This window comes from Streptomyces sp. NPDC012510 (genome assembly GCF_042955065.1).
Taxonomy (GTDB): Bacteria; Actinomycetota; Actinomycetes; order Streptomycetales; family Streptomycetaceae; genus Streptomyces.
The window spans coordinates 1-114352 of the sequence record NZ_JBIBEN010000028.1 but is presented as its reverse complement, the minus strand read 5'-3'; the positions used below and the strand labels follow the sequence as shown (position 1 = coordinate 114352).

At 71.7% G+C, this 114352-nt stretch carries 102 protein-coding genes (1 of these 102 cut by a window edge); 49 read left to right on the top strand and 53 right to left on the bottom strand.

The genetic code is table 11. The annotated features are described in order from the left end of the window. Positions 1–386, top strand: the end of a protein-coding gene (gene disA / locus ACFY9I_RS36800; protein ID WP_391010110.1) for a DNA integrity scanning diadenylate cyclase DisA. The gene continues 739 nt to the left of window position 1, outside the view; 386 of the gene's 1125 nt are visible here — the last part of the coding sequence; the start codon falls outside the window, past its left edge; the stop codon is at positions 384–386. A 575-nt stretch (positions 387–961) separates the two neighbouring features. On the opposite strand, the gene ACFY9I_RS36795 is transcribed toward disA, so the two are convergent. Next, the gene (locus tag ACFY9I_RS36795; protein ID WP_391010107.1) at positions 962–1789 is read right to left on the bottom strand and encodes a hypothetical protein; all 828 of its coding nucleotides are present in this window, start codon (positions 1787–1789) and stop codon (positions 962–964) included. 281 nt (positions 1790–2070) lie between these two features. Between ACFY9I_RS36795 and ACFY9I_RS36790 the strand changes: the two genes are divergently transcribed. From ACFY9I_RS36790 to cseC, 6 genes are all read left to right on the top strand, one after another. Then, on the top strand, positions 2071–3123 hold the full coding sequence (locus ACFY9I_RS36790; protein WP_391010105.1) for an LLM class flavin-dependent oxidoreductase: 1053 nt from the start codon (positions 2071–2073) through the stop codon (positions 3121–3123). 121 nt (positions 3124–3244) lie between these two features. Beyond that, on the top strand, positions 3245–4171 hold the full coding sequence (locus ACFY9I_RS36785; protein WP_391010102.1) for an A/G-specific adenine glycosylase: 927 nt from the start codon (positions 3245–3247) through the stop codon (positions 4169–4171). Between the two features lie 372 nt (positions 4172–4543). Beyond that, positions 4544–5095, top strand: a complete 552-nt coding sequence (locus ACFY9I_RS36780) for a SigE family RNA polymerase sigma factor (protein WP_391010099.1) — start codon at positions 4544–4546, stop codon at positions 5093–5095. Continuing rightward, positions 5083–5757, top strand: coding sequence for a hypothetical protein (locus tag ACFY9I_RS36775; RefSeq protein WP_391010097.1), 675 nt, complete (start codon positions 5083–5085; stop codon positions 5755–5757). The genes ACFY9I_RS36780 and ACFY9I_RS36775 overlap by 13 nt, the downstream gene beginning before the upstream one ends. Positions 5758–5829: 72 nt before the next feature. After that, positions 5830–6537, top strand: a complete 708-nt coding sequence (cseB, locus tag ACFY9I_RS36770) for a two-component system response regulator CseB (RefSeq protein ID WP_391010095.1) — start codon at positions 5830–5832, stop codon at positions 6535–6537. Positions 6538–6568: 31 nt separating this feature from the next. Next, complete coding sequence (gene cseC, locus ACFY9I_RS36765) at positions 6569–8065, top strand: two-component system sensor histidine kinase CseC (RefSeq protein ID WP_391010137.1); 1497 nt, start codon at positions 6569–6571, stop codon at positions 8063–8065. Between the two features lie 349 nt (positions 8066–8414). Here the strand turns inward: cseC and ACFY9I_RS36760 are convergent, their stop codons facing one another. Next, positions 8415–10055 carry a DHA2 family efflux MFS transporter permease subunit gene (locus ACFY9I_RS36760; RefSeq protein ID WP_391010092.1) on the bottom strand — a complete coding sequence of 547 codons (1641 nt, stop codon included), beginning with the start codon at positions 10053–10055 and terminating at the stop codon, positions 8415–8417. A 170-nt stretch (positions 10056–10225) separates the two neighbouring features. Here ACFY9I_RS36760 and ACFY9I_RS36755 point away from each other — a divergent pair, with 170 nt between their 5' ends. Together ACFY9I_RS36755 and ACFY9I_RS36750 are read left to right on the top strand one after the other, a co-directional pair. Then, positions 10226–10858, top strand: coding sequence for a TetR family transcriptional regulator (locus tag ACFY9I_RS36755; protein ID WP_391010089.1), 633 nt, complete (start codon positions 10226–10228; stop codon positions 10856–10858). A gap of 75 nt (positions 10859–10933) precedes the next feature. Then, complete coding sequence (locus ACFY9I_RS36750) at positions 10934–11122, top strand: hypothetical protein (RefSeq protein WP_391010086.1); 189 nt, start codon at positions 10934–10936, stop codon at positions 11120–11122. Between the two features lie 25 nt (positions 11123–11147). On the opposite strand, the gene ACFY9I_RS36745 is transcribed toward ACFY9I_RS36750, so the two are convergent. Next, positions 11148–11762 (bottom strand): peptidoglycan DD-metalloendopeptidase family protein, encoded by a 615-nt coding sequence (locus ACFY9I_RS36745; RefSeq protein ID WP_391010083.1) that lies wholly within the window; start codon positions 11760–11762, stop codon positions 11148–11150. Between the two features lie 538 nt (positions 11763–12300). After that, positions 12301–14826: an AAA family ATPase gene (locus tag ACFY9I_RS36740; RefSeq protein ID WP_391010080.1), complete on the bottom strand. Its 2526-nt coding sequence runs from the start codon at positions 14824–14826 to the stop codon at positions 12301–12303. 430 nt (positions 14827–15256) lie between these two features. On the opposite strand from ACFY9I_RS36740, the gene ACFY9I_RS36735 reads away from it, so the two are divergent. After that, on the top strand, positions 15257–15898 hold the full coding sequence (locus ACFY9I_RS36735; RefSeq protein ID WP_391010077.1) for an SCO3374 family protein: 642 nt from the start codon (positions 15257–15259) through the stop codon (positions 15896–15898). Between the two features lie 37 nt (positions 15899–15935). On the opposite strand, the gene ACFY9I_RS36730 is transcribed toward ACFY9I_RS36735, so the two are convergent. The 10 genes from ACFY9I_RS36730 to ACFY9I_RS36685 form a co-directional block, all read right to left on the bottom strand. After that, a complete protein-coding gene (locus ACFY9I_RS36730) occupies positions 15936–16271 on the bottom strand; it encodes an Lsr2 family protein (RefSeq protein WP_033524724.1) in 336 nt (111 codons plus the stop codon). Between the two features lie 299 nt (positions 16272–16570). After that, positions 16571–17104 (bottom strand): amino-acid N-acetyltransferase, encoded by a 534-nt coding sequence (locus tag ACFY9I_RS36725; RefSeq protein WP_391010073.1) that lies wholly within the window; start codon positions 17102–17104, stop codon positions 16571–16573. A gap of 9 nt (positions 17105–17113) precedes the next feature. Continuing rightward, the gene (locus ACFY9I_RS36720) at positions 17114–17575 is read right to left on the bottom strand and encodes a BlaI/MecI/CopY family transcriptional regulator (protein WP_391010070.1); all 462 of its coding nucleotides are present in this window, start codon (positions 17573–17575) and stop codon (positions 17114–17116) included. Between the two features lie 123 nt (positions 17576–17698). Further along, positions 17699–17890, bottom strand: a complete 192-nt coding sequence (locus ACFY9I_RS36715; protein WP_391010067.1) for a hypothetical protein — start codon at positions 17888–17890, stop codon at positions 17699–17701. Between the two features lie 19 nt (positions 17891–17909). After that, positions 17910–18620, bottom strand: a complete 711-nt coding sequence (locus tag ACFY9I_RS36710) for a hypothetical protein (protein ID WP_391010134.1) — start codon at positions 18618–18620, stop codon at positions 17910–17912. A 293-nt stretch (positions 18621–18913) separates the two neighbouring features. Then, positions 18914–19711, bottom strand: coding sequence for a type III pantothenate kinase (locus ACFY9I_RS36705; RefSeq protein WP_045562636.1), 798 nt, complete (start codon positions 19709–19711; stop codon positions 18914–18916). 15 nt (positions 19712–19726) lie between these two features. Further along, complete coding sequence (gene nadC / locus ACFY9I_RS36700) at positions 19727–20719, bottom strand: carboxylating nicotinate-nucleotide diphosphorylase (protein WP_391010064.1); 993 nt, start codon at positions 20717–20719, stop codon at positions 19727–19729. 5 nt (positions 20720–20724) lie between these two features. Further along, on the bottom strand, positions 20725–22494 hold the full coding sequence (locus ACFY9I_RS36695; RefSeq protein ID WP_391010061.1) for an L-aspartate oxidase: 1770 nt from the start codon (positions 22492–22494) through the stop codon (positions 20725–20727). After that, positions 22491–23483, bottom strand: coding sequence for a pantoate--beta-alanine ligase (panC, locus tag ACFY9I_RS36690; RefSeq protein WP_391010058.1), 993 nt, complete (start codon positions 23481–23483; stop codon positions 22491–22493). Before panC ends, ACFY9I_RS36695 begins: the two co-directional genes overlap by 4 nt. Further along, positions 23480–24427, bottom strand: a complete 948-nt coding sequence (locus tag ACFY9I_RS36685; protein WP_391010055.1) for a DUF2520 domain-containing protein — start codon at positions 24425–24427, stop codon at positions 23480–23482. Before ACFY9I_RS36685 ends, panC begins: the two co-directional genes overlap by 4 nt. Before the next feature lie 232 nt (positions 24428–24659). On the opposite strand from ACFY9I_RS36685, the gene ACFY9I_RS36680 reads away from it, so the two are divergent. Continuing rightward, on the top strand, positions 24660–25883 hold the full coding sequence (locus ACFY9I_RS36680) for a beta-eliminating lyase-related protein (protein ID WP_391010052.1): 1224 nt from the start codon (positions 24660–24662) through the stop codon (positions 25881–25883). A gap of 102 nt (positions 25884–25985) precedes the next feature. Next, positions 25986–27098, top strand: coding sequence for a DUF5937 family protein (locus tag ACFY9I_RS36675; protein ID WP_391010049.1), 1113 nt, complete (start codon positions 25986–25988; stop codon positions 27096–27098). Between the two features lie 113 nt (positions 27099–27211). On the opposite strand, the gene ACFY9I_RS36670 is transcribed toward ACFY9I_RS36675, so the two are convergent. The 3 genes from ACFY9I_RS36670 to ACFY9I_RS36660 form a co-directional block, all read right to left on the bottom strand. Continuing rightward, the gene (locus ACFY9I_RS36670) at positions 27212–27844 is read right to left on the bottom strand and encodes an AAA family ATPase (protein ID WP_391010046.1); all 633 of its coding nucleotides are present in this window, start codon (positions 27842–27844) and stop codon (positions 27212–27214) included. A 32-nt stretch (positions 27845–27876) separates the two neighbouring features. Then, on the bottom strand, positions 27877–28548 hold the full coding sequence (locus ACFY9I_RS36665) for a response regulator (RefSeq protein ID WP_391010043.1): 672 nt from the start codon (positions 28546–28548) through the stop codon (positions 27877–27879). A 72-nt stretch (positions 28549–28620) separates the two neighbouring features. After that, the gene (locus tag ACFY9I_RS36660; RefSeq protein WP_391010040.1) at positions 28621–29823 is read right to left on the bottom strand and encodes a histidine kinase; all 1203 of its coding nucleotides are present in this window, start codon (positions 29821–29823) and stop codon (positions 28621–28623) included. A gap of 212 nt (positions 29824–30035) precedes the next feature. Between ACFY9I_RS36660 and ACFY9I_RS36655 the strand changes: the two genes are divergently transcribed. Further along, positions 30036–31043 (top strand): SAM-dependent methyltransferase, encoded by a 1008-nt coding sequence (locus ACFY9I_RS36655; protein ID WP_391010037.1) that lies wholly within the window; start codon positions 30036–30038, stop codon positions 31041–31043. Between the two features lie 123 nt (positions 31044–31166). On the opposite strand, the gene ACFY9I_RS36650 is transcribed toward ACFY9I_RS36655, so the two are convergent. Further along, positions 31167–32336, bottom strand: a complete 1170-nt coding sequence (locus ACFY9I_RS36650; RefSeq protein ID WP_391010034.1) for an NADH-quinone oxidoreductase subunit D — start codon at positions 32334–32336, stop codon at positions 31167–31169. 31 nt (positions 32337–32367) lie between these two features. Here ACFY9I_RS36650 and ACFY9I_RS36645 point away from each other — a divergent pair, with 31 nt between their 5' ends. Next, positions 32368–32898 (top strand): PH domain-containing protein, encoded by a 531-nt coding sequence (locus tag ACFY9I_RS36645; RefSeq protein ID WP_391010031.1) that lies wholly within the window; start codon positions 32368–32370, stop codon positions 32896–32898. 161 nt (positions 32899–33059) lie between these two features. Further along, positions 33060–34346, top strand: coding sequence for a PH domain-containing protein (locus ACFY9I_RS36640; protein WP_391010131.1), 1287 nt, complete (start codon positions 33060–33062; stop codon positions 34344–34346). A gap of 322 nt (positions 34347–34668) precedes the next feature. Here the strand turns inward: ACFY9I_RS36640 and ACFY9I_RS36635 are convergent, their stop codons facing one another. Both ACFY9I_RS36635 and ACFY9I_RS36630 read right to left on the bottom strand, forming a co-directional pair. Beyond that, positions 34669–36741: a hypothetical protein gene (locus ACFY9I_RS36635; protein WP_391010029.1), complete on the bottom strand. Its 2073-nt coding sequence runs from the start codon at positions 36739–36741 to the stop codon at positions 34669–34671. 316 nt (positions 36742–37057) lie between these two features. Next, complete coding sequence (locus ACFY9I_RS36630) at positions 37058–38182, bottom strand: alpha/beta hydrolase-fold protein (RefSeq protein WP_391010026.1); 1125 nt, start codon at positions 38180–38182, stop codon at positions 37058–37060. Positions 38183–38374: 192 nt separating this feature from the next. Between ACFY9I_RS36630 and ACFY9I_RS36625 the strand changes: the two genes are divergently transcribed. From ACFY9I_RS36625 to ACFY9I_RS36600, 6 genes are all read left to right on the top strand, one after another. Continuing rightward, positions 38375–40258 carry a phosphatidylglycerol lysyltransferase domain-containing protein gene (locus ACFY9I_RS36625; protein ID WP_391010024.1) on the top strand — a complete coding sequence of 628 codons (1884 nt, stop codon included), beginning with the start codon at positions 38375–38377 and terminating at the stop codon, positions 40256–40258. Positions 40259–40523: 265 nt separating this feature from the next. Beyond that, on the top strand, positions 40524–41390 hold the full coding sequence (folP, locus tag ACFY9I_RS36620) for a dihydropteroate synthase (protein WP_391010021.1): 867 nt from the start codon (positions 40524–40526) through the stop codon (positions 41388–41390). Further along, positions 41387–41890 (top strand): nuclear transport factor 2 family protein, encoded by a 504-nt coding sequence (locus tag ACFY9I_RS36615; protein WP_391010018.1) that lies wholly within the window; start codon positions 41387–41389, stop codon positions 41888–41890. Before folP ends, ACFY9I_RS36615 begins: the two co-directional genes overlap by 4 nt. A gap of 247 nt (positions 41891–42137) precedes the next feature. Further along, complete coding sequence (gene folB, locus ACFY9I_RS36610; RefSeq protein ID WP_391010015.1) at positions 42138–42497, top strand: dihydroneopterin aldolase; 360 nt, start codon at positions 42138–42140, stop codon at positions 42495–42497. Then, complete coding sequence (gene folK / locus ACFY9I_RS36605; RefSeq protein WP_391010012.1) at positions 42494–43105, top strand: 2-amino-4-hydroxy-6-hydroxymethyldihydropteridine diphosphokinase; 612 nt, start codon at positions 42494–42496, stop codon at positions 43103–43105. The genes folB and folK overlap by 4 nt, the downstream gene beginning before the upstream one ends. A 118-nt stretch (positions 43106–43223) precedes the next feature. Further along, entirely contained in the window at positions 43224–43709 is a 486-nt protein-coding gene (locus ACFY9I_RS36600; RefSeq protein ID WP_391010009.1) for a DUF3180 family protein, read from the top strand. Positions 43710–43718: 9 nt separating this feature from the next. Here ACFY9I_RS36600 and folE read toward each other — a convergent pair whose 3' ends face one another. The 6 genes from folE to dacB form a co-directional block, all read right to left on the bottom strand. Beyond that, positions 43719–44324: a GTP cyclohydrolase I FolE gene (gene folE, locus ACFY9I_RS36595; RefSeq protein ID WP_391010007.1), complete on the bottom strand. Its 606-nt coding sequence runs from the start codon at positions 44322–44324 to the stop codon at positions 43719–43721. A gap of 181 nt (positions 44325–44505) precedes the next feature. Then, entirely contained in the window at positions 44506–46521 is a 2016-nt protein-coding gene (gene ftsH, locus ACFY9I_RS36590; protein ID WP_391010004.1) for an ATP-dependent zinc metalloprotease FtsH, read from the bottom strand. 178 nt (positions 46522–46699) lie between these two features. Then, a complete protein-coding gene (gene hpt, locus ACFY9I_RS36585; RefSeq protein WP_391010129.1) occupies positions 46700–47260 on the bottom strand; it encodes a hypoxanthine phosphoribosyltransferase in 561 nt (186 codons plus the stop codon). 96 nt (positions 47261–47356) lie between these two features. Continuing rightward, positions 47357–48508, bottom strand: coding sequence for a tRNA lysidine(34) synthetase TilS (gene tilS / locus ACFY9I_RS36580; protein WP_391010001.1), 1152 nt, complete (start codon positions 48506–48508; stop codon positions 47357–47359). Positions 48509–48697: 189 nt separating this feature from the next. After that, on the bottom strand, positions 48698–49822 hold the full coding sequence (locus tag ACFY9I_RS36575) for a zinc-dependent metalloprotease (protein WP_391009998.1): 1125 nt from the start codon (positions 49820–49822) through the stop codon (positions 48698–48700). 180 nt (positions 49823–50002) lie between these two features. Beyond that, positions 50003–51622, bottom strand: a complete 1620-nt coding sequence (dacB, locus tag ACFY9I_RS36570; protein WP_391009995.1) for a D-alanyl-D-alanine carboxypeptidase/D-alanyl-D-alanine-endopeptidase — start codon at positions 51620–51622, stop codon at positions 50003–50005. 79 nt (positions 51623–51701) lie between these two features. Between dacB and ACFY9I_RS36565 the strand changes: the two genes are divergently transcribed. Together ACFY9I_RS36565 and ACFY9I_RS36560 are read left to right on the top strand one after the other, a co-directional pair. Continuing rightward, entirely contained in the window at positions 51702–52193 is a 492-nt protein-coding gene (locus tag ACFY9I_RS36565) for an inorganic diphosphatase (RefSeq protein ID WP_048819635.1), read from the top strand. A 138-nt stretch (positions 52194–52331) separates the two neighbouring features. Then, positions 52332–54062 carry a threonine/serine exporter family protein gene (locus ACFY9I_RS36560; protein WP_391009992.1) on the top strand — a complete coding sequence of 577 codons (1731 nt, stop codon included), beginning with the start codon at positions 52332–52334 and terminating at the stop codon, positions 54060–54062. Between the two features lie 131 nt (positions 54063–54193). On the opposite strand, the gene ACFY9I_RS36555 is transcribed toward ACFY9I_RS36560, so the two are convergent. Together ACFY9I_RS36555 and ACFY9I_RS36550 are read right to left on the bottom strand one after the other, a co-directional pair. Further along, positions 54194–55159, bottom strand: coding sequence for a VTT domain-containing protein (locus tag ACFY9I_RS36555; RefSeq protein ID WP_391009989.1), 966 nt, complete (start codon positions 55157–55159; stop codon positions 54194–54196). Between the two features lie 204 nt (positions 55160–55363). Beyond that, a complete protein-coding gene (locus ACFY9I_RS36550; RefSeq protein WP_391009986.1) occupies positions 55364–56125 on the bottom strand; it encodes a TipAS antibiotic-recognition domain-containing protein in 762 nt (253 codons plus the stop codon). 436 nt (positions 56126–56561) lie between these two features. On the opposite strand from ACFY9I_RS36550, the gene ACFY9I_RS36545 reads away from it, so the two are divergent. Further along, a complete protein-coding gene (locus ACFY9I_RS36545) occupies positions 56562–56906 on the top strand; it encodes a hypothetical protein (RefSeq protein ID WP_391009983.1) in 345 nt (114 codons plus the stop codon). A gap of 195 nt (positions 56907–57101) precedes the next feature. Then, positions 57102–57533, top strand: coding sequence for a roadblock/LC7 domain-containing protein (locus ACFY9I_RS36540; protein ID WP_391009980.1), 432 nt, complete (start codon positions 57102–57104; stop codon positions 57531–57533). A gap of 33 nt (positions 57534–57566) precedes the next feature. On the opposite strand, the gene ACFY9I_RS36535 is transcribed toward ACFY9I_RS36540, so the two are convergent. From ACFY9I_RS36535 to ACFY9I_RS36515, 5 genes are all read right to left on the bottom strand, one after another. After that, on the bottom strand, positions 57567–59507 hold the full coding sequence (locus ACFY9I_RS36535; protein WP_391009972.1) for a helix-turn-helix domain-containing protein: 1941 nt from the start codon (positions 59505–59507) through the stop codon (positions 57567–57569). A gap of 192 nt (positions 59508–59699) precedes the next feature. Further along, on the bottom strand, positions 59700–60341 hold the full coding sequence (locus ACFY9I_RS36530) for a helix-turn-helix transcriptional regulator (protein ID WP_391009970.1): 642 nt from the start codon (positions 60339–60341) through the stop codon (positions 59700–59702). A 25-nt stretch (positions 60342–60366) separates the two neighbouring features. Then, complete coding sequence (locus tag ACFY9I_RS36525) at positions 60367–60915, bottom strand: DUF664 domain-containing protein (protein WP_391009968.1); 549 nt, start codon at positions 60913–60915, stop codon at positions 60367–60369. A gap of 180 nt (positions 60916–61095) precedes the next feature. Beyond that, entirely contained in the window at positions 61096–62556 is a 1461-nt protein-coding gene (locus ACFY9I_RS36520) for an aldehyde dehydrogenase family protein (RefSeq protein ID WP_391009966.1), read from the bottom strand. A gap of 230 nt (positions 62557–62786) precedes the next feature. Further along, on the bottom strand, positions 62787–63611 hold the full coding sequence (locus ACFY9I_RS36515) for a Scr1 family TA system antitoxin-like transcriptional regulator (protein ID WP_391009964.1): 825 nt from the start codon (positions 63609–63611) through the stop codon (positions 62787–62789). A gap of 436 nt (positions 63612–64047) precedes the next feature. On the opposite strand from ACFY9I_RS36515, the gene ACFY9I_RS36510 reads away from it, so the two are divergent. Further along, positions 64048–64548: an ATP-binding protein gene (locus tag ACFY9I_RS36510; RefSeq protein ID WP_391009961.1), complete on the top strand. Its 501-nt coding sequence runs from the start codon at positions 64048–64050 to the stop codon at positions 64546–64548. A gap of 79 nt (positions 64549–64627) precedes the next feature. Here ACFY9I_RS36510 and ACFY9I_RS36505 read toward each other — a convergent pair whose 3' ends face one another. The 5 genes from ACFY9I_RS36505 to rpmG form a co-directional block, all read right to left on the bottom strand. Continuing rightward, positions 64628–64894, bottom strand: coding sequence for a DUF397 domain-containing protein (locus ACFY9I_RS36505; protein WP_391010126.1), 267 nt, complete (start codon positions 64892–64894; stop codon positions 64628–64630). Positions 64895–65439: 545 nt separating this feature from the next. Next, entirely contained in the window at positions 65440–65673 is a 234-nt protein-coding gene (gene rpsR, locus ACFY9I_RS36500; protein ID WP_391009958.1) for a 30S ribosomal protein S18, read from the bottom strand. 6 nt (positions 65674–65679) lie between these two features. Next, positions 65680–66942, bottom strand: a complete 1263-nt coding sequence (locus tag ACFY9I_RS36495) for a GTP-binding protein (RefSeq protein WP_391009955.1) — start codon at positions 66940–66942, stop codon at positions 65680–65682. 5 nt (positions 66943–66947) lie between these two features. Further along, complete coding sequence (locus tag ACFY9I_RS36490) at positions 66948–67205, bottom strand: type B 50S ribosomal protein L31 (RefSeq protein WP_391009952.1); 258 nt, start codon at positions 67203–67205, stop codon at positions 66948–66950. A gap of 6 nt (positions 67206–67211) precedes the next feature. Beyond that, positions 67212–67376, bottom strand: coding sequence for a 50S ribosomal protein L33 (gene rpmG, locus ACFY9I_RS36485; RefSeq protein ID WP_037702495.1), 165 nt, complete (start codon positions 67374–67376; stop codon positions 67212–67214). Between the two features lie 62 nt (positions 67377–67438). On the opposite strand from rpmG, the gene rpmB reads away from it, so the two are divergent. The 4 genes from rpmB (at position 67439) to ACFY9I_RS36465 (ending at position 69923) form a co-directional block, all read left to right on the top strand. Next, a complete protein-coding gene (gene rpmB, locus ACFY9I_RS36480; RefSeq protein WP_189785547.1) occupies positions 67439–67675 on the top strand; it encodes a 50S ribosomal protein L28 in 237 nt (78 codons plus the stop codon). 15 nt (positions 67676–67690) lie between these two features. Continuing rightward, positions 67691–67996: a 30S ribosomal protein S14 gene (rpsN, locus tag ACFY9I_RS36475; RefSeq protein WP_391009949.1), complete on the top strand. Its 306-nt coding sequence runs from the start codon at positions 67691–67693 to the stop codon at positions 67994–67996. A gap of 349 nt (positions 67997–68345) precedes the next feature. Continuing rightward, a complete protein-coding gene (locus tag ACFY9I_RS36470; protein WP_391009947.1) occupies positions 68346–68882 on the top strand; it encodes a hypothetical protein in 537 nt (178 codons plus the stop codon). 477 nt (positions 68883–69359) lie between these two features. Further along, positions 69360–69923 (top strand): DUF4232 domain-containing protein, encoded by a 564-nt coding sequence (locus tag ACFY9I_RS36465; RefSeq protein WP_391009945.1) that lies wholly within the window; start codon positions 69360–69362, stop codon positions 69921–69923. 1 nt (position 69924) lies between these two features. Here the strand turns inward: ACFY9I_RS36465 and ACFY9I_RS36460 are convergent, their stop codons facing one another. Next, on the bottom strand, positions 69925–71106 hold the full coding sequence (locus tag ACFY9I_RS36460) for a DUF2786 domain-containing protein (protein WP_391009942.1): 1182 nt from the start codon (positions 71104–71106) through the stop codon (positions 69925–69927). A 133-nt stretch (positions 71107–71239) separates the two neighbouring features. On the opposite strand from ACFY9I_RS36460, the gene ACFY9I_RS36455 reads away from it, so the two are divergent. From ACFY9I_RS36455 to ACFY9I_RS36435, 5 genes are all read left to right on the top strand, one after another. Beyond that, a complete protein-coding gene (locus ACFY9I_RS36455; RefSeq protein WP_391009939.1) occupies positions 71240–72082 on the top strand; it encodes an ATP-binding cassette domain-containing protein in 843 nt (280 codons plus the stop codon). Then, positions 72076–74250, top strand: coding sequence for an FtsX-like permease family protein (locus ACFY9I_RS36450; RefSeq protein WP_391009936.1), 2175 nt, complete (start codon positions 72076–72078; stop codon positions 74248–74250). Before ACFY9I_RS36455 ends, ACFY9I_RS36450 begins: the two co-directional genes overlap by 7 nt. A gap of 80 nt (positions 74251–74330) precedes the next feature. Continuing rightward, entirely contained in the window at positions 74331–75074 is a 744-nt protein-coding gene (locus tag ACFY9I_RS36445; RefSeq protein WP_391009934.1) for a Clp protease N-terminal domain-containing protein, read from the top strand. Further along, positions 75071–75217, top strand: coding sequence for a hypothetical protein (locus tag ACFY9I_RS36440; protein WP_391009932.1), 147 nt, complete (start codon positions 75071–75073; stop codon positions 75215–75217). Before ACFY9I_RS36445 ends, ACFY9I_RS36440 begins: the two co-directional genes overlap by 4 nt. A 65-nt stretch (positions 75218–75282) precedes the next feature. After that, positions 75283–76995, top strand: a complete 1713-nt coding sequence (locus ACFY9I_RS36435; protein WP_391009929.1) for a bifunctional 3'-5' exonuclease/DNA polymerase — start codon at positions 75283–75285, stop codon at positions 76993–76995. A gap of 122 nt (positions 76996–77117) precedes the next feature. Here ACFY9I_RS36435 and ACFY9I_RS36430 read toward each other — a convergent pair whose 3' ends face one another. Together ACFY9I_RS36430 and ACFY9I_RS36425 are read right to left on the bottom strand one after the other, a co-directional pair. Further along, positions 77118–80489 (bottom strand): BTAD domain-containing putative transcriptional regulator, encoded by a 3372-nt coding sequence (locus ACFY9I_RS36430; protein WP_391009927.1) that lies wholly within the window; start codon positions 80487–80489, stop codon positions 77118–77120. Positions 80490–80811: 322 nt separating this feature from the next. Next, entirely contained in the window at positions 80812–81720 is a 909-nt protein-coding gene (locus ACFY9I_RS36425) for a glycosyltransferase (protein WP_391009925.1), read from the bottom strand. Positions 81721–81937: 217 nt separating this feature from the next. Between ACFY9I_RS36425 and ACFY9I_RS36420 the strand changes: the two genes are divergently transcribed. Beyond that, complete coding sequence (locus ACFY9I_RS36420) at positions 81938–82612, top strand: DUF6000 family protein (protein ID WP_391009922.1); 675 nt, start codon at positions 81938–81940, stop codon at positions 82610–82612. Positions 82613–82757: 145 nt separating this feature from the next. Here ACFY9I_RS36420 and ACFY9I_RS36415 read toward each other — a convergent pair whose 3' ends face one another. Continuing rightward, positions 82758–84233 (bottom strand): Tat pathway signal sequence domain protein, encoded by a 1476-nt coding sequence (locus ACFY9I_RS36415; protein WP_391009920.1) that lies wholly within the window; start codon positions 84231–84233, stop codon positions 82758–82760. Between the two features lie 705 nt (positions 84234–84938). Between ACFY9I_RS36415 and ACFY9I_RS36410 the strand changes: the two genes are divergently transcribed. From ACFY9I_RS36410 to ACFY9I_RS36390, 5 genes are all read left to right on the top strand, one after another. Next, positions 84939–87392: a SpoIIE family protein phosphatase gene (locus tag ACFY9I_RS36410; protein WP_391009917.1), complete on the top strand. Its 2454-nt coding sequence runs from the start codon at positions 84939–84941 to the stop codon at positions 87390–87392. Between the two features lie 104 nt (positions 87393–87496). Further along, complete coding sequence (locus ACFY9I_RS36405) at positions 87497–88774, top strand: substrate-binding domain-containing protein (RefSeq protein ID WP_391009914.1); 1278 nt, start codon at positions 87497–87499, stop codon at positions 88772–88774. Positions 88775–88835: 61 nt separating this feature from the next. Continuing rightward, complete coding sequence (locus tag ACFY9I_RS36400) at positions 88836–90080, top strand: extracellular solute-binding protein (RefSeq protein WP_391009911.1); 1245 nt, start codon at positions 88836–88838, stop codon at positions 90078–90080. After that, the gene (locus ACFY9I_RS36395) at positions 90077–91012 is read left to right on the top strand and encodes an ABC transporter permease subunit (RefSeq protein WP_391009908.1); all 936 of its coding nucleotides are present in this window, start codon (positions 90077–90079) and stop codon (positions 91010–91012) included. Before ACFY9I_RS36400 ends, ACFY9I_RS36395 begins: the two co-directional genes overlap by 4 nt. Then, positions 91009–91848, top strand: a complete 840-nt coding sequence (locus ACFY9I_RS36390) for an ABC transporter permease subunit (protein ID WP_391009905.1) — start codon at positions 91009–91011, stop codon at positions 91846–91848. Before ACFY9I_RS36395 ends, ACFY9I_RS36390 begins: the two co-directional genes overlap by 4 nt. A 15-nt stretch (positions 91849–91863) precedes the next feature. Here the strand turns inward: ACFY9I_RS36390 and ACFY9I_RS36385 are convergent, their stop codons facing one another. Next, the gene (locus tag ACFY9I_RS36385) at positions 91864–94428 is read right to left on the bottom strand and encodes an FtsX-like permease family protein (RefSeq protein ID WP_391009902.1); all 2565 of its coding nucleotides are present in this window, start codon (positions 94426–94428) and stop codon (positions 91864–91866) included. Beyond that, the gene (locus ACFY9I_RS36380) at positions 94425–95216 is read right to left on the bottom strand and encodes an ATP-binding cassette domain-containing protein (protein ID WP_391009899.1); all 792 of its coding nucleotides are present in this window, start codon (positions 95214–95216) and stop codon (positions 94425–94427) included. The genes ACFY9I_RS36385 and ACFY9I_RS36380 overlap by 4 nt, the downstream gene beginning before the upstream one ends. 254 nt (positions 95217–95470) lie before the next feature. Here ACFY9I_RS36380 and ACFY9I_RS36375 point away from each other — a divergent pair, with 254 nt between their 5' ends. Next, positions 95471–97225, top strand: a complete 1755-nt coding sequence (locus tag ACFY9I_RS36375) for a histidine kinase (RefSeq protein WP_391009896.1) — start codon at positions 95471–95473, stop codon at positions 97223–97225. Continuing rightward, positions 97222–97962, top strand: a complete 741-nt coding sequence (locus ACFY9I_RS36370) for a response regulator (RefSeq protein WP_391009893.1) — start codon at positions 97222–97224, stop codon at positions 97960–97962. The genes ACFY9I_RS36375 and ACFY9I_RS36370 overlap by 4 nt, the downstream gene beginning before the upstream one ends. Before the next feature lie 55 nt (positions 97963–98017). On the opposite strand, the gene ACFY9I_RS36365 is transcribed toward ACFY9I_RS36370, so the two are convergent. The 5 genes from ACFY9I_RS36365 to ACFY9I_RS36345 all read right to left on the bottom strand — a co-directional run bounded on the left by ACFY9I_RS36365 (position 98018) and on the right by ACFY9I_RS36345 (position 105902). Then, positions 98018–99277 (bottom strand): carbohydrate ABC transporter substrate-binding protein, encoded by a 1260-nt coding sequence (locus ACFY9I_RS36365; RefSeq protein WP_391009891.1) that lies wholly within the window; start codon positions 99275–99277, stop codon positions 98018–98020. Next, entirely contained in the window at positions 99274–100296 is a 1023-nt protein-coding gene (locus ACFY9I_RS36360; RefSeq protein ID WP_391009888.1) for a hypothetical protein, read from the bottom strand. The genes ACFY9I_RS36365 and ACFY9I_RS36360 overlap by 4 nt, the downstream gene beginning before the upstream one ends. Further along, positions 100293–101696: a vWA domain-containing protein gene (locus ACFY9I_RS36355; RefSeq protein ID WP_391009885.1), complete on the bottom strand. Its 1404-nt coding sequence runs from the start codon at positions 101694–101696 to the stop codon at positions 100293–100295. The genes ACFY9I_RS36360 and ACFY9I_RS36355 overlap by 4 nt, the downstream gene beginning before the upstream one ends. Before the next feature lie 472 nt (positions 101697–102168). Continuing rightward, positions 102169–104523 (bottom strand): tetratricopeptide repeat protein, encoded by a 2355-nt coding sequence (locus tag ACFY9I_RS36350; RefSeq protein ID WP_391009882.1) that lies wholly within the window; start codon positions 104521–104523, stop codon positions 102169–102171. Next, positions 104520–105902 (bottom strand): trypsin-like peptidase domain-containing protein, encoded by a 1383-nt coding sequence (locus tag ACFY9I_RS36345; protein WP_391009879.1) that lies wholly within the window; start codon positions 105900–105902, stop codon positions 104520–104522. The genes ACFY9I_RS36350 and ACFY9I_RS36345 overlap by 4 nt, the downstream gene beginning before the upstream one ends. Positions 105903–105993: 91 nt before the next feature. On the opposite strand from ACFY9I_RS36345, the gene ACFY9I_RS36340 reads away from it, so the two are divergent. Both ACFY9I_RS36340 and ACFY9I_RS36335 read left to right on the top strand, forming a co-directional pair. After that, the gene (locus ACFY9I_RS36340) at positions 105994–106389 is read left to right on the top strand and encodes a trypco2 family protein (protein WP_391009876.1); all 396 of its coding nucleotides are present in this window, start codon (positions 105994–105996) and stop codon (positions 106387–106389) included. A 961-nt stretch (positions 106390–107350) separates the two neighbouring features. Then, positions 107351–107704 carry a cupin domain-containing protein gene (locus ACFY9I_RS36335; RefSeq protein WP_391009873.1) on the top strand — a complete coding sequence of 118 codons (354 nt, stop codon included), beginning with the start codon at positions 107351–107353 and terminating at the stop codon, positions 107702–107704. A 590-nt stretch (positions 107705–108294) separates the two neighbouring features. Here the strand turns inward: ACFY9I_RS36335 and ACFY9I_RS36330 are convergent. Genes ACFY9I_RS36330 through ACFY9I_RS36320 form a run of 3 tightly spaced genes read right to left on the bottom strand, consistent with a single transcriptional unit; the run spans position 108295 to position 109559 of the window. Then, positions 108295–108723 (bottom strand): ATP-binding cassette domain-containing protein, encoded by a 429-nt coding sequence (locus ACFY9I_RS36330; RefSeq protein ID WP_391009870.1) that lies wholly within the window; start codon positions 108721–108723, stop codon positions 108295–108297. 42 nt (positions 108724–108765) lie between these two features. Then, positions 108766–109086: a hypothetical protein gene (locus tag ACFY9I_RS36325; RefSeq protein ID WP_391009867.1), complete on the bottom strand. Its 321-nt coding sequence runs from the start codon at positions 109084–109086 to the stop codon at positions 108766–108768. Between the two features lie 5 nt (positions 109087–109091). Beyond that, positions 109092–109559, bottom strand: coding sequence for a hypothetical protein (locus ACFY9I_RS36320; protein ID WP_391009865.1), 468 nt, complete (start codon positions 109557–109559; stop codon positions 109092–109094). 83 nt (positions 109560–109642) lie between these two features. Between ACFY9I_RS36320 and ACFY9I_RS36315 the strand changes: the two genes are divergently transcribed. The 3 genes from ACFY9I_RS36315 to ACFY9I_RS36305 all read left to right on the top strand — a co-directional run bounded on the left by ACFY9I_RS36315 (position 109643) and on the right by ACFY9I_RS36305 (position 111280). Beyond that, positions 109643–109984 carry a helix-turn-helix transcriptional regulator gene (locus ACFY9I_RS36315; RefSeq protein ID WP_391009862.1) on the top strand — a complete coding sequence of 114 codons (342 nt, stop codon included), beginning with the start codon at positions 109643–109645 and terminating at the stop codon, positions 109982–109984. Beyond that, complete coding sequence (locus ACFY9I_RS36310) at positions 109981–110679, top strand: permease prefix domain 1-containing protein (RefSeq protein ID WP_391009860.1); 699 nt, start codon at positions 109981–109983, stop codon at positions 110677–110679. The genes ACFY9I_RS36315 and ACFY9I_RS36310 overlap by 4 nt, the downstream gene beginning before the upstream one ends. A 253-nt stretch (positions 110680–110932) precedes the next feature. Further along, the gene (locus ACFY9I_RS36305; RefSeq protein ID WP_391009857.1) at positions 110933–111280 is read left to right on the top strand and encodes a hypothetical protein; all 348 of its coding nucleotides are present in this window, start codon (positions 110933–110935) and stop codon (positions 111278–111280) included. A 118-nt stretch (positions 111281–111398) separates the two neighbouring features. On the opposite strand, the gene ACFY9I_RS36300 is transcribed toward ACFY9I_RS36305, so the two are convergent. After that, the gene (locus tag ACFY9I_RS36300) at positions 111399–112427 is read right to left on the bottom strand and encodes a substrate-binding domain-containing protein (protein ID WP_391009854.1); all 1029 of its coding nucleotides are present in this window, start codon (positions 112425–112427) and stop codon (positions 111399–111401) included. Positions 112428–113262: 835 nt separating this feature from the next. Here ACFY9I_RS36300 and ACFY9I_RS36295 point away from each other — a divergent pair. After that, the coding region (locus ACFY9I_RS36295) for an IS1380 family transposase (protein WP_391009851.1) at positions 113263–114352 on the top strand (1090 nt) is incomplete at its 3' end.

Sequence of the window (114352 nt, the reverse complement as noted above, 5' to 3'; positions counted from 1 at the left end):
AACTGGTCGTCCGTGACTACGTCCCCGAGCCCACGGCCAAACGCTCCCGCACGGTCGACGAGGCCCTGCACGAACTCGACGCCCTCAGCCACGCCGAGCTCCTGGAACTCCCCACCGTCGCCCGCGCCCTCGGCTACACCGGCTCCCCCGAGGGCATGGACTCCGCCGTCTCCCCGCGCGGCTTCCGCCTCCTGGCCAAGGTCCCCCGCCTCCCCGGCGCCATCATCGACCGCCTCGTGGAACACTTCGGTGGCCTCCAGAAGCTCCTCGCCGCCAGCGTCGACGACCTCCAGACGGTCGACGGCGTGGGCGAGGCCCGAGCCCGCAGCGTCCGCGAGGGCCTCTCCCGCCTGGCGGAGTCGTCGATCCTGGAGCGGTACGTCTAGCCTCCGGCCCGAACCGACACCGGGCACCCCCAGCGCCACCGACCACGGAGGCCGAGGTGCCCCTGCCCAGCGCCACCCGACCACCGGGGCCGGGGCGCCCCTGCCCAGCCCACCCGACCTCCGAGGCCGAGGCGCCCCCGCCCAGCCCACTGACCGCTGAGGCAGATCCCAGCGACCCTCAGCCCGCAGCCCCCAGCGCTTGGCCCGCAGCCCGCAGTAGGAGCTGAACAAGCCGCGCCCGCACCGGCACGGGTGCCACGGCCCGCCGGGGGCCGTCCTCCTCGCCCTGCCTCTCCAGATGCTCGTCCCGCTGTTCACACCGCTCGGACTCCACATCCGAGGCCGAGCCCAGCAGCACTCAGCCCGCCCGGCGTTGAGGACGAGGCCGAGGCCGACGCGGGTGGTCCGGGGGCGGAACCCCAGGGTGGGCCCGGGGTCGAAGGGGCAGCGCAGCGCCCCTCGTTGGGGGCACCTCCCGCTCAAGCGAAGCCGAGAGCGGGTGAGGGAGGGAGGGGTAGGGGCGGCGGGGCGAGAATCCCGGGCAGGACCCTCCGGCCGCCACCGAACCCCACCCGTCAGTCCTTCTCCAACACGAACGACGTCCGAGCCGTCGCCAGCCCCGGCGCCTTCGCCTCCACCAGATACGTACCGGCGGCAGCCGAACCCGGGCTCGGCGTCGCACAGTTGGGCGCACTCGGATCCCGGTTCCACTCCACGGTGTACGTGACCCGATCCCCGGCCGGCACCCTGAACAGCAGGCTTCCCGCGGTCTCATGACAGTCGTCGGACGCCCAGAACGCCTCGTCCGCGTCAGCCGCCGTGATCGTCACCACCGTGTTGTCCGGCCCGAGATCGAGCTTGCAGTCCCCACCGGAGGAGTTACGAGCGATGAGCTCGAACGTGGGGTTCACTCCGGGCGCATAGGCGTTACGCACACTGCGCACGGTCAACTTCACCGCTCCGGCGGTGCAGTTGGGCAGACTGGACCCCGCCGGCACCTGCTCACCGGAGCTGCTCCCGTTCTTGCCGCCGTCGTCCGACGTACCACCCCCGGCGGCACCGGCCCCACCATCCGCACCCCCGGCCCCGGAGCCCGCATCGGCCCCGGAACCAGAACCCGATCCCGAACTGCCGCCCCCCGAAGTCGACTCGTCGCCCGACTCCTCACGCCCTCCCGGCGCCTCACTGATCGCGGGCCCGGAACCGGACGGCCCAGGAGTGATGGAGGTCGCGGGATTCTTGCCGTCGGGCTCACCCGCGTTGTCGTCCCCGCCTCCGCCACCACTGGTGACGACCCATACGACCAACAGCGCGAGCAGACCGACGACGGTCAGCAGAATGGCCCTCCGACGCCAGTAGATGGAGGAGGGAAGCGGCCCGATCGGATTGCGCAGAGATCCCACGGCGCAAACTGTACGAGAGATCCGGCCCGTCCCCCGCCCCACCCGCCGCCCGAAACCTCAACTTTTTGGGATCATCATCCCGGCCGCCCCCGCCGCCGACCTGGGCGGGCGCCCGACGATCGCGGTACGTGAGCGTAGCTCCCGCTCGCGCACCCTCCGTGACCGGGACGGCGCCGCGCGAGCGGCATGAACTCGCGGGCCGCCCACATGTGTTCACGAAATCCGCGCCTGCCACAATCGTCCCCACCACCGGAGCGTGTCGGGGGACCTGGAGGACGACGATGGGCGGACCCGAGGAACCGACGTCGAGACCCTTGCGGAAGCTGGGGTTCCTGACCATCGGCCTGTTCGACGAAACCGACCCCCGTCGAGGCCATGAGTCGACGCTGGAGATCATCCAACTCGGGGAGCGGCTCGGCTTCGACAGCGCGTGGCTGCGCCACCGTCATCTGCAGTACGGCATCTCCTCCCCCGTCGCGGTCCTCGCGGCGGCCTCGCAGCGCACGAGCCGTATCGAACTGGGCACCGCCGTCATCCCGCTCGGCTGGGAGAACCCGCTCCGGCTCGCCGAGGACTTGGCCACGGTCGACATCCTCTCCGGCGGCCGGCTCAACCCGGGTGTCAGTGTCGGACCGCCGATGCACTACGACACCGTCAAGTCGGCGCTGTACCCGGACACCGCCGACGCCGAGGACTTCAGCTTCGAACGGGTCCGGCGTCTCCTCGGCTTCGTACGGGGTGAGAAGGCGTCCGACTTCAGCGGCAGCGAGGGGTTCGAAACCTTCTCGGACCGGGTGCAGCCGACGTCCCCGGGACTGGGCGGCCGTATGTGGTACGGCGGCGCCGGCCTCCGGTCGGCCCGCTGGGCCGGGGAGAACGGGATGAACTTCCTGACGAGCAGCGTCGTGAAGGCGGAGGAACCACAGCCGGGCGGCACGCACGTCCCGGATTTCGCCAGCATCCAGCTCTCGCACATCCGGGAGTTCCGGGCGCACCACCCCGACGGTGCGCGGGCCCGGGTGTCGCAGGGGCTCGTGGTCATCCCCACCGACTCGGCGAACGCGCGGCAGCGCGCCAAGTACGAGGCGTACGCGGCGGCGCGGTTGCCCAGGACCACCGCGCCGCAGGGACCGGGGAGGCTCCTCTTCGCGCCCGACCTGGTGGGCACGTCCGCCGAGATCGCCGCGCGGCTGCACGCGCACGCCGCTTTCCGCGAGATCGACGAGGTCGCCTTCGCCCTGCCCTTCACCTTCGACCACGAGGACTACGTCCAGATCCTCACGGACATCGCGACGAAGCTGGGCCCTGAACTGGGTCGGCGTCCGACGGCCTGAGCCGGGCACGCGGATTTCGGTCCCCGTCCCCCGGGCCACCCACATTCTCAGCTTTCACTCCCCGACCCGCCCCCGCCAGAACCCGGCTGCGGCCGTCCCCGCATGGCAGGATCGGTGTGCCATGACTGCACCCACGAAGCCTCAGAGCAGCCCTGCCACCGAAGCCACCGAAGCCCCCACCTCCCTGCACACCCCGGTGATCGCCTGGTTCGAGACGCACGCCCGTGATCTGCCCTGGCGGCGCGCGGAGGCCGGACCGTGGGGGGTGATGGTCAGCGAGTTCATGCTGCAGCAGACCCCGGTCAATCGTGTACTGCCCGTCTACCAGCAGTGGTTGGCGCGCTGGCCCCGTCCGGCGGACCTCGCGAAGGAACCGCCGGGTGAGGCGGTGCGGGCCTGGGGCCGGCTCGGGTACCCACGTCGCGCACTGCGACTGCACGGTGCGGCGGCGGCCATAACGGAACGGCACGGCGGGGACGTACCGAGGGATCACGCGCAACTGCTGGCGTTGCCGGGGATCGGCGAGTACACGGCCGCGGCGGTGGCGTCGTTCGCGTACGGACAGCGGCACGCGGTGCTCGACACCAACGTCCGGCGCGTCCTGGCCCGTGCGGTCAGCGGCACCCAGTACCCGCCGAACGCCACCACGGCCGCCGAGCGGAAACTGGCGCGGGCCCTGCTGCCGGAGGACGACGGCACGGCGTCGCGCTGGGCCGCCGCGTCGATGGAGCTGGGCGCGCTGGTGTGCACGGCGAAGAACGAGACGTGCCACCGCTGTCCGATCGCCGGGCAGTGCGCCTGGCGGCTGGCCGGGAAACCCGCGCACGACGGTCCCGCCCGGCGCGGTCAGACGTACGCCGGGACCGACCGTCAGGTCCGGGGCAAGCTCCTCGCCGTACTGCGGGAGGCGATCGCGCCCGTGCCGCAGGCGGTTCTCGACCGGGTGTGGGACGAGCCGGTGCAGCGCGCCCGTGCCCTCGACGGCCTCGTCGCCGACGGACTGGTGGAACCCCTCCCGGGCGGCCTCTACCGGCTCCCCCTGACCTGACGGTCGCAGCGGCCCCGCCGCTCAGGGCGCATACGGCCGAGGCATCACCGCAACAAGGGAACACTGTCCCGACCCACGCCCGACGGGGTGAATCGGCGCATCCCCGCCCGAAAGACCAGTCCGCTTTACCCCGTTCCTACTTTCGTTACACAACCGACGGACAGCCGAGCGTTCTCCGCAGGCTGGCTCGGACGTCACCGTGACAACCCCTCCGTAGCTTCATTGGCGTACCGCAGGAACCCGCGAGACCGAGCAGCGGATCCGGCGGAGCGAGCGGCACGCACCAGCGGTCGCACCAGCGACACGAAGCGGCGGACAACCGGCGGCGCGCGACAGCGCGCCCGCCGGAACGGGGAGCGGAGGCGGTTGATCATGGCGCACGGCGAGGTGCTCGAATTCGAGGAGTACGTCCGTACCCGGCAGGACGCGCTGCTGCGCAGCGCCCGTCGGCTGGTTCCGGACCCGGTCGACGCCCAGGATCTGCTGCAGACGGCGCTGGCGCGGACGTACGGCCGCTGGGACGGCATCGCGGACAAGCGGCTGGCGGACGCGTATCTGCGCCGGGTCATGATCAACACGCGGACGGAGTGGTGGCGGGCCCGGAAGCTGGAGGAGGTCCCGACCGAGCAGCTCCCGGACGCCTGCATCGACGACTCCACCGAACAGCACGCCGACCGCGCCCTCCTCATGGACATCATGAAGGTGCTGGCTCCCAAGCAGCGCAGTGTCGTGGTGCTGCGACACTGGGAGCAGATGTCCACGGAGGAGACGGCCGCCGCCCTCGGCATGTCGGCCGGCACGGTCAAGAGCACGCTCCACCGTGCGCTGGCGCGGCTCCGCGAGGAGTTGGAGTCGCGGGACCTCGAAGAGCGCGCCGCCCGCGCGCTCGAACTGAGCAAGGAGCAGGAGCGTTGCGCGGCCTGAGCACAGCGGCCGGCCCCGATCCAGGGGCCAGGCGGGCCACGAAGGCGGTGATCACGGCGGTGGCCGTGCTCGCCGCCCTCGGCCTTTCCGTCTCCGCCTGCGGTACGGGCGGGACCGGCGCACGCGACGAGGGACCGGCCGACAACGACTCCCTCGCAGCGGGCGCTTCGCCGTCCGTCTCCGGTTCGGCCCCCGCCGACGGCGATCACCCGAGCATCGACGAGGTCGTGCGCATGGTGCGGGCGGACCCGGAGGTCGACAAGGCGGTGAAGAGCGACCTGCGGCCGTGCGTGGCCGACGAGTACCCGGTCGACGTGACCTACGGGGATCTCACCGGGGGTTCGGCCGAAGACCTCGTGGTCAATGTCATGACCTGCGCGGACGCCGTCGGTGTGGCGTCGTACGTGTACCGCGCGGACAAGGGGCGGTACCGGAGCGTCTTCCTCTCCGAACAGCCGCCCGTCTACGCGGAGATCGACCGGGGCGACCTGCTGGTCACCCGACAGTTGTACGAGAACGGCGACCGGTCGTCGTACCCGTCCAGCGAGGAAGTGACGACCTACCGCTGGATGAAGGACGGTTTCGTCCAGCGGTCCAGTTCGCGTACCGAGTACAGCACCGCCGTGGGCGGCGCGGAGTCCGCCACCCCGGAACCGAGCTGAGGCCGGTACCGACACCGGTCCACACACGACTGATACTGATCAACTTCGACCGAGAGTGAACGAGATCACCGGATGGCAGAGCAGACCCATGTCCTGTTCGTCGAGGACGACGACGTCATCCGCGAGGCCACCCAGCTCGCGCTGGAGCGGGACGGCTTCGCGGTCACGGCCATGCCCGACGGGCTGTCGGGGCTGGAGGCGTTCCGCGCGGACCGGCCCGACATCGCCCTCCTCGACGTCATGGTCCCGGGCCTGGACGGGGTCTCCCTGTGCCGCCGTATCCGTGACGAGTCGACGGTCCCCGTGATCATGCTCTCCGCGCGCGCCGACTCCATCGACGTCGTGCTCGGCCTGGAGGCGGGCGCCGACGACTACGTGACCAAGCCGTTCGACGGTGCCGTCCTGGTCGCCCGGATCCGCGCGGTGCTGCGCCGCTTCGGTCATGCGAGCGGCGGTGACGCCAAGGCCGACGAGGCCGAGGGCGCCGCCACCGGCGGGGTGCTCACCTTCGGTGAACTGGTGGTGGACACCGAGGGCATGGAGGTACGGAGGTCCGGGGTCCCGGTGGCGCTGACGCCGACGGAGATGCGGCTGCTCCTGGAGTTCTCGTCCGCCCCCGGCACGGTCCTCTCCCGCGACAAGCTGCTCGAACGCGTGTGGGACTACGGCTGGGGTGGCGACACCCGGGTGGTGGACGTCCATGTCCAGCGGCTTCGCGCCAAGATCGGCCAGGACCGGATCGAGACGGTCCGCGGCTTCGGCTACAAGCTCAAGGCCTGAGCGGGACGGGATCGACATGAAGCCCAGGGGGATACGAGGAGGCGGGCGGGGCGCCGCGGCGCCGGTCGCCACGGGTCTCGCGAGCGGGTCGGGCGCCGCCGCCGTGGGCGGTTCCGCCCACGGGGTCGGCGGGACCACCGTGGGGACGGTGACCGGGACCGCCGCCGACGGCCGCGCCGGACATGCGGGCTCGGGGTTCGTCCCGGGCCTCCGCACCGGCCTGCGATGGCAACTGAGCGCGGCGATCGCTCTCGTCGGGGCACTGGTGGCGATCGCGCTGAGCCTGGTCGTGCACAACGCCGCGCGGGTGTCGATGCTCGACAACTCGCGTGACCTGGCCAACGAGCGCATCCAGGTCGCCCAGCGGATGTACGAGTCGGGCCGCCCGCTGAAGTCCGGCGCCTTCGGGGTGCGGATCGACGACCCCGACATCCCGAGGGACCTGCTGGCCAAGGTGGCGGAGGGCCGCCGGGCCACCTATGTCTCCGAGGGTGAGAACGGCGTGCCCGACATCTGGGCGGCGGTCCCACTGAAGGACAAGCGGGTCCTCTCCCTGCACACCGACTTCACCGATCACAGCTCCGCCGTGATGCGGGACCTGGACCAGGCGCTGCTCATCGGCTCGATCGCGGTCGTCTTCGGCGGCTCGGCCCTCGGTGTGCTCATCGGCGGCCAGATGTCCCGCCGGCTGCGCAAGGCCGCGGCGGCCGCCCATCAGGTGGCCAAGGGCGAGACCGACGTGCGGGTGCAGGACGCGATCGGCGGTGCCGTACGGGACGAGACCGCGGAGCTGGCGCGTGCCGTGGACGCCATGGCCGACACGCTGCGGCAGCGCATCGAGGCGGAGCGCCGGGTGACCGCGGACATCGCCCACGAGCTGCGCACCCCGGTGACCGGCCTGCTGACGGCGGCGGAACTGCTGCCTCCGGGCCGTCCCTCCGAACTAGTCCGCGACCGCGCCCAGGCGATGCGCACGCTCGTCGAGGACGTCCTGGAGGTGGCCCGGCTGGACGGGGCCTCCGAGCGGGCGGAGCTGCAGGACATCATGCTGGGCGACTTCGTGGCCCGGCGGGTGGCGGCGAAGGACGCGGGAGCGCGGGTACAGATCGTGCACGAGTCGGCGGTGACGACGGACCCGCGCCGCCTGGAACGCGTCCTGCTGAACCTCCTGGCCAACGCGGCGAAGCACGGCAGACCACCGATCGAAGTCTCGGTCGAGGGGCGCGTGATCCGGGTCCGCGACCACGGGCCCGGTTTCCCGGAGGACCTCCTCGCCGACGGCCCCCGCCGCTTCCGCACGGGCGCCTCGGACCGCGCGGGCCAGGGCCACGGCCTCGGCCTCACCATCGCCGCAGGCCAGGCCCGTGTCCTCGGCGCCCGCCTCACCTTCCGCAACATCCGCCCACCCGGGTCCCCGGACGGCGTGCCGTCCGAGGGTGCCGTCGCCGTGCTCTGGCTCCCGGAACACGCCCCGACGAACACGGGCAGCTACCCGATGCTGCCGCTGCCCGGGGACACGGGCGTCTGATCACTCGGGGCCGGCCGGGTACCCCATGGGCGACTGCGGCCGAGTGGGGGTGCGGGGTCATGCTTGCGCAGTTCCCCGCGCCCCTGAAAAGCCTGAAAAGCAGGGCCTGCGCCCCGTGCTTTCCAGCCCGCAGAGCCTGGCCTTCAGGCGATCGGGCCTGGTCTGCCAGGCCCGAGGGCCTGGTCCTTGAGGGGCGCGGGGAACTGCGCGACAAGCCCCCACGAACCCGCACCCGCCACAAACCCGACCCCCCGAGCCATAAGGCGCTCAGGGGGTCGAAGGGGCACAGCCCCTCGGGATGGGAAGGGTAGGGGCGGCGGGGGCGAAGACCCCCGGCGCCCCCAGCCCCTCAGACAGCCATCGTCTCCTTCGCCCCATCCCCACGCCGCTCCGCCGCCTCATCCACCTGATCCGCCGCGTCCACCTCATCCGCCCCGGCAGGCGAACCCCCCGCCCCCCGCAACGGCACCTCCTTCACGAACACCGCGGCCACCAGCGCCACCACAGCCACGACCGCCCCCAGCAAGAACGCCGCATGCGTCCCCGAAGCCACCGCGTACTGGTAAGCCTCCCGCGCGGCCACCGGCAACTTCGCCAGACTCGCCGCGTCCAGCTGCGCCGACTGCTCCGTGACCTTGGACCCCAACGCCCCGGCCCGCTCGGCCATCACGTCCTGCACCCGGCTGTTGAACAGCGCCCCCATGATCGCGACCCCGAAGGACGACCCGAGCGTCCGCGACAGCGTGCTCGTCGACGACGCGACCCCCATGTCCTTCATCTCGACACTGTTCTGCGCGACCAGCATGGTGATCTGCATCAGACACCCCATACCGGCCCCCAGCACGGCCATGAAGACCCCGGACGTCACCCGGCTCGTACCGGTGTCCATCTGTGCCAGCAGGAACAGCCCCACGATCATCAGTCCGCTGCCGACGACGGGGAAGACCTTGTACCGGCCGCTCCCCGTGGTCACCCGCCCGGCCACCATGGAGACCGCGAGCATCGCCCCCAGCATCGGCAGCAGCAACAGCCCGGAGTTGGTCGCGGACGCACCCTGCACGGACTGCTGGTACAGCGGCAGGAAGAGCACCGCCCCGAACATCACGAACCCGGTGACGAACCCGATCACGGCCATCAGCGTGAAGTTCCGGCTCCGGAAGATGTGCAGCGGTATCACCGGCTCCGCCGCCCGCTTCTCCACGATCAGGAACCCGGTCAGCGACACCACGCCGATCGCGGTCAGCTCCATGATGACGGCCGACCCCCAGGCGTACTCGGTCCCGCCCCACGTCGTGACCAGCACGATCGCCGTGATGCCTACGGTCAGCAGCGCCGCGCCCAGGTAGTCGATGGTGCGCGCGGACCGCCCCTCGCGCGACGGCTTCGGCAGATGCAGTACGGCACTGATGGCGATCAGCGCGACGATCCCGAGCGGCAGGTTGATGTAGAAGGACCAGCGCCATCCCCAGTGGTCGGTGATGGAACCGCCGACCAGCGGCCCGGCGATCATGGCGAGGGCCATCACGCCGGCCATCATCCCCTGGTACTTGCCCCGCTCACGCGGCGGTATCAGGTCCCCGATGATCGCCATGACGCCGACCATCAGACCGCCGGCCCCGAGCCCCTGCACCGCCCGGAACCCGATGAGCTGGCTCATGTCCTGGGCCATCCCGCTCAGCGCCGACCCGATCAGGAAGATCACGATCGAGGTCATGAAGATCCTCTTGCGGCCGTACAGGTCGCCGAGCTTGCCCCAGATGGGCGTGGAGGCGGCGGTGGCGAGCGTGTACGCGGTCACAACCCACGACAGATGTTCGAGCCCGCCCAACTCGCCCACGATCGTCGGCATCGCGGTGCCGATGATCATGTTGTCGAGCATCGCGAGCAGCATGGCGATCATGAGCGCCAGCAGCACCACCCGCACACTGCGCGGCTGCGGCCCGTCCGCCTCGGCCCCACCGCTCACTTCCGTCTTCTTCTCCGCTTTCATCGCGGTCCTCCACTCCCCCCGGAGCTCCAAGCCACTTACTTGCCGCCCGGCTAGTTGACTACACTTGAGGAAGCTAGGTCCCTAACTAGCCGGGCGTCAAGTAAGTTCCGTGGGCTTGGTCGAGACTTGACCGACCGACCAGCCCTTCCGTGACGGCGAGGAGTACGAGGATGAGCGGCACGACAGACGAGGGCGCGACGGTCGGCGGCGGGGCGACCGGTCCGATGCCGAAGCGGCAGCGCCGAGGCGATACTCGTCAGCGCATCCAGGAGGTCGCCCTCGAACTCTTCGCGGAACAGGGGTACGAGAAGACCTCGCTACGGGAGATCGCCGAGCGCCTCGATGTGACGAAGGCGGCGCTCTACTACCACTTCAAGACCAAGGAAGACATCCTCATCGGCCTCTTCCAGGATCTGCAGCGCCCGATCGACGAACTGATCGAGTGGGCCGGCACCCAGCCGCGCACCCTCGACACCAAGCGGGAGATCCTCCGCCGCTACAGCGTGGCCCTGGCCGACGTGGCCCCCCTCTTCCGCTTCATGCAGGAGAACCAGGCGACGGTACGCGAACTGAGCGTCGGGGAGACGTTCAAGGACCGCATGATCCGTATGGTCGACGCGATCAAGGAACCGGACGCGGCCCTGACCGACCAGGTCCGCTGCATCAGCGCGCTGTTCAGCATGCACGCCGGGATGCTCTTCCTCCGGGACGTCGAAGGCGACCCCGAGGACAAGCGCGCGGCGGTCCTGGAGGTCGCGATCGATCTGGTGACGCAGGCGCACGGCGGCACCCCGAGTTCTTGAGGCCCACCCGACTGGGATAGACCTTCATAGGCTTTCGGGGACCTCCCGGGCGATCACACACACCGAGGAGACACCGTGGACGCCGAGGAACACACCCGCCCGACCGACGAGGAACGGGCCGAGGCCGATCGCCGACGCCACAGGTTCGCCCTCGTCGTCACGGCGGCGGCGACAGTGGTGATGTTCCTGGTTCTGCTGGTCCTGATCGGCCACTACGAGGACACCCCGATGTGTGGCACCGGCCAGGACTACGGCCCGTGCTGACACGGCACGGGCCCGCAGGGGCACCTCAGACGGTGACGCCCTTGGTCCGCAGGAAGGCGACCGGGTCGACGGCGGAGCCGTAGTTCGCGGTGGTCCGGATCTCGAAGTGCAGATGCGGCCCGCTGGAGTTCCCGGTGTTGCCGGAGAACGCTATACGCTGCCCGGTCTTGACGATCTGCCCGGCCTTCACGTTGACCTTCGAGAGGTGGGCGTACTGCGAGAAGGTGCCGTTGCCGTGCTTGACGACGACGGCGTTGCCGTACGCCGGGCCGTCACCGGCGCCGTTGCCGCCGGCCTTCACGACGGTTCCGCCGTGCGCGGCGACGACGGCCGTGCCGCTCTTCACGGCGAAGTCCTGCCCGCTGTGCTTGGCGGACCACATGTTCCCGGCCTGCGCGAAGCGGGCGCTCAGCTTGTAGCCCTTGACCGGGCTGACCCAGGAGGCCGCCTTCTTGGCGGCGGCGGCCTGGACGGTGCCGGCGCTCACGGCCTGAGCGGCACCCGAGGCCTGGGCACTGTTGGCGGCGGCCGCGACCCCGACCCCCAGCACACCCGAGACCCCCATTCCCGCGGCCACCACGGCGGCCCGGACACGGAGCTGGGACATACGGGGACGGGGAGTGCGAACACGCTGCGACATGGAAATACCTCACGGGGGACGGAGACAAGGACAGTGCCTCGATGGACACCGATTCCACCCGGGGCACATCTGCGACCGCCGGACGGGACAACCTTGGTACCCCGATCCCCCCAAACCGCTCAAACGTGTGACCTACGAAGGAAACTCGTACTCCATATGAAACAACCCTCTTCCGGACACCCACCCCCAAACGGACCCCCACTCGCACCACCCGAACCCTCCCACTATTCCGCGTAGTACGTGACGCAGATCCTGTGCGCCAAGTCACCGGCCAACCGGTTTCGCGAACCCCGTTCTGTGACGCGGACTACGCCCCGCCGGGACGCCTGACGGTGGCGCTGGAGCATCAGCGATTCACCAGGGAGGAATTGCCGGTTCCCGGCTCAAGGACTCGCCGGCCCGAGGAGAACTCTCCCGATGACCCCACCGACGGCCGGAAGACGACACCGTCCTTGGAACCCGGACCGGAAAAGCAAAAGGGGCTGCCCCGGGACCGAAGTCCCGGGGCAGCCCCTTCCGCTCAGGCCGAGCGCAGCGGTTACGCGTCCTTGCTCAGGTTCGGCCCGGCGCCGCCCGCCGCCTGCTCGATCGGCGGGACGTCGGGCAGTGCCGCCTTCTCCTCACCCCGGAAGGTGAAGGTCTGGGACTCGCCCTCGCCCTCGGTGTCCACAACCACGATGTGGCCGGGGCGCAGCTCGCCGAAGAGGATCTTCTCGGAGAGGGTGTCCTCGATCTCGCGCTGGATGGTCCGGCGCAGCGGCCGGGCACCCAGCACGGGGTCGTAACCCTTCCTGGACAGCAGCTCCTTGGCGGACTGGGAGAGCTCGATGCCCATGTCCCGGTCCTTGAGGCGCTCGTCCACCTTGCCGATCATCAGGTCGACGATCGCGAGGATGTCCTCCTGCGTGAGCTGCGGGAAGACGACCACGTCGTCGACACGGTTGAGGAACTCGGGCCGGAAGTGCTGCTTGAGCTCGTCCGAGACCTTGTTCTTCATGCGCTCGTAGTTGGTCTTCTTGTCGCCCGAGGCCGCGAAGCCCAGGTTGAAGCCCTTGGAGATGTCCCGGGTGCCGAGGTTGGTCGTCATGATGATGACCGTGTTCTTGAAGTCCACGACCCGGCCCTGGGAGTCGGTCAGACGACCGTCCTCCAGGATCTGCAGCAGCGAGTTGAAGATGTCCGGGTGGGCCTTCTCCACCTCGTCGAAGAGGACGACGGAGAACGGCTTGCGGCGGACCTTCTCGGTGAGCTGGCCGCCCTCTTCGTAGCCCACGTACCCGGGGGGCGAACCGAAGAGGCGCGAGACAGTGTGCTTCTCGCTGAACTCGGACATGTCGAGGGAGATCAGCGCGTCCTCGTCGCCGAAGAGGAACTCGGCGAGCGCCTTGGACAGCTCGGTCTTACCGACACCGGACGGGCCGGCGAAGATGAACGAACCACCGGGACGCTTGGGGTCCTTCAGACCGGCACGCGTACGGCGGATCGCCTTCGACAGCGCCTTGACGGCGTCGACCTGGCCGATGACCCGCTTGTGGAGCTCGTCCTCCATGCGCAGCAGACGCGAGGACTCCTCCTCGGTCAGCTTGAAGACCGGGATGCCGGTGGCGGTCGCGAGGACCTCGGCGATCAGCTCGCCGTCGACCTCGGCGACGACGTCCATGTCGCCGGCCTTCCACTCCTTCTCCCGCTTGGCCTTGGCGGCCAGGAGCTGCTTCTCCTTGTCGCGCAGGGAGGCGGCCTTCTCGAAGTCCTGCGAGTCGATCGCGGACTCCTTGTCCCGGCGGACACCGGCGATCTTCTCGTCGAACTCGCGGAGGTCCGGCGGCGCGGTCATCCGGCGGATGCGCATCCGGGACCCGGCCTCGTCGATCAGGTCGATCGCCTTGTCCGGCAGGAAGCGGTCCGAGATGTACCGGTCGGCCAGCGTGGCCGCCTGGACCAGGGCCTCGTCCGTGATGGAGACGCGGTGGTGCGCCTCGTACCGGTCACGGAGGCCCTTGAGGATCTCGATGGTGTGCGGGAGCGAGGGCTCGGCGACCTGGATGGGCTGGAAGCGGCGCTCCAGGGCCGCGTCCTTCTCCAGGTGCTTGCGGTACTCGTCCAGCGTGGTGGCGCCGATGGTCTGCAGCTCACCGCGGGCCAGCATCGGCTTCAGGATCGAAGCTGCGTCGATGGCGCCCTCGGCGGCACCCGCACCGACCAGCGTGTGGAGCTCGTCGATGAACAGGATGATGTCGCCGCGGGTGCGGATCTCCTTGAGCACCTTCTTCAGGCGCTCCTCGAAGTCACCGCGGTAGCGGGAGCCGGCGACCAGCGCGCCGAGGTCGAGGGTGTAGAGGTGCTTGTCCTTGAGGGTCTCGGGCACCTCGCCCTTGACGATGGCCTGAGCGAGGCCCTCGACGACGGCGGTCTTGCCGACGCCGGGCTCACCGATCAGGACCGGGTTGTTCTTGGTACGGCGGGACAGCACCTGCATGACCCGCTCGATCTCCTTCTCGCGCCCGATGACCGGGTCGAGCTTGGACTCACGAGCGGCCTGGGTGAGGTTCCGGCCGAACTGGTCGAGGACCAGGGACGTGGAGGGGGTGCCCTCGGCGGGGCCGCCGGCGGTGGCGGTCTCCTTGCCCTGGTAACCGGAGAGCAGCTGGATGACCTGCTGCCGCACCCGGTTGAGATCTGCGCCCAGCTTGACCAGGACCTGGGCGGCGACGCCCTCGCCCTCGCGGATCAGGCCGAGCAGGATGTGTTCCGTGCCGATGTAGTTGTGGCCCAGTTGAAGGGCCTCGCGGAGCGACAGCTCCAGGACCTTCTTGGCACGGGGGGTGAAGGGGATGTGCCCGGACGGGGCCTGCTGCCCCTGCCCGATGATCTCCTCCACCTGCTGGCGGACCGCCTCGAGCGAAATCCCGAGGCTCTCCAGGGCCTTAGCGGCGACACCCTCACCCTCGTGGATCAGGCCCAGGAGGATGTGCTCGGTGCCGATGTAGTTGTGGTTGAGCATCCGGGCTTCTTCCTGAGCCAGGACGACAACCCGCCGCGCGCGGTCGGTGAACCTCTCGAACATCGTTAATCGCTCCTCAGAGCGGTCAGGCAGTAAGGGGACGCTCCCCTCCCTGTCCTTCCGCAGCTTAGTCCCGCAAGCGGGGACCGCTCATTCCAACTGCCGACACCGTCCTTGGCCTCCTGACCCCGAACGCCGACATCTGCTCCAACCCGATGGTGCGAGACGATGTTCCCGCAGGCCAGGCAGTTACCCCCACCATCAGTACGCCGATGGCGAACGCGAGACGGCCTTTCCTGCGTGTCGCCCCCTCCCACTAGGGATGTCTTACCCGTAGGGACTGACACTCCATGCCGGATGCACCGGTTCCCTCCGCTAAGGGCGAACATCCTTGCGTCGCTGCCCACCGTGGAACGCCCCCTTTCCCGGCACTCTTCGCATTCACACCCGTACTCAGCGTAACTCCGGGGTCCTTCATGCGGTTGCTCCTGACATGGCCATCGTCCCCCTTCCCCGCCGACCGCTCGACCCGAGCGACGGATCGGGCGGCATCACCCGCGGTGTTCCGGGTGACATCGCGTGCGACGCGGTGCGGCAGTGGTACGAGAACGATCTCGACTGGGCGACGGTGCCCGGGACGCCCGTACATCTCCTTACGGGGCTGCGCTTCGATGTGCTCGACGTGCCGGCGGAGGCGGGCGTCGCGGCGCTCAGGCATCTGGGCCCCCTCCCGGGGGCGGGATCCCCGGTGGCGGTGCACGGCGGGCGGGCGCTGCTGCTGGTCGCGGCCGGCAGCGCGGAGGAGTTGCCGGGGCTGCTGGAGTGGCTGGACTGGGGCGGCCTGGACCTGGACCTCACAGCCGTCGGAACGGGCGGTCACATGGTGGCGCCGACGCCTCCGGGCGGGGCCGGAAGACTCGGGGGCGTACTGCGGGAGGCCGGATCACAGGGGGCCGCCGAGTGGTTGCGGCCCCCCGAGCCGGGGCGCGAGGTGGAACCCTCGCTGCCGACCATGTCGGCGTTGGGGGGCGGCGGGGGCGCCCCCGACCTCGTGCGTGTGGTGGACACGGTGGCCACACACTGCCACCGCGTCCGGCTGCGGCGCGCGGGCACCCGACCTGCCGCCTTCTCATAGGCCGCTGACCGGCCGTCGGCCGCCCGCCCGTCGGGTCTCAGCCGTTGGCCTTCTCGTAGGCCTCGCGGATGGAGGCGGGGACGCGGCCGCGGTCGTTGACCTCGTAGCCGTTCTCCTTCGCCCAGGCGCGGATGGCCGCGGTGTCCTGGCTGCCGCCGGAAGCGGCACGGGCCTTGCCACGCCCGCCCGCGGCACGACCTCCGGTACGCCGACCACCCTTGACGTAGGGGTCGAGAAGGCCGCGAAGCTTGTCCGCGTTGGCGGTCGTGAGGTCGATCTCGTACGTCTTGCCGTCCAACGCGAACGTCACGGTCTCGTCCGCCTCGCCGCCGTCGAGGTCGTCGACAAGAAGGACCTGAACCTTCTGTGCCACCGGATTTCCTTTCATCGATAACTTCAGGGCCGAGGGCCGGCGGCGTGTGCCGCTGTTTCGCGTCCCCTGTTATATGCAGTACTGCAGTACGTCGGAAAGCAAACCGCTTTTCCAAGAAAAACACAAACCCCTGGGAGAGACCGAGGAGAGGGCGGGGAGCCCGGAGAAGACCGGAAACATGCGCGTTTCGGACATAGGGCACCCGGGCAAGGCCACCCTCACCGGAATATGGCTTGAGGTTCCCGAGGTTCCTTGACGATGCTTGCGGAACCCCGGCTTGCTTGCCGATCCGCGGACGATCACAGATGCAGAAGCATCCGGCTGTTGCCCAAGGTGTTCGGTTTCACTCGTTCGAGACCGAGGAACTCCGCGACGCCCTCGTCATAGGAACGCAGCAGCTCCGCGTAGACATCGGTGTCGACCGGAGTCTCACCGATCTCCACGAAGCCGTGCTTCGCGAAGAACTCCACTTCGAAGGTCAGACAGAAAACCCGGCGAACACCGAGCCAGCGAGCGGTGTGCAGCAACTTCTCCAGCAACTGGTGTCCGACGCCGAGCCCCTTGGCGGCCGGGTCCACCGCGAGAGTGCGGACTTCGGCGAGGTCCTCCCACATCACGTGCAGCGCCCCGCAGCCGACGACCTCGGCGCTGTCGTCCCGCTCCGCGACCCAGAACTCCTGGATGTCCTCGTAAAGCGTGACCGTCGCTTTGTCGAGCAGGATGCGGCGCTGGACGTACGAGTCGAGGAGGCGGCGCACGTGCGGGACATCGCCGGTCCGAGCCCGCCTGACGGTGATGGCTTTTGCGGTGACTTCAGGACTCGTTGCTGGCATGAGTGGACGCTATCGCCCGGGGAGATCAGGGGATTCGCCGGGGGGCCCCTGCGTTTCGCCGGACGATTCGACAGATTCATCGAGGGTTTCGGCAGGGGTTTCGCCGGCGAGGACGGCGGGCGCGGCCGGTTCGGGTTTGGCGGCGGCGGGGCCTTCCACGATGCGTACGGCGTCGGTGAGCGCCTGACGCTGTTCCTCGCTCATCATCCCGAAGAAGGCGACGAGTGCGGCGGCGGGGTTGTCGCTCTGCGACCAGGCCTCGTTCATGAGTGCGGCCGCGTAGGCGGCGCGAGTGGAGACCGCCTCATATCGATAGGCCCGGCCTTCGGCCTCGCGGCGCACCCAGCCCTTCTGATGGAGATTGTCCAGCACGGTCATCACCGTGGTGTACGCGATCGACCGTTCCCGCTGAAGGTCTTCCAGGACTTCTCGAACGGTCACCGGGCGGTTCCACTTCCACACCCGCGTCATGACCGCGTCTTCGAGTTCTCCCAATGGGCGAGGCACAGTTCCGCACACTATCCGGAGAAAGTGAACAAAAAGGGCGTACGACTCGAAAAGTCCACGAGCCGTACGCCGATGAGGCGGGTCGCGTCAGACGCCGGTGCCCTTGGAGGCGGTGTCCGTGGCCTGGCGGGCGCTCTCCACGCGGGCGAGTGCCGCGTCGACGACCGCGTCCTCCTTGGCCTTGTTGGGGCCGCCCTGGGTCTTGACGATCACCCTGATGACGCTGATGAACAGCACGGCCATCACGAAGGGGGGCAGCAGCGCGGAGACGTAGTCCATGGGTCCAGGGTAGCCAGGGCTAGACGGCGGCCAGCTGCTGGGGCGGCCCAGCGGGCGGGGCGGACGGTTTCCGCTTGGGCGGGAAGACCTCGCCGGGGGTGGGGATCGGGCGGCGGGCCGGGCGCGGGGCGTCGGGGCGGGGGACGGGGCCCGGCTTGTCGGCGGGCTCGGCGGGCCGGGACGGCCGGGCGGGCTTCGGCTTGGCCGGCTCGCCTGCGGCGCGCGCGGGGGTGTCCCGCTCCGACAGGCCGCCGGGGAGGGCGGTGAGGCGGAGCCGGGAGCGGGCGGCGGAGCCGGGGCCGGAACCGGAGCTGCCGTAGCGGGAGGCGGGGACGACCACGACGGGGGTGGCCGCGTGCCCCTCCGCGAAACGGACGCGCACGTCCTGCTCGACGAGGGGGCGGCAGCGCTCCAGGAGGGCCGCGGCGGCCGGGTTGCCGCGCAGGGCGCGCAGCGCGGCGAGGTCGTCCGGGTGGAGGCGGTACCCGGAGTCCAGGGCCTGTGTCAGCAGTGCCGCGTAGCCCGTGACCGTGCCGGGGAGCGCGGCGCGGTAGCGGGCGAGGTCGGCCAGCAGGAAGGCCCTCAGACGGGCGGCCTCGCGGGTCGTCTCATCGACGGACTCGGCGAGCCGGAGGCAGTCCTGCACGTCCTTCGCCGAGGCGGGACTGGGGTTGAGGGCGAGGGCGAGGGCACGACGGAGCACACACAGCTCGTCAGCGCCGAACGCCATGCCGCCGCGGGTTCCGTGGGGCGTGGGCATGCGGCGACGATACGCGCTAATCAGACAAAAGGGCGCTGCCGGGCGGGGTGTGGCGTGGGGGACCACCCGGCTGGGGGGATCGGGCGCCGCCCGGCCCTGGGGGGCCGATGAAAAGGCACGGGCGCGGCCCCTGCCTTTCCATGCCTTTTCAGGGGCGCGGGAACTGCGCGAGCAACCACACACCACCCGCATTCGCCGACGCACCCGCACCCGCACCCGCCGCACTCGCACCCGCACTCGCACGCCCGAGCGGTGCGGCGCTGTCAAAGACGCGACACGTTCCGTTCGTACACCAGCCGCAGCCCGATCAGCGTCAGCCACGGCTCGTGCTCGTCGATGACCGAGGACTCGCCCAGCACCATCGGCGCCAGTCCACCGGTCGCTATCACGGTCACGTCCTCGGGGTCATCGGCCAGCTCACGGACCATCCGGCTCACGACGCCGTCGACCTGCCCCGCGAACCCGTAGACGATGCCGGACTGCATCGCCTCGACCGTGTTCTTGCCGATCACGCTGCGCGGTCGGGCGACCTCGATCTTGCGGAGCTGGGCGCCCTTGACGCCGAGGGCGTCGACGGAGATCTCGATACCGGGGGCGATGACGCCGCCGACGTACTCGCCGCGCGCGCTGACCGCGTCGAACGTCGTCGCCGTACCGAAGTCGACGACGACGGCCGGCCCGCCGTACAGCTCGACGGCGGCGACCGCGTTGATGATGCGGTCGGCGCCGACCTCCTTGGGGTTGTCGGTGAGGATCGGCACGCCCGTCTTCACCCCCGGCTCTACGAGGACGGCCGGGACGTCGCCGTAGTAGCGGCGGGTCACCTCGCGCAGTTCGTGCAGCACGGACGGGACGGTGGCGCAGATCGCGATGCCGTCGATGCCGTCGCCCAGCTCCTCGCCGAGCAGCGGATGCATGCCCATGAGGCCCTGGAGCAGGACCGCCAGTTCGTCGGCGGTGCGGCGCGCGTCCGTGGAGATGCGCCAGTGTTCGACGATGTCCTCGCCGTCGAACAGACCGAGGACGGTGTGGGTGTTGCCCACGTCGATGGTCAGCAGCATGGCCCCGTCCCCGCTCTACTCGGCCGCGCGCAGGTCGAGGCCGATGTCCAGGATGGGCGACGAGTGGGTCAGAGCTCCCACCGCGAGGTAGTCGACGCCCGTGTCCGCGTACGCCTTGGCGTTCGTGAGCGTGAGGCGGCCCGAGGCCTCCAGGAGGGCGCGGCCGTCGACGATCGCGACGGCCTCCTCGCACTCGACCGGCGAGAAGTTGTCCAGCAGGATCAGGTCGGCGCCCGCGTCGACGACCTCGCGGAGCTGGTGGAGGGTGTCGACCTCGACCTCGACCGGCACCTCGGGGAACATCGCGCGCACGGCCTCGAAGGCTTGGGCGACACCACCGGCGGCGACCACGTGGTTGTCCTTGACGAGAGCCGCGTCGGACAGCGACATGCGGTGGTTGACGCCGCCGCCGCAGCGGACGGCGAACTTCTCAAGGGACCTGAGGCCCGGCGTCGTCTTCCTCGTGTCGCGCACCTTCGCCTTCGTGCCCTCCAGTGTGTCCGCCCACGCGCGCGTGGCGGTCGCGATGCCGGAGAGGCGGCACAGCAGGTTCAGGGCGCTGCGCTCGGCGGTGAGGAGGTCGCGAGTGGCGCCGGTGACGCTGAGGAGCTTCTGCCCGGCCTCGACGCGGTCGCCGTCGTCGACGTGGCGCTCGACCTCGAACTCGTCGGTGCAGGCCACCGAGAGGACCGCCTCGGCGATTCTCAGGCCCGCCACGACGCCGCCCTCGCGGGCGGTGAAGTCGGCGGTGGCGCGGGCGTCCTCGGGGATGGTGGCGACGGTGGTCACGTCCACGCCGTGGTCGAGGTCCTCCTGGATGGCGACGTTCGCGATGTCCTCGATTTCCACGGGGTCGAGTCCGGCGTCGGCCAGGAGTTGGGCGAGCGCGGGGTCGAGCCCGCACTCGGCGTATGCGTCGTAGCCCTCGCTGCGGCCGTCGTCGGCGCCGCAGGCGCAGCCGTCGCCGCAGCCGCCGCTCTGGGCGAGGGGAAGGTCGGGGGTGCTCACGTCTGTCACTGCTCCTGCTGGTGCTGCCGGGTAGGGGGGAAGTCTGCGGTATCGGTGGTGTGTACGGCGAGCGTCCGGTCCGGATTCAGCCGTACGACGATATGGCGGCGCCAGGCGGCGTCGTCGCGTTCGGCGCGGTCCTCGCGCCAGTGGCAGCCGCGGGTCTCCTCGCGCAGCCGGGCGGCGGCGACCAGGACACGGGCGACGCACAGGAGGTTGGTGGTCTCCCAGGTGTCGGTGCCGGGCTCGGCCGTCTTGCCGTTCTCGGCGAGGGCGTCGCAGGCCTCGTCGTGCAGCCGGTCCAGGGCGGCGGCGGCGGTCGCCAGGGAGGCCTCGGAGCGCAGGACGCCGGCGCCCTCGGTCATGGTCCGCTGGATGGCGAACCGGATCTCGGGCGCGAGCAGCGGGTGCGCGGGCTGCTCGGCGTGCGAGACGGGTTGGGGCACACGCGCGGGGAGGCCGTCCCCGCCGTGGGAGGCGGCGATGTCGGCGGCGATGCGCTCGGCGTAGACCAGGCCCTCCAGGAGGGAGTTCGAGGCGAGCCGGTTGGCGCCGTGGACCCCGGTGCAGGCGACCTCGCCGCAGGCGTAGAGGCCGGGGACGGTCGTACGGCCGTGGGAGTCGGTGCGGACTCCGCCGGAGGCGTAGTGGGCGGCCGGGGCGACCGGGATGGGCTCGGTGACCGGGTCGAGGCCGTTGGCGCGGCAGGCGGCGAGGATGGTCGGGAAGCGGTGCTGCCACATGTGGGCGCCGAAGTGCCGGGCGTCCAGGTACATGTGTTCGGTGCCGCGCTCCTGCATGCGGCGCATGATGCCCTTGGCGACGATGTCGCGGGGCGCCAGCTCCGCCAGTTCGTGCTGGCCGACCATGAACCGGGTGCCGTCGGCGTCGACGAGGTGGGCGCCCTCGCCGCGTACCGCCTCGGAGACCAGGGGCTGCTGGCCCTCCGCGTCCGCGCCGAGGAACAGCACGGTCGGGTGGAACTGGACGAACTCGAGGTCGGAGACCTCCGCGCCCGCGCGCAGGGCGAGGGCCACGCCGTCGCCGGTGGACACGGACGGGTTGGTGGTGGCGGAGAAGACCTGGCCCATGCCGCCGGTGGCGAGGACCACGGCGGGGGCGTGGACGGCTCCCACGCCGTCGTGCTGGCCCTCGCCCATGACGTGCAGGGTGACACCGGCGGTGCGGCCGTAGGCGTCGGTCAGGAGGTCCAGGACGAGCGCGTTCTCGATCGTGCGCAGTCCACGCGCGCGTACCGCCTCGACGAGGGCCCGGGAGATCTCGGCGCCGGTCGCGTCGCCGCCCGCGTGTGCGATGCGGCGGCGGTGGTGGCCTCCTTCGCGGGTGAGCTCCAGGCCGCCCCCCTCCGACTCGTCGAAGTGGGCGCCCGTCTCGATGAGCCGCCGTACGGCGTCGGGGCCCTCGGTGACGAGGAGTCGTACGGCCTCCTCGTCGCACAGGCCCGCGCCGGCCACCAGGGTGTCGTCCTGGTGTTGTTCGGGGGTGTCGCCCTCGCCGAGGGCGGCGGCGATGCCGCCCTGGGCCCAGCGGGTGGAGCCGTCGTCGAGGCGGGCCTTGGTGACGACGACCGTGCGCAGGCCTGCGGCCTCGCAGCGCAGCGCGGCGGTGAGGCCGGCGACGCCCGAACCGACGACGACCACGTCGGCTGCGATGGACCAGCCCGGTGCGGGCGCGGGCAAGCAGGGGCGGGCGCCGAGCGCTCCCGTTCGAGGGTGGTCGTGGGCGACGGGCGGGCGTATGCCTGTGCTGGTCACGAGGCGGCTCCGAAGGTCAGGGGGATGTTGTCGATCAGCCGGGTCGTCCCCACCCGGGCCGCGACGGCGAGGACGGCTTCGCCGGTGAAGTCGTCGGGGATGTCGGTGAAGTCGGAGGGGTCCACCAGGGCCAGGTAGTCGAGCTCCAGCGGCGGCTTCATGCGCAGGGCCTCGTCGAGGACCAGACGGGCGGCGGCACGCACGGCGGCCGGGCCGCCGGGCGCGGACTTGGCCATGGCGTGCGCGTCGGCGGCCGCGCGGGACTCGCCGATCGCGCTGAGGGCCTCGGCACGCGCGCGCGTGGCGGGCACTTCCCGGGCGCGCGCCCGCAGGGCCTCCTGGGCGGCGTGCCGGTCGCGGCCCGCGAACAGGGCCTGGGAGAGCGCGAGGGCCGTACGGCGTTCCTGGGCCGACAGGTAGCGGTTGCGGCTGGACAGGGCCAGGCCGTCGGCCTCGCGCACGGTCGGCACGCCCACGATCTCCACGCCGAAGTTCAGATCACGGACCATGCGGCGGATCAGGGCGAGCTGCTGGACGTCCTTCTGGCCGTAGAGCGCCACGTCGGGGCGGGTGAGGTGGAGGAGTTTGGCGACGACGGTGAGCATGCCGTCGAAGTGGCCGGGGCGGGAGGCGCCCTCCAGGCGTTCGCCCATGGGGCCGGCGGTGACGCGGACCTGGGGCTCGCCGCCCGGGTAGACCTCGTCCGAGGACGGGGCGAACACCGCGTCGGCGCCGGACTGTTCGGCGAGTTTGACGTCGGCGTCCAGGGTGCGCGGGTAGCGGTCGAGGTCCTCGCCCGCGCCGAACTGCAGGGGGTTCACGAAGACCGTGACGACGACCTCGCCGGTGTCGCCGGCGATCTCGCGCGCGGCGCGGATCAGCGTGGCGTGGCCCTCGTGCAGGGCACCCATGGTCATCACGACGGCCCGGCGTCCCGCACGCGCGCGTGCGTGCAGGTCGTCGGCGGTACGCAGCACGGTGGTGGTCATCGGGCGTTCCCTTCGGTCCCGTCGCTCCCGTTGGCTCCGGTCGTGCCGCCCGCGAGTACCCCGAGGAGGTCCTCGGCGAGCTCCGGCTTCAGCAGACCGTGGGCGAGGGCCCGGTCGGCGGTCGCGCGGGCCATCGCCAGGTACCCGGCGACGGTCGCCGGGGCGTGCGCGCGCAGTTCGGCGACATGGGCCGCGACCGTCCCGGCGTCACCGCGCGCGACGGGGCCGGTGAGGGCCGCGTCCCCGGAGCGCAAGGCGTTGTCCAGGGCGGCGCCCAGGAGCGGGCCGAGCATACGGTCGGGCGCCTCGACGCCGGCCGTGCGCAGCAGCTCCATGGACTGGGCGACCAGGGTCACCAGGTGGTTGGCGCCCAGGGCGAGGGCCGCGTGGTAGAGCGGCCGGTTCGCCTCGGCGATCCACTCCGGCTCGCCGCCCATCTCGATCACCAGCGCCTCGGCGGCCAGCCGCAGCTCCTCCGGCGCCGTGACCCCGAAGGAGCACCCGGCGAGCCGCTGCACGTCCACCGGGGTGCCCGTGAACGTCATCGCGGGGTGCAGCGCCAGTGGCAGCGCCCCGGCCCGCAGCGCGGGATCCAGCACCTTCGTGCCGTACCGGCCGGAGGTGTGCACGAGCAGTTGCCCCGGCCGCACGGAACCGGTCTCGGCGAGGCCCTCGACGAGGTCCGGGAGGGCGTCGTCCGGGACGGTCAGCAGGACCAGGTCGGCGCGTCGCAGCACGTCGGCCGGGGGCACCAGCGGCACCTCGGGCAGCAGCGCGGCGGCCCGTCGCCGGGAGGCCTCGGAGACGCCGGACACGGCCACCGGCCGGTGCCCCGCCATCTGTAGCGACGCCGCCAGGGCGGGACCCACACGGCCGGCGCCGACGACACCGACGGTGAGCCGCGCGGGGCGGTCCTTCGGCTCTGGTTGCTGGAATGTACTCAATCGCTGGTGGCCTTCCCGTTCCAGTCCGCTCCGGGTACCGGACGATTTCTCGTCATGTTAACGCGATTGGTTCGAGGGGCGTTCGGTTGTCCACAGGCTGTGGGTGGCCGGTGGACGTTTGCGCAGGTCGTGTCCGGAGGCAATTCCGCACTTCGCGTACGTGGCCGGTACGCCCGGGCGGCCGGGATGAAAACCGGGTGCCACGCGGGACGGGCCGGGGGAGGATCCCGGGATGAGCGATACGGCGGGGCGGGCGGCGGAAGAGCCACACGGGCGGGCGGCTTCCCAGGCGGAGGGGCAGGAGACCGGGGAGTCCCCCGCGACGCTGCGGTACAAGCGGCGGCGGGCCGTCCATCGGACGGCCGAGCGGGTGCTGTCACGGTCGAGTGCGCTGGCGACGATCCGCGAGCGGCTGGCACTGCTGGACGCGGCCGGGGATGTGTACGACCTGGACGAGTCGGCCGACATCTACGGCAACGGGGTCGTCGAGACCCTGGAGGAGCGGACCGCCGCGCTGCTCGGCATGGAGGCCGCCGCGTTCTTCCCGACCGGCACGATGGCCCAGCAGGTGGCCCTGCGGTGCTGGGCGGGCCGCACCGGAGACCCGACCGTGGCCCTGCACGGGCTCGCCCACCCCGAGACGTACGAACGGCAGGCGTTCAGCCGCCTCAGCGGGTTGCGGCCGGTCCGGCTGACGAGCGAGCCCCGGCTGCCGACCGCCGACGAGGTCCGCGCCTTCGACGAGCCCTTCGGGGCGCTGATGCTCGAACTGCCCCTGCGCGAGGCAGGATTCCTGCTGCCCTCCTGGGAGGAGCTGACCGAGGTCGTCGAAGCGGCACACGAGCGCGACGCGGTCGTCCACTTCGACGGGGCCCGGCTGTGGGAGTCCACGACCCACTTCGGCCGCCCCCTCGACGAGATCGCGGGCCTCGCCGACAGCGTCTACGTGTCGTACTACAAGTCCCTCGACGCCTACGGCGGTGCCGCGATCGCCGGCCCCAGGACCCTGGTCGACGAGGCGAAGGCCTGGCGGCACCGGTACGGAGGCCAGATCTTCCACCAGTTCCCCACCGTCCTCACGGCCCTGGTCGGCCTGGAGCGCGAGCTGCCCCGGCTGCCGGAGTACGTGCGCCACGCGCGCGTGGTCGCCGCCGCGCTGCGGGAGGGGTTCGCGGAGGCCGCGGTGCCGTGGTCCCGTGTGCACCCCGAGGAGCCCCACACCCACGAGTTCCAGGTCTGGCTGCCGTACGAGGCCGACGTCGTCGCTGAGGCCTCGGTCCGGCAGGGCGAGCGGACCGACGCGCTGCTCTTCGCGCGCCCTTGGGACCGGGGCGGACCGGGACTGGCCGTCACGGAGGTCGAGGTACGGGCCTCGGCGCTGGAGTGGACGGCGGACGACGTCCGGCGGGCGGTCGGGGACTTCGTGGCACTGGTCGAGAAGGTCGCGGGCGAATAGCCGCCGGGGGCGTGCCCCGGGCGGGCGGCTGGGCCGCGCTTCCGGGGGCCGGCCCGTGCTCGCCGCGGCCGCGTTGTCGGTGGGCGGGTGCACCATGTGGTCATGAGTGTGCGCATCGACATCACCGGACTGCGGCCGGAGAGGGTGGCCGTCGTGCCCTCGCCGCTGGCCGAGCTCGGCATGGCGCTGCACGTGCTGGCCGAGCCCGGGCACCATCCGGGGCGCCAGGGCTGGGTGACCGGGGTGACCGCCCGGCTCGACGCGCATCTCGCCGACCGGATGTCCGAGGCGGACTTCCTGTGGCGTACGACGTTCTCGGACCTGTTCATGCCGTTCGCCGGTATCCCGGGCCGCGACACGCTCCCGGGCGCGACACTCGCCGACGACCTGGATCTGCTCGACAAGCTGACGGACGACCAGTTCGTGGACGCCGGACTGGAGATCGTCTGCTCTCCCGCGTACGCGTACGACTCCCGGCGTCCCGGCCCCCTGTCCGACGCGGAGATGGGGCGGCGCGCCCTGGACCTGGCCACCGCGCGCGGACCGGGGCAACTGCGGTTCGCCGCACGGCTGCTGGCGGACCCGCCCGGTGTGCGGGCCTGGCTGCGGCAGTTCCTGGAGGACTGCGACGAGGCCTTCTTCTCCGAGATCTGGTCCCGGCTGGCCCACCCGCTCGCGGCGGACGCCCGCCACAAGACCGAGGTGCTGCGCCACAGGGGCCTGACCGAGGCGCTGGCCGCCGCGTCCCCCTCGATGACCTTCGACGAGGGCGCGGCCCTGATCACCGTGGACAAGCTGGTCGAGAGCCGTACGAACACCGGCGACGGCGGGCTGCTGCTCGTGCCGACCAGCCTCGGCCGGCCCCACCTCACCGTCCTGCACCGGTTCGGCTGGCAGCCCGTCATCCAGTACCCGGTGAGCGCCACGGAGCCTTCCGCCCCGCCCTCCGTCGAGCAGATCACCCTGCGCATGACCGCCCTGTCCCACCCGGTCCGCATGCGCATGTGCCGCAGCCTCGCGCGCAGCGCGTACACCACGGGCGAGCTGGCCCAGATGCTCGGTATGACACCACCGGAGATATCCCGGCACCTGGCCGTCCTGAAGAAGGCGGACCTTCTGACGACGCGCCGCCGGGGCCGGTACGTGCTGCACGAGCTGGACGCGGCGGCGGTGGCGCGGCTGGGGAGCGACTTCCTGGAAGGGGTGCTCAGATAGCGCCCCGGGGACGGCACAGCGCCCAGGGACGGCACAGCGCTCAGGGACCGCACAGCGCCCAGGGACCGCACAGCGTTCTGGACGGCACAGTGCTCAGGAAGGCAGGTGCGCCCTCAGTCGAACCGGATGTGCCGTGCGCCCACCACCGCCTGGCGCAGGCGTGTCCGCAGCGCGCCCTCGTCGTTCGGCGCGAGCCGGAGGCCGGCCAGGGCGGCGACACGGTCCGCGGTCTCCGGGACGGTCGTGCGGTCGGTCCACAGGTGCTCGGCGAACTCCTCTTCCCGGAGCCGTTCCAGGCAGTGGTCGAGCTGGGAGAGTGCCCAGCTCTCCCGGCGGAGCGGGGCGTCCTTCCCGGCGACGTACCGCAGGAGCTGCCCGAAGCCCCGTTCGCGCAGCCGCCTCACCACGGTCCCCCGCTCGGCGAGGAGCGTGAAGTGCCGTACGTCGTGGCCGAGTTCCCGCAGACGGCCGACGGTGTCAGCGAAGTGGCCGGGATCGGTGACCGTCATGGGGACGATCACCACGCCCTCCCGCTCGCTCAGCGCGCGGTCCAGAACCTCGACGACACCCTGCCGCCAGGCGGCCAGGTCCCGGAAGTCGCCGCGCAGTTCGGGCGGGAGCATGCGGTGCAGACCGAAACCGGGGTGCTCGGGGTCGCAGATGACGCTGCCCGGGAGGCGGCGCCGGATCTCGTGCGCCGTCTGGGTCTTGCCGCCCCCGAAGGGCCCGTTGATCCACAGGAGCATGACGCCTCAGCCCCCGCCTCCCCGTTCCGGCCTCACCCCTGTCCTCCCGCCCGTACCAGCCCCGTCTCGTACGCCAGGACGACCACCTGGACACGGTCACGCAGACCCAGCTTGGTGAGGATGCGGCCGACGTGGGTCTTGACCGTGGCCTCCGAGAGGACGAGGCGGGCGGCGATCTCGCCGTTGGACAGGCCCTGGGCGACGAGGAGCATGACCTCGCGCTCCCGCTCGGTGAGGCGTTCCAGCTCCTTGTGCCGGGGTTCCGAGCCGGTGCTCGGGAGCATCGGGGCGAACCGGTCGAGGAGGCGCCGGGTGGTGGAGGGCGCGACGACGGCGTCGCCGCTGTGCACGGAACGGATCGCGGCCAGCAGCTCGCCGGGCGGCACATCCTTGAGCATGAAGCCGGAGGCGCCCGCCTTCAGCCCGGAGAAGGCGTATTCGTCGAGGTCGAAGGTGGTCAGGATGAGCACCTTGGGCGGGTTCGGTTCCGCACAGATGCGGCGGGTGGCCTCGACACCGTCCAGCTTGGGCATCCGGACGTCCATGAGGACCACGTCGACCTCCGTGGAACGCACCACCTGGAGGGCCTCCACGCCGTCGCCCGCCTCGGCCACGACCTCCATGTCCGGCTGGGCCGCCAGCACCATCCGGAACCCGGTGCGCAGCAGCACCTGGTCGTCGACGAGCATCACGCGGATCGCCATCGGGGTCCTCTTCTTCCGTGTCCGTGACCGTGCCTGTGTCCGTGACTGGTGTCAGTGTGCGGCATGGTCGTGTCAGTGCGCGGGCTTCAGGGGCAGCAGGGCGCTGACACGGAAGCCGCCGCCGGGGCGAGGGCCCGCGTCCAGCGTGCCGCCGACCATACCGACGCGCTCCCGCATACCGATGAGGCCGTGCCCCTGGCCGTCGGCGCCGCCCTCCTCGTACAGCTCGTGGGGCGCGCCCTTGCCGTCGTCCTCGACGAGCAGACCGAGGCCGTCGTCGAAGTAGACCAGCCGGACGCTCGCCCCGGCGTTCGGGCCGCCGTGCTTGCGGGTGTTGGTGAGGGCCTCCTGGACGATGCGGTACGCCGTCAGCTCCACCCCGCTGGGCAGCTGGCGCGGAGTGCCCTCGATCTTGAAGTCGACGGGCAGGCCCGCCACCCGGCACTGCTCGACGAGGTCGTCGATCTGCTCGACGTCGGGCTGCGGGACGTACTCGCCGACCTCCTGGTGCTCACCGGTGCGCAGCACGCCGAGCAGCCGCCGCATCTCGGCGAGGGCCTGGCGGCCGGTGGAGGAGATGGTCTCCAGGGCCTTCTTCGCCTGGTCGGGAGCGGCGTCGAGGACGTACGCGGCGCCGTCGGCCTGGACGACCATCACGGAGACGTTGTGCGCGACGACGTCGTGCAGTTCCCGGGCGATCCGGGCGCGCTCGGCGGCGACCGCGACCTTGGCCTGCGCCTCGCGCTCCTTCTCCAGCCGGGCGGCGCGCTCCTCGAGCTGGGCGAAGTACGCGCGGCGGGTGCGCAGGGAGTCGCCGAGCACCCAGGCCAGGGCGAACGGCACGGTCAGGACCACGGCGAGCACCGCGTTCCCCAGCGTGCTCGTCTGGTCCTCGGTCCAGCGCAGTTGCCCCAGCGACGCCGCGCAGAGGCCGCCGCCCAGGGCGAACCACGAGGCCCAGCGGGCGCCGTTCGCCGCGACCGTGAAGATGACCACGAGCATCGCGAAGTCGGCGGGGATCCTCGGCACGTTCAGGATGAGCTGGGCGATGCCCGCCGCGGCGGCCAGCACCAGCATCTTCTCGGGCATGCGGCGCCGCAGGGCGATCGACAGGCACAGCGCGAGCGAGATCGCCACGAACGCGGTCTCGTTCATGTCTCTCGCGTAGTCGGTGTCGATCGCTCCGCCGACCAGGGTGATCCCGAGCAGGACGACGGCCCAGAAGCTGTCGACCCATGTCGGGTGACGGCGGAGGAAGTCATAGAGGCGTTGCACGTGACCCAGCGTAGGGAAGGGCGCGGTGTGCCGGGGTCAACCGGAGGGTCGATCCGTGACCGGGACATGTACTCCCCAAGGTGGAGGGCCGGTTACCCGTTGCGCTTAGCGTGGGGGCAGGCGGACGGGACACCCTGGGAGCTCGGGAGGATGGGTTGGCTTGCGAGTGCGGGTCGTGTGGGGCTTCTCGCGCCCACGCGGCGGAGCCACATGTGTCACAGCCCCGCGTCCCCGAGGAGGCGCGGCCCTGGCGGGCGGCGGTGGAGGAGGCCCTGTACGGGCCTGAGGGGTTCTACCGGCGGCCGGAAGGGCCCGCCGGGCATTTCCGGACCTCCGTGCACGCGTCCCCGCTCTTCGCCTCGGCCGTGGCGCGGCTGCTGTGCCGGGTCGACGAGGCGTTGGGGCACCCCGAGGAGCTGGGGTTCGTGGACATGGGGGCCGGGCGGGGGGAACTGGTGAGCGGGGTGCTGGGCGCGCTCCCCTCCGCTGTCGCCGCCCGCACGCGCGCGTACGCCGTCGAGCTGGCCGAGCCACCGTCGGGCCTCGATCACCGCGTCGAGTGGCTCGCCGAGCCGCCCGAGGGCGTGGTCGGGCTGCTCTTCGCCAACGAGTGGCTCGACAACGTGCCCGTGGATGTCGTCGAGGTGGACACGGAGGGCGTGGCCCGGCTGGTGCTCGTACGGGAGGACGGGACCGAGTCGCTCGGGGAGCCCGTCGGCGGTGAGGACGCGCGGTGGCTGGGCCGGTGGTGGCCGCTGGGCCCGGAGGAGGGACTGCGGGCCGAGGTCGGGCTGCCCCGGGACCGGGCGTGGGCCGCCGCCGTGGCGGGCGTCGTGCGGGGCCTCGCCGTGGCCGTCGACTACACGCACCTCGCCGGCGCCCGGCCACCCTTCGGGACGCTCACGGGGTTCCGCGAGGGGCGGGAGACCGCGCCGGTGCCGGACGGATCGTGCGACATCACGGCGCACGTGGCGCTGGACGCGTGCCTGTCGGCGGGTGCGGTGCCGGGGGCCCGGCTGCTGAGCCAGCGGGAGGCGCTGCACGCCCTGGGGGTGGCCGGTGGCCGGCCCCCGCTGTCGCTGGCGTCCACCGACCCCACGGCGTACGTACGGGCCCTCGCCCACGCGGGCGAGGCCGCCGAGCTGACCGCGCCGGGCGGACTGGGCGACTTCGGATGGCTGACGCAGCCGGTGGGTATCACCAACCCGCTGGGCGACTGAGCCGGCGGGCGAGCGAGTTCTCTGGCGTGGGAGTTCTCCGGACGTGCGAGTTCTCCGGACGTGTGAGTTCTCCGGACGGGTGAGTTCTCCGGGCGGGTCAGCCCGTCGCGTCGTCCTGCGGACCTACTTGTCGATGTCGCCCACCACGAAGAACAGCGAACCCAGGATCGCCACCATGTCGGCCACCAGGGTTCCCGGCAGCAGTTCGGTGAGGGCCTGGATGTTGTTGTACGAGGCGGAGCGGAGCTTGAGGCGGTAGGGAGTCTTCTCGCCCTTGCTGACCAGGTAGTAGCCGTTGATGCCGAGGGGGTTCTCGGTCCAGGCGTAGGTGTGGCCCTCGGGGGCCTTGAGGACCTTGGGAAGGCGCTGGTTGACGGGGCCCGGGGGCAGGTCGGCGAGACGGTCGAGGCAGGCGTCGGCAAGGGCGAGGGAGTTGTGGGTCTGCGCCAGGAGGCACTCGAAGCGGGCGAGGCAGTCGCCCTCGTCACGGGTGACGACCTCGAGCACGTCCTGGAGCTCCCCGTACGCCAGGTAGGGCTCGTCGCGGCGCAGGTCGAAGTCGACGCCGGAGGCGCGGGCGATGGGGCCGCTGACGCCGTACGCGTGCACGGTCTGCGGGGAGAGGACGCCCACGTCCCTCGTACGGCCCCGGAAGATCTCGTTGCCGAGGACCAGGTCGTCGAAGACGTCCATGCGGGAGCGGACGTCCGCGACGGCGGCACGCGCCCGTGCGGTCCAGCCCGCCGGGAGGTCCTCCTTGAGACCCCCCACCCGGTTGAACATGTAGTGCATCCGTCCGCCGGAGATCTCCTCCATGACGTTCTGGAGCTCCTCGCGCTCCCGGAAGGCATAGAAGACCGGGGTGATGCCACCGAGCTCCAGCGGATACGAGCCGAGGAACATCAGGTGGTTCAGAACGCGGTTCAGCTCGGCCAGGAGCGTGCGCATCCAGACCGCGCGCTCGGGCACCTCCATGCCGAGCATGCGTTCGACGCCGAGGACGACGCCGAGTTCGTTGGAGAAGGCGGAGAGCCAGTCGTGCCGGTTGGCGAGCATGATGATCTGGCGGTAGTCGCGCGCCTCGAAGAGCTTCTCCGCGCCCCGGTGCATATAGCCGATGACCGGTTCGGCGTGCCGGATCCGCTCGCCGTCGAGCACGAGCCGCAGGCGCAGCACACCGTGCGTGGACGGATGCTGCGGACCGATGTTGAGCACCATGTCCGTGCTCTCGGCGGCACCGCCGATACCGACCGTCGTCTCTCGGGTCTCCGTGGTCTCCGTCGGGGGAGTCATGAACACAGTCTGTCGTACGTACGCTGGCGGAATGGAAACGGGGACCTTGGACGACGGGGCGGGGCGCGTGGACGACGGCGGCGACAGGGGCGCGGACGACGAGCCGGTCTGGATCGGGCTGCCGCCCGGCCTGTTGCGGATGAGGCGGCTGTTGCTGGTGGTGTGGCTGGGGCCGATCACCGTCGGTACGGCGATGCTGCCGGGCTGGCTGGCGGGTCCGCCCTGGGCGGCCTTCGCGCTGCTTCCACTGGGTCTGCTGCTGTGGGGCTGGCCGATGCTGGGCCGCAACTGGCGGTCGTGGCGGTACGCCGAACGGGCGGACGACCTGCTGATCAGCCGGGGTGTGCTCTGGCGGGAGGAGACCGTCGTGCCGTACGGGCGCATGCAACTGGTCGAGGTGACCTCCGGGCCCGTGGAGCGGTACTTCGGTCTGGCGAGCGTCCAGCTCCACACGGCCGCGGCCGCCACGGACGCCTGCATCCCGGGCCTCGATCCCGCCGAGGCCGAACGCCTCCGCGACCACCTGACCCAACTGGGCGAGGCCCGATCGGCAGGGCTGTGACCGTGCCGACACAGGACGCGGACGACGCGGTGCGCGAGGCCGCCGAGGGTAACGGATCGGGGCCCCGGGCCGCCGACGGTGACGGATCGACGCCCCAGGCACCCCAGGGCGACCGGTCCGAGCCCCAGGCACCCGAGGGTGGGGCGGCCGGGAAGCCGGTCGTGGAGCATCGGCTGCACCCCGTGACACCGTTGCGGCGGGCCTGGGCGCCCGTGGCGGTGCTGATCGGGTGGGCCGTGCACGACCCGGACGGGGCACAGCGCCAGCTCATGCGGCTCGACACCACGACCCTGCTGATCGGGCTCGCGGTGCTCGTCCCGGCCGCCGGGCTGTACGGCTTCCTGACCTGGTGGTTCACCCACTTCGCGGTGACCGACACCGAACTGCGCATCCGCACCGGCCTGCTGTTCCGCCGCACCGCCCACATCCGACTCGAACGCATTCAGGCCGTCGACATCACCCGGCCGCTGCTGGCCCGGATCGCGGGCGTCGCCAAGCTCAAGCTCGACGTCGTCGGGACGGACAAGAAGGACGAGCTGGCCTACCTCGGTGAGGCCCACGCCCGCGCCCTGCGGGCCGAACTCCTCGCCCGCGCCGCCGGTTTCGCGCCCGAGACGGCGCACGAGGTCGGCGAGGCGCCCGTACGGGAGCTGCTGAAGGTCCCGCCGGGCGTGCTCGCCGTGTCGCTGGTGCTGACGGGCGCCACGTGGGGGACGTTGGTGGCGGCGGTCGTGGTGCCGTCCGTGCTGTGGTTCGCCACGGAGAGCGTGTGGACCGTCCTCGCCACCGGGCTGCCGCTGCTCGGCGCGGCCGGGGCGAGCAGTGTGGGGCGGTTCGTCGCGGAGTACGACTGGACGGTGGGCGAGTCCCCCGACGGGCTCCGCATCGACCACGGACTCCTCGACCGGGCGCACGAGACCGTCCCGCCGGGCCGTGTGCAGACCGTACGCGTCGTCGAGCCGCTGCTGTGGCGGCGGCGCGGGTGGGTGCGGGTCGAACTGGACGTGGCCGGGTCCTCGAACTCCCTCCTCATACCGGTCGCGCCCCGTGAGGTGGCCGAGTCGGTGATCGCGCGGGTGCTGCCGGGGGTGACCGTGCCGGGCCCGACGGATCTCGTACGGCCGCCGGGTCGGGCGCGGTGGTGCGTGCCGGTGTGGTGGCGGGGGTACGGGCTCGCCGTCAGCGATGCCGTGTTCGTCGCCCGGCACGGGCTGCTGCGGCGGCGCGTCGATCTCGTGCCGCACGCGAAGGTGCAGAGTGTGCGGCTGTCGCAGGGGCCGTGGGAGCGGTACAAGGGGGTGGCGGACGTCCGTGTCGACACCGGGGCCAACAAGACCGTGACCGCGCGGCTGCGTGACGCGGGGGAGGCGGCGGAGCTGTTGCGGGCACAGGCGGAGCGGTCGCGGACGGGGCGGCGGGAAGCGCGGCCGGATCGGTGGATGGCGTAGCCGTCCGGCGGGGTCGGGTGGGGTGGGGGGCCGCCGCATCGCGGTTGCACGTCGACGGGGGCCGCGGGCCCCGGGGACGGCCGGGGGTGCCCCGTGCCCGCGGTGCCCCGTGCCGCCGGGCGTGACCGGCGGTGCCCCGGCTCTCGGTGGCTCCGGCTGAGCGGGGGTGGGTTTCGCTCACCGGCGCTTGCCGGGTGCCGCCGCGCCCACCCGTGCCGCCCCAGCGGCACGACTGCGCGCAGCGAAGCGGGCTGGGGCGAACCGTGCGAAACCCGGCGGCACGACGGCCCGCGGCTTGGTGCGCCGCGGGCCGTCGTGGTGGCTAGGAAGCAGCCGTGCGCAAGCTCTGTACGTCGATCTGTTCTGTCTCGTCGTGGGCGGTGAGGTCGATGACCTGGCCGATCGCGCGGGACGCCTCGTCGGCACGCTTGAACCGGGCCTCGGACTCCGCCTTGTGCAGTGCGAGGGCCTCCTGGCCGACCACGTCGGCCAGGTCCTCGTTCTGCACGGCCTCCAACGCGTCCGCACCCTTCTGGGTACCGAAGAAGTCGAACCTTCCCTCGACGGCCGCCCGCCGCTGCGGCACGGCCGGCACGACGGCCACGGCGGTGGGCACCGCGAAGTGACCGGTCGGCGGAACGGCGGGCGGCGCCGCCGGCTCCACCCGTGTCAGCTCGCCGGCCCCCGTGTGTCCCTCCGTCCGGGCCGACCGTGTCGGCGCGGGGACCGGCCGTACCGGCTGGGCGGCCGCGTGCTCGTGCCCGCCGGCCGCCACGGACTTCCCCGTCGGGTCGTCCTCCTCGGCGGTGAGCACCGGAACCGGCTCCTGCGCCGCCTCGGCGGAACGTCCCTGCCGCGTACCACCACCGCCCGGCCCATCCGGGTCACCCCTGGGAGAAGGGTTCTTCGGGGAACCCCCCTTCCGCGCCCGGTCCTCGGCGGCCTCGTCGGTGGAACGGCCGCCGGGCTCGTCGGTGGCGGCGGCGTCGGGCTCCTCGACTGTGGAGTCCACGGAGGCCGGTACGTCAGCGGTGCCGGGCTGAACTCCGGCCTCGGCCTCGGGCGCCCCCGCCTCGGGCGTCTCGGCCTCGGGCGTCTCGGCCTCGGGCGTCTCGGCCTCGGGCGTCTCGGCCCCGGCTACTTCCGCCTCGGCCCCGACCTCGCCATCGGCCCCAGCACCGGCGTCCGGTTCGACACGGCCCTCACCCTCATGCACTGGCCGGGCCTCCGACTCGGCCGCACTCTCCACCCCGGGCTCGCCCTCGGCCGTCGCGCCGGACCCGGCCGTCGCCCCGGACCCGGCCTGAACCTCCACCACGGTCTCGGCCGATGCATCGGCAACTGCATCGGACACCGCAGCGGCATCGGACACCGCAGCGGCTCCATCGGCCCCAGTCGCGGTCTCAGCCACTCCGTCGGTCACGACCTCGGCCTCGTCCGCACCCTCAGCCACAACATCCCGCCCGGCCTCGATCTCGCCCTCAGCCGCGGGCTCAGCCGCCCCCTCGACCCCGGCGTCAGCCCCGGCCCGGGCCGCACCCTCGGCCACGACCTCAGCCGAGCCCCGCTGCGTGATGATCCGGTCCAATGCCGAGTTCGCGCGCAGGAAGAGTGAGGAACCGGACGGCGAGAACAGTGGGGGAACGTCCTTCTTCGCCCCGGCTGCCTCCTCCTCGACCCCAGCCCCGGAACCCTGGGCGCCACCGTCATCCCCGGCGTCCGGCTCGGCGGCACCGCCACCCTCGACATCGTCCCCGCCCCCGGCGGAGGTGGCCGCAGCCCGTTCCTTCGCGGCCTTGGACGCGGCCTCCCACGAGGCCCAGGGCGCCCCCTGCACGGGAACCCCCTGCGGCGGCACCGGCGAAGTCCGCGTGGCCGCCGAGGAGTCGGCACCGTCGCGCGCCCCGGCCGCCGGCAACGCGCGCGTCTCCTCGGGAGCGATCGCCTCGATCTCCAGCAGGCGGCGGCCCTCCAGGGCGCTGGCCCGCTCGGTCTCGGCGGTGGCGTACCGGCGCAGCAGCGCCGCGTGCTCGTTGCGGAGGTTCGCGAGTTCGGTGCGCTTGGCGCGAAGCTTGCGCTCCAGTTTGGTGCGCAGTTCACGCGACTCGTCGAGGTCGGTCTCCAGTTCCGCGACCTTCTCCTCGTGACGCCATTCGTCGCTCGCACGCGCGCGCGTGAGGTCGGCGACACGTTTGCCCGCCTCGACGTCCCAGCGGCGCATGACCGCCGCGCCCACGGCCGCGGTCGCCGCGGCGACGGCGGCGGAGACCCGGAGCACCGCCGGCTCGGAGAAGATCCAGGGCCCGAGGGCGCAGACGAGCGAGACGCCTGCGATCGCCGTGGGGGGCAGCAGCCTGTGCAGAGGCGGTGAATGGCGGTGACGTCCACGTGGCATGGCCAGAAACTTACCGCGCGTAGGCGAATGATGGTGCCCCGGGCCGTAAAAACTCAGCCGCCCCTCTCACCTCTCACAAGCCCTCACAAGCTCCCCCACCACCGGTGCGCCTATGCGCCCACCGGCGGCTCCTCTACTCGATCAACGCCGTTGATTCCAGATACGCCTTGGCCACTTCTGCCTCTTCGCCGCCGCCGGGGAATTCCACGAATTGCCGACCTTCGGCGAACCGGCCGACCCACAAGCCTCCTGAGAGGCGACCTGACAGACGTCCTGACAGGCGTTGACAGGCCCCGCACCAGTCCTCGGGCCGCCCTCACCGGTCGCTCAACCGCCCGCTGATCCACTGCAGCGTCGCCGGGATCTCCCGACGCCACGTGTTGAAGTTGTGCCCACCGCTGTCGAGGATGATCGACGAGATCCGCGTCGGCTGCTTCGCCTTCACCAACTCGATGAACCTGAGTGTGGCCTTGTAGTTGCTCTCCCCTTGTTTGCTGCTGGTGACCAGCAGAGAGGTGTCGGGTGCCGGACGGTGTTTCAGATACCAGAAGAGGTCGGCCTCGTTCCGCAGCGTCTTGTTCCCCTGGAAGAGATCACCGGTCGTCGGATCGATCGGCGCCTTGTAGTACGGCGAGAGGCCCGCGCCGGCGGCGTACGACTTCGGATGGTGGACGGCGAGTTTCAGCGCGCAGTAGCCACCGGTGGAGTCGCCGATGATGCCCCAACTCCCGGGTTCCTTCCCCACCCTGTAGTGACGGCCGACGGCGTCCGGCAGATCCTTGGCGAAGAACGTCTCGGTCTGCGGCCCGCCCGGGACGTCCACGCACTCGGTGTCACGCGGCGGCGCGACGGTCGGCCTCAGCATCACGAGAATCATCGGCCGCGCCTTGCCCTCCCGGGCCAACTTGTGGGCCGTCTGCGGAAAGTGGAGGCCCTTGATGAGCGCCTCGGCGGTGCCCGGGTAGCCGGTGAGGACCACGGCGGCGGGGAAGGCGCGGGTGCGGTACTGCGGCTTGAAGTACTCCGGCGGCAGGTACACGTACGCCGGGCTGGCGATCCGGCTGGTACGGCCGACGATCTCGACCTTCTGGATCTGGCCGCCGACCGCGGGCCGGGCACCGCCGGTGACGTTCACCTGCTGGGTGTCGACGACCCGCAACGGCCCGCTCGTGTCGGCGCCGTCGTGGTCGACCACCACACCCTGCCCCGTCTCCTGGCCGAGGAGGTCGGCCCAGCTGGCGTAGAAGCCGAAAGCCTGGTTCGCGGCGAGGCCGACCGACGCGAAGAGCGCGATCTGTGTGGCCAGCAGCACCCCGATCCGCCCTCCGACCGCCCGCCAGCCACGGCCTGCCAGCCTCGGCCACAGCCACACCGTACCGATGAACAGCAGCACCGCGGACAGGACCGCCAACGCCAGCACCTTGTTGCTCGTAAGACCCATCGGGTTGTCTCTCGCCGACCTTTCTTTCCTTGTCTTTCCCTGCCCTTTGGCTCAGCTTTCCGGTGGAGAGTGAACCTCTTGCGCCAAGGCACCGTCCTAGAGGGCGCAATGTCGCCGGATGCCGGGAAGGCACCGGATCCAAGCTCTCTCGCGGAACTACGGGATGCGATGTCTCTCAGGACAGATGGGGAAATGTCGGGTGGGGTTCCGGTCCAGTCGGACCGGAACCCGCCGGGCGCGGACCGGCGCGTGAACGGCGGTGGGGGCGGCGCGCTGCACAACGTCGTGCGCCGCGTGCTGCGCGGGCCGAGCCCCGAGGCCGTGCCCGCCCTGATGGCCAGGGCCTGCACGCTCGTCGGGCTCGTGGACATCGCCGCAGGTGTGTTCCCCCGCTTCCGGAACAGCCGTATGCACGCGCTGGCCGAGGTGCTGCCCGGCGCGCTCGGCCCGTTCGCCGCGGCACTGTCGCTGAGCGCCGGCGTGCTGCTGCTACTCCTCGCCCACGGGCTGCGCCGACGCAAGCGCCGGGCCTGGCGCGCGGCCGCGCTCCTGCTGCCGGCCGGGGCCGTGGCCCAGTTCACGTACCGGCACTCGCTCGTCGGCGCCCTCGTCTCCCTCGCGCTGCTGATCCCGCTGCTGCGCCACCGCGACGAGTTCCGTGCGCTGCCCGACCCGACCAGCCGCTGGCGGGCGCTGGCCAACTTCGTACTGATGGGCGCCGGTTCGATCGTCCTCGGTCTGGTCATCGTCAGCGCCCACCCGGGGCGCATGGTCGGCGACCCGAGCCTCGCCGACCGACTCGAACACGTCATCTACGGCCTGTTCGGCTTCGAGGGGCCCGTCGACTACGCGGGCAACACCTCCTGGACGGTGGCCTTCTCCCTCGGCGCCCTCGGTCTGCTCACCGCCATCACCACCATCTATCTGGCCTTCCGCCCCGAACACCCGGCGGCCCGTCTCACCGATGACGACGAGGTACGGCTGCGCGCCCTGCTGGACAAGCACGGCGGCCGGGACTCCCTCGGCCACTTCGCGCTCCGCCGCGACAAGGCGGTCGTCTTCTCTCCGAGCGGCAAGGCGGCCGTGACGTACCGCGTCGTCTCGGGGGTGATGCTGGCCAGCGGCGACCCGATCGGCGACGTCGAGGCCTGGCCCGGCGCCATCGAGCGCTTCATGGACGAGGCGAAGGCCCACTCCTGGACCCCGGCCGTCATGGGCTGCTCGGAAACGGGCGCCGAGGTCTGGACCCGCGAGACCGGCCTCGACGCCCTCGAACTGGGCGACGAGGCGGTGGTGGACGTCGCGGATTTCTCCCTCGCCGGACGCGCGATGCGCAACGTGCGTCAGATGGTGAAGCGCATCGAGCGGCTCGGTTACGAGACCCGGGTACGGCGCGTCCGTGACCTCGGCGAGGGCGAGCTGGACCGGATCCGCCGCGCCGCCGAGGACTGGCGCGGCACCGACACCGAACGCGGGTTCTCCATGGCGCTCGGCCGCATCGGCGACCCGGCCGACGGGGACTGCCTGATCGCCACCGCCCACAAGGCCGACGAGGTCCCGGGCCCCTACGGCGACCTCAAGGCCGTCCTGCACTTCGTGCCCTGGGGCCCGGACGGCGCTTCCCTGGACCTGATGCGCCGCGACCGCTCCGCCGACCCCGGTATGAACGAACTCCTCATCGTCGCCGCCCTCCAGGCGGCCCCCCGGCTGGGCGTGAAGCAGGTCTCCCTGAACTTCGCGATGTTCCGCTCGGCCCTGGCCCGGGGCGAGAAGATCGGCGCCGGTCCGGTGCTGCGTGCCTGGCGCGGCCTGCTGGTCTTCCTCTCGCGCTGGTTCCAGATCGAGTCGCTGTACAAGTTCAACGCCAAGTTCCGCCCCCGCTGGGAGCCCCGCTTCGTCGTCTACGCCGCATCCCGCGACCTGCCGCGGATCGGCTTCGCCGCGATGCAGGCCGAGGGCTTCGTGAACCTGGCCCTCCCCCGCCTGCTGCGCCGACGCGCGAAGGCCCCGGCGCCCTGCGCGCACGCGACGGTGGAGCGAGGCATCGGCGAACAGCAGGAAGTACGCGCGGCCTGAACACTCCGGCGGAGCGCTCCGCCGGAGGTGCCGCGGTGTGCCGTCGGTTGCCGTGGGTTGCCCGCTGCACCGTCGTGGCACCTTCGTAGCTGGTTGCGCGGTTCGGCGGCGGCCCTGAGGGGCGCCGCCGGCCCGCAGCGGACCCCGCCGGGACCGGCTGAGCCGGGTGCGCTCCGGGAACCGACCTGAGCGAGGGCCGACCACTCCCGCGCCAAGGGCCCCGCTCAGGTCACGGCCCGAGCGCCGTGGGGCCTAGGCTTGACGCATGAGCAAGCAGAGCCGGCGCGGTCGTGTGGCCGGAATGCCCCTGTGGGACCGGTGCGCGGTCATGGGTGTCGTCAATGTCACCCCGGACTCGTTCTCCGACGGTGGACGCTGGTTCGACACCACGGCGGCGGTCAAGCACGGCCTGGACATGGTGGGGGAAGGCGCGGACCTGGTGGACGTGGGCGGTGAGTCGACCCGCCCCGGCGCCGTCCGGGTCGACGAGGCCGAGGAACTGCGGCGGGTCGTCCCCGTGGTGCGGGGGCTGGCCTCCGAGGGGGTGACCGTCTCCGTGGACACCGTGCGCGCCTCCGTCGCCGAGCAGGCCCTCGCGGCGGGCGCCGCGCTCGTCAACGATGTCAGCGGCGGCCTTGCCGACCCCGCGATGATCCCGGCGGTCGCCGACGCGGGCGCCCCCTTCGTGGTGATGCACTGGCGCGGCTTCCTGCAGGGCGGCAACGTCAAGGGCGTCTACGAGGACGTCGTCACCGAGGTGGTGGACGAGTTGCACGCGCGCGTGGAGGCCGTTCTGGAGGGCGGTGTCGCGGCGGACCGCGTCATCGTCGACCCGGGCCTCGGCTTCTCCAAGGACGCCGAGCACGACCTCGCCCTCCTCGCCCACCTCGACCGGCTGCACGAGCTCGGCCACCCCCTGCTGGTCGCCGCCTCCCGCAAACGGTTCCTCGGCAGGGTCCTGGCGGGCCCGGAGGGCTCCCCACCACCCGCACGCGAACGGGACGCGGCCACGGCCGCCGTGTCGGCCCTGGCCGCCCAGCAGGGCGCCTGGGCGGTCCGGGTGCACGAGGTCCGCGCCACCGCCGACGCGGTCCGGGTGACCCGCGCCATCGAAGGGGCCCGCGAGCGGTGAGCGCTCCCCACACCGACGTGGAACAGGTCGAACTCGCCAACCGGACCTTCTACGAGGCGTTGGAACAGGGCGACTTCGAGACGCTCTCCTCGCTCTGGCTGGTCCCCGCCGACCTGGGCGTGGACGAGGAGTACCACGACCCCGCCGAGACCGGCGTGATCTCCTGTGTGCACCCCGGCTGGCCGGTCCTCACCGGGCGCGGCGAGGTGCTGCGGTCGTACGCGCTGATCATGGCCAACACGGAGTACATCCAGTTCTTCCTCACCGATGTGCATGTGTCGGTCACCGGTGACACGGCGCTCGTCACCTGCACCGAGAACATCCTCAGCGGAGCTCCGGCACCGGACGGCAGTGACGAGCTCGGGCCGCTCGTGGGGCAACTGGTGGTCGCCACGAACGTGTTCCGCCGCACACCCGACGGCTGGAAGCTGTGGGCGCACCACGGCTCTCCCGTGCTGACCGAATCCGATGACGACGAGGGCGACGACTCACCTGCGTGAGTGGGTAGGCGGTTTTCCAGGACCAGGGAGTGATTGGGAACACGGGAGGGCGGGTATGGGCGGCTACCGACCCGTGAGCCGCCGTGTTCCCCGCGGGAAACGCTCGACGAACCTGTCCGTACAGGGGTGGGACAGAGCTTCCGCGGGTGAGCACTGTCGGCGCCCGCAGGTAGATTCGGGTGTGGCCGGTGCTCCGACCGCACACGGACGACATCGGCCGTCACCGACGATTGCAGGAGTGATTCGCGTGGATCGTGTCGCGCTGCGCGGCCTCAGGGCCCGTGGGTACCACGGGGTGTTCCAGCACGAGCGCGAGGAGGGTCAGACCTTCGTCGTGGACCTCACGCTGGGTCTGGACACCCGACCGGCCGCTGCCGACGACGACCTGGCGAAGACCGTGCACTACGGGATCGTGGCGGAGGAGGTCGTCGGCATCGTCGAGGGCGACCCGGTGAACCTCATCGAGACGCTCGCGGAGCGCATCGCCCAGGCGTGTCTGAAGCACGACGGGGTCCAGGAGGTCGAGGTCAGCGTGCACAAGCCGAACGCGCCGATCACCGTCCCCTTCGACGACGTGACCGTCACCATCACCCGGAGCCGAGTATGACCGCGTTCTTCACCGAGGGTCACAGCGACCCGACCGTACAGCCGGTACCCGCCTCCGTCATGGCGAAGGTGGACGAGGCCGACACGACCCTGCACAACCCCCGCCGTGCCGTGATCTCCCTCGGCTCGAACCTGGGCAACCGCCTGGAGAACCTCCAGGGCGCCATCGACGCGCTGGAGGACACCCCGGGCGTCCGTATCAAGGCCGTCTCCCCCGTGTACGAGACCGAGCCGTGGGGCGTGACCCCGGGCAGCCAGCCCTCGTACTTCAACGCGGTCGTCGTCCTGAAGACCACCCTGCCGCCCTCCTCGTTGCTGGAGCGGGCGCAGGCGGTCGAGGAGGCTTTCCACCGGGTCCGGGACGAGCGCTGGGGCCCGCGCACGCTCGACGTCGACATCGTGGCCTACGCCGACGTGGTGTGCGACGACCCGCTGCTGACCCTGCCGCACCCCCGCGCACACGAACGGGCCTTCGTCCTCGCCCCCTGGCACGACGTCGAGCCGGAGGCCCGGCTCGCCGGGCGCGGTCCGGTCGCCCTGCTGCTCGACGGCATCACCCGGGACGGCGTGGCGCCCCGCGCCGACCTGGAACTCCGGCTGCCCGAGTAGTCGTTAGGGTCTACCGGGTCGGGATCTTCCCGACACCGTCGGGATCACGGCCGGGCCGACCACCCGGTGTCCGTGGATCCCGGCGTCCGTGAACCATCGGGCTCGTCGAAGGGGCATCGTGAAAGAGCTGCGCATCAGGACGCTGGCCGCGGTGTTCGTCGTGGCGGGGGTGCTGTCCTGGGCCGGGGCCCGGCTGTGGAACTCGGTGGACACCCTGCCGAGCGTCCCGCTGGCCGCCCCCATCGTGCTCGCCCTGATCGCCGCCGTCCTGACGGCCACCGCGCTGTCCATCCGGGCCCGCCTCAAGGCCCAGCGGGAGCGCCGTCCCGACGCCAAGGGCGTCGACCCCCTGATGGCCGCCCGCGCGGTCGTCTTCGGCCACGCCAGCGCCCTCGTGGCCGCCCTCGTGGCCGGGATGTACGGCGGCGTCGGCGTCTTCCTCCTGGAGTACCTGGAGGTTCCGGCCCGCCGCGACCAGGCCATCTACGCCGGCTTCTCCGTCCTCGCGGGAATCGGCGTCATGGCGGCCGCCTTCTTCCTGGAGCACGTCTGCAAACTCCCGGAGGACGACGACACCAACGGCGGAGCGGCGCGGGCGGCGTGAGACCCCGGATCACCGCGCCAGTATCAGGCTCATCGCCTCGGATCGGGTCGTGGCGTCCCGAAGCTGGCCTCGCACCGCCGAGGTCGTGGTCTTCGCGCCGGGCTTGCGGATGCCGCGCACCGACATGCACATGTGCTCGGCCTCGATGACGACGATGGCCCCCCGCGCCTCCAGGATCCGCATGAGCGAGTCGGCGACCTGCGTGGTGAGGCGTTCCTGCACCTGCGGCCGGCGGGCGAACACCTCGACGAGCCGTGCCAGCTTCGACAGGCCGGTGATCTTCCCGCTCAGGGCCGGTATGTAGCCGACGTGCGCGACGCCGTGGAACGGCAGCAGATGGTGCTCGCACAGGGACACGATCTCGATGTCCTTCACCAGGATCATCTCGTCGTGCCCCAGGTCGAACGTCGTCGTCAGAACGTCCTCGGGTTCCTGCCTCAGCCCGGCCAGCAACTCACGGTACGCCCGTGCCACCCGCGCAGGTGTCTCCCTGAGCCCTTCGCGCTCCGGGTCCTCTCCGACCGCGATCAACAGTTCGCGCACGGCGTTCTCGGCGCGCTTCTCGTCGAACTCGCCGATGGTGCCCTCGCCGTCCAGCGTCACGGGGTCGGTCATGTGGTGCCTCGCTCCTGAGCCTGCGACGCGTACGGGTTACGCGTCTCATGTTTCGGCCATACGAAATGCCGCGCCCCCCAGGCTAGAACCCGGGGGGCGCGGCATTCATTCCGGGCCTGGTGAGGAGGGCGTGAGCCGGAAACCGTGGCTGGGACGGTGGCCGGTTCTCACCAGGCGGGCGTCAGCTCTCCGGGCTCTCCTCCGGTGTCGCCTCCACCGGCGCCTTGGTGGTGATCGCCGGCGTCGCGCCGTTGGCGCCGTTCGTCAGTGCGAGCTCCTTGGGGGAGAGCACCGGCGGACGGGTGGAGGGGGTGCGGCGGGAGGAGCCGGTCCAGGCGGGCCGAGGCGGACGCTTGACGATGGGGGCGAAGATCTCGGCGATCTCCTCCTTGCCCAGCGTCTCCTTCTCCAGCAGCTGAAGCACCAGGTTGTCGAGGACGTCGCGGTTCTCGACCAGGATCTCCCAGGCCTCGTTGTGCGCGTTCTCGATGAGCTTCTTGACCTCTTCGTCGACCAGCGCGGCGACCTCTTCCGAGTAGTCGCGCTGGTGAGCCATCTCACGTCCGAGGAACGGCTCGCTGTTGTCGCCGCCGAACTTGATGGCGCCGAGACGCTCGGTCATGCCGTACTGCGTGACCATCGCGCGGGCCAGGTTGGTGGCCTTCTCGATGTCGTTCGACGCGCCGGTGGTCGGGTCGTGGAAGACCAGCTCCTCCGCCGCACGGCCACCCATCATGTAGCCGAGCTGGTCGAGCATCTCGTTACGGGTGGTCGAGTACTTGTCCTCGTCCGGCAGGACCATCGTGTACCCGAGGGCACGGCCTCTCGACAGAATGGTGATCTTGTGGACCGGGTCGGAGTTCGGGGAGGCCGCCGCGACCAGGGCGTGTCCGCCCTCGTGGTACGCGGTGATCTTCTTCTCCTTGTCCGACATGATCCGGGTCCGCTTCTGCGGGCCCGCGACCACACGGTCGATCGCCTCGTCCAGCATGTGGTTGTCGATCAGCTTCCGGTCGCTGCGGGCCGTCAGGAGCGCGGCCTCGTTCAGGACGTTGGACAGATCGGCACCCGTCATACCGGGGGTGCGGCGGGCGACCGCTGACAGGTCGACGTCGGGCGCGACCGGCTTGCCCTTCTGGTGGACCTTCAGGATCTCCAGACGGCCCTGCATGTCCGGGCGGTCCACGGCGATCTGGCGGTCGAAGCGGCCCGGGCGCAGCAGCGCCGGGTCGAGGATGTCGGGGCGGTTCGTCGCGGCGATGAGGATCACACCGCCCTTGACGTCGAAGCCGTCCATCTCGACGAGCAGCTGGTTCAGCGTCTGCTCGCGCTCGTCGTGACCACCGCCGAGGCCGGCGCCGCGGTGGCGGCCGACCGCGTCGATCTCGTCGACGAAGACGATCGCCGGGGCGTTCGCCTTGGCCTGCTCGAAGAGGTCACGGACCCGGGAGGCACCGACACCGACGAACATCTCGACGAAGTCGGAACCGGAGATCGAGTAGAAGGGGACGCCCGCCTCGCCGGCGACGGCGCGCGCGAGCAGCGTCTTGCCCGTACCGGGCGGGCCGTAGAGCAGCACACCCTTGGGGATCTTGGCACCGACGGCCTGGAACTTGGCCGGCTCCTGGAGGAACTCCTTGATCTCGTGGAGCTCCTCGACGGCCTCGTCCGCGCCCGCGACGTCCGCGAAGGTCGTCTTCGGGGTGTCCTTGGTGATGAGCTTGGCCTTGGACTTCCCGAAGTTCATGACCCGGGAGCCGCCGCCCTGCATCTGGTTCATCAGGAACAGGAAAACGACCACGATGAGGACGAAGGGGAGCAGAGACAGCAGGATGCCGACGAAAGCGTTCTGCTTGGTCGGGGAGACCGTGTAGCCGTCGGGGATCTGCTTGTTCTGGAACTTGTCCTGCAGGGTGTTGGCGAGGGTGTAGCCCTGGTCGCCGATGTAGCTCGCCTGGATCTTCGAGCTGTCCTCGATCTTCTGCCCGTCCTTGAGCTGAACCTTGATGGTCGACTCTTCGCCGGTGGTCAGCTTGGCTTCTTTGACCTTGTTGTCATTGATCGCCTGGACGACCTGGCCCGTGTCCACCGTCTTGTAGCCGCCGGACGAGCCGACGACCTGCATCAACACGACCACGGCAAGGACGGCCAGCACGATCCACATGACTGGCCCACGGAAGTATCGCTTCACGTCCATCCATACGGAGCGGTGCCGCCCCGTCCCTCCTGCCATAGTGAGTTTGATAAAAGACTGTTCTTCGGACGGTACCCCAGCTTTGTCACCCGAAGCCGCAGGGGACCGATGTCAATACCGTCCTCGCATGCTCCAACGGCGCGAAACCCGCTGGGGTTCCCGAGCGTCTTACGGGGATGGTTCAGCCGCCGTAGACGTGGGGCGCGAGCGTACCGACGAACGGGAGGTTGCGGTACTTCTCGGTGTAGTCGAGGCCGTAGCCCACGACGAACTCGTTGGGGATGTCGAAGCCGACCCACTCCACGTCGATGGCGACCTTGGCGGCGTCGGGCTTGCGCAGCAGGGTGCAGATCTTCAGGGACTCGGGCTCGCGGGAGCCGAGGTTGGAGATCAGCCAGGACAGGGTCAGGCCCGAGTCGATGATGTCCTCGACGATCAGGACGTGCTTGCCCTTGATGTCGGTGTCGAGGTCCTTGAGGATCCGCACCACACCGGAGGACTGGGTGCCCGCGCCGTAGGAGGACACGGCCATCCAGTCCATGGTGACCGGGGTGGACAGCGCCCGGGCGAGGTCCGCCATGACCATCACCGCGCCCTTGAGGACTCCGACGATGAGCAGGTCCTTGCCCGCGTACTCCGTGTCGATCTTCGCGGCCAGCTCGGCCAGCTTCGCGTCGATCTCTTCCTTGGTGATGAGTACCTCTTTGAGGTCGGCACCCATGTCTTTCGCGTCCACCCGCATCACTTTCGGTCGGTCGTCCCAGGGCCGCTCCCGGACGCCCCGTCCCGCACGAGGAGGGCCGGGGGCCCGTGTGAGGGGCCCCTTCGGCGTCCGGTTTCAGCCTTGCCGAATCACCAGTCTGCCACCCTGCCGCCGGGCGACGACCCGGCCGGGGAGATTGATGGCCCCCTGACCGCGCCAGCCGGTGATGAGACGGTCCATCTCCTCGATGTGCCGGGCGAAGAGGGAACCTGCCGGGGCACCGGCCTCGATGGCGGCACGGCGCAGGATGCGGCGGCGTACGGCGGGCGGCAGTGCGTAGAGCTTCGCGCACTCCAGCAGACCTGCGGCGTCGCGGACGGCGGGCTCGGCCTGGCGGGCCCAGGTGTCGAGGGCGTCGGCGTCGTCACGGGAGAGCCGGGCCGTACGGGCGAGGGCCTCGACGACGCCCTTGCCGAGCGCCTTCTCCAGGGCGGGCAGGCCCTCGTGGCGCAGCCGCGACCGGGTGTAGGCCGGGTCGGCGTTGTGAGGATCGTCCCAGACCGGCAGCGATTGGACCATGCAGGCCTTGCGGGCGGTCTGCCGGTCGAGTTGGAGGAAGGGGCGGCGGTAGCGGCCGTCGGCCCCCGAGACCGCGGCCATACCCGACAGGGAGCGGATGCCGGAGCCGCGGGCAAGACCGAGGAGGACGGTTTCGGCTTGGTCGTCGCGGGTGTGGCCCAGCAGGACGGCGGTGGCACCGTGGCGCTGCAGGGCGGCGTCCAGGGCGGCGTAGCGGGCGTCACGGGCGGCGGCCTCGGGGCCGCCGTCGCGGCCGACGGTCACGGCGACGGACTCGACCGGGTCGAGGCCGAGTTCCCGCAGGCGCAGCGCGACTTCCTCGGCGCGGAGGTCGGAGCCGGGCTGCAGACCGTGGTCGACGGTGATGCCGCCGGCGCGGACGCCGAGTTTGGGCGCCTCGAAGGCGAGGGCGGAGGCGAGCGCCATGGAGTCGGCGCCGCCGGAGCACGCCACGAGCACGAGCGGCTGCCCGGGTGCGGCGCCCCCCGCGCGCTGGGGGCGGCTGAGCGTGGTCCCGGCGGGCACGACCGCGGGTGGTGCTGCCGTGGGGGGCGCGGGCACCGGTGGTGCGCCCGTGCCGGAGCGCGCGCCCGGGGTGGCGTGGGCGGGCGCGTGCAGGGTGGTGTTCGTGTGGTGTTCGGTGAGGAGGTCGTGGAGTACGCGGCGGACCGCCAGGCGTATCGCCGCGACCGCGGGGTGGGGACCCATGTCCGGTTCCCTTCATGAATTCCGGGGGGTGAGCCCGAGCTCGGTCACTCAGAGTGTGTAGATGGTGACAGAACCGGGCCGTTCCCCGAGCATTGCACGCCTACCCATGGCTCACGGTCCCTCGGACGGGTGATTGAAGAGGCGTTCGCCTGCCGTCGGCCGGAGCCGTTCACCACGCTCGCGCGCGGCTCACGACTCCGCCTTGCGATGCACCCGCGCGACCCAGTCCGCCGGTTTGGCGATCTCCGCCTTGGTCGGCAGGGTGTTCGGGGAGGTCCACACACGGTTGAAACCGTCCATGCCGACCTGTTCGACGACCGCCCGTACGAACCGTTCGCCGTCCCGGTACTGCCTGAGTTTGGCGTCCAGACCCAGCAGCCTGCGCAGGGCCTGGTCCAGGCGCGAGGCGCCCTTCGCCCGGCGTTGCTGGAACTTCTCGCGGATCTCGGCGACCGAGGGCACGACGGCAGGGCCGACGCCGTCCATCACATAGTCGGCGTGGCCCTCCAGGAGGGACATGACGGCGGTCAGCCGGGCGAGGATCTCGCGCTGGGCGGGGGTCTGCACCAACTCGACGATCGAGTGACCGTCGTCGCCGACCTCGCCCTCGGGCCGGCCACCCGCGAGGGACTGGGCGGCCTCCCGGATGCGCTCCAGGAAGGTCGTGGGGTCGACCTCGGTCTCCGCCAGGAACGACTGGATCTCACCCTCCAGGTGGTCCCGCAGCCAGGGGACGGCCGTGAACTGCGTCCGGTGCGTCTCCTCGTGGAGACAGACCCAGAGTCGGAAGTCGTGCGGCTGTACGTCGAGTTCGCGCTCCACGTGCACGATGTTCGGCGCGACGAGGAGCAGTCGGCCGCCGCCGTTCTCCCCGGCCGGGAGCTCGCGGGTCGCCGGGGCGAACGTCTCGTACTGGCCGAGCACGCGGGAGGCGAGGAACGACAGGAGCATCCCCAGCTCCACGCCGGTGACCTTGCCGCCGACCGCGCCCAGTACGGCCCCGCCCGGCGTGTTGCCGCGACGTTCCTGCATCTTGTCCAGCAGCGGCTTCAGCAGTTCTCGGAAGCCGGCGACGTTGGCCCGGACCCAGCCGGGGCGGTCGACGACGAGCACCGGGGTGTCGTCGGCCGTGTCGGGGAGCATCCGTGTGAACGCGCGTACGTGCTCCTCGGACGCCTTCGCATGTCGGCGGAGCTCGGCGACGATGGCCCGGGCCTCGTCGCGGCTCACCTCGGGGCCCGGCCGTACGAGCCGGGTCGCGGTCGCCACCGCGAGATTCCAGTCGACCATCTCGGCACCACCGATACGAGTCATGTTGTCAACCGTACGTGAGCGCTGCCGCTGGGGGCAGGCCGTGACGGGTGGGGGGGTGCCTGGGGCGGTGGGTACGTGCGGGTGAGTCGTGGTTGCTCGCGCAGTTCCCCGCGCCCCTTGTCGGGTCTCCGGCCCTCTCGAGCGGGGCTCCGGCCCTCTTGAGCGCCGCGTCCCCGTTCCTCAGCGGCAACCGCACATGGCCAGGGCCGAGGTCGCGTCGGCCAGGGCCTTCTTGGCCGGGTCGGTGTTCTCCAGGGGGGTGTCCGTGGCGAGGAAGGCGAACGCCAGGAGGCGGCCGTCGGCGTCCACGACCGTGCCGGCGAGGGTGTTCACGTTGCTCAGGGTGCCGGTCTTGGCACGGACGACGCCGCTGCCGGTGGCGTCACCGGGGTAGCGGGAGCGGAGGGTGCCGGTGAACCCGGCCACCGGGAGGCCGGTGAGGACGGAGCGGAGCTCGGGGTGGGACGGCGAGGCGGACTTGGCGAGGAGGGCGGCGAGGAGGGCAGGGGTGAGCCGGTTGCCCCGGCTCAGGCCGCTGCCGTCCGCGAACTCGACACCCTTCAGGGGCACTTCGAGCTTCTTCAGTTCCTTCTCGATGGCCGCCGCGCCGCCTTCGAAGCTCGGCTGCTCCCCCGTCGCGAGCGCGACCTGGCGGGCGAGGGCCTCGGCGATGTCGTTGTCGCTGTGGGTGAGCATGCGCTCGACGAGGGTCGTCAGGGGCGGGGAGGAGACCTCGGCGAGTTCCTGGGCCTTCTTGGTGGCCTCGGCGGAGCCTTCGGTCTTCACCTTGATGCCCCGCCCCTCCAGGAGGTCGGCGAACTTCACGGTCGCGTCGGCCGCCGGGTCGGGGCTGCGGGACGCCGTACCGCTGGACGAGTCGTCGAGGCGGGCCTCGTCGACCATGAGGGGGACGACGAGGGCAAGGTTGGGGTTCTCCCCGATGGTGTGCTGCTCGGGGCCCTCGTAGAGGGAGGCGTCGTAGGTGAGGGTGATCTCGTTCAGGTGACGCTTGTCGAGGGCGGCGGCCGTCTCGTCGGCGAGGGCGCGCAGGCTCGCGTACCCGTCCGTGTCCTCGTGGGCGCTGATGGTCGGGTCGCCGCCCCCGACGAGGACGACCTCGGCGGAGTCGGGCTCGAGGACCGTACGGGTCTCGATGCGGTGGTCGGGGCCGGATGCCGAGAGGGCCGCGGCGGCCGTGGCGATCTTGGTGGTGGAGGCTGGGGTCAGGGCCTCGTCCGCGTTCCGGGAGTACAGCCGCTCGCCGGTCGCGACGTCGACGACGGCGGCGGCGCGGCGGGGGCCCAGGACGGCGGAGTCCAGGAGCGGGTCGAGGACGGCGGCCAGGGCGGCGGACTCGGGTGCCGAGACCGCGCCGGTGACGCCGCCGAGGTCGGCGAGGACGGACGGGGCGCTCGGCGCGGGTTCGGGCGCCCCCGCTGATGCGCCGGAGCCCCGTCCGTGATCTGCGCCACCCTCGTCACCCCGCGATGCCGCCCAGTCGCGCTCGGCCGTACGCTGACCGGTGGAGTCCCACGGTCCGGCGGCGGTCACCGCCCCGGCCGAGAGCACCAGCCCCAGGGTGGCCGCGCCGGCGGTGAGCTGGAGGGTCGTGAGCTGCGAAGAGCGGGCCGTGACGGCGGTCGTGACGCGTACGGCACCGGGTTTCACCGCCTGGGCGACGCGCGCGGCACCGGGTTTCACGGCGCGCGCGAGGCGCACGGCGCCCGGTTTCACGGCGCGCGCGACCCGCACCACATGCGGTCTCGCCACCCGCCAGACCTTCGGCTCAGGCACGACCACCAGCCCCTTTCGCGATCACACACCTGCGTGAGGGACACTTAACCACCAGAACTATGTGTTGATCATGGAGGAGTCACCGGTGGAGTTCGACGTCACGATCGAGATTCCGAAGGGTTCGCGGAACAAGTACGAGGTGGACCACGAGACCGGTCGGATCCGCCTGGACCGTCGACTCTTCACCTCGACCGCCTACCCGACCGACTACGGCTTCGTCGAGAACACCCTCGGCGAGGACGGCGACCCGCTGGACGCGCTGGTCATCCTGGACGAGCCGACCTTCCCGGGCTGCCTCATCAAGTGCCGCGCGATCGGCATGTTCCGGATGACGGACGAGGCCGGCGGCGACGACAAGCTGCTGTGCGTCCCGGCGACCGACCCGCGTGTGGAGCACCTGCGTGACATCCACCACGTCTCGGAGTTCGACCGCCTGGAGATCCAGCACTTCTTCGAGGTCTACAAGGACCTGGAGCCCGGCAAGTCCGTCGAGGGCGCCGACTGGGTCGGCCGCGCGGAGGCCGAGGCCGAGGTCGAGAAGTCGTACAAGCGCTTCAAGGAGCAGGGCGGCCACTGAGCCCCCGGTTGTCTTGCCTGCCGTTGTCGCGAACGGGCCGCGTGTCCCCTTGGGGGGTGCGCGGCCCGTTCGCGTACCGGTGTGTGCCGGTGCGCATACTGAGGCGTACCGGTGGTGTCGTACAGGGAGCGCGGCGGAGTGGGAGTGACGGAATCCGAGGACCGTGGTCCGGCGGAGGACCGTAAGCCGGTGTCGGACGAGGCGAGCGGCGCCTTCGTTCCGGTGGGGATCACCCTGGGGATCGACGGCGACGCGTCGGTGACCTCGGAGTTCGCCGTGCCGGCCGGGCTGGACGTGCCGACCGTCGGGGTGGAGTCCGAGGCGCAGACGACGTCCGAGTTCGCCCTGCCGGAGGGGCTCGCGCCGCCGGAGCCGGTCGCCGTCGAGCAGGAGGGGTCCGCGTTCAGCGTGCCCCGGACCTACAGCGCGCGGCACGCTCCGCCCGCGTTCACGCCGCCCAGCGGGATCCCGGCTGTCAGCCTGACCAAGGACGTGCCCTGGCAGGACCGGATGCGCACGATGCTGCGGATGCCGGTGGCGGAGCGGCCCGCGCCGGAGTCGACGGTGGCGCGTGTCGAGGGCGACTCCGGGCCCGCGGTGCCGCGTGTGCTCGACCTCACCCTGCGTATCGGTGAACTGCTGCTCGCGGGCGGTGAGGGCGCGGAGGACGTGGAGGCGGCGATGTTCGCGGTCTGCCGGTCCTACGGCCTCGACCGCTGCGAGCCGACCGTGACCTTCACCCAGTTGTCGGTGACGTACCAGCCGTCGCTCGTGGACGACCCGGTCACGGCGTCCCGGATCGTCCGGCGCCGGGCCACCGACTACAACCGGCTCGCGGCCGTCTTCCGGCTGGTGGACGACCTCAGCGAACCGGAGAGCGCGATCTCGCTGGAGGAGGCGTACCGGCGGCTGGCGGAGATACGGCGCAACCGGCACCCGTATCCCGGCTGGGCGCTGACCGTGGCCAGCGGACTGCTCGCGGGGGCCGCGTCCCTGCTGGTCGGCGGCGGGCTCGTCGTGTTCGTCGCCGCGGCGGTGGGCGCGATGCTCGGCGACCGGCTGGCGTGGCTGTGTTCGGGTCGGGGGCTGCCGGAGTTCTACCAGTTCCTGGTGGCGGCGATGCCGCCGGCGGCGATCGGGGTGACGCTGACGGTCGCCCATGTGGACGTGGCGGCGTCCGCCGTCATCACCGGTGGGCTCTTCGCGCTGCTGCCCGGACGGGCGCTGGTGGCGGGGGTGCAGGACGGGCTGACCGGCTTCTACATCACGGCGTCGGCGCGGCTGCTGGAGGTCATGTACCTCTTCGTGGGCATCGTGGTGGGGGTTCTGCTCGTCCTGTACTTCGGCGTGAAGCTGGGGGCGGAGCTGAACCCGGACGCGGCGCTGGGCAGCGCCGACCGGCCGCTGTGGCAGCTCGGGGCGTCGATGCTGTTGTCGTTGACCTTCGCGGTACTGCTTCAGCAGGAACGATCCACCGTGCTGGCGGTGACCCTCAACGGGGGTGTGGCGTGGGCCGTGTACGGTGCCATGCACTCCGCCGGGGGGATCTCGCCGGTGGCCTCCACGGCCGTCGCGGCGGGAGTGGTGGGGCTGTTCGGGCAGTTGCTGTCGCGGTACCGGTTCGCTTCCGCGCTGCCCTACACGACGGCGGCGATCGGGCCCCTGCTGCCCGGATCGGCCACGTATTTCGGGTTGTTGGGGTTCGCGCAGAACGATGTGGACGCGGGGTTGGTGTCCTTGACGAAGGCGGCGGCGTTGGCCATGGCCATCGCCATCGGGGTGAACCTGGGGTCCGAGCTGTTCCGTCTGTTCCTGCCGGGGGCGGCTCGGGCCGGGCGGAAGTCCGCGAAGAGGACGCGGGGGTTCTGAGCGCCTGATGGCTCGGGGGCCACCGGTGTGTCGGCGGGCGGGTTCGTTGGAGCTGATCGCGCACTTCCCCGCGCCCCTGAAAAACCCCGCCCGCCTGGGTCACCAGACGGGCGGGGGCGCGTGAACGTCTTTCAGTACCTCGGGTGGTCCTGGTTCTGGTTCTGGGGGTACTGCTGCTGTTGGGGGTGCTGGGGGGCGTACGGCTGCTGCTGGTAGGCGTCGTGGCCCTGGTGGCCCTGGTGGCCCTGGTGGCCGTAGCCCTGATCGCCGTAACCCTGGTTGCCGTAGCCCTCGTTGTTGTAGCCCTGGTTGTTGTAGCCCTCGTTGTTGTAGCCCTGGTTGTTGTAGGGCTGGTTCTGGTGGTGCGGCTGCTGCTGGGGCTGGTCGGTGGACGGGACGCGGCGGAGTTGGGTCGTCGCGTCGTCCATGACCGGGGCGGCGGAGGACTGCGGCTGCTGGGGTTGCTGGGGCTGGTTCTTCTTCGCCTTCCTCGCCTTGAGGAGCTCGAAGATGATCGGGAGCACCGAGATGAGGACGATGAGGATGAGCATCGCCTCGATGTTCTTGTGCACGAACTCGATCTGACCGAGCCAGGAGCCGAGGAGGGTGACGCCCGCGCCCCAGAGGATGGCGCCGACGATGTTGAAGGTCAGGAACGTGCGGTACCGCATGCCGCTGACGCCCGCGATGATCGGCGTGAACGTCCGCACGATGGGCACGAAGCGGGCCAGGATCAGGGACTTCGGGCCGTGCTTCTCGAAGAACTCGTGGGCCTTGGTGACGTTCTCCTGCTTGAAGAAGCGGGAGTCGGGGCGGCTGAAGAGCGCGGGGCCGACCTTCTTTCCGAACATGTACCCCACCTGGTCGCCCAGGATTGCCGAGACGCAGATCAGCACGATCGCCAGCCACAGCGGGAAGTCCAACTGGTCGGTGGTGATCAGCAGGCCGGCCGTGAACAACAGCGAGTCGCCGGGCAGGAAGAACCCGAAGAACAGGCCGGACTCGGCGAACACGATCAGGAGCAGGCCCCAGATGCCGAACGAGTTCAGCAGGTAGTCCGGATCCAGCCAGCTCGGTCCGAGGGCGATCGTCTGCACGGTTCCGGGCTCCTGGGGGGTGAGGAAGAGTGAACGCCTGTGGATGAGGACCCACGACGGCGGGTCGCACAGGAGGTGGGACCCATAGGGGTGACCAAAGCTATCAACGCACGGTCACCCCACTAGGTTCCACCGGTTCCTCCAGAGTGCCCTGTGGCCGCACTGAGACCAAGCCATGTGGTCAGCGGTGCGGTCAGAGTGTGATCAGGGACGCCTCCGGGCGGCGTTCGCGTCGATCGCGGCCCGGAGGTGTTCGGCGAGTCCGGGGCGCATGGCGTCGTAGAACGCCTTGAAGCGCTCGTCGGCGACGTACATCTCACCGAGACACTGGTGCATCTCGTAGGGGCAGTCGTAGAACCAGGCGCCGATGTGCTGCCGGTGCTCCTCGGCCATGTCCATGGCCGCGACGCCGGTCGGCTCCTCGCCGGCGGCCATCAGGGCGTCGTAGCGCGCGCCCCAGTCGGCCACCTCGTCCTGCATGCGCTTCCAGTCCTCCTTGGTGTACGTGGCGGCGCGGCGCTGCGACTCCGCGTACGCCTCCGTGCCGCCCCAGCGCTGTTCCGCCTCCTCGGCGTACTGCTCGGGGTCCTTGTCGCCGAAGACCTCGAACCGTTCCTCGGGGGTGAGATTGATGCCCATCTTGCTTGCCTCCATGGCGTGCTCCACGGCCGCGGCCATCTTCTGGAGTCTCTCGATCCGGGCGGTCAGCAGGTCGTGCTGGCGGCGCAGATGGACCCGTGGGTCCGCCTGCGGATCGTCGAGCAGGGTCGCGACCTCGTCGAGGGGGAAGCCGAGTTCCCGGTAGAACAGGATCTGCTGGAGCCGGTCGAGGTCGGCGTCGCCGTAGCGGCGGTGGCCCGCGTGGGTGCGCTCGCTCGGTACGAGCAGGCCGATCTCGTCGTAGTGGTGCAGCGTGCGCACGGTGACTCCGGCGAAGCCCGCGACCTGCCCCACGGTGTGGCTCATGCTTCCGCTCCCTTTCTCGGTACGGGTTCCAGGCTGGGCCCTCACGTGACGTGAGGTGCAAGTCCTTGCGTCCAGTACACCGGGCCGGGGGTGGGGAGGGGCGGCGGCGCCCGTAGCGGACTGTGCACTTCCGCAGGGCGGGTCCTTTGCGAAACGCACTGCTCACGGGTCACAGGCGTCTCGCTGTGCACAACGCAAAGCCGGGGCGCCCAGACCGTGCACTTGTGCCATGGCCGACTCCCCGGCGGTCTTCCTACGCTGGGCGCACTTCGTCCGGGACCTTCCCCTGAGTCGTCCGGGACGAGGTCGGCCACTGCTCGGTTCGGTGTCCGTGGGCGAAACGCGTGGCCCGTCACGGGGGTGCGGGCCACTCGTTCCGTCGACGGACGGGACGGTGGCGCTCCCCTGACTGCCCACCCCCAGCAGAGGAACTTCCTTGAGCCGGACGAACGTCGAGGGCGTCTCTTTCGCCAGCATCAGCAGCGCGCTGGAGGGGGTGGACCGCTCGCGGCTGACGATCGTGCCCCTCTTCGCGGGGGAAGGCGGCGGCTTCACCGCCCACCTCGTGGTGTGGCCGCCGAACTCGGAGAGCCAGGAGTGCCTGCACGACGGCTTCGCCGAGGCCGCCCACATCGTCGCGGGCAGCATCCTCGACGAGGACGGCAGGGAGCACCGGGCGGGCGAGCTGTGGATGCGCCCGGCGCACCATGTGCACCACCCGCGCGCCGGCGCCGAGGGCGCGCAACTCGTCCTGTGGCGGGTGAACGCACCGGCCCTGTGAACGCACCGGCCCTGTGAGGGCCGCGGCCCCATGGGGCCGGGCCGCGGGTCCCCGAGTCGTGGTGCGACCCGAGGGTCACAGGACCACCGAACGGTCCGCGCACATGTTGGGGCATGTGCGCGGGCTCAGCCCCGATGGCCGTGCGGGCGCCAGGGGGCAAGCCGGCCGTCGAGCCCGCGAAGGAGTGCTGCCGCAATGGTGCGACCCGGTCATCCGACGGAGCAGCGGCTCGGTCGGCTCCTGGAGGACCTCAAGAAGAGCGTGCCGGGCGCACGACAGGTACTGCTCCTCTCGCCCGACGGACTGCGCAGGGTCCGGGTCGACCTCAGTCCCGGCAACGCCGACCGGCTGGCCGCGATCGCGGCCGCGCTCAACTCGCTGGGCCACTGCTACTGCCACGAGAGGGTGTTGGGCAACGGCGGTGACGTCCGTCAGGTCACCGTGGAGCTGACCAACGGCCTGCTCGTCGTGGTCTCGGCCGGTCACGACACCGTGCTCGCGGTCACGACGAACGCGCGGACGCCCGCCGCGAAGCTCACCCGGGAGCTGGGACGGCTGGTCCGGGCCGTGCAGGAGGTCCTCGGCGCCTCCGGCCGGCGGAACTCGTCGTTGTGCCCGGGAAGGTGAACTCGTCGTCCCGGGAGGGTGGGCCGGAGTCGGTCAGGGGCGGGCCGGCTGGCGCAGTGCCGGGCGGCCGAGCAGGACGTGCAGGGCGAGGGCGATGTCGGCCACGGTCACCACGTCGGTGTCGGTGATGCCGACCATCCTCGTGGAGAAGTCCATGCCGAGGAGCGTGGCCGCGTCCCGGGTGTGGTTGCGGACGGTGGCCTCGGACAGCCCCAGGGCGCGGGCCGTCTCCTTGGTGCTGAGGTCGTTCTCCAACCAGACGCAGAGGGTCTCGACGAGATCGCGCTGATCGGCGCGGACGGGGCGCAACCGTTCCTCCGCCCAGGCCCGGGGGCCGCCGTCCTCGGCACCGGCAGCCATCAGCCCGGCGAAGTCCGGCGCCTCGGCGGGGAGGGGCTGCGTGCAGGCATCCGCGGCCGGGGCCGGGGCCGGGAGGGCGAGGATGTCGAGGGCGAGCAGGACGAGGATGCGGTCGTTGGCCGAGCCCCGGAGGTCCAGGGAGAGGATCTTGCCCGCTCGGTTGAGGCGCTGGGTGACCGTGTTCCGGTGGACGCCGAGGCCGCCGGCCGCCTCGGTGTGCTTGAAGCTGAGGGCGGTCGGGAGGGTTTCCAGCAGCAGCTTCTGCTCGTCGCCCCGGCCGGGGAACGCGTCGAGCAGCGGGGCCATGAGGTCGGCGGCCCAGGCCCTGGCCTGTCGCCTGGGGAGCAGGGGGGCGAACTTGGCCTTGGCGCCACCCAGCTTGATGCGGTGCGGGGTACCGGCCGCGTCACCCACCGCCGTCAGCGCCTCCAGATAGCCGACCGCCGTCTCGGCGAGCGGGTGCAGGCGGCTCTGGCCCAGCAGGTGGCCCTGGCGGGTGGCGATCATGTCCTTGAGGACGGTCTCGACGCGGTCGCTGTCGCGGGCGGGGTCCAGGATGAGGATGTGTTTCGGCTTGCCGGGGCAGGCGGACACGATCGCTTGTTCCGCCAGGGCCCGCTCGCACCAGCTGAGGGTCTTCTCGCGCTCCTGTGGCCCCGTGTCGACCACGAAGACCCGGGCGGTGTCGGTGTCCAGCAGGGCCTGGGCGGCGCCCGTGTAGACGACCTGCGCCAGAACCGTCTCGCCTCGCATGAGCAACTGGAACGCGGCGTGGCGTACCGCCCGTGGGGTCTCCACCTTGGTCTGGTGCTCGCGGCAGGCCTGGTCGCACAGCCCCAGGAGCTTCGCCGCGTGCTGGATGAGGGCCGTGCCCGCGCTGTCGAAGGGGTTGTGGGAGGCGATGGCCAGGCGCGCATCGTCCTCGCCGCCGGGGGCTCCCGGGGATATGGAGACGATCCGGGTGTGCATGGCGCCGCCGGGTGCGTCCGGCGCGGCCTCGTGGGCCCCGCTGATGACGGCGTGGGCCAGTCCGGCGGGGGCGCTGTCGGGCACGGCGGCGAGGACGCCGCGCCGGCTCGACGAGACGAGGACCTCGGCGTCCAGGGCCACGGAGAGCCAGTCGGCGATGCGCCGTACGGCGGTGGGGTCGGCGAGCCGGGCGGGCAGCCGGTTGAGGAGACCGTCGAGGTGCTGGACCTGCCGCTCCGCGAACTGGGCCCGGCGCAGCCGCAGATCCTCGTTGACGTGGTCCCAGGCGGCGGTCTCGGCGGAGGTCGCCAGCAGGGGCAGCTCCAGACGGTTCGCGGTCGCGAGGGTGGCCTCGGGGAGGGTCCCGAGGTCGTGACCGGGAGTGTTGAGCACCAGCCCGGCGGCCTTGCGGCTGCCCAGGAGGCGGATCAGGTGGTCGAGGGTCTGGACGCCGGCCCGTGAAAGCTGCGGGGTGTCCAGGGTGGCCAGGAACAGCGTCCCGGTCTCGAACGAGGAGCCGGTGAGCACGGGGGGCAGCTCGGTCAGCGGCCGGACCACGACATCGGTGACCCTGGTCGCGCCGTAGCGGGACGCGTGGCCGGACTGCAGGAACCGCAAGCGCAGCGGGGGCCTGTCATTGATCAAATACTCAAGGGTGGGCAACTTCGCCGTCCCTCCCTGCTCAACGCCTGTGGGCTGAGGTCGTGAACTCCGCCTGCTCTGTTCGCATTTGTCACGTGTATGCCGTGTCCGCGTCAGCCTAATGGACACGCGCGGCGGACAGCACACCAGCACGCGTTCGCGCGGCGGAGCCGCACGCGTCAAGGTCAGACGTGATCAGTGGGCGTCCTCGGGATGCCGCTCCTCCGTCGCGTACGGGTTCTCCTGACCTTCTGCCAGGACCCCGACGAACGGCTCGCCCTCCCCCGCGAAGGTGTAGGCACCGCCCCGGATGCGTGCGATGAGACCCCGGGTCCACTCGGCGCCCGAGTCCGCGGAGTCGATCCAGAAGTTCATGATCTCGCCGATGTGGCCGAACTGGCCGGGGCCCTTCTCGGGCGCGTAGTAGTCGGTGATGCCCTCGCGCCACGCCCCGATGGCGCCCACTCGCTTCTCCAGGAGTCCGAGCACCTCCTCGCGCTCGAGGTCCACCATGAAGCCGAGCGCGGCGGAGAGCACGTCCGGCTTCTGGTGGAAGGCGGCGAGGGACTCCCGCAGCAGCTTGAGGAACTCCTCGGTACCGGCCTCGGTGATCGTGTACTCCGTGCGGGGCGGCCCGCCGACCGTGGAGGGGGCGATCTCGTGCGCGAGCAGCAGTCCCTGTTTCGCCATCTGCTTCAGGGCGTGGTAGATCGAGCCGGGCTTGGCGTTGGACCACTCGTGCGCGCCCCAGTACTCCAGGTCGTTGCGCACCTGGTAGCCGTGGGCCCGCCCGTGCTGGCGCACGGCGCCCAGCACGAGAAGACGGATCGCTGACATGGGCCCAGCGTAGAACCACGCCGGGTCATCCCCAGCTGGAGCCCTGTTCCTTCGCCACCAGTTCGAAGGCGGTGGCGCCGTCCAGGGACTCACGGATGATGTCGGCGTGACCGGCGTGCCGGGCCGTCTCCCGGATGAGGTGGAGGGCCAGCCAGCGCAGGGAGACCCGCTCGTTCGGCGGGAACCAGGGCTCGTCGGGCAGCGGGAAGGTGTCGTCGAGGCTGGGGGCCGTCCGGACGAACGACTCCGTCTCCGCGGCGACCTTCTCCCAGTACGCCAGCTGCGACTCCACCGTCTCGTCGCCGACCAGGGTGAAGCACTCGTGCCAGTTGGACCGGTCCCGCTGCACCGCCGGCTGCTCGTCCTTGGCCTTGGCGATCCACCACTGCTCGACCTCGATGACGTGCTTGAGGAGGCCGGCCAGGGAGAGTTCGCTGGCGCTGGGCTTGGTGGAGGCCTGCTCGTCGGTGAGCCCGAGCACCGAACGGCGCAGGCCGCCGCGCTGTTCCGCCAGGAAGGCGAGCAGCGCCCCCCGCTCGTCGACCGCGTCCGCCGCCGGCACGTGCGTGACCATGACCGTCACCTTTCGTCGGTGCTGGGCCCGGGAGGCCCTCTGACACAGACAAAAGTACGGGCCCTTTAGGACAGGTGCTGTCCTCAAGGGCCCGCCTCGGCAGAACTTCCGGAAACGGCTCCGGAATCAGAGCTGGAAGATCCATGAAGAATCTTCTGGAAGAGGAATCTTCCAGAACTTCTAGAAGGGGAAGAAGCTCCGCTTGTGCTGGACGGAGATCCACTTCTGGGTGGTGAAGGCGTCCACCGTCGTCTCGCCGTTCAGCCGGCCGATGCCGGAGTGCTTCTCGCCGCCGAAGGGGACGAGGGGCTCGTCGTGGACGGTGCCGTCGTTGACGTGGAACATGCCGGTGTCGATCCGCTTGGCGAAGTTCACGCCCCGCTCGACGTCCCCGGTGTGGACGGCGCCGCTGAGGCCGTACGGGGTGTCGTTGACGATGCGGACGGCCTCCTCCTCGCCGTCGAAGGGGATGAGGAAGGCGACCGGGCCGAAGACCTCCTGCTGGAGGAGGGCGGAGTCGGCGGGGACGCCGGTGAGGACGGACGGCTCGACCAGGTTGGCGGTCGTGGTGCCGTGGACGAGCGCGGTGGCGCCCTCCGCGAGGGCCTGCTCGACGACGCCCGTCAGGGAGTCCGCCTGGGAGGAGTTGATGACCGGGCCGATGACCGTCCGCGGGTCGCTCGGGTCGCCGACCTTCAGGGTCTTCACCTTGGCGACGAACTTCTCGGTGAACTCGGCCTGGACCGAGCGGTCGACGAGCACGCGGTTGGCGGCCATGCAGACCTGGCCCTGGTGGACGTAGCGCGAGAAGACGGCCGCGTCGACGGCGTAGTCGATGTCCGCGTCGTCGAGGACCACCAGCGCGCTGTTGCCGCCCAGTTCGAGGATGGTGCGCTTGAAGTGCTGGGCCGCGACGGTGGCGACGTGGCGGCCGACCTTGTCGGATCCGGTGAAGGAGATCAGCTTGGGGATCGGGTGCTCGATGAAGGCGTCGCCTATCTCGGCGATGTCGGTGACGACGACGTTGAGCAGACCGCCCGGCAGGCCCGCCTCCTCGAAGATCTTGGCGACCAGCGTGCCACCGGTGATCGGGGTGTTCTGGTGGGGCTTGAGCACCACGCCGTTACCGAGCGCGAGGGCCGGGGCGACCGACTTGATGGACAGCAGGAACGGGAAGTTGAAGGGGCTGATCACACCCACGACACCGACCGGGACCCGGTAGAGGCGGTTCTCCTTGCCGTCGATCGGCGAGGGGATGATCCGGCCCTCGGGGCGCAGGGCGAGCTGGATCGACTCGCGCAGGAACTCCTTGGCGAGGTGCAGCTCGAAGCCGGCCTTCAGATGCGTACCGCCGAGCTCGGCGATGATCACCTCGGTGATCTCCTGCTCGCGTTCCTCGATGACCCGGAGGGCCTTCTCGAAGACCGCGCGCCGCGCGTAGGCGTTGACCTCCGCCCATCCCTTCTGGGCTGCCCGGGCCGCCTGGTAGGCCTCGTCCACCTCGTCGACCGTGGCTATCGTGATCGACGCGAGTTTCGCGTCGTCGTACGGGTTGAAGTCGATGATGTCCCAGGAGCCTGTGCCTGGGCGCCACTCGCCGCCGATGTACTGCTGGGCCAGGTCGGTGAAGTAGGACGACATGTGATCCTCAATCAGTCGGCATCGATCAAGATTGATCACCCGTCATCGTACTGGTGAGTAAGGGGAGTTGGAGAGTTACGCGGGAGACTTGGTGAAGACTCTCAGGATCCCGGGAAGCCCGGGAGGGCAGGAAGGGCGGAGAGGGCAGGAAGGGCGGAGAGGGCGGGAAGGGCGGGGATGACCGAGACGCGGTCGCTCCTGGATTGCCGAGAGGGCTCCGGGGACATCGCTCAGGAGAGCTGGATCAGTCCCCTGAGGAGGTCGCGGCTCTCCGCCGGGGACGGGCTGTCGTCCTGGAGCTGCTTCATGGCCCGCTCGTACTGCGTGACGTCCTCGCCCTTGTCCAAGTACAGGGCGCTGGTGAGCTGTTCGAGGTAGACCACGTCGGAGAGGTCGGACTCGGGGAAGCTCAGTACGGTGAAGGCGCCGCTCTCTCCGGAGTGGCCACCGAAGCTGAACGGCATGACCTGGAGCACCACGTTCGACCGCTCCGAGATCTCGATCAGGTGCTGGAGCTGACCGCGCATGACGTCCCGGTCGCCGTACGGCCGACGCAGCGCGGCCTCGTCGAGGACACAGTGGAACTCGGGGGCGCTCTCGGACACCAGGTACTTCTGGCGCTCCATACGCACGGCGACCCGCTTGTCGATCTCGGCCGCGCTCGCGCCCTTCATGCCACGGGAGACGACCGCGTGGGCATAGGCCTCGGTCTGCAACAGGCCGTGCACGAACTGGACTTCGTAGCTGCGGATGAGGTGGGCCGCGGCCTCCAGGCCGACGTAGGTGGGGAACCAGCTCGGCAGGACGTCCGAGTAGCTGTGCCACCAGCCGGCGACATTGGCCTCCTTGGCCAGGGAGAGCAGGGAGGTGCGCTCGGCCTCGTCGGTGACGCCGTAGAGGGTCAACAGGTCCTCCACGTCACGGGTCTTGAAGCTGACCCTGCCGAGTTCCATCCGGCTGATCTTGGACTCGGAGGCGCGGATCGAGTACCCGGCCTTCTCCCGGGTGATCCCCTGCGACTCGCGCAACCGCCTGAGGTGTGAGCCCAGCAGCATCCGCCTCACCACCGACCCGCTCGATTCACCGGCGCCCACGTTCGTCCAGCCTCCCCAACTTCTTCAAGGGCCGCAGTCTGCCACTAAACCACTCCGATCCGCACTCGCCCGGTTACAGAAATGGAAAGTCTTCAACCTCTGTGACGGATGAGGTGCGGGAGGAGAGAAGGGAGTGTGGCGGAGGCGAGCGGCGAAGAACACCCCGAGGACACAGAAAAGCGACAGCGAGTCGACAGTCGGCGTGCAGGGCCGGAAAAGAAGGGGGCAGAAGAAATGTCCAGCAAGCGGCATGGGAAGGTCCATTTCGGGCGCGTGCACGTGCATCTGCCCTTGCATCTGCTCTACGCATCGGAAACCATGGTCCCGCGCCACCGCTGCTGCCTCGCAACGACCGCGATCACGGGGAGTGCCTCGCATGGGGACGAATGGATCGACCATGCTCGAACCCTTACGGCAGGGACTTCCGCCACTTGATCCCGCGACCGTGTCCGGCGCCGCGTCCTGCGCGCTGCCGCCCCGCTATGAAGCGGTGCGCGAGGCGAGGCAGTTCACCCGCGGCACGCTCAACCAGTGGCGGATGAGCGAGCACTTCGACGACGTCTGCCTCGTGGTCTCGGAACTCGTCACCAACGCCCTGCGGCACGGCCTGCCCACGGGCGATGGACCGCGCACGCCCCAGGACCCGCCCGTACGGCTGCACTTGATGCGCTGGACCGAGCGGCTCGTGTGCGCGGTGCGGGACCCCAGCCACGACAGCCCGGTCGCGGGCGACTCGGAGGACTTCTGCGCGGAGTCGGGGCGCGGGCTGTTCCTGGTCGACTCGTTCGCGGACAGTTGGGGCTGGCACCCGCTCGGGGGCGCGCTCAGCGGCAAGGTGGTGTGGGCGCTGTTCCAGGTGCCGCCGGCGCCGGGCACCCCGGCCGAGTCCGCCTACTGACGAACCGCGACGCTTTTCGGCGCCGCGGTTCTACGCGTGTCACATCGGCCATCGGCCGGGGCCCGGCGAGGCGGGGCAGTCAGCCGACCAGGTGGTCGAACTCGCCGTCCTTGACACCCAGGAGCATCGCCTCGATCTCGGCGCGCGTGTAGACGAGCGCCGGGCCGTCGGGGAAGCGGGAGTTGCGCACCGCCACCTCACCTCCGGGCAGCCGGGCGAACTCCACGCAGTTGCCCTGCGAGTTGCTGTGCCGGCTCTTCTGCCAGGCCACCGCGTGGAGCGCGGTCAGCTCCGTCGCGGCGATGCCGTTGTACACGTCATCCACGCCGTACACGTCGTGGTCCACAGGTCGCTCCCCGGGGTGGTGCAGTGGTGCGCTGATGCGCATGGGTACTGGTGTGGCTGGTATGGCTGATGTGGCTGCTGTTACCAGCGAGGCCAGCGTTGCCGGCGACGTTCACCGATGCCGTGATGCCGATGCCAGTGATGCGTGATGCCAGTGATGTCAGTGATGCAGCGGTCAACTGCCCCCGGATCATAGCTTCGTTCATGTGCCGATGCATGAACCGATGCACGTGCATGTGCACAAGCAGATGCACGTGCACGGGGGGTGGTCTCGCGGTTACACCATTGAAGAGACGTAAGACCGGGCGTTCCGTTCCCTCCCCGGCTCATGTCGTCCTGGTTCATGCCCCATGTCCCTCCCTACGGGGCCGGGGACCGGGTGGTTCAGGGCGGCGCGGCGGGTGGGCGCAGGATGGCGGGAAACAGAGGGTGCGGGGGCCTGTCACGGCATGACTCGGCCCCGGGGAGGTCATGGAGCCTCCCCGGGGCCGGGTGGGGGGGGTGGTGCGGCAGTGGGGGGTGGGATCGGAGTGGGGGGTGGAATCGTCAGCGGGAGGAGTACGGCAGGAGGGCCATCTCGCGGGCGTTCTTGATGGCACGGGCGAGCTGTCGCTGCTGCTGGGCGGTGACGCGGGTGACCCGTCGGCTGCGGATCTTGCCGCGGTCGGAGATGAACCGCCGCAGCAGGTCGGTGTCCTTGTAGTCGATGTACGTGATCCCGGCCTGCTCCAGCGGATTGGGGCGGGGCTTGACGGGCTTGCGCTCCGGCTTGCGGGCCATGGCGGGTCAGACCTCCAGGAAGGTGTCGAAGGGGCGAGGCAGCCGCTCCCAGGCGGCGCGCCCGGCGGCGTACTCGGCGTCGGTGAGCAGACAGGACTCCAGGAGTTGTTCGAGTCCGTCGCGGTCCAGGCCCGGGGAGGTGAAGACCAGGTGCTGGCAACGGTCGCCGTGTTCCGGGTGCCAGTCGAGGGCGGCGGCGGCCCGGCGGACCGGGGGGACCATGTCCCATGCGGCGTCCGGGAGCGAGGCGAGCCAGGGGCCGACGGACTCCACGCACAGGGCTCCGCCGGCCGCGTCCCAGTGGAGCAGGGTGTCGGGCCGTTCGGCCAGCCAGAACCGGCCGCGGCTGCGGGCGGCGGCGCAGCAGAGGTCTTCGAGGGCGGCGTAGAGCCGTTCCGGGTGGAAGGGGCGGTGGCGGCGCCAGACGAGGGTGGTGACGCCGTGTTCGTCGGCGTCGGTGGGCAGGAGGGCGCAGGCGGGGTGTTGGGCGGCTGCGGCCGCGTCCACGTCGAAGCCTCCGGCGAGCGCGGCTTCGACCAGGCGCCCTCGGGGGTGGGGCGCGCTGTCGGATGCGAGTGCTTCGTGGCTGGTCGCGCAGTTCCCCGCGCCTCTTTTCGGGCCTGCGGCCCGGCCGGGGTGTTCGGCCCGTTCCGGGGCAGCGACCTCGCCGCCGATGGGCACCTTCAGTGCTGTCGGGTGGAGTTGGGCCAGGAGGGCCCTGTCCTCGTCGTCGGCCTCCTCCGAGTCGAGTACGGCCAGGATCGGGGCGTACTCGAGTTGGCGGGCGAAGGTGTCGGCGACGGTGCGTTGGTCGGTGGCGGCCGCGGCCAGGCCCCGGTCGGCGAGGTCGTCGCCGTTGCCGAGGTAGGGCAGGAGGAGGGCGGGGTCGACGGCGGTGATGACCGAGGTGAGGGTCAGGCCGCCGGCCGCGATCACCTCGGCCATGGCCTTCGGCTCCACCGAGTCCCAGAGTTCCACGACGGCGAGGCGGGTCAGGCCGGCGTCGGCCAGGCGCTCCAGCTCGGGGACGAGGTCCTCGCGCAGGGCGCAGCACGCGCAGTCGTTGACGAGCGGGGTCTCGCCGGCGGAGATGAGGCCGGCGGCGTCCCGTACGGTCCGGACGACCTTGGCGTCCGGACCGTCGGTGGCATCGGAGAGGTCGTGGTGCAGCGCGACGCTGCCCGGGACCCCGGCGAGCAGCGCCTCGACGGCGGCCCGCCGGGCGTCGGCGTGCAGCCCGCCGACGAGCGCGACAGACAGCTGGGTCACGTCGGTCAGCCCCGCTTCTTCCCGGCGCCGTACCGCTTCTCGAACTTCTCCACGCGGCCCGCCGTGTCCAGCACGCGCGCGGTGCCCGTGTAGAAGGGGTGGCTGACGTTCGAGATCTCGACGTCGACCACCGGGTAGGTGTTGCCGTCCTCCCACTCGATCGTCTTCTCGCTCGTCATCGTCGAGCGGGTGAGGAAGGTGTGGTTCGCGGCGCGGTCACGGAAGACGACGGGCCCGTACTGCGGGTGGATGTCCTTCTTCATCGTCGGTCAGCGCTCCTCTCGGAAGTCGACGTGGCGGCCGACCCTCGGGTCGAACTTGCGCAGCGTCAGCCGGTCCGGGTCGTTCCGGCGGTTCTTGCGGGTGACGTAGGTGTAGCCGGTGCCGGCCGTGGACCGGAGTTTGACGACCGGCCGGAGTTCGTTGCGTGCCATGCTGGTACCTTACTGAAAATGAATTCCATTTACATCATCGAGATCGAGAGAGGTGCATCACCTTGTCCGCCCACTGCATGCTGACCGGCGCCCAGCCCGGCTTCGGCAACCGCATCTCGCACTCCCACCGGCGTACGTCCCGCCGCTTCGACCCCAACATCCAGTCCAAGCGGTACTGGCTGCCCAGCGAGAACCGGCATGTGCGGCTCCGGCTGAGCGCGAAGGGGATCAAGACGGTGGACGTCATCGGCGTCGAGGCCGCCGTCGCGCGGATCCGTGCCCGTGGTGTGAAGGTCTGAGGGGCTGAGGAACCGATGGCGAAGAAGAGCAAGATCGCTAAGAACGAGAAGCGGCGGGAGATCGTCGCGCGGTACGCCGTCCGGCGTGCCGAGCTGAAGGAGATCATCCGGCGGCCGTCCTCGACGGAGGCCGAGCGCGTCGCCGCCCGGGAGGAGCTGGCCCGGCAGCCGCGCGACGCCAGCGCCACTCGCGTCCGCAACCGGGACCAGGTGGACGGACGGCCGCGTGGCTATTTTCGTACGTTCGGGTTGTCCCGTGTGAGCCTCAGGGAGCAGGCGCACGCCGGGTTCCTGCCGGGGGTGCGGAAGTCGTCCTGGTAGGGGGCGGAGTGCGGCCGCCGGCCGGGGTCGTGCTGGCAGCCGCCGGGTGGGCCCGGGGTGGGGAGTCGTACTGGTAGCCGCCGGGTGCGCTGTGGTCGTCGTGGGTCTCCGGGCTCTCGGGCCCTCGGACGTTCTTCGCGGGTTCGCGGGTTCGCGGGTTCGCGGGTTCGCGGGTTCGCGGGTTCGCGAGTTCGCGGGTTCGCGAGTTCGCGGGTTCGCGGGTTCGCGGGTTCGCGGAACCCTCACGGTTCCCGGCCGTCTGGCGGCGGGGCCCTCCTGGTAGCTTGCCGCTGTCGCGGCGGCGACAGGATCTGGCCACACCTTTGGGAGACCTCCAGTGACTACGGCGATGACGGCACGGCCTGCGACCAGAGCGACCTCCGCGCGCCGGCGTATGCGCGTCGCGGCCATGGCGGCCGGTCTCACGGCCGCGCTCGTGCTGACCGGGTGCAGCAGTGATGACGGCGACTCCGCGGCCAAGGAGCCGTCGGCCGCCCCGACGGCGTCGAAGGACGGGGGCAGCGGCGGTTCCGGGGGCTCCTCCGGCGCCGAGACCGAGCTGCAGGGCAACTGGCTGGCCACGACCGGGGGCAAGCCGGTCGCCCTGTTCGTCAACGGCGAGGAGGTCGCGGTCTTCGTGGACAAGTCGGTCTGCGGCGGCAAGATCTCCAACGAGGCGAATATGCGGATGATCAGCCTCAAGTGCCAGGACGGCAGCGACGACCGCACCGAGGGCATGGTGGACAAGGTCAGCGCCAAGTCCCTCACGATCACCTGGGAGGGCGGCGTCGGCGAGGAGACGTTCCAGAAGGCCGAGGGGACCCTGCCCTCGGGACTGCCGACGGATCTGCCGACGGATCTGCCGACGGCGGGCGCCGGCTCGTGAGCGGGTCCGCGCCGGGGTGCGGTCGTGAGGGGGCCTGCGGCGGACGCTGGCCCTGAGCGGGCCCGCCGCGAACGCTTGGTCCTGAGCGGGCTGGCGGTCGGCACTCGATCCTGAACGGGAACGCAGCGAACGCTCGCTCCTCAACGGGCCCGCGGTCGGCGTCCGGTCGGAGCGGGAGCGCGGCGAACACCCGCTCCTGAACAGGCCTGCGGCCGACGCTCGTTCGTGAGCGGACCTGCGGCGAACACTCGCTTCTGAGCGGGCTCGCCGTCCGTGTCCTGTCTTCGGTCGTGCGCAGTGGCGGCGTCGGGTCATGGAGCATGCCCATGGGCCGGTGTGAGGTTGTGGGTCGTGCCTGCGGTGGGGGCACGCATCGTGGATCATGGTCGGGCGGGGCCGCGGAACCTCCGGGTGGCGCGGCCTGTCCGGTCTCCACTCCGCTCCGGCTGCGACAGCCACGAACCTCACGGGAACCCCATGCGCACCGCTCCGACCGCCCTCGCCGCCGCCCTTCTCGCGGCCCTCACACTGACCGCCTGCAGCAGTGGCGACGGGGACGGCGGAGGTGACGACGGCAAGACGAGTGCGGCCCCCGCCGAGAGCGGGAAGGGCGCCGCCGCCTGTACGGCCGCGAAGGCGAGCTTCGAGATCGGGCCCAGCAGTGCCGCCCCGGCCGCCGGTGACGAGGGTGCCGTGCCGGTCACCGTCACCAACAAGAGCGGCGCCGCCTGCGTGCTGAAGGGCACCGCCGACGTCGAGATGACCGTCGGCGAGCGTTCCTGGCCGGTCGGAGCGCAGCAGGGGGTCTCCAAGGACACCGAGGTGACGGTCGAGGACGGCCAGGCGGTGAGCTTCGCCATCTCCTATGTGCGCGGGGTCGCCGGTGACGCGAAGAAGGGCGCCACCGTGGACAAGCTGAACTTCCGCCTGCCCGGAGACAGCAAGGTCAACAGCTACGACTGGCCGGACCCCGAGATCGCGTTCACCTCGGGAGGCACGCTGGAGGCGAAGGTCGGCCCCTTCCTGCCGGTGGGCGACTGAGTCACGGCAACCGGGGGCGGACTCCCATCCGGGCCCGGTCGGCCGCTTCCGCGCCCTCCTGCCAGCCGGCGGCGTCGCTGACGCCCCGTACACGCGTGGTGACCGTGTTCGGGAAGAGGTGGGCGAAGCGGTCATGGACGGCGACGTCGCGGGCGGCGAGGACGGGCAGCAGGTCCCGTTCCACGGCACCCGGCCCCCCGGATTCCGTGGCCCGCGCCTCCGCCACCTGGGCCTCGGCCGCCGCCGCCAGACGGTCGCCCATGCGGTGGGCGTAGGCGGCCAGGAAGGACTGCCGGAAGGTCTTCGTCCGTCTACGGCCCCCCTTGCGCTGGGCGGCCTCCGCCTTGGTCATGGCGGTGGTCGCCTGGACGAGGAGCGAGGTGTGGAGCAGTTCGACCACCTCCAGATCGGCCTCGAAACCGACGACCGTCGAGAAACCCAGCGCCTCGTTCCACACGGCCTCACACCGGTTGGCGCGCGCCACCGCGTCGAGGAGCACCGCCTTCGCCGTCTCGTACGGCGCGTCCACACCGATACGGCAGGCGCCGGGCGCCTCCTCGGCGTGGGTCCGGGCGGCGAGCAGCGCCTCGTCGATGCTGTGCCGCGCCATCAGCTCCTGCGCCTTCGCGCTGAGCGCCTCCGCCTCCTCCGGGAACCCGGTGGCCTCCGCCTTGGCGAGGAGTGCGCGGATCCGGGTGAGCATGCGGGATTCGGGGTGGTGGTGCCGGGTGCCCGCGCCGGTCTCCTGGGGGCGGTCCAGCGGTTCGAGGGTGGGCAGGCGCAGGAGGAGGCGGTACAGCTCCAGGGCGGTGGTGGCGTGCGAGAAACGGTCCGTGCGGGTGCGGTGTGCGGCGACGTCCCTGACCTCGTCGAGCTGCGCGGCCCAGCGGGGGCTCCTCGACTGCCGCGGTCCCGGGGGCGTCCGCTCCTCCTCCTCGACGATGAGCCGCGCCAGGAGGCGTACATGCTCGTCCTCCAGCTCGCGCCGCGCGAACCGTACGACGTCGGCGGGCTGCCAGCCACGCCGCCAGGCCCCGGCGACGAACTCCCGTCCGCGCCGGGCCAGTTCCTCGTCCGCCTCCGGGTCGGCGGCGAGCAGGGAGGCGCCGGTGTCGAGGGCGGCGTCGGTGTCTGCGTAGAGGGCCGCCTCGAAGGCGCGGTCCACCGTGCTGGTCGTACTCACGTGTTCGATCGTGTCATGAGGGCGGAGGACGATGGTCGCGGGCGGTGATCGCGGGCGGGGTAGGGCTGGCCCTACCCTCGGGACGCCCTCCAGGGGTCGTGTGCGGGAAGGCGGTGGACGGTTGGCTTGAGGCATGACCACGACAGATGTGACTGAGGGAACGGCGGGGGACGCGGCCGTACGCGTACGGGGCCTGCGACGCGCGTACGGGGAGGTCGCCGCCCTGGACGGGGTGGACCTGGACTTCGGGGCCGGGACCTTCACGGCGGTGATGGGACCGTCGGGTTCGGGGAAGTCGACGCTGTTGCAGTGCGCGGCGGGGCTGGACCGGCCGTCGGGTGGGACGGTGAGGGTCGACGGGGTCGAGCTCTCCGGGATGAGCGAGCGGCGGCTGACGCTGCTGCGCCGGGAGCGGATCGGTTTCGTGTTCCAGGCCTTCAACCTGCTCCCCTCCCTCACCGCCGCGCAGAACGTCGCCCTGCCGCTGCGGCTCGCCGGCCGACGGGTCTCGCGTGGCGCTGTGCGCCAGGCCCTCGCCCGGGTGGGGTTGGCCGAGCGGGCCGGGCACCGGCCGGCCCAGTTGTCCGGCGGGCAGCAGCAGCGGGTCGCGCTGGCCCGTGCGTTGATCACCCGCCCGGCGGTCCTGTTCGGCGACGAGCCGACGGGTGCGCTGGACACCACGACGAGTGGTGAAGTGCTGTGCCTGCTGAGGGAGTTGGTGGACCGCGACGGCCAGACCACGGTCATGGTCACACACGACCCGGTGGCCGCGTCGTACGCGGACAGGGTGGTGTTCCTCGTCGACGGGCGGGTGAGCGGGGAGCTGGTCCGGCCGTCGGCGGAGGCGGTGGCGAGGCGAATGGCCGGGCTGGAGCGGAGGGTCGAGGCGACCGGGGCCGGGACCGCCTCGGCCGCCGGAGCCACGGGGGCGGCTGGGACCGCCGACCATGTGATCTTCGGTGGTGTGACGTGCTGACCTTGTCGTCGTTGCGTACGCGGTGGGCCGCGCTGCTCGGGGCGTTCGTCGCCGTGGCGCTGGGGGTCGGGGTGATGACCGCCATGGGGCTCGGGCTGGCGGCAACGCTGGACCCGCCCGCCCGTGCGCCGGAGCGCTTCGCCTCCTCCCCCGTCGTGGTGGCCGGCATCGACACGCTCACCGTGGAGGTGCGGCGGGGGCCGGGCACGGCCCGGGTGTCGCAGAAGCTGGCGCATCCACACCCTGTGGACGAACGACTGCTGGCCGAACTGCGGAAACTGGGGCCGGTGACACCGGGCGCGGCAGGTACGACGGGCGCGGCAGGTACGACGGGTGGGACCTCCGCTGGAGTCGACGCGGTCGGTGTCGACGCTCCCGTCGCGGACGTACGGGCGGTGGTCGGTGACCGGGCCCGGGTGCTGACCGGTGACGCGCGGCGGCAGGTGGATCCGTCGTACGAGCGGGACGCGGAGGCGTTGGTCGCCGCCAACGCCCTGCTGGGTACGGCGGCCGGGGTCACCGCCTTCGTATCGGTGTTCGTGACGGCGTCCACGTTCGCCTTCGTGGTGGCCCTGCGCAGGCGGGAGTTCGGGCTGCTGCGGATGGCGGGCGCGACGCCGGGTCAGGTACGGCGGCTGCTGCTCGGGGAGGCCGTGGCGGTAGGGGTCGTGGCGTCCGGTGCCGGGTGCGGGTTGGGGGCTTGGGGAGCACCGTCGCTGGTACGGGAGCTGGTGGCCGGCGGGGTGGCGCCGACGTGGTTCGCGGTGCCGGGTGCGGTGGTGTGGCCGTACCACGTGGCCTTCTGGACCGGGGTGTCGGTCGCGCTCGCGGGGGCTTGGGTGGCGGCGCGGCGGGCCGGGCGGATCGGGCCGGCCGAGGCGTTGCGCGAGGCGTCCGTGGACACGGGGGTGCTGCCGCGTTCTCGCCGGGTGATCGGTTTCGCCCTGCTGGCGGGCGGACTCGGGCTGCTGGCTTGGAAGTTGGGGACCGAACCCGCCGACCTGCTGAAGCGGAAGACGTACACCACGCAGCCGATGCTGCTGATCACGGCCGCCGCCGCACTCGCCCCGCTGCTCGTCCGTCCGGTCGTACGGCTGGTGGGCGCGGCGCTGCCCGGCGCCACCGGCCTGCTGGTCCGCGAGAACGCTGCCACGTCCGTACGCCGTACCGCCGCCGTCGCGGCGCCGGTACTGGTGACCGTGGCGCTGGCAGGGTCGCTGCTGGGGGCCGCGGGGACGGTCGCGGGGGCGAAGTCGGCGGAGGCGGAGACGCGGACTCGGGCGGACTTCGTCGTGACGGACGGGTCGGAGGATCGGGCTGAGTCCATCGCCGGGGTGACCGTGGCGGGGTCGGCCTCGACCGCCGTGTACGCGGTGGAGGAGGGCAGCGCGCTCGTGCGGTCCGACGCTCGGGCGGTGACGGATGTGGCGGCGTTCGCGTCGGTGACGCGGCTGCCCGTGGTCGCCGGTGATGTGCGCGATCTCGACGACCGGTCGATCGTCGTGAACGAGGAGTGGGAGCGGCACGAGGTCGGCCAGACCGTGCCGGTGTGGCTCGGGGACGGGCGTCCGGTACGGCTGCGGATCGTGGCGGTGCTCGCACGGGGCACCGGGGACAACGGGGCGTACGTGACGGCCGCGAATGCCGGGGGCGGTGTGGTGGACCGGGTCGATGTGCGGGTGGGGCCCGGGGCGGACCGGACGGCGGTCGGGGCGGCACTGGAGCGGGCCTTCGAGGGAACGGGCGGGACGGTCCGGTCGGCCGAGGAGTGGCTCGCGGCGAACCGTCCCGGGACCAAGGCGCACACCCGGCTGGGGTTCGCGGTGGTGCTGGGGATCGCCCTCGTGTACGCGGGGATCTCGTTGGCCGGGACGTTGTTGATGGCCACGTCGGCGCGGGGCACGGAGCTGCGGTCACTGCGGCTGGCGGGGGCGACTCGGGGGCAGGTGCGGGTGGTCGTGCTGGGTGAGGCGCTGGTCGCGGTCGCGGTGGGGGTGGTGCTGGGGGTGGCCGTCACCGCGGTGAACCTGGCGGGGGTGGCGGGTGCGTTGGGGGCCTTGTCGGCGCCGGTGGGGGTGGTGGTGCCGTGGGAGGTGGTCGCGGGATGTGCCGGGGCGTGCGCTGCGCTTGCCGCGGTCGTGGCGGCCGGGGCGGCGAGGGCACGGTGAGGGCGCGGTGCGGGGGCGGCGAGGGACGCAGATGTCAACCTCGGGTTGACACCCCCCACCTGTCAACCTACGGTTGACGCATGACGACGAACCCGCGGGTCTCCGCCTCCATCCGCCTCGACGACCTCATCGAAGCCATCAAGAAGGTCCACCCGGAACCTCTCGACCAGCTCCAGGACGCGGTGATCGCCGCGGACCACCTCGGTGACGTGGCCGACCACCTGATCGGTCACTTCGTGGACCAGGCCCGGCGTTCGGGCGCGTCCTGGACGGACATCGGCAAGAGCATGGGGGTGACACGGCAGGCCGCACAGAAGCGGTTCGTGCCGAAGGGCGAGGTGGACCTCGACCCCAGCCAGGGCTTCAGCCGCTTCACCCCGCGCGCCAGGAACGTCGTGACGGCCGCCCATAACGAGGGCAAGGCCGCCGGCAACACCGAGGGCCTCCCGGCCCACCTCGTCCTCGGTCTCCTCGCCGAGCCGGAAGGCCTCGGAGCCAAGGCGATCGCCGCGCAGGGCGTCACCTACGAGGCGGTGCGGGAGGCCGCCGCGGCGGCCCTGCCGCCGGCCTCCGCCGAGGTCCCCGAGCTCATTCCCTACGGCTCCGAGGCCAAGAAGGTCCTCGAACTCACCTTCCGCGAGGCCCTCCGCCTCGGCCACAACTACATCGGCACCGAACACATCCTGCTGGCACTGCTGGAGTTCGAGAACGGCAAGGGCATCCTGACCGACCTGGGCATCACCAAGCAGGCCACCGAGGCGGACGTGGCGGAGGCGCTGCGGGCGGTGGTGGAGGGGCAGGAGCAGGAGCAGGAGGGACAGTGAACGGCCTTCCCGGACTGGCCGCCAGGATCTCCGCCGCCGACGCCGACGACGCCGCACTCCTGTCCGTCTGCGCCGATGAACGGGCGCCCCTTCTCACCGCCGTCATGCCGGACGGCGACGGAGTGGTGCGGGCCCGCTGGTAGGCCCCGGCCCAGCTCCCGAGGCATGACGTGCGTCATTGTCAGACCCCCCTGTCACACTCGCACCCATGACCGACCGGTGGGTGCTCGCGGCGACCGAGGAGGGTGGGGTGGAGGTCGCCCCCCTCGGAGTGGACGGCGTGCTCGCGGGGCCGGTCGTGCGGGAGCCGGATCTGGTGGAGGCGGTGCGGCGGCGGGGGCCGGAGGTCGGGCGGTGGGTCTGGCGGGCTACCGGGGAGGTGTATCCGCGGCTGCTGGCCGGGGGCGTCAGGGTCGAGCGGTGTTATGACGTCGAGGATGCCGAGAGTCTGCTGCTCGGGCATGAGGGGCGGCTCGGGGAACCACGGTCGGCGGCCGCCGCCCTCGCCCGGCTGCGTCACGCCCCCGTTCCGCCGGATCCGCCCCTGCGGTCGGCCGAGCCCGGGGCCCAGCCCTCCCTCTTCGAGCCCCGGCCCGTCCATGTCCCGCTCGCCGATCTCGTCGAGGTGTACGCCGACCAGCAGCGGCGGCACGACGCCACCGCCCATCCGGACCGGATGCGGCTGCTGACCGCCGCCGAGTCGGCCGGGATGCTCGTCGCCGCCGAACTGAATCGCGCGGGGCTGCCGTGGCGGGCCGATGTGCACCGGGAGGTGCTGCACGAGATGCTCGGGGAGCGGTACCCGGGTGGGGGTGAGCCACGACGGCTCGCCGAGCTGGCCGAGGAGGTGTCGAACGCCTTCGGGCGGCGGGTGCGGCCCGATCTACCCGCCGATGTCGTCAAGGCCTTCGCGCAGGCGGGGGTGCGCATTCGGTCCACCCGGCGCTGGGAGATCGAGGGCGTCGATCATCCGGCGGTGAAGCCGTTGCTCGCCTACAAGCGGCTGTACCGGATCTGGGTCGCCCACGGATGGTCATGGCTGCAGGACTGGGTGCGGGACGGACGGTTCCGGCCGGAGTTCCTCGCGCACGGCACCGTCACCGGACGATGGGTCACCAACGGCGGGGGCGCCCTGCAGATCCCCAAGGTGATCCGCCGTGCCTGTGTCGCCGACCCCGGCTGGCGGCTCGTCGTCGCCGACGCCGACCAGATGGAACCCCGGGTGCTGGCCGCCATCTCCCTTGACCCCGGGCTGATGGAGGTCGCGGGCCGCGCCACCGACCTCTACCAGTCCGTCTCCGACCGCGCCTTCGCCGGCGACCGGGCCCAGGCCAAGCTCGCCGTGCTCGGCGCCGTGTACGGGCAGACCTCCGGGGACGGCCTGAAGAACCTCGCCGCGCTGCGCCGCCGGTTCCCCAGGGCCGTTCAGTACGTCGACGACGCGGCCCGCGCGGGCGAGGAGGGCCGACTCGTACGGACCTGGCTCGGGCGTACGTGCCCACCGGCGGCCGGAGCTTCTGACGCGGCGGGTGAGGAGGCGGGCATCCCGCAGGCCGACGGCGACCTCGAACCGACGGAACAGGGGCGGGGGCAGGCGAGCGAGTGGGTGCCCGGGTACGCCTCCACCAACGCCCGCGCCCGGGGCCGCTTCGCCCGTAACTTCGTCGTCCAGGGCAGCGCCGCCGACTGGACCCTGCTTCTCCTCGCCGCCCTCCGCCGCGCCCTCGACGGCATGGCCGCCGAACTGGTCTTCTTCCAGCACGACGAGGTGATCGTGCACTGCCCGGTGGAGGAGGCCGACGCCGTCGTCACCGCCATCCGTGAGGCCTCGGAGCTGTCGGGGCGGCTGACGTTCGGGGAGACGCCGGTGCGGTTTCCGTTCACGACGGCGGTGGTGGAGTGCTATGCCGACGCCAAGTGACGACGGAGGTCCGATCGGGGCGACCGGCCCCGACCGGGCGACCGGGACGACCGGCCTCGACCGGGGCTAGCGGGCGACCGGCCCGACCGGGGCGACCGGGGCGAGACCGGTCGACAGCCGGCTCAGTCGCGGTCCTTGAGCAGCTCCCGCAGCTCCCCCGCCACCGCCGAGTCCGTGCCGTCCAGGACCGACTGGGCGCGCTCCCACTCGCGGTACGCCTCCTGGGCGCGCCCCGTCGACCGCAGCAGCAGGCCCCGCTGGTGGCGGGCGAGGCCGACGACGTACTGGTCGGCCCGGCGTTCGGCGAGGTCGAGGAGGAGGGCGCACTCGTGGGTGGCGCGGTCCGGCCGGCCCAGCTCGCGCAGGGCCCGTACCAGGCCGAGCCGGGACTTGGACTCGCCCTGCCAGTCCTCGTCGTCCCCGAGGATCCGCAGGCTCTGCTCGAAGTGGCGGACAGCGGCGGCCGGTTCACCGAGTCGGAGGTGGGCGTAGCCGATGTTGCAGTGCGCGGTGTGCCGCACGACGAGGCTGTCGGCCACCTCGCCGAGGGCCAGGCTCCGCTCGTGGTGGGCGATGGCGGCCCGCGCGTCGGTGTGCTTGTACAGGTTGCCGAGGTGGCTGAAGGTCACCGCCTCCCCGTACGGGTCGCCGAGCTGCCGGGACAGCTCCAGGCTCTGCCGCAGCGTCGCCTCGCTCTCCTCGTACCGGCCGAGGCTCTCCAGGACGAGCCCCCGGTTGTTCAGACACCGCCGTACGCAGGAGACGACTCCGAGTCGGCGCCACAGTCTCAGGCCCTCGTCGTTGAGGGCGAGCGCCTCCGAGGCCCGGCCGGACATGAAGTGCAGCCCCGCCCGGTCCGTCAGCGCGAACGCCTCGGCCTCGTCGTCCCCGAGCGACCGCGCCACGTCCAGGGCATGCCGTCCGAGCACGTCCAGCTCGGCGAGCCGGCCGCCCCGGTGCAGATACGGGAAGAGGTGGCGGACGAGGGCGGGAACGAGCGCGGCGGAGCCGTCCCCGTCAGCGCTGGCTCCGCCCGCGTCCACGATGCCCCCGCCTTCGCCGGGCGCGCGGGAGCAGCGTTCCACCAGGGCGACGATGTTGGGAAGTTCTCGGTCGCCCCAGGCGAAGGCCTCCTCGGCGGAGGCGAAGGGCGGTTCCGCCGGGGGCTGTGGTGCCGTCGTGGTCCCCGTCGTGGTCGCCGTCGTGCGGAGGCGTTCGTCGCGCTCGTAACCCGGCGGAAGCATCACCAACAGGCTCTGGCGGGCGCGTTCGGCGTACCAGCGGAGGGCCCGTGTCGCGACGGCGTCGGCCGTACCGACCGTACCCGCCTCCTTGTCGGCGTTGCTCGCCTTGTCGGCAGCGCTCGCCTTGTTGGTATTGCTCGCCTTGTCGGCGCTGTCGGCGAGTTCGCGGGCGAAGTGGCGGACGAGGTCGTGGGGGACGTACCGGCCGTACGTCGTCTCCTCCAGGAGGGCCACGTCGACGAGGCGGTCGAGGGCGGCCTCGGCGCGGAACTCGTCGAGGCCGGTGAGGTGGGTGAGGAGGGGCGCGCCGTACGCGGGCAGGTCGAGGGCGCCGATGCGCCGCAGGACGCCGGCGGCGTCGCGGTCGGCCTCGCGGTCGGAGGCGCGCAGGGCCTCGTGGGCGACGGCGAGGGAGCGGCGGACGCTGAGGTCGTCGTATTCGAGGTGGTGCAACCTGCCTTCGGTGGCGGCCAGTTGGCCGGCCAGCGCGTCCGGGGTGAGTGCGCGGCGGGCGGCGAGGCGGGCCGCGACGACGCGCAGGGCGAGCGGGAGGCGGCCGGTGAGTTCGACGAGGGGGTGCGTGGCGTCGAGGCCCGCCGCCCGGCCCGACGCGGCGCGCAGCAGGGCCGCGCTCTCGTCGTCGGACAGCGGGGCGAGCGGGAAGCGGTGGGCGCCGTCCAGCGCGGTCAGTGGCGAACGGCTCGTCACGATGACCGCGCAGCCGGGGCCGGCCGGCAGCAGGGGGCGTACCTGGGCGGCGTTCGCGGCGTCGTCCAGCACCATGAGGGTGCGGGTGGGGGCGAGGGCCGAGCGGAGCGACGCGGCGGCGGCGTCGGGGTGTTCGGGGATGCGGCGGGGGGCCGTGCCGAGGTCTCTGAGCAGGGAGGCGAGGGCCTGGGCAGGGGTGAGGGGGGCCATGCCGGGGGTGGCGCCGTGCAGGTTGATGTACAGCTGGCCGTCGGGGAAGTGCTCGGAGAGGTCGTGGGCGAGGTGGAGGGCGAGGGCGCTCTTGCCCACGCCGGCCATGCCGCTGATGACGACGGTCGCGGAGGCCGGGCGCCCAGGAGCCCGGGAGGGGTTGCGGCTCGGCCGATACGGGTGTTCGGTGGCCGGTCGCGCGGTTGCCTGCGCCCCTGACGGGGCGCTCACACCGGGGTCGAGTACGTCGCGCAGCCCCGTCAGCTCCTCTTCCCGGCCCGTGAAATGCGCTGGCGGGGGCGGGAGTTGGGCCGGACGGGGTGGAGGATCGTCGGAAGGGGTGTCGGTCGGTGTCGCCGGGGGCGCCGGGGGCGCCGGGTCCCGCTCCCGCAGGACCTCCAGGTGGGCGTCGCGTACGGCCGGGCCTGGTTCCACGCCCAGTTCGTCAAGGAGGCGGGCGCGGAGGTCGCGGTGGACGGCGAGGGCCTCGGCCTGGCGGCCGGTGCGGTGGAGGGCGAGCATGAGGAGCCGGTGGAATGCCTCGCGCAGGGGGTGTTCGGCGACGAGGGCGGCGAGGTCGGGGGTCAGGGCCGCGAGCGCGTGCGCTCCCGCGTGGCCGTCGCTCTCCCCCGCGAGGTGGAGTTCGGCGTCGTAGCGGCGCTCCAGGAGCAACAGCCGTGCCTCCTCCAGGCGTTGGACGAAGGCCTGGGCGCGGAACCCCGCCACCGACTGTCCGCCGAGCGGGGTGCCCCGCCAGAGAGCGAGGGCGGCGGCCGTCTCGCGCACGGTCCCGGCCCAGTCGCGTGCGGTGTGGGCCGCGCGGGCGGCGCGGGCGCGTGCCTCGAAGACCCGGACATCCAACTCGCCCTCGTCGACGCGGAGCAGATAGCCCGGCGGTACGGCGCGCAGCCGCTCGGGGTCGTCCAGCAGTCTGCGGAGGCGGGTCACATGGTTCTGCAGGGACGCCTGGGCGGACGGCGGGGGTGCGCCGTCCCACAGGACGTCCTTCAGGGTGTCGACGGAGACGATCCGCCCGGGTTCGAGCAGCAGCGCGACGAACAGAGCGCGCATCTTGCCGCTGCCTACGGGGCGTACGCCGTGAGCGTCGGCGGGGCGCGTGTCATGACCGCCGGCGAAACCCTGGCGCGTGTCATGACCGCCGCCGGGCCCCTGGCGCGCCTCGCGACCGTCGGCAGGCCGCGCCTCTTGACCGTCTGCGGGCGGTGCGCCGTGTTCCGGGTGGTCGTCCGAACGGCCTCCGCTCCGGGCCTCGTACAGGACCGGCGGACCGAGCAGTCCGAACCGCAGCGTGTCCCGCAGCCCGTCCCGCATAGAACCCCGTCCGCCGCCTTTCCGCACCGTCGTTCCGGGCCCGCCCCAGCGGCTCGGTGCCGCCTCCCGTACGGCTCCCCGTGGAGTCGTTGGGGTCATGTTAGCGATCCGTTGGCGGGACCTGATGTGATCACTTCATCGGATCCGGCGCCGACGGCGCACGCGTACTACGCGTAGCTCGGGGGAGTGCCGCCGCCGCCGCCGGATCCGGGAACCGCACAAAGCGCTGTGCCCCGGTCGGTGGAGGTGAACGACCGGGGCGCTCGTGTGTCCGGGAGCGGACGGGCGGTGTACGTCGTCACAGGACGGGCGGTGTACGTCGTTACAGGATGGGCGGTCGTCCCAGCCGCGTCAGCCGCCACACCGTCCGCCAGCGCATCGGCCGGCGCTCGCCGCCCGACTCCCGCCACCCCTCCAGGAAGCCGCTGAACCACGCCTTCAGACCACCCGCCGAGCGCATCCGCAGCAGGGTGATGAGGATCCAGACCCCCAGGTGGACGGGGATGAGCGGGAGCGGGAGGCGGCGGCGGGCGAGCCAGACGCGGTTGCGGGCGTTGACGCGGTAGTAGATGGCGTGCCGCGCGGGTGAGGTCTTCGGGTGCTGGAGGAGCAGTTCGGGGGCGTAGAGGACGGTCCAGCCGGCGTCGAGCGCCCGCCAGGCCAGGTCGGTCTCCTCGTGCGCGAAGAAGAACTCGGCGGCCCAGTCGCCCGTTTCGCGGAGCATGGCCATCGAGAGGGCGTGGCCACCGCCGAGGAAGCCGGTGACCGGTCCTCCGCGCATCGGGTCCTTGGCGCCGACCCTCGGAACGTGCCGCCGCTGGGTCTCGCCGTGCTCGTCGGCGATGCGGAAGCCGACGATGCCGAGGCGGGGGTCGGCGGCGTACAAGTCCCGTACGCGGCGCAGCACATCGGCGTCGACGAGCAGCCCGTCGTCGTCCAGTTCGACGACCACGTCCACGTCCCCGAACTCCCGCAGCCGCCGGAGGGCGACGTTCCGGCCGCCGGGGCAGCCGAGGTTCTCGTCGACCTCGATGAGGGTGACCTCGCCGGGCAGGCCGAGCCGTTCGGCGAACTCGGGCAACGGACACCCGTTGCCGACGACGACGATCCGCTCGGGTGCCACGTCCTGCTTGGCCACGGAGGCGAGCAGCGCGTCCACCTCGGCGGGCCGATTGCCCATCGTCACCACGGCGACAGCGACCCGGGGCCCGGCCCCCACGGCCTTCACCACGACACCAACCCCATCCCGTCCACGGACCACCGTTTCCCTCAACTGTTTACGGCCGGGATGCTAGCCGTTCACGTCGAAGACCTGTCGCAGGATCCGTGTGTACGCCGGTTCTCCCCGTCCTGTATGGGGAAGAGCCACCTTTCGAGCCGGAGGTTCCGGCTGTCTCATCGGAGTTGTGGCCTCCCGGAGGCGCCGGTGGGGATCTACGCTTCCGGGCATGGCGGAGCCGAGGAAACAGCGCGGGTGGGGCCTGTCGGGCATGACACCCGAGGACATCGCGTACCGGAACGCCGTCCGGCGGTACGTCCTGCCACGCGCCCACCGGCGGAGCATCGGCCGGTACGGCGAGTTGGGGAACGGCCGGTTCCTGCGGTTCGAGGGGGCCACCCGTCGGCGGTTCCTGCACCCGATGCTCGCCGACGCCGCGTCGATCACGGACGCCGACCTCAACTCCCTGCTCTCGTACGGCTGGCGGCCCCGCCTCACGGCCGCCTGGCTGATCGGCGTATCCCGGCGGACCTCGTACCGGGAGCGGATCGGAGAGCTGCTGCTGGACAGCGAGGTGGCGTTCGCGGGAGGGGGCTACTGCTTCGCCCTGGCCCGTTTCGGCGCCCACGAGGACGCCGCGATCCTCACCGCCTATCTGCACCGCTATCTGCCCCGCACCGACCTCCGTTACGACCAGCCCGTCGCGCTGGGCGCCCTGTTGCGCCTCGACAGCCGCCTCGGCACGGCCCACGCGGCTCCCTTCACCGCATCCGGCGGCCTCTACCACCGGTGGGTGGAGGCCGTCGTGCACGAGACGGACCGCGCCGCGTACGCGCCAGACCGGGAGCGGGAGACCATGGACCAGTTCTGCGACTTCGCCGGCGGCTGGTCGACGCCGGACTGAACGGAAACGGCCCACCGTCCGCCCCGCCCCCGGCGCCCACGCGGAAAGGAACGGGAGCGGGGGCGGGAACGGGAACGGAAACGGAACGGGGACTGCAGCGGGAGCGGGAGCGGGAACGGACCGTATGACCGATCGGTGGGGGGCGTCAGGCCCGGAGCGGGTTCGCCCGCACCGCTGCCATCAGGTACCAGGCCGTCGCCCCGGTGTGCCGGTACGGGTAGTAGCCGAAGCCGAAGCCCGTGTCGAGGGGGCTGCTGGCGGAGACGATGCCGGAGCGTTCGGGCAGGGTGCGGCCGCCGACGGTCTGGGCGGTGCCGAGGAGGTCCTGGGCGCGTTCGAGGGAGTCGAGGAGGCGACGGGCGCGGTTCTCGTCGCCTCGCGCCCCCCGGTCACGCAGGGCCAGCGCGAGGTGGGCGGTGCCCTCGAACCAGACGCCGTTGCGGTTCGGCTTGGGCTGGAACTCGGCGATGGGCGCGTCCTCGTTCGCCAGGAGACTGGCGGAGCTGAACGTGACGCCCTCGTACGACTGCCCGGCGGGGACCGTGCTGTTGCGGCGCCCGCTGTGGTCGGCGACGGCCAGTTCGCGGGCCGCCCAGTCGAGGGAGCGGGAGTAGCGGGCGGAGTCGAGGGCGAGGTGGGTCCAGGTCTGGGTGTCCTCGGGGATGGGTGACTTGTTGACGGTCACCCCGTCGTTGGTGCCGGTGTAGAAGAAGCCGCCCGACGAGCCCCCGCCTCGGGCCGGCTCCCACATCCGCTGCACGAAAGCCTCGGCCCGTGCGCGCCGCTTCCACCAGACCCGGTCGCCGGTGAGCCGGGCGAGCCGCCCGAACAGGCAGATCAGGTCGGTGTTGTGCTCGGTCGAGGTGAACGGCAGCCTCTCGTTCGCCCCGTTCACGCCGAACTTGTAGCCGCCGAGGGGTTCGTCGGTGCGGCCGGTGCGTTCGATCCACTCCCCGATCCGCACGGCGGCGGTGCGAAAGCGCCGGGCTCCGGTGCGCCGGGCCAGCGTGCTCAGCGCGATCCCCGCCCAGGCCATGTCCCCCACGGCCGTCCCCGTGAAGCCGAACTGGGTGCCGACATTGGCCGTCCCGTCCGCCCGGACGAACCCGTCCGGCTGCGGTACGCCGTCGTAGTGGACGTACGGCCCGACGTTGTACGCCTGGCGCAGCCGGCCGTCGTCGTACGCCGGGTCGTGCTCCTGCGCGTAGATCAGCGCGTCCCCGAGGGCCACGGCCCGGGCCCGGCCGTCCCGCGTGCGCACAGCGAGGTGAGCGAGGATCGCGAGGGCGTTGTCGTACGTGAACGCCGTGCTGAACAGGCCCGCCTGGTCGGTGTAGCTCTGCGTCAGCCGGATGGCGCCGTGGTCGGGGTAGGCGTCCATGGCGGCGGCGAGGAATGCCTGTCCGCGCCGCTGGGCCGAGGCGGTCGAGGCCTGCGGCGACGCTGCGGCCGCCCCAGGCTTCGACGAGGCCCCAGCCGTGCGGGGCGCCGCGTGGGCCGGGCCCGAACCGGCGACGCCGAGCGCCGCGGCGGCGCCTAGGCCGGTGCCGAGGAGCCTGCGGCGGCTGAACGCCGGGCCTTGTCTGCCGGTCATGCCGTTGCTTGTGGTGCTGCCGGTCATGGGTCTCCCTTGGAAGTGCGGGGCCTGAGGGCATGCCCGCAGCGGTTCTTGAGAGCGCTCTCAAGCACGTCGGCGCTCATTTTGCTGGTGCGCCCGGGACAGGTCAACGCCCCTGCCGCTCGGGCGCCTGGCCGGGGCGCCCCGGCCAGGCGCCCCGGCCGATCGAAGGGCAGGAGAGCGGCACAGGGCCGGGGAGACGCGGAGCGACCGATCGGGCGACCGGAAGACGCGCGGCAACCGATCGGGGGCCGGATGACGCGGGGGCGACAGGTCGGGGGCGGCGTCGGGCCGGGATCGGCCGGATAGGGAGGACAGGGGCGTCCTGATCCGGCGGATCGGCCGGATGGGGAGGACAGGGGCGTCCCGCGCGGCCTTGTGGGTGCGCGGGACGCCCTGCCGGGATCGCATGGCCCCCGGACGCGGACTCCGCCACGCGTCCCCGGCCCCTGGATCCCGGCACCACGAGGTCACCCCTCCACGACAGTGACTTCGCAGTCGCTCACCGGCCTCGTCGCCCACCACTGTCCGCCCCGGACGAACAGTGCCGGGACAAGCGAGGGACAGGGCGGGGCCACGCTGGGTAAAGGCGGGTACAACATTCGGTCCGGGCCCCCGACCACGAGAGGATGGTCCGACTTGTCCGTTTCTTGCGTAGCGCGCAGGCTGAGGACTATGAGTGACACGTCCGGCGCGAATTGAGCAGGGATGGATACGGCAAGGCCGGTTTCCGAGCAGCCATCCGGTCACTACGCGTACGCGGCCGAACCCGCCACGGCCACCATCAGCCCCCAGGGCCTCGTCACGGGGTGGAGCGAGGGGGCTCGACGACTGCTGGGCCATCGCGCCCCGGACGTGGTGGGGCGGAGAGTGGACGAGCTGCTCGACGCGTACGACGTGCGGGACGGCCGGTCGGAGCGGGGCGGTTGCCCGGAGACCGACGGTGGCCCGGTGGTTCTCCGCCACCGGGACGGTCACCGTGTCCCACTGCTGCTGCGCTGCTCGCCCTCCCTGGGCGCCGACGGGGAGACGCGAGGGTATGTCGTCACCGCCACCCCTGCCACCGCTGCCACGGGCGCCACCGCTGCCACGGATGCCACCCCCACGAGCACGGCGACCTCCGCAGTCACCGAGGCGGACGTGGCCCGGCGGACGGTGGAGTGGTCGCACGCGCAGTCGCCGCTGAGTATGTCGGTGTTCGTCGGAGGGCCGCAGGGGTGGCGGCTGGACGCCGCACTGGCCGGGGACCCGCCGGACGAGGCGACGGAGGAGGGGTTTCTGCGGCTCGTCCGGCAGGTGGCGGACGAGGGGCGGCCCATGCGCTACGAGCGCACCGTGCCCGGCCCGTTCTCCTCCCGCCAGCAGGCCTGGATCACCGAGATGTGGCCGGTCCGGGACGCCGTCACCGGTGAGGTGTGCGCCGTCGGCACGGCGACGTTCGACAGCAGTGAGGAGCACTGGGCCCGGCAGCGGCTGGCGCTGCTGAACGAGGCCGGCACCCGGATCGGCACCACACTGAACGTGACCCGCACGGCTCAGGAGCTGGCCGACCTGGCGGTCCCCCGGCTCGCCGACTTCGTGAGCGTGGACCTGCTCGACTCCGTGCTGCGCGGCCAGGAACCGACGCCAGGACCGCTCGACACCACGGTCGCGTTGCGCCGGACGGCCCACCAGTCCACGTACGAGGGCGTGCCGGAGGCCGCCGTGCCACTCGGCGGCCTCGACTCCTATCCCCCGTTCTCCCCGCCCGCCCGCGCGCTCCTCTCCGGGAAACCGCTGCTCAGCGGGGTCGACGACGCGGACTACCTGCGGTGGGTCACCCAGGACAGGACGCGCGAGGACCGTGTCCGGCGGTTCGGGTTCCACTCCGTCATGTCCGCGCCACTGCGGGCCCGGGGGGTCACGCTCGGGGTGGCGTTCTTCGCACGCCGGAGTGGTTCAAAACCCTTCGAGAAGGACGACCTGGTGCTTGCCGAGGAACTCGCGGGCCGGGCCGCCGTGGGCGTGGACAACGCACGCCGGTACACCCTCGAACGCACCAACGCGCTCACCCTCCAGCGCAGTCTGCTCCCCCGTGACCTGCCCCGACAGGTGGCGGTCGAGGTGGCGTACCGCTATCTGCCGGCCGGTTCGGGGGCGGGCGTGGGCGGCGACTGGTTCGATGTGGTCCCGCTCTCCGGCACCCGGGTGGCCCTGGTCGTCGGTGACGTCGTCGGGCACGGTCTGCACGCCTCCGCGACGATGGGTCGGCTGCGCACGGCGGTCCGCACCCTGGCCGACGTGGACCTGCCTCCCGACGAACTCCTGACCCACCTCGACGACCTCGTCACCCACCTCACGTACGACGACGAGAGCGTCCCCGAGGACCTGGAGATGCCGTCGGCGGCGGAGATCGGCGCGACGTGTCTGTACGCCGTGTACGACCCGGTCTCGCGGGTCTGCACCCTCGCGAGCGCCGGCCACCCGCCGCCGGCCGTGCTGTATCCCGACGGCACGGTGGGCGTGGTCCAGCTCTCGCCGGGGCCGCTGCTGGGGGTCGGGGGCCTGCCGTTCGAGGCGACCGAGGTGGAACTGCCCGAGGGCAGCCTGCTCGCGTTCTACACCGACGGTCTGGTCGAAGCCCGGGACCACGACATCGGGGCCGGTCAGGTACGGCTCTGCGAGGTCCTCTCCTCCCCGGTGGCCTCCCTGGACGCCGCCTGCGACGCCGTACTGCGGGCGCTGCTGCCCGAGACGCCCGCCGACGACGTCGCCCTGCTCCTCGCCCGTACCCGCGCCCTGCACACCGACCAGGTCGCCGCGTGGTCGCTGCCGTCCGACCCGTCGATCGTCGCGGACGCCCGTGCGCAGGCCTCGCGGCAGTTGGCGGTGTGGGGATTGCAGGAGGCGGCGTTCGTCACGGAACTGGTGGTGAGCGAACTGGTCACCAACGCCATCCGCTACGGCGCCGTCCCCATTGGGCTCCGGCTCATCCGCGACCGCACGCTCATCTGCGAGGTCTCCGACGCGAGCAGCACCGCGCCCCATCTGCGGCGGGCCCGCGCCTTCGACGAGGGCGGCCGGGGCCTGCACATGGTCGCCCAACTCACCCAGGGCTGGGGCACCCGCCAGACCTCCACAGGCAAGACCATCTGGGCCGAACAAACCCTCCCGGCCGCCTGACCATGTCCCCCGGACACCTCACCGCCACGCCCCCCGCCCCGGGACCAGACCCCGGCGCCGGCGCGGGGGTGATGAGGCGTGGGGTGGCGTGCTGGGAGGCGGGGATGGGGAGCCGGGGGACGCGGGTGGAGTGCTGGGGGGTGGTGTCGGGGGTGGGCGCCGACGCGGGGAGCCGTGCGCCGGGTGGTGGGCGCGACGGGCTGGAAGTGGACCCGGGGCGGAGCTCATCGGCTTCGTCGGCTTCCGCCGAGGCAACGGCCGCGTCCGCACCTCCCTCCTCCCCCGCCTCCCCCGCCTCTCCGTCGGACACCCCCTTCCCGCGCTCCACCGGGACCACCCCCTCCGCCCCCTCCACCCCCTCCACCGCAACCACCCCTTCCTCCACCGCAAGCCGCCTCGCCCCCGCCGGCACCCACACCCTCGGCCTCGTCTATCCCCCCGCCGGGCGGAACCGTGACTACACCGGGATGCAGTTGGCGTTCATCGGTGGGGTGGCGGAGGCGGCGACGACGTACGACTACGACGTGCTGGTGTCGCCGGCGGACCGGGCCGGGGACGCTTCGTTCCGGCGGATGCTGGACGGAGGCCGGGTGGACGGCGTGATCGTGATGGAGATCAAGCTGGAGGACGACCGGGTGGAGCACCTGGCGAGGACCGGCTTCCCCTTCGTGACGATCGGCCGGAACAGCAGGGCGGAGGAGACGGGCTGGGTCGACCTTGACTTCGCCGGTCTGGCCCGTGGCTGCGTGTACCACCTGGCCGACCTGGGCCACCGCAGGATCGCCTTCGTCAACAGGTCCGAACAGCTCTTCCAAAGCGGCTACGGCTTCGCCCACCTCGGTCTGGAGGGCTACACCAAGGCCATGGCCGAGCAGGTCCTCACCCCGCACGCGTACCTCTGCGACGACGAGGTCACCGCCGGCGAGGCGGTCCTGGAGCGGATCCTGCTGGACGACCCGGCGACCACCTCCCTCGTCACCATGAACGAGGCGGCGCTGGAAGGTCTCTACCGCGGTCTCATCCGGCACGGCCGCGCCGTCCCCCGTGACTTCTCGGTCGTCGGCGTCGCCGCCGGCCACTGGGCGGAACGGGTGAGCCCGCAGCTCACCGCCGCCGAGATCCCCGCCAAGGAGATGAGCCGGGTCGCCGTCGAGCTGATCGTGCGCCGCCTCACCGCCCCCGAGTCACCACCCCGGCACGTCCTGCTCAAGCCCCTGATCTCGCTCCGGGCGAGCACCGGCCCCTGCCGTCCCGTCCCCGGCTCGGAGCCGGAACGGGAGTTCCCGGACCTCGACCACTTCCCCGACCTCCCGGACCACCCTGATCTCCCCGATCTGCCGGACCTACCGGATCTACCGGACCTACCGGGTTCCGACTACTGAGCCCCACTCGCCCACCCCCACCCCCACCCCCACCCCACCCCCGACACCCAGGGAGCAGAGCATGTCCTACCCCGTCGACCGCCGCGGTCTGCTACGCGCCGCCGGTGCGGGCCTGGCCGGTCTCGGCCTCGGTTCCGTGCTGGCCGGCTGCGGCTCCTCGGACGAGCAGAGCGGCACGGTCACCCTCACCTGGTGGGACTACTTCACCCTGGACAACTTCCGGCCCGCGTTCACCCGGCTGATCAGAGACATCGAGGCCGAGGTCCCCGGCGTACGCATCCAGCGCCGCACCTTCCCCTTCGCGGACCTCGAACGGCAGATCACCCTGGGCGCGGTCTCCGGCGACCTCCCGGACATCGCCATCATCGACAACGTCTCCATGAACTCCCTCGCCGGCAGCGGCCTCCTGGCCGACCTCACCGAGCGGGTCGAGGACTGGGGCCAGGCCGACCAGTACTACAAGGGCCCCTGGGACAGCTGTCAGGTCGACGGCAAGAGCCTCGGCATCCCCAACAACAGCAACTGCCTGGCCCTCTACTACAACACCCGCATGCTCGACGCCGCCGGTGTGCGGCCGCCGACCACCTGGGACCAGCTCGCCGACACGGCCCAGCGGCTGACGAGCGGGGACCGGTTCGGGCTGGCGATGAGCGCGATCAGGACGGAGGAAGGGGTGTTCCAGTTCCTGCCGTTCCTGTGGCAGGCCGGCGGTGACCTGGACACCTTCGCCACGTACGGAGCGACCGCGCTCGCCTTCCTGGACGACCTCGTCGCCAAGGGCTCGCTGTCCGAGCAGTGCGTGGGCTGGACGCAGCAGGACGTCAACACCCGGTTCGTCAACGGGCGGGCCGCGATGCAGATCAACGGGCCGTGGCAACTGCCGACCATCAGGCAGACGGACGTGGAGTACGGCGTCGTCGCACTGCCCCGCGACCAGGAGGCGGCGACCTGTCTGGGCGGGGAGAACTGGGTGGTGATGGCGAGCAGCGACCAGCAGGACAAGGCGTGGCAGGTCCTGGAGTACACCCAGCGGCCCTCGGTGCTGGTGCCGTTCCTGGTGGCGCTCGGCAACCTCCCGGCCCGCAAGGACCTCGCGGACACCGGCACCTGGGCCTCCGACCCGGCGCTCCGGCTCTTCCTCAGCCAGCTTCCCGTCGCCCGCCCCCGCCAGTACGGTCCGGGCTACGCCGCCGCCTCCCAGGCCGTCGCCGAGGCCGAACAGTCCGTACTCACCGGCACGGCCTCCCCCTCCGCCGTGGCGGGGACCGCCGCGACCAAGATCGACCAGGCGCTGGAGGAGCGGTGAGTGGAGGGCGGCCCGGCCTCCGCCGCCGTACCGCCCCAGCCTCGCTCGCCAGGCGCCGTGCGCGGACCGGTTACCTCCTCTCCCTCCCCGGTCTTGTCTTCCTGGCCCTCGTCCTGGCGTACCCGCTGCTCTACAACGTCTGGACGTCCGTGCACGACGTACGTCTGCGGGAACTCCTCGGCGGTTCCTCACCGTTCGTCGGGCTCGACAACTACCGGACCACCGTCGCCGACCCGGACTTCTGGCACGCCGTACGTCTCTCGCTGGTGTTCACGGTCGGCTCGCTGCTGCTGCAGTTCACGATCGGCTTCGCCCTGGCCCTGCTCTTCGCCCGCCCGTTCCCCCTGAACGGCCTGCTGCGCTCCCTTCTGCTGGTGGCGTGGCTGCTGCCCCCGGTGGTCAGCGGCACCCTCTTCCGTTGGATGCTCGACCAGGACGCGGGCGCCTACAACGCGCTGCTCCGCCTGGTCGGCCTGGACGCCCTCGCCCACGACTGGCTCATCGACCCCGGCACCGCCCTGGCCGGCGTGATCCTCGCCAACGTCTGGGTGGGTGTGCCCTTCAACATGCTGCTGCTCCTGGTGGGCCTGCACACCATCGACCCGGAACTCCACGAGGCCGCCGCCCTCGACGGCGCGAACGCCTGGCAGCGGCTCCGCTGGATCACCGTCCCGCTGATGCGGTCCGTCTCGGTGACCGTCCTCCTCCTGGGCCTCGTCTACACGTTCAAGGTCTTCGACATCGTCTTCGTGATGACGGGCGGCGGCCCGGTCGACGCCACCAGCGTGCTGTCGGTCTACGTCTACGAGGTCTTCTTCCGGTTCTTCCGCTTCGGCGAGGGCGCGGCGGCGGGACTGCTGCTGCTCCTCGTGCCGCTGCTCGCGGGCGGCTGGTACGTACGGCGGCTGCGCGGGGAGGGGGAGGCGGCGTGAGGCACGGGGAAGGAAGCGGGCGGCGGGCGTGGGGGCGTACCGCCGTCGCCGCGCTGCTCACCGGCGTCTTCCTGCTCCCGGTGTACTGGATGGTCAACACCAGCCTCACCCGGGCGGACCGCATCCTCGCCGAGACACCGCACTGGATCCCCTCCCCCGCGACCACCCGGAACTACACCACCGCCCTCTCGGACGACGCCCTCCTGCGCGCCCTGCTCAACAGCGTGGTCATCTCCTGCGGAGTGGTCGCCCTGACCCTCCTGCTGGGTGTGCCCCTCGCCTACGCCCTGGCCCGGGTCCCCCTGCGCGGCTCGGGCGCCATGGTGCTCGCCCTGCTCATCGCCCAGCTCCCGCCCAGCATCGTGCTGGCGGCCCCGCTCTTCATCCTCGAACGCCGGGCCGGCCTCGACGACACGTACATCGGTCTGATCGTCGCCGACACCACGCTCACCCTGCCCTTCTCGGTGATCGTGCTGCGTCCCGTACTACGGTCCCTGCCGAGGGAGTTGGAGGAGGCGGCCCTCGTCGACGGGTGCGGGCCGGTGGGTGTCCTGCTCCGGGTGGTCCTGCCGATCATGACTCCGGGAGTGATCGCCGTCTCCGCCCTCTCCTTCCTCATCGCCTGGGGCGAGTTCGTCTTCGGCCTCACCCTGGCCTCCGAGCCGGACATCCAGCCCGTCACCGTCCTCCTCAACGACTTCGTCGGCACCCACGGCACCGCCTGGGGCGCCCTCATGGCCACCGCCACCCTCGTCAGCGTCCCGGTGGTCTGTGTCTTCGCCACGCTCCAGCGCTTCATCGTGGGCGGCCTGACGGCGGGGACCATGAGGGGCTGAGCGCCTGGAGGACCCTCACTCCGTCCGCAGGGCCGTCGCCGTGCCCGTCCGCGCCGCCCATCCCGCCGGGAGCAGCGCGCCCGTGACCGCGATGAGCAGGCCGCCGAGCGCGAGGAGCGCGAGTACGGGGCCGTCGTACACGGCGATGTCCGTGGCCGGAAGGGTCATGCCGATGGCGTCGCCCATGAGCGGAACGACGGCGTGGTGCAGCGCGACGCCCGCCGGCACCGCGACCAGCCCCGCGAGCAGGCCGACCCCGGCGACCGAGGTGACGACCATGGTGACGGTCTGGCGGGGTGTCATACCGAGGGCCTTGAGGACGCCGAGGTCGTGCACGCGGTCGCGGGTGTCGAGGACGACCGTGTTGAGGACACCGAGGCCGGCGACCACGACGAGCATCAGCGTGAGCATTCCGATCAGCGCGTCCATGGCCACGATCACGCTGGAGGAGTTGCCGGAGGCGCCCTGGGCGAACGCGCCGACACCGGCGTCGTCGAGCGCGCGGTTCAGCGCGTCCAGGTAGCGCACCGGATCGGTGCCCGACGCGGTCTGTACGTGGAACCGGCCCGGCAGCGCGTCGTCGCCGAGCCCGAGTCGGGCGAGCGTGGTGGTCGAGGTGAGCAGTGGCATGCCGTCGCCCTCGGTGAAGAAGACCTCGCCGACGATCCGTACGGTGGCCCGCCGCCCTTCCTCGGTGAGGGTCACCGTGTCCCCGACCCCGATTCCGGCGGCCTTGAGGAACCGGGAGGTGACCACCGCCTGCCCCGGCCCGTCGAGCCAGTGCCCCGACACCGTCTTGGGCGCGCCCCACGCCGAGTCGCCCTCGTACGCCACCACGGTCGTCGCCCCGGTGATCCCGGACACGGTGAGCCGGGCCTGCGCGGTGCCGTAGAAACGTCCGGTCCCCTCCTGGGCCCGCAGCACGGCGGCCACGGCGTCCGGATCGGCCTTGGTCCGGCCGATCCGGACCGCACCACCCGGGCCGCCCGGGCCGCCCGCGTCACCCGGCCCCTCCGCGGGCACGACCTCGGCGCCGGGCGGCCCCTGCCCACCGCCCGCCTCCACCACGACCGCACCGGCCGAGTCCAGCCTGCGGCTCTCCTGGACCGCGCCCAGCGTCAGCGCAAGCCCGACCGCGAAGGTGACGGACAGGGCGCCGAAGAGGATCGCCGCGGCCACCGTCGCCGAGCGCGCCGGCCGTGCGAAGGGCTGCGCGAGACCGAGCCCGACCGCCCGAGGCAACGGAAGCCGGGCCATGAGCCGTTGTGACAGCCCCCCTCGCGCCGCGTACCGGTGCGACAACGGCGACCGCGCCGCGTGCCTGTGCGACAACGGCGATCGCGCCGCGTACCGCCGCACCGGCCGCCGACGCCCCGGCCCGCCGCGGCCGGTCACCCTGGGCGCGCTCCCGACCGCGATGGCCTCCACCGTCCGCAGCCGCCCGGCCCGCAGCGCGGGCACCACGGCGGCACCGGTGACCAGCACGAGCGCGGCGAGGGGCACCAGGACGTTCACCCACACCGGAATCCCCCCGGCCGAGCCGCCGAACGCCTCCCCGACCTCCGCCAGCACCGGCACGGCCAGCACGTTGCCGAGCCCCACCCCGAGCACACAGCCGACCGCCGCCGGCACCAACGCCTGCCCCACATAGGCGCGTACGACCTGCGCCGGTGTGAAGCCGAGCGACTTCAGCACGCCGATCCGTCGCGTGGCGGCACCCACCGCCCCTCCGACGACGATGCCGATCACCAGCACCGACAGACACAGTCCGAGCACCCCGAACGCCGCCAGGAACGGCACGAAGGCCATCGCGTTCGCCGTCGCCTCCTGCTTCACCGTCAGATACGACCGCGCCCCGCTCATCGACCCCTGCGGCGCGGCCCCCGCGACCGCGGCCCGGCCGTCGGCCACCTCGGCGTCGGTGGCCGCGTGGCGGAAGCGGTAGAGCATCTCGTACGAGGCCGAGACGCCTTCGCCGCCCTCCGTGCCCTTCTCCGTCAGCGCCCGCGCCTGTGCCGGAGCCACCCAGGCGTCCGCCGTGGCGGTCACCGAGCGGGCGAGGCCGACGACGGTGAGGGTCGGGCCGCCGGGTGCGTCGGGGAGGGTCAGACGTGCTCCGGGGCGCAGGGGCGTACCGTCGATCGCCAGGACGATCTGGCCCGGCCGGGTGGCCCACGCACCCTCGACCAGGTCCAGCTCGTCGACCGGGCCACCCGGGTCCTCCCGGCCGACGACGGTCAGCGGGGGCAGATCGACCCCGGCCGGCACGAAGTCCGACCGCGTCACGGTACGGGGGCGTACCGAGAGGGCCGGGAAGGGCCCGGCGGCGGCAGTCACCCCGGGCGCGTCGGCGGTCGCCGCGACCTGCGCGGCCGTCACCTTCGTCCCGTCGAAGTGCCCGGTCAAATGCGCGCCGCGCTGTTCCGCGAAGGCACGCTCGAAGGGCGCCCGTGCCGCGACGAGCAGCCCGGCGGCGAGCACCGACGCGGTGACGGCCATGAGCGTGGTCGTCACCAGCACCAGCGTCCGCACCCGCCGCCGCCCCACCCCGGCCCGCACCACCCGCCCCAGCGCACTCACCGCTCCACCGCCGTCGCGCGGTCGCCCGCCCGGACGCCTTCGGGGCCTTCGCCGCCGTCGCCCCGTACGACGTCCCGTACGACGCGCCCGTCCACCAGTTCCACCGTCCGGTCGGCGCAGGACTCGGCGAGCCGCAGGTCGTGCGTGACCAGGACGATCGTCTGCCCGTCCGCGTTGAGTTCGGTGAGGAGGGCCCGGACGTCCTCGCCGGAGGCGGTATCGAGCGCGCCGGTGGGCTCGTCGGCCAGCAGGAGGGCGGGGCGGTTCATCAACGCGCGTGCGACGGCGACCCGTTGGCGTTCGCCACCGGACAGCCGCCCGGGATACGCCTCGGAGTGCCGGTCGATGCGGAGGTACTCCAGCAGGTCCGAGGCCCGTCGACGGGCCTCTCCCCTGGCCGTTCCGGCCAACCGGGCGGGCAGCAGCACGTTCTCGGTGACGGTCAGGTCGTCCAGCAGGTTGAAGAACTGGAAGACCATGCCGACCTTCGCCCGCCGGTAGCGCGCCGACCCGGTCTCGTTCAGCGCGTCCACCCGTACCCCGTCGACGGTCACACTGCCCGAACTCGGCCGGTCCAGCCCGGCGATCAGGTTGAGCAACGTCGACTTCCCGCTCCCCGACGGCCCGATGACACTCACCGCCTCCCCGGCCCATACGCGCAGCGAGACCCCGTCGAGCGCCGGCGGCCCTTCACCTCCGTACGCCCTGCTCACCTCGCGGATGTCGATGACGGGCGCGGCGGCGGTGACCGGGCCGGTGGTCGCGGTCGTGGTCGTGGTCGTGGCCACGAAGCCTCCTCGGAGGAGTGGTTGATGTGTGAGTGCCCCGTGCGATGACCTGTGACGTGCCATGGGTGACGGGTGATGTGTGCCCATGACGCTAGGGACGGCCGCCGTCCCGGTCGTCGTCCCGAACGGCGAACCCGTCTGCCGTACCGGGTGGATCCGGCGCGCACGTCATCCCCGGGATGTACGCGGATGATGTATCCCCCGTCCTTACCGCGACGGATGTGACGGCCACCGGCCCTTGCCACACTGACCCCATGGACGACGGGGAGGCGACGCGATCGAGAAAGACGCGGACGACGGCGGTGCGGCCGAAGGTCGTGAAAGCGAGGACCATAGGGGCGAAGGCCGAGGGGGCTGTGGCCATGGGGGCGGTGGCGGTGGGGACGGAGGCGAGATCGGCGGAGCTCGTTCGGCGGTGGTGGAGTGGGGCTTCGTCCCTGCTCCACGCCAGGGGACCGCTGCCGCGCCCGTCCCGGTGGATGTGGACGGCCGACGTGTGCCTGGCCTTCCTCCTGGCCGCCTGCACGGTGGGGGCGGCGCTGACACAGGACGCGCACGCGATCGCACGGTTCCCGGCCGAGGTGTGGACGCCGGTTCCGGAAGGCGCTCCGGTGCCGCCGCCCCCTCCCCTGCCCACACCCCCTTACCCGGGGCAGGGCCTCGGCGGCGTCCGCACCTGGCAGTTGCTGCTCGCCGCCCTCACCGCGCTGCCCCTGCTCGTCCGCCGGCGCTACCCGCTGACCGCGTTCTGGGCGGTGGTCGCCACGACGATGCTGTTCAACCAGCATCTCGGCACGGGCGAAACAACCGTGTACACGTTCCTGTCGTGTCTGGTCGCCGCGTACAGCGCCGCCGTCCACAGCCCGTACCGGCTGGGCGCGCTCGCGAGCCTGGTGGCGGGCGCCGCCCTGATCGCGGCCTTCGCAGAGGAGAACTTCCCATACGTCACACCGGGCGTGATCCCCTTCCTCGTCCTGCTCGGTGTGGGGCTGGGCGCCAACGCGATCCACACCTGGAAACAGCGGGTGCGTGCCCTCCAGGAGCAGCAGGCAGCGGCGACCCGTCTGGCGGTCGAGCACGAACGCTCCCGGATCGCACGGGAGTTGCACGATGTCGTCACCCACAATGTGAGCGTGATGGTGATCCAGGCGGGTGCGGCCCGCAAGGTGATGGACGCCGCCCCCGACCGGGCCCGCGAGGCCCTCCTCGCCGTCGAGGCGGGCGGCCGTACGGCGATGACCGAGCTGCGCCATGTGATGGGCCTGTTGACGATGCCGGACCTCTCCGCCGAGCAGGACCTCTCCGCCGGCGCTGTCCTCTCCGCCGGCCATGTCCTCTCCGCCGAGCGGGACCTGGCCCCGCAGCCGGGCCTCGACCGGCTGCCCGCCCTGATCGAGGGGGTCCGCGAGGCGGGCGTCCCGGTACGGCTGACCGTCACCGGCACCCCGGCGCCCCTGTCGCCCGGCGCCGATCTGGCCGCGTACCGCGTGGTGCAGGAAGCCCTCACGAACGCCGTCAAGCACGCCTCGGGCGCCCGCGTGGAGGTCACGGTCGACCACACCCCCCATGCGGTCCATGTGGAGATCACGGACACCGGGGGCTCCCCCACACCGGCGGCCGCCTCCGGCACGGGCCGGGGCCTGCTCGGTCTCCGCGAGCGCCTGTCCGTCTACGGAGGCACCCTCCAAACGGGATCCCGGCCCACCGGCGGCTACCGCGTACGAGCGGTCGTACCCCTCGGGGACAACCCTCCCGAGCACGGACTCCCCGGAAACCGGCATGCTTGGGAAAGCCCCTCCCAAGACTGCCGCCTCCCGGGCGACCCCTCGGAGAACCGGCAGGCCCAGGACGAGCCCTCCCGAGACCGGCACCCCCAGGACGGGCCCTCCCGAGACCGGCTCCGCGAGAAGCGACTCCCCGAAGGAAGCCCTACCGGCGACGGACCCTTCGCGGACAGTCGTCCTGAAGCCGGCCTCCCCGCGTCCCGGCCTCCGGCGGAGCCGTCATGACCGACGAGCGGCCCCGCGTGGTCATCGCCGACGACCAGGCCCTGGTCCGCACCGGGTTCAGCATGATCCTCGCGGCCGACGGCATCGACGTGGCCGCGGAGGCGGCCGACGGCGACCAGGCCGTCGACGCGGTCCACCGCACCCGCCCCGACCTCGTCCTGATGGACATCCGCATGCCCGGCACGGACGGTCTGGAGGCCACTCGCCGCATCCTCTCCGGCACGGTGCCCGACCCGCCCCGCGTCCTCATGCTGACCACGTTCGACCTGGACCGATACGTCTACGCCGCCCTCACCGCGGGCGCCAGCGGCTTCCTCCTGAAGGATGTCACCCCCGAGCACCTGGTGGCCGCCGTCCGCCTGGCCCGCACCGGCGACGCCCTCCTCTCCCCCGCGATCACCCGCCGTCTGATCGAGCGCTTCGTCTCCCCCACCCCGGAGACCCCCGCCCTCCACCGTGATCTGGCCCCCCTCACCCCCCGTGAACTGCAAGTCCTCCAGTCCCTCGCCACCGGCCTCAGCAACACCGAACTGGCCGCCCACTTCCGCCTGAGCGAAGCCACCGTCAAGACCCACGTCGCCCGCATCCTCGGCAAACTCCGCCTCCGCGACCGCGCCCAGGCGGTGGTGGTGGCGTACGAGACGGGGTTGATCGTGCCCGGAACGAGACCACCCGGACCAGCATCGGGAACAGGGGCGGGAGCGGGACCGGCAGCCGGGCCGGACGCCCCCTACTGACCCGGCGCCATGCGGGGCCGGACCGACCGACGCCTGCCCGGCAGCGCTCACCGGTTCACGGCGTACTGCACACCACCCGCGGTGCCGCGTCCCTCGTGGGCTGGGCGTCCTGGACCTTCTGCACGTCGGTGAGGAGACCCCGTACGTCGAGGTCCTCGCCGGCGGCGGCTCTCGCGATGGTCAGCAGGGTGGCCTCGTAGAAGGCGTCGCGCACGGCGGGCGCCATCACGTCGGAGGCGTCGAGGCAACGCGGGGTCGGGCCGGTGAGCCGTTCGGCGATCTCACGCTCGACCGGGCCGTCCCCCACCGGCACCCGGTGGTTGGCGGAGAAGACGTCGGCGGACTCGGCCCATTTCCGCTGGCCCTCCCGGGACGCCAGCCGTTCGATCAGGTCGCGGGCCTGCGGACGGTCGCTGAACAGCGCGGCGAAGTCACCGGTCACCTCGTACGCCTGAACCCGGTAGGGCCCGCCGGGCAGCAAGGTCGCGGAGTCCGTCACGCCCACCCGTTTCCCCTTCGACCCGTAGAAGGAGCGGGCGAAGGAGCCCTGGTGCTCCAGCGCGCACCCGTGCGGGCCGTCGAACAGCAGCCCGGCATCGTCCGGGGCACCACGGTGGTCGGCGAGCAGGGCGCGCTCGGCCGCCTTCCGGTCCTGCCGGAGCAGACCGGCCCACTGCTCCCACGCCTCACGCACCGCTTTCCCGGTCCACCACTCCTCTCCTTCCGCGCCCAGCGCCCACTTGCCGTAGACCTCAGGGCCCTCCCGTTGCAGCACGAGGTCCTCGATCCAGTCGCTGCCGGGCCAGCCGGAGGCGCCGTCGTCACCCATGCCGATGCACCAACTGGCCATGGGCGCGGGCGTGTCGGCGGGCGGCTCGCCCTGGCGGTACCAGACGATGCTCTTCAGGTCCGCCTTGACCGGGACCCAGTACGCGTCGCCCTGCGGGGACTGGCTCTCCGACTTCCAGGGCGAGCCGTACTCCTCCTCGGCGTAGAGGCCGTCCAGGCTCTTGAGGCGCTCCTGGTCGGCGTACTCGGCGAGTTCGCCGACGCCCGGCATGATCGCGATGTCCGGGGGCTCCCCCGACTGCACCTTGGACAGCAGCACCTCGCGCTGAGCCGCGGTGCCCTGGTACTCGAAGGGGATGCCGAAGCCCCGCAGCACCTTCTCGAACTGCGCCCCCTGGTCGTCGGTCCACGGCCCGAGGACGGTCACCGGCGCTTCCTCGCGCTGCGCCCAGACCGCCACCATGCTCCCGGCGGAGATCAGCACCACCACCACGAAGAGCACCAGCACCTTGAACCGGCGGGTCACCGTCGCCTCCCGTAGTCGCTGTCGAGCCGGAGTCCGAGCCCCACGGCCGGCAGGACGGCGACCAGGAGGCCGCCGATCGCAGTGCCCTGGTAGACCCGGTCGGTCCAGGTGTCGTCGGCCAGGACCCGCCGGACCTCCTCGGAGGTCTCCGTGACGGTCTGCTGGGCGTCGGACAGTTTCCGGCCCTCGTCCTCCTCGGAGACCCTGGTGATCTGCCGCAGATCCTCGACCACGCCGTCGAGGTCGTCCTGCGCGGACGACATGGTCAGCAGCGGGACGACCGCGAGCAGCACGGTCAGGGCGAAGGCCGCCAGCAGATACGGGTTCCAGTCGCGTCCGCAGCGGTCGCGCAGCACGAACAGCGCGGAGAGCAGGGTCAGCGCCAGGGCGGCGAGGGCGAGTTCGGCGAGCCACCAGCCGCCGCGCTGCGCCCACCCCTCGGTCGCGGTGGTCTCGGCGTGCTTCATCTGGACGCGTTGCATGGCCTCCAGGCGGGGCACGAGTCCGACGCGGCAGCGGACGAGCAGCGAGCGCGCCTCGGCCAGCTTCTGCCGCGCCATGAGCGGCTGGTCACGGTTGGCCGTACCGAGGATGATCGAGGTGCTGTAGGTGGCGAGGAGACCGTTGACGGTGCCGAGGTCCTGGTCCGTGCGGTCCGCGATCCTGGACAGTCCCTGGTCGGCGGCGGACAGCTGGGCCTGGTAGGACTCGCCCGAGCCGGCGAGGTCGGCCAGTTCCATCTCCCGCACGGCGCGGGCCTCGTGGTCGGCTCGCAGCACCGCGAGCCGGGTGGCCGCGAGCCCCTGCACGGCCGGTGCCTCGTCACGGGCGAGGGCGTCGGCGCCGCCCTGGATCTGACGGCAGGACAGGAACAGGGCACCGGCCGCCACGAGCGCGCACAGCGTCAGGACCACCAGATGCGCCTCCAGCAGCCGACGGGTCCGCCAGGGGCTCAGGCGCCGGCGCCAGAAGGCGGCCAGGGAGTGGCGGCCCCCCGCGCGGGCGAGTCGGGGCGTCACAGCAGCTCCTTGCCGCAGGTGATGCAGTACCGGGCCTCGGCCCCGGCGGGGGTGGCGCAGTGGACACAGCGCGGGCCCGACCGCGGACCGCTGATGTCGGCCAGGGGCAGGGGGTGGGACCCGGCACGCAGGATCATCGGGCCGAGCGTGCCGGCGTCGAGGGCGGCGGGGCGCAGCCTGACGCGTCCGGCGGCCGGGTCCACGAGGTCGGCGGCCACGCTGATCTCACGCAGCACCCACTCCGTACCGAGCTGCGTCGCCAGGCGGGCGGCTTCCCCCAGCAGGCGTTCGGCGAGGTCACGCTGTCCTTCCTGGAGGGCGAGGAGCCCTTGGCGCAGGGCGCCCTGCATCACGATGCTGGGCTCCTGGCCGCCCGTGCTGAGACGGCGGTCGGGGACATCGGGCGGCGGATGCTCGGGGCGGTGCCAGCGGGCGGTGACGGGCGCGTGGACGTCACCGATGGAGACCATGGCGAACTGCAGATAGGTGTCCAGGGGGTCGGTGTCGGCGTCGGCGACGAGGGTGAGCAGGTAGTCGCGGCTTCCCTGCTCCCACTGGTACGTCGGAAAGCTCCAGCGGTGCGGCCGGCCGGGCTGGGGCAGCCCGCCGAGGCGGTGCGGCCGGGGCGCCTTCTCGTTGAGCGCGACCTGGCGCACCGAGGGCCGCACGGTCACCTCGATGGGCAGTTGGGCGGTGTGCACCCGGCGCAGCCGCCGCACGGCGGCGGTGATCGCCCGGCCGAGGCCGTCGTCCACGAACTCGGCGGTGCCACGCAGTCGTTCGGCGAGGGTCAGCAGGGGTTCGGGGGCCCAGTGCGCGCCCACGGCGAGCACATCGCAGGTGAAGTCTCCGGCGCAGGCGTCCAGTTCCTCCTCCAGCCGGGTCTCACCGGGGCCGCTGCTGCCGTCGGTGATCAGCAGCAGATGGCGTACGGAGAGGGGTCGGGCGGCGAGCAGGGCGCGTGACCTGGCCACCCAGGCGGCGTACCCGGCGGGGCGCGGACCGTCCCGGTGCAGCGGGATCGCGTTCACGGCGAAGGCGGCCCGGCGCTTCTCGTGCCGGTCGGCGACGGCCCACTCGGCCTCACCTCCCGGAAAGCACCGGACGGGCTCGGGGCCGGCGCCGAGCACGGTGAAGGAGATGCCGTCGGGCAGGGCGCGCAGTGCGGCCGGCAGAGCGTGCCGGACGGCCTCCCGGTGTTCCTCTGCGACGTCCACGGCGATGATCACGGCGAGCTCGATCGCGTTCAGCTCGGCCGGAGCGTCGCCTGTGGTCACGTCGACCCGCAGATGTGCCTCGATCTTCGCGCTGCGGTGCGGCCGCAGATCCCCGCCGAGGTCGACATCCAGCCGGATGTGCGGCTGGGCCGGCCGGGTGTGGCCGCTCATGTGGTGCGTCACCGTTCTCCTCCCCCGTCGTCGCCGCCGTCCGGCCATGCGGTGGCCGTCCGCCGGACCGTTTGCGGTGCGGTGCGGTGCGGCACCGTGCCGCGCCGTCCACTGGCGTGCCGTGCGGTGCGGTGCGGGCGTGCCTTGCGGCGTGCCGCGCCGTCCGCTGTCCGTGCCGTGCCGTGCCGTGCCGTGCCGTGCCGTCGTGCCGTGCCGTGCCGTCGGTGTCATGCCGTCGGTGTCATGCCGTCGGTGTCATGCGGTGGGGCATGGTCCGCTCGGGGTGACGCACTCCGTGCATCCCCATGCCGTACCCCACCCCTCCTTCGATCCACCCCTCCTTCGATCCATCCCTCCTTCGATCCATCCCTCCTTCGATCCTTCGCTCCTTCGATCCTTCGCTCCTTCCCCGTCACCCCCGCCCGGACCCCGTCACCCCGCCCGGGCCCCGTCGGCGGCTGCCCTGCCGGCCGCTGCCACGCGCTCAGATCACGGTCTGCGGCCTTACCGCGTGCGAAAGGTCCACGAGGTGTTCGTGGGCGGCCGACCTTCCGTGTCGCGCGGCCAGTTGCCGGTAGTGCGACTCGATCCGTTCGCGCAGCTCCCGCTCCTTCGCGCTCATGCGTCGCAGCCCCCGGGGATCGAGCCGTCCACCGCCGCGCGCTCCCCCGGGACCGGGTCGGTCGGCGCGGCTGTACAGGGCGTCCAACTGCCATTCGTACAGCTCGGTGCTCAGCCGCAGCGCCTCGTCCTCGGACAGGCTCGGCTCACCGGCACCCGGTTCCTGCCGTACGAGGCCGCGCAGTGCGGTCAGTGCCGTGTCGACCTCGCTGGGCGCGGGCAGCGGATCGGCGCCCTCGGGCAGCCGGGCCGCGCGGATGCGCAGGGCGGCGACACGGGCGACGGTGTGGTCCAGGGTGCCGGGCCGGACCCGGCCTAGCACATCGAGGGCGGCCCGGCGGTCGCCGGCGCGGAGCGCGAGCCGGGCGAGGCCCAGGGCGGCGCCTCCATGGGCGGGGTTGCGGGCGAACACGGCCTCGTACAGTTCCTTGGCGGTGGGCCCGGCCGTGTCGTCGCCGAGCCGCTCCCCGCAGTAGGCGAGGGCCAGTTTCGGCGCGTACTCGCCGGGCAGTTCGAGGCGGACCTTGGTGAAGTGGACCTTGGCCTCGGCGATCCGCCGCAGGTTGTCGTCGAGGCCGGCGCGGCGCAGCGCGACCAGCGCGCGGTGCCACTCCAGCCGCCACCGGCGCACCGCGGGCGGTCCGGGAATGGAGTCGGCAGTGTCGAGTTCCTCCTGGGCGCGCTCCAGGTCGTCCCGTGTGTTCCGGCCCAGCAGGACGCGCACGTTGTGCAGACGGATCTCGACCGAGGGGGGTTTGCCGTCCTCCTGGTCGAGGAGTTGCCCCGGGTCGTAGCCGCTGCTCACCTCGAAGCGCGCGGTCTGCGGATCACCGGGGTAGCGCCGGGGCACCGGCAGCCCGCGGGCGATCTCGGTGGGGGTGGGGGCGCCGAGGTCGAGGGCGGGGGCCGTGGGCGGCTCGTACCGGTCGCGGCGGGGCCGCTCCAGCCAGTGCTCGATGCCCGGCACCATACCGAGCCGGGCGCCGAGGAGCTGCGGGGACGGCCAGAAGTAGTCGGAGGGCTCGGGCGGGTCGCTCTTGCCGCGCAGGGCGCGGATCTCCCGCAGCGCGCCGCGCAGTTGGCCCGCCATCTCCCGGGCGTCGACGAACCGCCGACCGGGATCGGTCCGGGTGGCGCGGTGGACGACGCCCCAGAAGGAGGCGGTGCCCAGTCCCGGTACCTCGTCGACGGCCCAGCCGGCGAGTTCCCGCAGGGTGACACCGACCGTGTGCAGGTCGTGGGCGACGGTGGGCACGGGCTTGGACGCCGTCTCGGGCGCCATGTAGTCGGGGGTGACATGGGCGGGCGGCTGGCTCTGCCCCTGCTCGCGCATGCCGCCGAGGTCGATGACCTTGACGCCGTCCCCGTGGTGCACGACGTTCGACGGCTTCATGTCCCCGTAGACGAAGACCCGTTCACCACCCGCGTGCAGATGGCCCAAGGCTTCGAGGATCTGACACCCGTACGAGGCGACGTGCTCGATGTCGAGGACGAACTCCCCTCGCCGGGTCTCCTTGACGACCTTCTCCAGGGTGCCGTCGCCGACGTCGTCCATGACGATGTGGCCGCCGGTGATCAGGCCGCTGTCGTCGCGGCGGGCGACGAAGTCGCGGATCTGCACGATGCGGGGGTGACGGATGGCGACGAGGTTGCGGCGTTCGACGTCGGCGAGCCGGGCCCCGTCCTGCTCGTAGCGGTTGAGCAGCCCCTTGACGGCGACCACGTCACCGAGATGGGTGTCCTCGGCGAGATAGACCCAGCCCTGCCCGCCGTGCGCGATGGGCCCCATGATCCGGTACTGGTCGCGCAGCACATCGCCCTCGGCGAGTTCGGGCCGGTACGAGTACGGCTCGCCGCAGGCCGGACAGTGCCCCTCGACCGGCACCGGGCCCACGGTGTAGGGCGGCGCGAAGGTGGTGCCGCACTCGGGGGACGAGCAGCCCATACGGACACGCAGCGGTGCCTCGGGGTGGACGAGGCGTTCCCGGGCGGGGCGCGGGACGCGCTCGGGCAGGGCTAGCAGCTCGGCCGGACCGAGACGGCCGGGGTCCTCGGGGAGTTCGGGCAGCCGGGGGCCGTCCTCGGCGCGACCGCATTCGGCGCAGTATCCGGTGGGCAGGACGGTGCCGCCGCAGGGGGCGCCGCTGAAACGCCGGTGCGGGCAGACCGCCGGGCCCTCCTGGTCCGCCCCCTGCCCCGGCCGCGCGGCGGACTTCATGCCGGGCCTCCGTAGAGCCGCAGATCGGCGCGCAGGTCCCTGATCAGCTCCCGCAGCCGGCCGAGTCGCCGCTGCGGGTCCGGGGTCTCGTCGACGAGACGACGCTCGGCCCTGCGCCGGCCGGCCGTCCTGGTCATGGGCTCGAGAGAGGCGGGGTCGACGACATCGTCGCGGATCACGCGGCCGAACTCCGCCTCCTCCAACCGGGCGAGCAGCGCGTCGGCGTGAGCGAGGAGCGCGGGCCGCAGCAGCTCGTCGCGGGCCGCGTTCCAGCCGGTGCCGCCCTCGTGCCCGAAGACGATCAGCAGCCGGAAACCGACCGCCCGTAATCGGGCGAGGAGCCCGATCAACGGCCCCGGCTCGGGTTCCGCGTCGAGACCGTCGACGACGACCGTGACCGGACGGCCGGACGCGAGGACCGGGGGCCGCGCGGGCCGTTGCGCGGTGCCGAGCAGCCAGTCCCAGTACGCGAGGTACTGGCCGGGCGGGAAGGCGATGTGGCCCAGAGCGCGGTCGGCGAGGTCCGGCCGGCTGGAGCCGCCGCCCCGGTGAACGAGGTCGGCCCGGTGCAGCAGATGACGCAGCGAGCGGTCCTTGCCACTGCCCGGAGACACCACGGTGATCTTCACGGGGTCCTCGTCGGTGTCCTCGAACCACCGGTTCACCCGCCCCTCGAAACCGTCGTCCCAGGCGTCCGGTCCCGCCAACTCCTCGATATGCGGCGACAGTTCGGCGATACGGTCGACCGGGACGAGGTACGAGAAGGCGAGCCGGTTGTTCTCGGGCAGCACCTCGCCCATGTCACCCCGCCAGCTCACGACGAGCCCGACCACCCGCGCCGGTCGCCCCTCGCCGGGCCGGGTGCACACACCAGCCCCGCTGAAGCCCTTGCGCACGACCTCGGCCTTGGTGACGGCGTCGAGCTGCACCCGCTCCCCGCTGACCCCGCTGACGCGCCCCCACAGCGTCATCCCGTCGTCGAAGCCCTCCGCGTAGCCGGTCGCGAACACCTCCATGCCGCCCCACAGCCTGGGCTCCAGCCGCGCGGGCCGCGCCTGCGGACGCGGATGATCCAGCCGCAGTACGGCGATGTCCTCACCCCCCGCGCCTCCTGGGCCCCCAGCGCCCCCAGCGCCTCCTGGCCCTCCCGTGCCGCCCCCGCTCCCCCGCAGCCAGCCACCGGGCAGGACACGGGCGGACACCGGTTCAAGGTCACTGTTCTCGGCGAACTCCAGCCACATCACGGCGTCCGGGTCGCGCACCACGTGGGCGCACGTGAGCGCCGTGCGCTGGTCGACGAGCACGCCGGCGCCACAGACGGGACCGTGCGCGCCCTCGCGCCGCAGCCGGAGCCTCCAGTCCGCACGCAATTCCCCCATGCTGTCTCACACTACGCGCGGGCATCCTGCGTCCCTAGACTTGTGAACCAATTTGAACCGGTCAATCGACGGAAACCGACGGGGAGTTGACATGGGTGATCCGGAACCGGTCGGTCTCGCGGAGGCCATCGGCACGGTCCGCGCGGAACTGGCCCGCGCCCAGGCCGAGGGCGCGGCCAGCGACTGGCGCTTCAGCGTCGAGCAGGTCAGCCTGGAGTTCTCCGTCCAGTTCCACCGCGCCGGCGAGGGCGGTGCGGGCCTGCGCCTGGGCGTCGTCGAAGCCCGCCTCGGCGGCACGGTCAGCCACGACTCCACCCACCGGATCCAGGTGGACCTCAAACCCCTGCCGGGCCCGGCGGGCCACGCCCACGAGGTGAGCCGCGACGACGTACCGGCCCGCGACCACCGCGGCCCCGAGGAGGGCTCGCTGTCCCGGGACCAGGGACCGCCTGATGGGGGGAAGGCCCCGGTCGAGTGGGCGCGTTGAGGGCCGCGGCCGCGAACCGCACCGAGGCAGCCGCCACGACCGCGCCGATCGCGAGGTCGCACGCACACCACGACGAGCCTGAGCCGGCACCATACCCAGGTCCCGCTGACCACGCACGGCGGGGTCAGGGGGAGCGCTCGAGCCGCCGTTGTCCAGGGAGCGCATCACCGAGGCGGCCATCGCCCTGCTCGACGGAGGTTTCAGCACTTCCTTGGGCCGAGGGGGCAGTGCGTGCCGCCCATCAGGGCCGTGCTTGACACAACGTCCGATTTCCGTGCCCGCAACGGACAGATCACGTGTGGGCTCCGTACGGGGTGTCCGAGACGATGGACAGCAACGATCGCACCCACCACGCCGCCGGTCAGGCCGGTTCGAGCATCATGCCCGGCCATGGTCCGGTACTTGTCGAGGTCGCCCATCAGGTCACCTTCGCTGATCGGCACCCCGTGACCACCACCATGGTGGCGGAGGCCGGACAGCACCACCCAGAACACGCTTGCGCGCAGACAACCACCAGCAGTCCACAACCCCCGCGAGCCGATCACCGGCACTTCGTGCGGAGTCAACACCCACCTGTGCGTCGCGTGCCTGCCCTCGCCGAGCGGTACGTCGACGGCGTCACCGCAACACGGAGGGCGCAGGCGCCGGGGCAGGTGGCGAAAGCGGTTTCGGCCTGGTGACCGCCCGGCCCGGACACACCGGGTACCGGGTCCACGGAGGCCGTCGACACCGCCAAGGAGGACTCGCCACCGGTCCGTGTGTGGCCCAACCGCTCAGGAGGAGGGTCCTGTCGCCCGCCGGGGGACCGACGGCCTGCTGCGCGCCGTGACCGTGGAGGGGCAGTCGTCAGGCCTTGGTCCGCGATGCGCGATGCGCGATGCGCCTGGTCGAACTCGCCCCGGTGACGCTTGGTAGGTCGGTCCCGATTCATGTCGTTCCCATAACCAGTAGAGGAAAAAGCATGTCGCTCCTGAAGACCATCGACACTGATCCCTCCTTCGCTCCCAGCGAGTCCAGCCCGCTGCCGGAACGCCTGATCTCCGGCGACCCGACCTTCAGGACCTGGGCCCAGGACGCCGCCCGCGAGGGAACGATCAACACGGGTGTCTGGGAGGCCACGCCCGGCGAGACCCGCTCGATCAAGGGCGAGACCTTCGAGTTCTGCCACATCATTTCCGGCGTCGTCGAACTCACGCCCGAAGGTGGTGAGCCGGTGGTCTACAAGGCAGGCGACAGCTTCGTCATGAAGCCGGGCTACGTCGGTGTCTGGAAGACCATCGAAACCGTGCGCAAGATCTACCTGACCGTGTCGTAACGCCGATCCCGCAGGGCCCGGTCGTCTTCGAGACCTCTCGCGAGGGCCACCTGCCCAGAAGACATCGGGCGCACGGAGAGGCCCGGAACGCAGGGCCCTCCGTGTGCCCGCGGCCCGCAGGCGCGGGCACACCGACACCGTGGAGAGAATCCTGGTCTACCAGGGCTTCAGGAGCGCCGTCGTCACGCACGGGAAGCAGGTGGGCATCGAGGTGGAGGTGGAGCGCAACCGTTCGCAAAGCCGACGGCAGCCTTCACGGCGGCCAGAGCGACGATCAGATGCGGGTATACGGCAATCGGCGTCCCCGTGATGGCGAAGTTCTCCCTGGCGCGCACGGTGTGGATGCCCCAGTACGCCTCGGAGTACGCCTCTGCGGGTACGCCTTGGCGCGTATGTCGCGGTGGCCGAGCAGGTCGCTGCTCGCTGCGGTGAGCTAGGGCGGTCGTGGCAGGCCGGGCCTTCTCCCGGAGCATGTTCAGGCGGGCGTGTGCGTGAGGTGCGGCAAGGGGCGAGCAAGCCGACCCGCCAGGGCGGTGGGGCTTTCCACGATCACGTCGCGGAGGTCTGCGGATGGACGCCGCGATGTCGGTCTATACGACGCCGCAGCCCGAGTAGCTCTTCACCTGCCGCGCCGCGACCTCGGTCAGCCCGAAGGCCTCCAGGAGGTGTTCGGCGACGCGGGTGCGGGCCGCGGATTTGCCGTGGCCGAGCAGGCGGCCGAGGAACACCAGGTCCTCGGTCCCCGTCAGATCCCCGTCCCCGCCCCGTCCCCGTCCCCGTCCACCGAGGCGTACTGCCCGGTGAGCGAGACGCGGGCGCGCGCCTCGTCCGCCTCCCCGCACCACGTCGCGGTCGAAGATCCGCGCCTGGCCGCCGTCCGGCCGCCGCGGCAGGGTCACGAGGGCCTGCACAAACGTGGTCCTGCCGGCACCGTGGGGTCCCAGCACGCCGTAGACGGTTCCCGCCGGGACGGTGGGGCCGACGCCGTCGACGACCCGCCTCTCCCCGAACGTCTTCACCAGGCCGCGGCCCCTCGATGGCCGCCTGCGCGGCGGTACCCCTCATGACCGGGTCCTGTTCTCGCTCGGCGACCGTGCCTCTCGCACCGGCGCGGACCCGCTCGGCCCGGTGCTCTCCAACGCGCCGCCGATGCTGCGCAGCGCGAGCATGGCCCCGATTCCCGGGATCAGCGCCAGCCACCGGGCGCCCGTCCCCGCGGCGGCGGGGACCGCCCAGGTCATGGCGATGGCAACGAGGTAGGCCATGCCGTGGGCCGGTCCGCCGAGCGAGGTGATCGGCTCGGCATGGATGGTGAAGACATTGATCAGCAGGACGACCAGGGAGAATGCCTCGACGGCGGCCGCGATGCGCAACGTACGCATCGGCGTCACGCACCCGTCGTGGAGCCGGGCCGGACGATCATGAGGACCACGACGACCGTCCACAACAGGTTGAAGACACCGGTGAGCATGGAGAGCCGGCTCGCCGGGACGGTGGACGTGCCGGGCTCGGCCGTTCCGCCGGCCACCGCGAGCACCCGCTGCTGGTTCGGCAGGATGGCCATGGCCAGGACGGCCGCGGCGACCGCGGTCAGGACGATGGAGCTGACGAGCCAGACATCGGTGAGAACACCGAGCTGGACGGCCGTGGCGAGCCCGAAGACCGGGACACCGATGCCGAAGAGCGCGTACCCGCGACAGATCTTGTGCAGGATCCCGGCGACCCCGGCCGCCCGCCCCTGCGGATCCTCCGCCAACTGCTTCGCGTAGCGCGGGAACATCGAGGCGGCCACGGTGATCGGCCCGACCGCCAGGATCGCCAGGATGACATGCACCGATAGCAAGAACTTTGTCACTGAGGCCCTCCCCATGGATCCTTTTATATGTTGGCTACCAATAGATAGCACGGCAACAGCTCACTTGTGTAGGCTGCCTACGTATGAGACAAGACGCGGTCAGAGGACATCTGGACGGGTTGCTGCTCGCGGTGCTCGAGCCGGGCCCCCTGCACGGGTACGCGATCATCACCGCGGTGCAGGAACGCAGCGGCGGCGCACTCGAACTGCGCACGGGCACGATCTATCCCGCCCTCAACCGCCTTGAGCGGGTGGGTCTGTTGCGCAGTAGCTGGCAGTCCGTCGGCCAGCGGCGCAAGCGCTGTTACGAGCTGACCGAGGCCGGGCAGCGCACCTTGGCCAGCGAGCGGTCGGCGTGGGACGAGTTCACGGCGGCGATCGGCTCGGTCCTGAATCCCACGGCCTCGCCCGGACTCCTCACGTGAGCGCCGTGGAACAGCGCAGCGACCCCGTCGAGGAGTACCTCACCACGCTGGAGGCCGCCCTGCACGGCCCGGACCGTGCCAAGGCCAGGCTGCTGGAGGAGGTGCGCGACGGCCTCACGGATGCCGTCGCGGAGCACGCGGGCCGGGGGCTGTCCCACGAACGCGCCGCCGACCAGGCGTTGCGCGACTTCGGAACCATGGACGACCTGGTGGCGAGCTGCCAGCGGGAACTGACCATCGCCCAGGCCCGGCACACGGCCCGCTCCGTCGCCGTCACCATGCCGTTCCTGCTCACCTGCTGGTTCCTCGTCCGCAACGCGGGCGACGCCCGGGACTGGGCACTGCCGTGGACCGCTCAGCTCATAGCCGTCTATCTGGCCGGCACCGCGGTCGTGGCGGCCCTGCTCGCGGCCGGGGCCCTCGCGGCCACCGGCACCCTCGCCCGTTGGCTGCCCACCCCGGACGAACTGCCGCGGCTGGTCGGCTGGACCGGCACGACCGCCAGCATGTCCATCGCCGTCGCCACACTCGCCCTCGCCACGGCCTCCGTCCTGGCGACCAACTGGCCGCTGATCGCGCTCGCCTGCTCGCTGGCCGCCGCTTCGCACGGCGCGATGGCCCGCTCGGTCCGCGTCTGCCGCCAGGTCGCACGCCTGCCGATCATGGAACCGGCGGTGTCACGGCTGCCCGAATAACGGTCGCCGGATTCCGTCGCCGGGCGGCGCCCGAACCGCGGCGATCCACCCGGCCGACGCGCATCCGGCCAACGCGCACCCGGCACCCCGCACCGAGCGCCGCCGGGCCGGGACCGGCCGGCTCGCCCAACCCTGTTCACACTGTCACGCATTCCTTGTCGCGCCACGCTACCGGCGAACCTCGACGCGCAGATGGGCAACGACGAGCAGTCCGCAGACGAGGCGCGCGATCGCTGCGAGCACCAGCTTCTGGGTGGGGATGATCCACGGGGAAATCGACGGCGAGACGATCGGCGTCGCGCGGGACACCGCCGTCGTCCTGGCATTCGCGTTCATCTTCCGGATGACATGCATGACTCTCCAGAACGGTCTCCTGAGGGCCGAGGGAGACACGGTCTACATCTTGAGGGCGGAGCTGGCCTGCCAGTGGCTGATCGCCATTCCGCTGACATCCATGGCGGCGCTCGTATGGGGTCTCCCGTTCCCCCTTGTCTTCATCGCCATCAACAGCGAGGAAAACGTCAAGGCCGTCATCAGCGGCTATCGCGTCCATCGCCGCAAGTGGGTTCAGAGGCTCGTCGAAACCGGGACGAGACCTTGAACCGGCGCAGCCGCAGCGTCATCGACGGCCCGCCCCGCGACGTCAGGAAAACATCACGGGCGAACCACCGAGCCACTCAGCGGCCCAACCCCACGGACGGAGCGGGGTCGAAGGCGGGTCACGTCGTGCCGCGGACACGCAGGCTCGGTGTCAGGACGATAGGGGGCGGCAGTTCGCCCGCGAGGAGTCGGTCGACCTGGTGGATGGCCAGTTCGCCCATCCGTCGCTTGTCGAGGTGAAGGGTGGTCAGTGGCGGGTCGACGAGATCGACGACGCTCAGCCCGTCATAGCCGACCAGTGCGCAGTCGTCCGGTACCCGGACGCCGAGCCGGCGTGCGGCCCGGAGCGCGCCGAGCGCAACCAGGTCGTTGAAGGCGACCACGGCGGTGACGTCCGGGCGCGCGGCGTACAGCGCCTCGAACGCGGCGGCGCCCCCGTCCGGGGACTGCCCACCCATGACGACCCAACCCTCGTCGACGGGCAGCGCGTGTTCGCCGACGACTTCGAGGAAGGTGCGGCGCCGGACCAACGGGGCGCTCAGGCACTCGCAGTCGATCAGGCCGATGCGGCGGTGACCCCGGTCGATGAGGTGCTGCGTCCCGGCCCGGATTCCGGCCGCGGCGTCGATGTGGACCAACGCGTGGTTCGACGAGTCCAGCCCACGATCGACCACAACCAGCGGCACGGAGCCCACGTACGGCTCAAGCTGCGCATCGGGATGGCTGAGATAGCCGACAAGAGCGTCCACCTGTTGGCCGAGTGAGCGGACCAGGGCCAGCTCCCGGGACCGATCGTTCTCGGTGCTGGCCACGAGCACCTGCCAGTCGCGTTCGTCCGCGGCCGCGATCACTCCTGCCACGAACTCCGGGAAGAAGGGGTTGACCACATCGGGGACGATGAGCCCGACGGACACGACGTCCGGGCGGACCAGCCCCCGGCCGAACCGGCTGGGCCGGTACCGCAACTGCCGTGCGACGTCGAGCACGCGCTGCTGAGTCCCCGGGTCGATCTCCCCCTTGCCGTTGATCGCCCGGGAGACGGTCTGATGGGACACGCCTGCCGCCTGAGCGACGTCGCGGAGCGTGACGCGCTTGACGGTTCGCGCACCCCGCGTCCGCTGGTCTTCCGTTTCCCGCTGTCCGGCCACGCTGCACTCGCTTCTGTTCCCGTACCGCCTTGTGTCCAAGTCAACCAGGTTCACCGGTCGGCCAAGGCAGCGCCGGCCCGCCACCGGCGGATCGTGAGCCGTCCGGGGGCGGGCGTTGACGGAATCCGCGATCCTGAGCGAGAATCCCGTTAACGGTAACGTTAACGGTAACGGAGCAGCGAAGGAGAACACAGTGGCTTCTTTGAGGGGCCCCCTACCGCACGACGAGCCCCACCAGATGTTCCGTGGCTTATTCCGCGGCTGGCACGCACAGGCCGACGTCTTCTCGGCACTGCCGGACGCACCTGTGGAACCGGATGCTCCGCGGCCTTGGTGGCGCCGACTGAGTGTTCGGCGGCAGAAGCCGAGCAACGGTGGATCTTCGTTCAGCCGGTCAACGGCGCGTCCCCGGGGCCGTCCTGCTCCCGGTGGGGATGGCCGGGAGCCGACAAGAAGTGTTCCGTGGTTCGAGGAGGAGCTCCTCCGACGAGGGGCGGATCGAGGGTGAGTCCACCGTCGTGATCAAGGAACTCCCCGGCCACCGACATCGGCGTCACCGTCGGCGTCCGACCCGACGTCCCTACGCACGCGTCCTCCGGCTCGCGCTCGGCGCCGGCGGTAACAGGTGGAGCAGGCGACGTACGGTTCCCGCGGGGTCACAGGAACCGGGAGTACATCCACTTCCCTGCGTTCCGCGTAATTCAGCGTCCTAACCTCGCGCTTTCACGAGGTGGAGTGTCCGAGGCTTGATCAAATAAGCGGAGAGTGCTCCTGACCTGCAACGATGGGACTTGTCTAGGGTCCTGTTAGCTGCACGGAAAGAAGCACTCTCCAGGTGAAGAAGCGTATCGGGTCGTACCCGCGTGTCCGCATCGAGGGCGGCGGCCGGACGGTGGTCTCGCAGGCCGGGGGCGTGCTGCTGGTCGAGACCGTCCGCAAGGCCGGCTTGGACACCGCGATATCAGCGGCGCTGACGCCGTGGCGGAAGGCTCGGGCAGTGCACGACCCGGGCAAGGTCCTGCTGGACGTGGCCCTGGCCATCGCGCTGGGCGGGGACTGCCTCGCGGATGTCGCCATGCTGCGGGCCGAGCCGGCCGTGTTCGGGCCGGTGGCCTCCGACCCGACGGTCTCCCGCCTTGTCGACACCCTCGCAGCCTCCGGGAAGAAGGCCCTGCGGGCCATCCGTGCTGCGCGGGCTGAAGTCCGCCGACATGTCTGGCGGTTGTCGGACCGGGAAGCGCCTGATACGGACGGGACGGTGACCGTGGACCTCGACGGAGTGCTGGTGATCGCGCACTCGGACAAGGAGGACGCCGCACCCACGTGGAAGCGAACCTACGGGCACCACCCGCTGATGGGGTTCGTCGACCACGGACCGGGCGGCACGGGTGAACCGGTCGCGGCCCTGCTCAGACCAGGCAACGCGGGATCGAACACGGCCACCGACCACATCACCGCCACTCAACTGGCCTTGGCCCAGCTGCCGAAGAAGTACCGGCGCGGACGGCAGACCCTGATACGCACCGACTCCGCGGGCGGCACCCACGACTTCGTCACCTGGCTCGCTCAACGAGGGCGGTGGCTGTCCTACTCGGTCGGCATGGTGATCACCGAGGCGATCCACCAGCACGTGCTGAAGGTTCCGGCATCGGCCTGGACGCCCGCCGTCGAGGCCGAGGGTGAGATCCGTGACGGCGCCTGGGTCGCTGAACTCACCGGCGACGTCCTGGACGGCTGGCCCAAGGGCATGCGGCTGATCGTCAGGAAGGAACGGCCACACCCTGGGGCCCAGTTGCGGCTCACGGACGCGGATGGCATGCGACTGACCTGTTTCGCCACCAACACGCCCGACCGGCCGATCGCGCAGCTCGAGCTCCGTCACCGGCTGCGGGCCCGGGCCGAAGACCGCATCCGCGCCGCCCGGG

Bases quoted from the DNA above. Each gene is read 5' to 3' on its own strand.
- ACFY9I_RS36345 (WP_391009879.1), bottom strand. From the start codon at position 105,902: ATGGGGGAATTGCGTGCGGACTGGAGGCTCCGGCTGCGGCGCGAGGGC.
- ACFY9I_RS36415 (WP_391009920.1), bottom strand. From the start codon at position 84,233: ATGACCGGCAGCACCACAAGCAACGGCATGACCGGCAGACAAGGCCCG.
- ACFY9I_RS36410 (WP_391009917.1), top strand. From the start codon at position 84,939: ATGGATACGGCAAGGCCGGTTTCCGAGCAGCCATCCGGTCACTACGCG.
- ACFY9I_RS36745 (WP_391010083.1), bottom strand. From the start codon at position 11,762: ATGTCGCAGCGTGTTCGCACTCCCCGTCCCCGTATGTCCCAGCTCCGT.
- ftsH (WP_391010004.1), bottom strand. From the start codon at position 46,521: ATGGACGTGAAGCGATACTTCCGTGGGCCAGTCATGTGGATCGTGCTG.
- ACFY9I_RS36335 (WP_391009873.1), top strand. From the start codon at position 107,351: ATGTCGCTCCTGAAGACCATCGACACTGATCCCTCCTTCGCTCCCAGC.
- cseB (WP_391010095.1), top strand. From the start codon at position 5,830: ATGGCAGAGCAGACCCATGTCCTGTTCGTCGAGGACGACGACGTCATC.
- panC (WP_391010058.1), bottom strand. From the start codon at position 23,483: ATGACCACCACCGTGCTGCGTACCGCCGACGACCTGCACGCACGCGCG.
- ACFY9I_RS36720 (WP_391010070.1), bottom strand. From the start codon at position 17,575: ATGACGCGGGTGTGGAAGTGGAACCGCCCGGTGACCGTTCGAGAAGTC.
- ACFY9I_RS36760 (WP_391010092.1), bottom strand. From the start codon at position 10,055: ATGAAAGCGGAGAAGAAGACGGAAGTGAGCGGTGGGGCCGAGGCGGAC.
- rpmG (WP_037702495.1), bottom strand. From the start codon at position 67,376: ATGGCACGCAACGAACTCCGGCCGGTCGTCAAACTCCGGTCCACGGCC.
- ACFY9I_RS36550 (WP_391009986.1), bottom strand. From the start codon at position 56,125: ATGAGCCACACCGTGGGGCAGGTCGCGGGCTTCGCCGGAGTCACCGTG.
- ACFY9I_RS36515 (WP_391009964.1), bottom strand. From the start codon at position 63,611: ATGCTGCTGGGCTCACACCTCAGGCGGTTGCGCGAGTCGCAGGGGATC.
- hpt (WP_391010129.1), bottom strand. From the start codon at position 47,260: ATGCGGGTGGACGCGAAAGACATGGGTGCCGACCTCAAAGAGGTACTC.
- ACFY9I_RS36715 (WP_391010067.1), bottom strand. From the start codon at position 17,890: ATGGACTACGTCTCCGCGCTGCTGCCCCCCTTCGTGATGGCCGTGCTG.
- ACFY9I_RS36735 (WP_391010077.1), top strand. From the start codon at position 15,257: ATGGCCATCGTCCCCCTTCCCCGCCGACCGCTCGACCCGAGCGACGGA.
- ACFY9I_RS36325 (WP_391009867.1), bottom strand. From the start codon at position 109,086: ATGCGTACGTTGCGCATCGCGGCCGCCGTCGAGGCATTCTCCCTGGTC.
- ACFY9I_RS36625 (WP_391010024.1), top strand. From the start codon at position 38,375: ATGTCGGGTGGGGTTCCGGTCCAGTCGGACCGGAACCCGCCGGGCGCG.
- ACFY9I_RS36525 (WP_391009968.1), bottom strand. From the start codon at position 60,915: ATGGTCACGCACGTGCCGGCGGCGGACGCGGTCGACGAGCGGGGGGCG.
- ACFY9I_RS36650 (WP_391010034.1), bottom strand. From the start codon at position 32,336: ATGACTCCCCCGACGGAGACCACGGAGACCCGAGAGACGACGGTCGGT.
- ACFY9I_RS36530 (WP_391009970.1), bottom strand. From the start codon at position 60,341: ATGTCAGCGATCCGTCTTCTCGTGCTGGGCGCCGTGCGCCAGCACGGG.
- folP (WP_391010021.1), top strand. From the start codon at position 40,524: ATGAGCAAGCAGAGCCGGCGCGGTCGTGTGGCCGGAATGCCCCTGTGG.
- ACFY9I_RS36780 (WP_391010099.1), top strand. From the start codon at position 4,544: ATGGCGCACGGCGAGGTGCTCGAATTCGAGGAGTACGTCCGTACCCGG.
- ACFY9I_RS36315 (WP_391009862.1), top strand. From the start codon at position 109,643: ATGAGACAAGACGCGGTCAGAGGACATCTGGACGGGTTGCTGCTCGCG.
- ACFY9I_RS36490 (WP_391009952.1), bottom strand. From the start codon at position 67,205: ATGAAGAAGGACATCCACCCGCAGTACGGGCCCGTCGTCTTCCGTGAC.
- ACFY9I_RS36510 (WP_391009961.1), top strand. From the start codon at position 64,048: ATGCTCGAACCCTTACGGCAGGGACTTCCGCCACTTGATCCCGCGACC.
- ACFY9I_RS36370 (WP_391009893.1), top strand. From the start codon at position 97,222: ATGACCGACGAGCGGCCCCGCGTGGTCATCGCCGACGACCAGGCCCTG.
- ACFY9I_RS36470 (WP_391009947.1), top strand. From the start codon at position 68,346: ATGACGGCACGGCCTGCGACCAGAGCGACCTCCGCGCGCCGGCGTATG.
- ACFY9I_RS36520 (WP_391009966.1), bottom strand. From the start codon at position 62,556: ATGTCGTCCTACTTCACCGACCTGGCCCAGCAGTACATCGGCGGCGAG.
- folE (WP_391010007.1), bottom strand. From the start codon at position 44,324: ATGACCGACCCCGTGACGCTGGACGGCGAGGGCACCATCGGCGAGTTC.
- ACFY9I_RS36755 (WP_391010089.1), top strand. From the start codon at position 10,226: ATGAGCGGCACGACAGACGAGGGCGCGACGGTCGGCGGCGGGGCGACC.
- ACFY9I_RS36575 (WP_391009998.1), bottom strand. From the start codon at position 49,822: ATGACTCGTATCGGTGGTGCCGAGATGGTCGACTGGAATCTCGCGGTG.
- ACFY9I_RS36400 (WP_391009911.1), top strand. From the start codon at position 88,836: ATGTCCTACCCCGTCGACCGCCGCGGTCTGCTACGCGCCGCCGGTGCG.
- ACFY9I_RS36405 (WP_391009914.1), top strand. From the start codon at position 87,497: ATGGGGAGCCGGGGGACGCGGGTGGAGTGCTGGGGGGTGGTGTCGGGG.
- ACFY9I_RS36740 (WP_391010080.1), bottom strand. From the start codon at position 14,826: ATGTTCGAGAGGTTCACCGACCGCGCGCGGCGGGTTGTCGTCCTGGCT.
- ACFY9I_RS36540 (WP_391009980.1), top strand. From the start codon at position 57,102: ATGGTGCGACCCGGTCATCCGACGGAGCAGCGGCTCGGTCGGCTCCTG.
- ACFY9I_RS36705 (WP_045562636.1), bottom strand. From the start codon at position 19,711: ATGCTGCTGACCATCGACGTGGGCAACACCCACACCGTCCTCGGTCTG.
- ACFY9I_RS36665 (WP_391010043.1), bottom strand. From the start codon at position 28,548: ATGGCGATCCGCGTGATGCTCGTCGACGACCAGGTGCTGCTGCGCACC.
- ACFY9I_RS36785 (WP_391010102.1), top strand. From the start codon at position 3,245: ATGACTGCACCCACGAAGCCTCAGAGCAGCCCTGCCACCGAAGCCACC.
- ACFY9I_RS36430 (WP_391009927.1), bottom strand. From the start codon at position 80,489: ATGCGGGACGGGCTGCGGGACACGCTGCGGTTCGGACTGCTCGGTCCG.
- ACFY9I_RS36645 (WP_391010031.1), top strand. From the start codon at position 32,368: ATGGAAACGGGGACCTTGGACGACGGGGCGGGGCGCGTGGACGACGGC.
- folK (WP_391010012.1), top strand. From the start codon at position 42,494: ATGACCGCGTTCTTCACCGAGGGTCACAGCGACCCGACCGTACAGCCG.
- ACFY9I_RS36725 (WP_391010073.1), bottom strand. From the start codon at position 17,104: ATGCCAGCAACGAGTCCTGAAGTCACCGCAAAAGCCATCACCGTCAGG.
- ACFY9I_RS36670 (WP_391010046.1), bottom strand. From the start codon at position 27,844: ATGCTCCTGTGGATCAACGGGCCCTTCGGGGGCGGCAAGACCCAGACG.
- rpsN (WP_391009949.1), top strand. From the start codon at position 67,691: ATGGCGAAGAAGAGCAAGATCGCTAAGAACGAGAAGCGGCGGGAGATC.
- ACFY9I_RS36675 (WP_391010049.1), top strand. From the start codon at position 25,986: ATGAGTGTGCGCATCGACATCACCGGACTGCGGCCGGAGAGGGTGGCC.
- ACFY9I_RS36340 (WP_391009876.1), top strand. From the start codon at position 105,994: ATGGGTGATCCGGAACCGGTCGGTCTCGCGGAGGCCATCGGCACGGTC.
- ACFY9I_RS36435 (WP_391009929.1), top strand. From the start codon at position 75,283: ATGACCGACCGGTGGGTGCTCGCGGCGACCGAGGAGGGTGGGGTGGAG.
- ACFY9I_RS36350 (WP_391009882.1), bottom strand. From the start codon at position 104,523: ATGAAGTCCGCCGCGCGGCCGGGGCAGGGGGCGGACCAGGAGGGCCCG.
- ACFY9I_RS36790 (WP_391010105.1), top strand. From the start codon at position 2,071: ATGGGCGGACCCGAGGAACCGACGTCGAGACCCTTGCGGAAGCTGGGG.
- ACFY9I_RS36710 (WP_391010134.1), bottom strand. From the start codon at position 18,620: ATGGCGTTCGGCGCTGACGAGCTGTGTGTGCTCCGTCGTGCCCTCGCC.
- tilS (WP_391010001.1), bottom strand. From the start codon at position 48,508: ATGGGTCCCCACCCCGCGGTCGCGGCGATACGCCTGGCGGTCCGCCGC.
- ACFY9I_RS36375 (WP_391009896.1), top strand. From the start codon at position 95,471: ATGGACGACGGGGAGGCGACGCGATCGAGAAAGACGCGGACGACGGCG.
- ACFY9I_RS36630 (WP_391010026.1), bottom strand. From the start codon at position 38,182: ATGGGTCTTACGAGCAACAAGGTGCTGGCGTTGGCGGTCCTGTCCGCG.
- ACFY9I_RS36680 (WP_391010052.1), top strand. From the start codon at position 24,660: ATGAGCGATACGGCGGGGCGGGCGGCGGAAGAGCCACACGGGCGGGCG.
- ACFY9I_RS36445 (WP_391009934.1), top strand. From the start codon at position 74,331: ATGACGACGAACCCGCGGGTCTCCGCCTCCATCCGCCTCGACGACCTC.
- ACFY9I_RS36455 (WP_391009939.1), top strand. From the start codon at position 71,240: ATGACCACGACAGATGTGACTGAGGGAACGGCGGGGGACGCGGCCGTA.
- ACFY9I_RS36635 (WP_391010029.1), bottom strand. From the start codon at position 36,741: ATGCCACGTGGACGTCACCGCCATTCACCGCCTCTGCACAGGCTGCTG.
- ACFY9I_RS36420 (WP_391009922.1), top strand. From the start codon at position 81,938: ATGGCGGAGCCGAGGAAACAGCGCGGGTGGGGCCTGTCGGGCATGACA.
- ACFY9I_RS36465 (WP_391009945.1), top strand. From the start codon at position 69,360: ATGCGCACCGCTCCGACCGCCCTCGCCGCCGCCCTTCTCGCGGCCCTC.
- rpsR (WP_391009958.1), bottom strand. From the start codon at position 65,673: ATGGCCCGCAAGCCGGAGCGCAAGCCCGTCAAGCCCCGCCCCAATCCG.